Annotated in this window: 87 protein-coding genes, 1 tRNA gene and 1 pseudogene (1 of these 89 running past the window's edge); 49 read left to right on the plus strand and 40 right to left on the minus strand. The window is 63.2% G+C overall.

Annotation, left to right across the window (positions count from 1 at the left end):
• Positions 1-220 (plus strand): hypothetical protein (locus N3C12_00570; GenBank protein MCX8070931.1); only part of this gene is annotated, 220 nt, incomplete at its 5' end.
• Positions 221-1,073: 853 nt separating this feature from the next.
• Here the strand turns inward: N3C12_00570 and N3C12_00575 are convergent.
• On the minus strand, positions 1,074-2,477 hold the full coding sequence (locus tag N3C12_00575; protein ID MCX8070932.1) for an aminotransferase class V-fold PLP-dependent enzyme: 1,404 nt from the start codon (positions 2,475-2,477) through the stop codon (positions 1,074-1,076).
• Positions 2,478-2,626: 149 nt separating this feature from the next.
• Between N3C12_00575 and N3C12_00580 the strand changes: the two genes are divergently transcribed.
• Positions 2,627-3,379, plus strand: coding sequence for an SDR family oxidoreductase (locus N3C12_00580; protein ID MCX8070933.1), 753 nt, complete (start codon positions 2,627-2,629; stop codon positions 3,377-3,379).
• A gap of 18 nt (positions 3,380-3,397) precedes the next feature.
• On the opposite strand, the gene N3C12_00585 is transcribed toward N3C12_00580, so the two are convergent.
• Together N3C12_00585 and N3C12_00590 are read right to left on the minus strand one after the other, a co-directional pair.
• The gene (locus tag N3C12_00585) at positions 3,398-3,739 is read right to left on the minus strand and encodes a DUF1820 family protein (GenBank protein ID MCX8070934.1); all 342 of its coding nucleotides are present in this window, start codon (positions 3,737-3,739) and stop codon (positions 3,398-3,400) included.
• A 121-nt stretch (positions 3,740-3,860) separates the two neighbouring features.
• Positions 3,861-5,096 carry a hypothetical protein gene (locus N3C12_00590; GenBank protein MCX8070935.1) on the minus strand — a complete coding sequence of 412 codons (1,236 nt, stop codon included), beginning with the start codon at positions 5,094-5,096 and terminating at the stop codon, positions 3,861-3,863.
• 91 nt (positions 5,097-5,187) lie between these two features.
• On the opposite strand from N3C12_00590, the gene N3C12_00595 reads away from it, so the two are divergent.
• The 3 genes from N3C12_00595 to N3C12_00605 are packed head-to-tail and all read left to right on the plus strand — an operon-like array spanning position 5,188 to position 8,192.
• Complete coding sequence (locus tag N3C12_00595; GenBank protein MCX8070936.1) at positions 5,188-6,033, plus strand: heme ABC transporter ATP-binding protein; 846 nt, start codon at positions 5,188-5,190, stop codon at positions 6,031-6,033.
• Positions 6,034-6,078: 45 nt separating this feature from the next.
• A complete protein-coding gene (locus N3C12_00600; GenBank protein ID MCX8070937.1) occupies positions 6,079-6,540 on the plus strand; it encodes a hypothetical protein in 462 nt (153 codons plus the stop codon).
• On the plus strand, positions 6,537-8,192 hold the full coding sequence (locus tag N3C12_00605) for a hypothetical protein (GenBank protein MCX8070938.1): 1,656 nt from the start codon (positions 6,537-6,539) through the stop codon (positions 8,190-8,192). Before N3C12_00600 ends, N3C12_00605 begins: the two co-directional genes overlap by 4 nt.
• Before the next feature lie 57 nt (positions 8,193-8,249).
• On the opposite strand, the gene N3C12_00610 is transcribed toward N3C12_00605, so the two are convergent.
• The 4 genes from N3C12_00610 to N3C12_00625 all read right to left on the minus strand — a co-directional run bounded on the left by N3C12_00610 (position 8,250) and on the right by N3C12_00625 (position 13,118).
• Entirely contained in the window at positions 8,250-8,939 is a 690-nt protein-coding gene (locus N3C12_00610; GenBank protein ID MCX8070939.1) for a superoxide dismutase, read from the minus strand.
• A 105-nt stretch (positions 8,940-9,044) separates the two neighbouring features.
• Positions 9,045-9,584 carry a peroxiredoxin gene (locus N3C12_00615; GenBank protein ID MCX8070940.1) on the minus strand — a complete coding sequence of 180 codons (540 nt, stop codon included), beginning with the start codon at positions 9,582-9,584 and terminating at the stop codon, positions 9,045-9,047.
• Positions 9,585-9,770: 186 nt separating this feature from the next.
• Positions 9,771-10,589 (minus strand): 3'(2'),5'-bisphosphate nucleotidase CysQ, encoded by an 819-nt coding sequence (locus N3C12_00620; protein MCX8070941.1) that lies wholly within the window; start codon positions 10,587-10,589, stop codon positions 9,771-9,773.
• Between the two features lie 357 nt (positions 10,590-10,946).
• Positions 10,947-13,118, minus strand: a complete 2,172-nt coding sequence (locus tag N3C12_00625) for a hypothetical protein (protein MCX8070942.1) — start codon at positions 13,116-13,118, stop codon at positions 10,947-10,949.
• A 256-nt stretch (positions 13,119-13,374) separates the two neighbouring features.
• Here N3C12_00625 and N3C12_00630 point away from each other — a divergent pair, with 256 nt between their 5' ends.
• Entirely contained in the window at positions 13,375-13,650 is a 276-nt protein-coding gene (locus N3C12_00630) for a hypothetical protein (protein MCX8070943.1), read from the plus strand.
• Positions 13,651-13,684: 34 nt separating this feature from the next.
• Here N3C12_00630 and N3C12_00635 read toward each other — a convergent pair whose 3' ends face one another.
• The 3 genes from N3C12_00635 to N3C12_00645 all read right to left on the minus strand — a co-directional run bounded on the left by N3C12_00635 (position 13,685) and on the right by N3C12_00645 (position 15,958).
• Complete coding sequence (locus tag N3C12_00635; GenBank protein ID MCX8070944.1) at positions 13,685-14,710, minus strand: MBL fold metallo-hydrolase; 1,026 nt, start codon at positions 14,708-14,710, stop codon at positions 13,685-13,687.
• A gap of 79 nt (positions 14,711-14,789) precedes the next feature.
• Positions 14,790-15,473 carry an HAD family phosphatase gene (locus N3C12_00640; protein MCX8070945.1) on the minus strand — a complete coding sequence of 228 codons (684 nt, stop codon included), beginning with the start codon at positions 15,471-15,473 and terminating at the stop codon, positions 14,790-14,792.
• Positions 15,470-15,958, minus strand: a complete 489-nt coding sequence (locus N3C12_00645; protein ID MCX8070946.1) for a peptidylprolyl isomerase — start codon at positions 15,956-15,958, stop codon at positions 15,470-15,472. Before N3C12_00645 ends, N3C12_00640 begins: the two co-directional genes overlap by 4 nt.
• 194 nt (positions 15,959-16,152) lie before the next feature.
• Here N3C12_00645 and N3C12_00650 point away from each other — a divergent pair, with 194 nt between their 5' ends.
• Genes N3C12_00650 through N3C12_00660 form a run of 3 tightly spaced genes read left to right on the plus strand, consistent with a single transcriptional unit; the run spans position 16,153 to position 19,375 of the window.
• Complete coding sequence (locus N3C12_00650) at positions 16,153-17,100, plus strand: ABC transporter ATP-binding protein (protein ID MCX8070947.1); 948 nt, start codon at positions 16,153-16,155, stop codon at positions 17,098-17,100.
• A complete protein-coding gene (locus N3C12_00655) occupies positions 17,097-18,242 on the plus strand; it encodes an ABC transporter permease (GenBank protein MCX8070948.1) in 1,146 nt (381 codons plus the stop codon). Before N3C12_00650 ends, N3C12_00655 begins: the two co-directional genes overlap by 4 nt.
• Positions 18,239-19,375 carry an ABC transporter permease gene (locus N3C12_00660; GenBank protein MCX8070949.1) on the plus strand — a complete coding sequence of 379 codons (1,137 nt, stop codon included), beginning with the start codon at positions 18,239-18,241 and terminating at the stop codon, positions 19,373-19,375. The genes N3C12_00655 and N3C12_00660 overlap by 4 nt, the downstream gene beginning before the upstream one ends.
• Before the next feature lie 169 nt (positions 19,376-19,544).
• On the opposite strand, the gene glmS is transcribed toward N3C12_00660, so the two are convergent.
• Both glmS and N3C12_00670 read right to left on the minus strand, forming a co-directional pair.
• Positions 19,545-21,356 carry a glutamine--fructose-6-phosphate transaminase (isomerizing) gene (gene glmS / locus N3C12_00665; GenBank protein ID MCX8070950.1) on the minus strand — a complete coding sequence of 604 codons (1,812 nt, stop codon included), beginning with the start codon at positions 21,354-21,356 and terminating at the stop codon, positions 19,545-19,547.
• A 4-nt stretch (positions 21,357-21,360) separates the two neighbouring features.
• Positions 21,361-22,659, minus strand: a complete 1,299-nt coding sequence (locus N3C12_00670) for a sugar phosphate nucleotidyltransferase (GenBank protein ID MCX8070951.1) — start codon at positions 22,657-22,659, stop codon at positions 21,361-21,363.
• A gap of 50 nt (positions 22,660-22,709) precedes the next feature.
• On the opposite strand from N3C12_00670, the gene N3C12_00675 reads away from it, so the two are divergent.
• Complete coding sequence (locus tag N3C12_00675; GenBank protein ID MCX8070952.1) at positions 22,710-23,138, plus strand: hypothetical protein; 429 nt, start codon at positions 22,710-22,712, stop codon at positions 23,136-23,138.
• Between the two features lie 281 nt (positions 23,139-23,419).
• Positions 23,420-23,977: a hypothetical protein gene (locus N3C12_00680; protein ID MCX8070953.1), complete on the plus strand. Its 558-nt coding sequence runs from the start codon at positions 23,420-23,422 to the stop codon at positions 23,975-23,977.
• A 177-nt stretch (positions 23,978-24,154) separates the two neighbouring features.
• Here the strand turns inward: N3C12_00680 and N3C12_00685 are convergent, their stop codons facing one another.
• The gene (locus N3C12_00685) at positions 24,155-24,922 is read right to left on the minus strand and encodes an ABC transporter permease (GenBank protein MCX8070954.1); all 768 of its coding nucleotides are present in this window, start codon (positions 24,920-24,922) and stop codon (positions 24,155-24,157) included.
• Complete coding sequence (locus N3C12_00690) at positions 24,919-25,842, minus strand: ABC transporter ATP-binding protein (protein MCX8070955.1); 924 nt, start codon at positions 25,840-25,842, stop codon at positions 24,919-24,921. Before N3C12_00690 ends, N3C12_00685 begins: the two co-directional genes overlap by 4 nt.
• A gap of 89 nt (positions 25,843-25,931) precedes the next feature.
• Between N3C12_00690 and N3C12_00695 the strand changes: the two genes are divergently transcribed.
• On the plus strand, positions 25,932-26,417 hold the full coding sequence (locus N3C12_00695; GenBank protein ID MCX8070956.1) for a glutathione peroxidase: 486 nt from the start codon (positions 25,932-25,934) through the stop codon (positions 26,415-26,417).
• 145 nt (positions 26,418-26,562) lie between these two features.
• Here the strand turns inward: N3C12_00695 and N3C12_00700 are convergent, their stop codons facing one another.
• On the minus strand, positions 26,563-27,030 hold the full coding sequence (locus N3C12_00700; GenBank protein MCX8070957.1) for a nuclear transport factor 2 family protein: 468 nt from the start codon (positions 27,028-27,030) through the stop codon (positions 26,563-26,565).
• Between the two features lie 484 nt (positions 27,031-27,514).
• Positions 27,515-27,787 carry a hypothetical protein gene (locus N3C12_00705; GenBank protein ID MCX8070958.1) on the minus strand — a complete coding sequence of 91 codons (273 nt, stop codon included), beginning with the start codon at positions 27,785-27,787 and terminating at the stop codon, positions 27,515-27,517.
• 329 nt (positions 27,788-28,116) lie between these two features.
• Between N3C12_00705 and N3C12_00710 the strand changes: the two genes are divergently transcribed.
• Together N3C12_00710 and N3C12_00715 are read left to right on the plus strand one after the other, a co-directional pair.
• The gene (locus N3C12_00710) at positions 28,117-30,183 is read left to right on the plus strand and encodes a matrixin family metalloprotease (GenBank protein MCX8070959.1); all 2,067 of its coding nucleotides are present in this window, start codon (positions 28,117-28,119) and stop codon (positions 30,181-30,183) included.
• 141 nt (positions 30,184-30,324) lie between these two features.
• Positions 30,325-31,143 (plus strand): thioesterase family protein, encoded by an 819-nt coding sequence (locus N3C12_00715; protein MCX8070960.1) that lies wholly within the window; start codon positions 30,325-30,327, stop codon positions 31,141-31,143.
• 46 nt (positions 31,144-31,189) lie between these two features.
• Here the strand turns inward: N3C12_00715 and N3C12_00720 are convergent.
• A tRNA-Gly gene (locus N3C12_00720) sits at positions 31,190-31,261 on the minus strand.
• Positions 31,262-31,490: 229 nt separating this feature from the next.
• The gene (locus tag N3C12_00725) at positions 31,491-32,390 is read right to left on the minus strand and encodes a haloalkane dehalogenase (protein MCX8070961.1); all 900 of its coding nucleotides are present in this window, start codon (positions 32,388-32,390) and stop codon (positions 31,491-31,493) included.
• Positions 32,391-32,555: 165 nt separating this feature from the next.
• On the opposite strand from N3C12_00725, the gene N3C12_00730 reads away from it, so the two are divergent.
• The gene (locus tag N3C12_00730; GenBank protein ID MCX8070962.1) at positions 32,556-32,858 is read left to right on the plus strand and encodes an HNH endonuclease; all 303 of its coding nucleotides are present in this window, start codon (positions 32,556-32,558) and stop codon (positions 32,856-32,858) included.
• Between the two features lie 240 nt (positions 32,859-33,098).
• Here the strand turns inward: N3C12_00730 and N3C12_00735 are convergent, their stop codons facing one another.
• A complete protein-coding gene (locus N3C12_00735; protein MCX8070963.1) occupies positions 33,099-33,392 on the minus strand; it encodes a hypothetical protein in 294 nt (97 codons plus the stop codon).
• An 18-nt stretch (positions 33,393-33,410) separates the two neighbouring features.
• On the opposite strand from N3C12_00735, the gene N3C12_00740 reads away from it, so the two are divergent.
• Positions 33,411-35,714, plus strand: a complete 2,304-nt coding sequence (locus N3C12_00740; GenBank protein ID MCX8070964.1) for a thioredoxin domain-containing protein — start codon at positions 33,411-33,413, stop codon at positions 35,712-35,714.
• A gap of 208 nt (positions 35,715-35,922) precedes the next feature.
• Here N3C12_00740 and N3C12_00745 read toward each other — a convergent pair whose 3' ends face one another.
• Both N3C12_00745 and N3C12_00750 read right to left on the minus strand, forming a co-directional pair.
• Positions 35,923-36,966 carry an SGNH/GDSL hydrolase family protein gene (locus N3C12_00745; protein ID MCX8070965.1) on the minus strand — a complete coding sequence of 348 codons (1,044 nt, stop codon included), beginning with the start codon at positions 36,964-36,966 and terminating at the stop codon, positions 35,923-35,925.
• Positions 36,967-37,196: 230 nt separating this feature from the next.
• Complete coding sequence (locus tag N3C12_00750) at positions 37,197-38,477, minus strand: pyridoxal phosphate-dependent aminotransferase (protein ID MCX8070966.1); 1,281 nt, start codon at positions 38,475-38,477, stop codon at positions 37,197-37,199.
• 115 nt (positions 38,478-38,592) lie between these two features.
• Here N3C12_00750 and pncA point away from each other — a divergent pair, with 115 nt between their 5' ends.
• Together pncA and N3C12_00760 are read left to right on the plus strand one after the other, a co-directional pair.
• Positions 38,593-39,225: a bifunctional nicotinamidase/pyrazinamidase gene (gene pncA, locus N3C12_00755; GenBank protein ID MCX8070967.1), complete on the plus strand. Its 633-nt coding sequence runs from the start codon at positions 38,593-38,595 to the stop codon at positions 39,223-39,225.
• Positions 39,226-39,345: 120 nt separating this feature from the next.
• Positions 39,346-40,266, plus strand: coding sequence for a hypothetical protein (locus N3C12_00760; protein MCX8070968.1), 921 nt, complete (start codon positions 39,346-39,348; stop codon positions 40,264-40,266).
• A gap of 131 nt (positions 40,267-40,397) precedes the next feature.
• Here the strand turns inward: N3C12_00760 and N3C12_00765 are convergent, their stop codons facing one another.
• Positions 40,398-41,660, minus strand: coding sequence for a CoA transferase (locus N3C12_00765; GenBank protein MCX8070969.1), 1,263 nt, complete (start codon positions 41,658-41,660; stop codon positions 40,398-40,400).
• 572 nt (positions 41,661-42,232) lie between these two features.
• Between N3C12_00765 and N3C12_00770 the strand changes: the two genes are divergently transcribed.
• The 8 genes from N3C12_00770 to hpnK all read left to right on the plus strand — a co-directional run bounded on the left by N3C12_00770 (position 42,233) and on the right by hpnK (position 50,083).
• Complete coding sequence (locus N3C12_00770; protein ID MCX8070970.1) at positions 42,233-42,931, plus strand: HAD family hydrolase; 699 nt, start codon at positions 42,233-42,235, stop codon at positions 42,929-42,931.
• Positions 42,916-43,629 (plus strand): NTP transferase domain-containing protein, encoded by a 714-nt coding sequence (locus N3C12_00775; protein ID MCX8070971.1) that lies wholly within the window; start codon positions 42,916-42,918, stop codon positions 43,627-43,629. Before N3C12_00770 ends, N3C12_00775 begins: the two co-directional genes overlap by 16 nt.
• Positions 43,622-44,431, plus strand: a complete 810-nt coding sequence (locus N3C12_00780; protein ID MCX8070972.1) for a hypothetical protein — start codon at positions 43,622-43,624, stop codon at positions 44,429-44,431. Before N3C12_00775 ends, N3C12_00780 begins: the two co-directional genes overlap by 8 nt.
• Positions 44,428-45,792, plus strand: coding sequence for an aspartate aminotransferase family protein (locus N3C12_00785; protein ID MCX8070973.1), 1,365 nt, complete (start codon positions 44,428-44,430; stop codon positions 45,790-45,792). Before N3C12_00780 ends, N3C12_00785 begins: the two co-directional genes overlap by 4 nt.
• Positions 45,792-46,811 (plus strand): Gfo/Idh/MocA family oxidoreductase, encoded by a 1,020-nt coding sequence (locus N3C12_00790; protein MCX8070974.1) that lies wholly within the window; start codon positions 45,792-45,794, stop codon positions 46,809-46,811. Before N3C12_00785 ends, N3C12_00790 begins: the two co-directional genes overlap by 1 nt.
• Positions 46,808-48,085 carry a CDP-alcohol phosphatidyltransferase family protein gene (locus N3C12_00795; GenBank protein ID MCX8070975.1) on the plus strand — a complete coding sequence of 426 codons (1,278 nt, stop codon included), beginning with the start codon at positions 46,808-46,810 and terminating at the stop codon, positions 48,083-48,085. Before N3C12_00790 ends, N3C12_00795 begins: the two co-directional genes overlap by 4 nt.
• Positions 48,086-48,202: 117 nt before the next feature.
• Complete coding sequence (locus tag N3C12_00800) at positions 48,203-49,186, plus strand: lysylphosphatidylglycerol synthase domain-containing protein (protein ID MCX8070976.1); 984 nt, start codon at positions 48,203-48,205, stop codon at positions 49,184-49,186.
• Positions 49,187-49,198: 12 nt separating this feature from the next.
• Positions 49,199-50,083, plus strand: a complete 885-nt coding sequence (gene hpnK, locus N3C12_00805) for a hopanoid biosynthesis-associated protein HpnK (protein ID MCX8070977.1) — start codon at positions 49,199-49,201, stop codon at positions 50,081-50,083.
• Here hpnK and N3C12_00810 read toward each other — a convergent pair.
• From N3C12_00810 to N3C12_00830, 5 genes are all read right to left on the minus strand, one after another.
• Positions 50,058-50,921, minus strand: coding sequence for a hypothetical protein (locus tag N3C12_00810; protein ID MCX8070978.1), 864 nt, complete (start codon positions 50,919-50,921; stop codon positions 50,058-50,060). The two genes, hpnK and N3C12_00810, sit on opposite strands and share 26 nt — an antisense overlap.
• 80 nt (positions 50,922-51,001) lie before the next feature.
• Entirely contained in the window at positions 51,002-52,444 is a 1,443-nt protein-coding gene (hpnJ, locus tag N3C12_00815) for a hopanoid biosynthesis associated radical SAM protein HpnJ (GenBank protein ID MCX8070979.1), read from the minus strand.
• A gap of 332 nt (positions 52,445-52,776) precedes the next feature.
• The gene (locus tag N3C12_00820; GenBank protein ID MCX8070980.1) at positions 52,777-53,133 is read right to left on the minus strand and encodes a hypothetical protein; all 357 of its coding nucleotides are present in this window, start codon (positions 53,131-53,133) and stop codon (positions 52,777-52,779) included.
• Between the two features lie 813 nt (positions 53,134-53,946).
• Positions 53,947-54,504, minus strand: a complete 558-nt coding sequence (locus N3C12_00825; GenBank protein ID MCX8070981.1) for a DUF2889 domain-containing protein — start codon at positions 54,502-54,504, stop codon at positions 53,947-53,949.
• Between the two features lie 78 nt (positions 54,505-54,582).
• Positions 54,583-55,734: a galactose oxidase gene (locus tag N3C12_00830; GenBank protein MCX8070982.1), complete on the minus strand. Its 1,152-nt coding sequence runs from the start codon at positions 55,732-55,734 to the stop codon at positions 54,583-54,585.
• A 318-nt stretch (positions 55,735-56,052) separates the two neighbouring features.
• Here N3C12_00830 and N3C12_00835 point away from each other — a divergent pair, with 318 nt between their 5' ends.
• From N3C12_00835 to N3C12_00855, 5 genes are all read left to right on the plus strand, one after another.
• A complete protein-coding gene (locus tag N3C12_00835) occupies positions 56,053-56,238 on the plus strand; it encodes a DUF2892 domain-containing protein (protein MCX8070983.1) in 186 nt (61 codons plus the stop codon).
• A gap of 8 nt (positions 56,239-56,246) precedes the next feature.
• Positions 56,247-57,602, plus strand: a complete 1,356-nt coding sequence (locus N3C12_00840; GenBank protein ID MCX8070984.1) for a TolC family protein — start codon at positions 56,247-56,249, stop codon at positions 57,600-57,602.
• On the plus strand, positions 57,599-58,684 hold the full coding sequence (locus N3C12_00845) for an efflux RND transporter periplasmic adaptor subunit (GenBank protein ID MCX8070985.1): 1,086 nt from the start codon (positions 57,599-57,601) through the stop codon (positions 58,682-58,684). The genes N3C12_00840 and N3C12_00845 overlap by 4 nt, the downstream gene beginning before the upstream one ends.
• A 6-nt stretch (positions 58,685-58,690) precedes the next feature.
• The gene (locus N3C12_00850) at positions 58,691-61,990 is read left to right on the plus strand and encodes an efflux RND transporter permease subunit (protein ID MCX8070986.1); all 3,300 of its coding nucleotides are present in this window, start codon (positions 58,691-58,693) and stop codon (positions 61,988-61,990) included.
• A gap of 493 nt (positions 61,991-62,483) precedes the next feature.
• Positions 62,484-65,483: a fused MFS/spermidine synthase gene (locus N3C12_00855; protein MCX8070987.1), complete on the plus strand. Its 3,000-nt coding sequence runs from the start codon at positions 62,484-62,486 to the stop codon at positions 65,481-65,483.
• A 77-nt stretch (positions 65,484-65,560) separates the two neighbouring features.
• Here the strand turns inward: N3C12_00855 and N3C12_00860 are convergent, their stop codons facing one another.
• From N3C12_00860 to N3C12_00900, 9 genes are all read right to left on the minus strand, one after another.
• Positions 65,561-66,562 (minus strand): TIGR03619 family F420-dependent LLM class oxidoreductase, encoded by a 1,002-nt coding sequence (locus N3C12_00860; GenBank protein ID MCX8070988.1) that lies wholly within the window; start codon positions 66,560-66,562, stop codon positions 65,561-65,563.
• 2 nt (positions 66,563-66,564) lie between these two features.
• Entirely contained in the window at positions 66,565-67,731 is a 1,167-nt protein-coding gene (locus N3C12_00865; protein ID MCX8070989.1) for an LLM class flavin-dependent oxidoreductase, read from the minus strand.
• Between the two features lie 21 nt (positions 67,732-67,752).
• Entirely contained in the window at positions 67,753-69,225 is a 1,473-nt protein-coding gene (locus N3C12_00870; protein MCX8070990.1) for a wax ester/triacylglycerol synthase family O-acyltransferase, read from the minus strand.
• 25 nt (positions 69,226-69,250) lie between these two features.
• Positions 69,251-69,976, minus strand: a complete 726-nt coding sequence (locus tag N3C12_00875) for an alkylmercury lyase family protein (GenBank protein ID MCX8070991.1) — start codon at positions 69,974-69,976, stop codon at positions 69,251-69,253.
• Between the two features lie 1,331 nt (positions 69,977-71,307).
• Entirely contained in the window at positions 71,308-71,595 is a 288-nt protein-coding gene (locus N3C12_00880) for a hypothetical protein (protein MCX8070992.1), read from the minus strand.
• 302 nt (positions 71,596-71,897) lie between these two features.
• Positions 71,898-72,038 (minus strand): hypothetical protein, encoded by a 141-nt coding sequence (locus N3C12_00885; GenBank protein MCX8070993.1) that lies wholly within the window; start codon positions 72,036-72,038, stop codon positions 71,898-71,900.
• Positions 72,039-72,170: 132 nt separating this feature from the next.
• Positions 72,171-72,551, minus strand: a complete 381-nt coding sequence (locus N3C12_00890) for a hypothetical protein (protein ID MCX8070994.1) — start codon at positions 72,549-72,551, stop codon at positions 72,171-72,173.
• A 1,552-nt stretch (positions 72,552-74,103) separates the two neighbouring features.
• Positions 74,104-81,099 (minus strand): FG-GAP-like repeat-containing protein, encoded by a 6,996-nt coding sequence (locus N3C12_00895; GenBank protein ID MCX8070995.1) that lies wholly within the window; start codon positions 81,097-81,099, stop codon positions 74,104-74,106.
• Positions 81,100-81,203: 104 nt separating this feature from the next.
• Positions 81,204-81,536, minus strand: a complete 333-nt coding sequence (locus N3C12_00900; protein MCX8070996.1) for a hypothetical protein — start codon at positions 81,534-81,536, stop codon at positions 81,204-81,206.
• A 397-nt stretch (positions 81,537-81,933) separates the two neighbouring features.
• Between N3C12_00900 and N3C12_00905 the strand changes: the two genes are divergently transcribed.
• The 12 genes from N3C12_00905 to N3C12_00960 all read left to right on the plus strand — a co-directional run bounded on the left by N3C12_00905 (position 81,934) and on the right by N3C12_00960 (position 99,005).
• Complete coding sequence (locus N3C12_00905; GenBank protein ID MCX8070997.1) at positions 81,934-83,706, plus strand: ATP-binding protein; 1,773 nt, start codon at positions 81,934-81,936, stop codon at positions 83,704-83,706.
• On the plus strand, positions 83,703-87,206 hold the full coding sequence (locus N3C12_00910; GenBank protein ID MCX8070998.1) for a protein kinase: 3,504 nt from the start codon (positions 83,703-83,705) through the stop codon (positions 87,204-87,206). Before N3C12_00905 ends, N3C12_00910 begins: the two co-directional genes overlap by 4 nt.
• Positions 87,207-87,329: 123 nt before the next feature.
• Complete coding sequence (gene radA, locus N3C12_00915) at positions 87,330-88,697, plus strand: DNA repair protein RadA (GenBank protein ID MCX8070999.1); 1,368 nt, start codon at positions 87,330-87,332, stop codon at positions 88,695-88,697.
• A 479-nt stretch (positions 88,698-89,176) separates the two neighbouring features.
• A complete protein-coding gene (locus tag N3C12_00920; GenBank protein ID MCX8071000.1) occupies positions 89,177-90,433 on the plus strand; it encodes a transglycosylase SLT domain-containing protein in 1,257 nt (418 codons plus the stop codon).
• Between the two features lie 753 nt (positions 90,434-91,186).
• Positions 91,187-92,350 carry a DEAD/DEAH box helicase gene (locus N3C12_00925; protein ID MCX8071001.1) on the plus strand — a complete coding sequence of 388 codons (1,164 nt, stop codon included), beginning with the start codon at positions 91,187-91,189 and terminating at the stop codon, positions 92,348-92,350.
• Complete coding sequence (locus tag N3C12_00930) at positions 92,319-94,175, plus strand: SWF/SNF helicase family protein (protein ID MCX8071002.1); 1,857 nt, start codon at positions 92,319-92,321, stop codon at positions 94,173-94,175. Before N3C12_00925 ends, N3C12_00930 begins: the two co-directional genes overlap by 32 nt.
• Positions 94,118-94,816 (plus strand): hypothetical protein, encoded by a 699-nt coding sequence (locus N3C12_00935; GenBank protein ID MCX8071003.1) that lies wholly within the window; start codon positions 94,118-94,120, stop codon positions 94,814-94,816. Before N3C12_00930 ends, N3C12_00935 begins: the two co-directional genes overlap by 58 nt.
• A gap of 160 nt (positions 94,817-94,976) precedes the next feature.
• The gene (locus N3C12_00940) at positions 94,977-96,800 is read left to right on the plus strand and encodes a hypothetical protein (protein MCX8071004.1); all 1,824 of its coding nucleotides are present in this window, start codon (positions 94,977-94,979) and stop codon (positions 96,798-96,800) included.
• A 117-nt stretch (positions 96,801-96,917) separates the two neighbouring features.
• The gene (locus N3C12_00945) at positions 96,918-97,496 is read left to right on the plus strand and encodes a hypothetical protein (protein MCX8071005.1); all 579 of its coding nucleotides are present in this window, start codon (positions 96,918-96,920) and stop codon (positions 97,494-97,496) included.
• Complete coding sequence (locus tag N3C12_00950) at positions 97,442-98,335, plus strand: hypothetical protein (GenBank protein MCX8071006.1); 894 nt, start codon at positions 97,442-97,444, stop codon at positions 98,333-98,335. The genes N3C12_00945 and N3C12_00950 overlap by 55 nt, the downstream gene beginning before the upstream one ends.
• Positions 98,319-98,456 (plus strand): hypothetical protein, encoded by a 138-nt coding sequence (locus N3C12_00955; protein MCX8071007.1) that lies wholly within the window; start codon positions 98,319-98,321, stop codon positions 98,454-98,456. The genes N3C12_00950 and N3C12_00955 overlap by 17 nt, the downstream gene beginning before the upstream one ends.
• A gap of 69 nt (positions 98,457-98,525) precedes the next feature.
• Entirely contained in the window at positions 98,526-99,005 is a 480-nt protein-coding gene (locus N3C12_00960; GenBank protein MCX8071008.1) for a hypothetical protein, read from the plus strand.
• Between the two features lie 184 nt (positions 99,006-99,189).
• Here N3C12_00960 and N3C12_00965 read toward each other — a convergent pair.
• Positions 99,190-99,372: pseudogene (locus N3C12_00965) on the minus strand (DUF1614 domain-containing protein).
• A 228-nt stretch (positions 99,373-99,600) separates the two neighbouring features.
• Between N3C12_00965 and N3C12_00970 the strand changes: the two are divergent.
• The 3 genes from N3C12_00970 to N3C12_00980 all read left to right on the plus strand — a co-directional run bounded on the left by N3C12_00970 (position 99,601) and on the right by N3C12_00980 (position 105,905).
• Positions 99,601-100,761 carry an HIRAN domain-containing protein gene (locus tag N3C12_00970; GenBank protein ID MCX8071009.1) on the plus strand — a complete coding sequence of 387 codons (1,161 nt, stop codon included), beginning with the start codon at positions 99,601-99,603 and terminating at the stop codon, positions 100,759-100,761.
• A 185-nt stretch (positions 100,762-100,946) separates the two neighbouring features.
• Complete coding sequence (gene metH, locus N3C12_00975; GenBank protein ID MCX8071010.1) at positions 100,947-104,495, plus strand: methionine synthase; 3,549 nt, start codon at positions 100,947-100,949, stop codon at positions 104,493-104,495.
• 324 nt (positions 104,496-104,819) lie between these two features.
• On the plus strand, positions 104,820-105,905 hold the full coding sequence (locus tag N3C12_00980; GenBank protein ID MCX8071011.1) for a cytochrome-c peroxidase: 1,086 nt from the start codon (positions 104,820-104,822) through the stop codon (positions 105,903-105,905).
• 233 nt (positions 105,906-106,138) lie between these two features.
• Here N3C12_00980 and N3C12_00985 read toward each other — a convergent pair whose 3' ends face one another.
• Positions 106,139-109,129, minus strand: a complete 2,991-nt coding sequence (locus N3C12_00985) for a fibronectin type III domain-containing protein (protein ID MCX8071012.1) — start codon at positions 109,127-109,129, stop codon at positions 106,139-106,141.
• 427 nt (positions 109,130-109,556) lie between these two features.
• Entirely contained in the window at positions 109,557-109,733 is a 177-nt protein-coding gene (locus N3C12_00990; GenBank protein MCX8071013.1) for a hypothetical protein, read from the minus strand.
• Positions 109,734-110,024: 291 nt separating this feature from the next.
• On the opposite strand from N3C12_00990, the gene N3C12_00995 reads away from it, so the two are divergent.
• The 3 genes from N3C12_00995 to N3C12_01005 all read left to right on the plus strand — a co-directional run bounded on the left by N3C12_00995 (position 110,025) and on the right by N3C12_01005 (position 114,983).
• Entirely contained in the window at positions 110,025-110,591 is a 567-nt protein-coding gene (locus tag N3C12_00995) for a hypothetical protein (protein MCX8071014.1), read from the plus strand.
• A gap of 297 nt (positions 110,592-110,888) precedes the next feature.
• Positions 110,889-113,693, plus strand: a complete 2,805-nt coding sequence (locus N3C12_01000; GenBank protein MCX8071015.1) for a hypothetical protein — start codon at positions 110,889-110,891, stop codon at positions 113,691-113,693.
• A 48-nt stretch (positions 113,694-113,741) separates the two neighbouring features.
• On the plus strand, positions 113,742-114,983 hold the full coding sequence (locus N3C12_01005) for a hypothetical protein (GenBank protein ID MCX8071016.1): 1,242 nt from the start codon (positions 113,742-113,744) through the stop codon (positions 114,981-114,983).
• Between the two features lie 257 nt (positions 114,984-115,240).
• On the opposite strand, the gene N3C12_01010 is transcribed toward N3C12_01005, so the two are convergent.
• Positions 115,241-115,343 carry the end of an ABC transporter permease gene (locus tag N3C12_01010; protein ID MCX8071017.1) on the minus strand. 911 nt of this gene lie beyond the right edge of the window, so the window shows 103 of its 1,014 coding nt (coding positions 912-1,014); its start codon lies beyond the right edge, outside the window — the gene reads right to left on this strand; its stop codon occupies positions 115,241-115,243.

Consider the following 115,343-nt stretch of genomic DNA (forward strand, 5'->3'; position numbering starts at 1 on the left):
TGTGGGGCCGAACGGGTCGCCGGCGGAACGGGTGCTGATCCTGGTGGGTGGCACGGCGGAGCTGCGGCCGAATGCCAAGGTACACGGCACGGTGTTCTCGCGGGGCACAGCCACGGTGCGGCGCTACGCGGTGTTGCACGGAGCGCTCATCAGCCCGGCCTCGCCGATGCGGGTGCGGCCCTCCGCCATCATCCACCACGCCCCCTGGGTGCTGTGGTAGGGGGGATTGTCTGGGGGTGGGGGCGACGGCCACAGGTCGTCCCCACCCCCATTTTTACACCCCCTCGATGCGGGCATTTTTGCTGATTGCTGATTGTGGTGAGCGACGCCGCTTGCAGGGCAGGTCGCGAGAGCCAGCGTTGCATGCCAGCAGCGAATGGCGGAGCAGTCGCGGGGGCGGTCACGGTCTACAGCGAGAAGTTTGAGGTAACCCCGAGTACTTCCCATCATTGGTCTCACGCTCATCCGGGAACGCTGCGGGCCCGACGAATAACATGTGGTCTGCCGCTGCTGGCGACCCACTGAGAGACATCCTCGGATGCTCCCACAACCCAGTTTCTTGCTTCTCGGGTGCCGGAACGCGCACACTCCGTCACGCACACCCGGCGCCCGCATTAGGCGACTATGGGGCCGCCCTAGTGTGGGGTGCGGTTCGTCGATCAACCCACCATTCTCGACAGTGGTGGCTTCTTGGTTTCTCAAGTTCGCGCGCGCAGCGGAGGCGGGGTAACCTCTCCCCCGGCCTTTTCGCCCCGCCCGCTCTCGCCCGTCGAGGGCTGTACGCGCGGATGCCTCCCTTCGCGTGGGGCAGCGCGGTCGTGAATGCGGTGCGCGTGACCGAAAGTTGGCAGTGCACATCGGCTCGCCGGCCGGTTTCAGCTTCCGCGAAAGGCGCTCGCTGCCCGTCGACTTTCAGGCGTGTCCGCGGGAAACCCCACGAGGGTCGGATTACCACTCCCCAATCTTTTGAATTGCGCCGAGCCAATCGCGTGATCGACCGGCGGCTCACGCTTTAGGTGTCAGACGCCGTTGCCAGGGTGTGATGGAGTCGGGAAATCCGCTCCGGTACGGGGCTAACGGAGCTGGTACCAGCCGTCCATGTAATCCTTCATGGCCTCGGCCAGGAAAGTCCGATCGGGCAAGGTGTTCGCCATGCCGTAAATCGGCGCTTGGCCACCGGCGACATCTGGGTGCGCCTTGACGAATTCGACCGAAGCGCGGAGATCGTCAAGGAATCGCTCCGCCACGCCAGGTTCAGTGTGGCGTAAGGTCACGCAGATGTGCAAGCTTGCCGGACGCTGTAGCCCGTTCAGACTCCAGCCGCGGTCCGTCATGGCATCGAGAACCTTGTAAATGTCGATGTCGCGCGCGGCGAAAGCGATGACAAACAGTGGATCGCCGAGCACGTACAGCTCCGGAATCTCGGCAATGCCCCGCTTAATTTTTTCTGCCGTCGCCAAAATGCGGCGCGTCGCCTCCAAATACCCTTTCTCGCCGAACGCCACCAGCGCCGCCCAACACGCGGCGCTGAGGCCACCCGGGCGACTGCCCGCAAAGGTGGGCGAACAATACAAGCCGCCCGGCCAATCCGTAGCAGTAAAGTATTGATAGCGGCGCAGCTCGCGACCGCGATACAGGATCACCGAGGTGCCCTTGGCGGCATAGCCGAACTTGTGGGTATCCACCGAAATGGAGGTCACCCCAGGCAAGCGAAAGTCGAAAGGCGGCACAGAGTATCCTAGTTTTTCCGCCCAAGGCAACACGAAGCCGCCTAAACACGCATCGGTATGGAACCCGATGCCTCGCTGGCGAGCGATTTCCGACAGCTCCGCGATCGGGTCGACAATCCCATGCGGAAACGGGGGCGCGGAACCCACGAGAGCGATGGTGTTTTCTGTAATCGCCGCCTCCATCGCCTGCACATCGGCACGCCAGTCAGGGCCTATGGGCACGTGGTTCACTTTGATGCCGAAGTACTGCCCGGCCTTGTCGAACGCAGCGTGTGCCGTGGTCGGCACCACGATTTCCGGCTCGGTAATGCCCTTCTTGTCGCGGAAGTAATCGCGGTAGGTCTTCATCGCGAGCAAGATGCTTTCCGTGCCCCCGGAGGTTACCGTGCCCACGATCTCGCCCGCGCTTCCTGGCTCCGTGCCTGGGCTGCCTGCGCCCAACATGTGCGCCACCATGGAGACAATTTCCGATTCGAACTTGATGGCGCTCGGCCACAGGTCGACATGCAAGGGGTTCGACTGCGAGTGCAACGCGTACGCTTGGTTGAGAAAGTCCACATGCTCGTCGGCCCCGTGATACACGGCTCCGGAGGCATACCCAGCCTTCCAGCGCGCCTCCTCGAGGTCCTTCATCTCCCGCAAGATGGCGAGCACATCCGGCCGCGGCACACCTTCAGCAGGTAAGCGTTCGAACGACTGAAAACGGCGCCGGTACTCGTGAATATCTGCTTTGCGTTTTTCGGCCATGGCCCGCCGTGTAGCGCAGGTGCGGCTCGGAAGCGAGCACGCGCGCGCCGCCCGGGCACCAGCGCAGACAAGATCGCCGGCGCTTTGGAGGGCGGGTTGACAGCACTGCCACTTTCCGCCACGCGGGCAAACGAAAGAAGGAGGCTTCTATGGGCCGTTTTGTCGACAAGGTCGCGTTGATTACCGGGGCCGCCTCGGGAATCGGTCGCGCCACTGCCGAGCGTCTGGCAGCCGAAGGGGCGCGTGTGTTCTGCACCGATGTCAACGAAGTTGGTTTGGCCGAAACCCTAGCGTCGGTGCGCGAGCGCGGCGGCGAAGCCCACGGGGAGTGGTGCGACGTAAGCCAACCGGCAGCGGTACGCCGCAGCGTGCAGTCTTGCCTCGATCGCTTCGGTGCCATCGATGTGCTTGCCAACATCGCTGGGGTCGGACGCTTCCAACACACGCTGGAAGTCAGCGAGGAAGATTGGCAGCGCACGCTGGCGGTGAATCTCTCGGGAACCTTCTTTATGTGCCAAGCGGCCCTGCCCGCGTTGCTCGACCGGCGCGGCGCCATTGTCAACATGGCGTCTTCCGCAGGTTTGATTGGGCAGGCATACAGTGCTGCTTACTGCGCTTCGAAAGGCGGCGTTGTACAACTGACCAAGGCGCTGGCCGTCGAATTTGCGCGCCGCGGCGTGCGCGTAAACTGCGTATGCCCTGGTGGCATCGATACGCCGTTTTTGGCCGGCTTTCGCCCGCCCGCGGGCGCGGAGATCGACTTGATCACCCGGCTAAAACTCGTGGACGAAAAAGCACCACCGGAGGCTGTGGCTGCGGCGGTGGCATATCTCGCTTCGGATGAAGCCCGCTACGTCAATGGCGCCGTGCTTTCTGTCGACGCCGGCCTCGTCGTCTCCTGACTCGGCAGCCGGTCGCGCTCATGAGTCGCGTTTGACCGGCGTGTAAATCGGCGTGGGCAGCGGAGTGACCTTCGCACCACCCTCTGCCATCGTGTACACTTTTGCCTGCCCGCGCTTTTCCACCGCGTCGATCCGCAGCACCGAGTGAATGGGGATGTACGTTCGCTCCGCCCCCTCGAACTCGCGCTGCAGGGCTTCTTCGGACGGATCGACCACCACGTTCGACTTCGCACCAAAGACGAGCCCTTCCACCTCGATAAACCCAAAGAGCGAAGATTGGCTCACCTGTTTCGCGTACACCTCGTAAATGCGCCCTTGGCTGTGGAAGACAACTCTGAACAGCAGCTTCTTTTGCGCCATGCGCTTGCCGATAACTGCTCGCCCCGAAGCGAGCAAGCTGAGCAGCGGTGGGCTCGTCGTTAGGCGCTCCGCGGGAACGTTGTGCCCTGCGCCCTGCCGGTTGTGCGTACAGGTCCGCAGATCAAAAGAACACGTGGGCTTCCAGCAGGAGCACGTTTTGGTTGTGGGTGGGGTCGGAGCGAATGCCGTTGTTGATGCGATAGAAAAGCCGCGGCTGCACAAAGCGGTTCAAAAACGGCTCCAAGCCAAAACTGATGCGGTGTTCCGCATCGTCAGCGGTGTCGAGCACCGTAGTGCCGCCCACGGTGCGGGTCAGCCGACCATCGCTGTCCGAGTAATCGATGGCCGCTTTCACGTTGAGCCAGCCAAACAGCAAGTAGTCGGCCTCGCCGTATGCCATGAACTGGCCGACCCGCCGGCCCAGGGTGGCGGTGCCTTTGTCGCTGCGGAAATCCGCTTCTCCGAGCAGGGTTACAGGACCCAAGTTCGTGCCTGCGAACACGCCGAACACGAGCGTTTCGCCACTTGCCGGGGCCACACGCGAGGCCGATCCGCCGATCATCAGCGTGCGGAGAATCGGCACCTCGTCGTAAACGGCATACACCGTTCCCACCGTGCGCACGTCGCGGTCGCCGGCGCTACCGTCGGTCACCGCGAACAACAACGACCACTTCCCTGGCTCGAAGCCCACTAAAAGACCCGGCTCCTGCAAATTGAAGCTAAACCCGGTGTTCGCCGAGCTCGAACCGCGGGTGCGTCCGCCGCGGATGAACGCTTCGTCATCCTGCAACTGCAACCCGTAAGGCAAATACATGCGGCCCACCTTGAGGAAGCCCTGCCACGGAAGAAATCCTTTGAGCAAGGCAAAGGCCTCACGATTGTCCACTGTGGGCTGAAATCTCTGGTCGACGTAAAGGATCACGCGGTCGGGAATGAGGCGGAGTTCGCCGTAGAGCGTGGCTTGGGTCGTGTCCAGGCGGGTTTGATCGAGCCGGCCGCGAAAGACCTGATCGTTGCGCACTCGGCCAGTAGCGCCGAGCGCCTGAAAAATCAGGCTTGCGCTCGTGCGCAAGTCTCCACCGAGCGCCACGTAGGGATTGATCTCTCCGGTGAAGTATTCGAGCGGGCGCGAAAACGGCCCGAGGAAATCCGGGTAGTGCAGCAAATCTTTCGCATGCGTCGCCACAAGGTCGGTGCGCTTGCCGCCACCGGTTACGTTGGTGTGACACGCACTGCACCGCATCCCTTCGCGAACCGCAATGTACGGCTCGGCCCAAAGCGCACCCGGCCAAGCAGCCACAACCGCCGTCCACACGAAGCCACAAAGCAGTGCCACCATCGTCTGCCGCCACATCATTGGGCGGCACGATGGCCAAAAGGCTCGTGCAGGTCAACCGCGTTCTTACGCCTTGCAGCCAGCATTTGCGGTGCGAAGTAGAGGTGCGATCATGGACCCCCAGGCTGGCGCGCCATCGCTTGCGGCTGACTCGATCGAGTTTGCATACCGGCGGCACACCGTGGTGCTCCGGGATATCCGTCTTGCGATTAGGCGTGGCGAGGTGGTGGGCATTTTGGGGCCTAATGGCTCCGGGAAATCCACCTTGCTCCGCTTGCTGAGCGGGTGGCTTCGGCCACAGCGTGGCACGGTGACGTTGTGGGGTCGAAACCTCGCCTCTTACTCCGCCAAGGAAATCGCCAGGCACATTGCCGTCGTGCCGCAGGAAACCCATGTCGATTTTCCCTTCACCGTGATGGAGCTCGTGTTGATGGGTCGGGCTGCGCACTTGCGCGGCTATGGGTTCGAGTCGCCTGCCGACATTGCCCTCGCGCGTGCAGCGATGGATCGTGTGGAGGTGGCGCACTTGGCGAGCCGCATGGTGCAAGAGCTCAGCGGGGGAGAGCGCCAGCGCGTGGTTCTCGCCCGCGCATTAGCGCAAGATACGCCCATCTTGCTTTTGGACGAGCCGGGCGCCTTTCTCGATTTGCATCACGTTGTCGCCATCTACGACTTGCTGCGCGACCTCGCCGCCGAGGGACGAGCTGTGGTCACGGTGCTCCACGATCTCAACCTCGCCGCCCTGTATTGCGACCGGGTTTTCCTCTTGCACCGCGGCACCGTGTTCTGCGCGGGTACACCGGCCGAGGTCATCACGTACAAGAACGTGGCCGAAGTGTACGAAACGGAAGTGTACGTCGACGTCAACGACCTCACCGGGGCAGTCAATGTGTTGCCGCTCAGCCGCCCCTACCGGGAGCAGTTACGGAAACAATTCGGGCGACGAGCTGACTGTTGAGCTCCGCGAGCGAAAGGTGACAGGATACCAGCAATGGAGGACGTTATGCGGAGAATGTTGCGCGAGTGGGTGCTGTTGCCTGTGTTCTGCGTGCTGCTCAGCGCCTGGGCAGGCCATGCAACGGCGCTGCAACCCGAGATCGTCAAAGCGCTGGAGGCGAGCAAGTACGTATACATCTCCAGCCAGCGCAAGGATGGCTCCTGGAGCCGACCGGCCGAAATTTGGTTTCTTTACCACAAAGGCGCTGTGTACGTGGGCACCCGCCCGCAATCGTGGCGCGCAAAGCGAATTCGCTGGGGGCGTCCGCGCGCCAAGATTGCCGTCGGCAAGATCGATGGCCCTACCTTTTACGCCAAGGGCGCCATTGTCAACGAGCCGGACACCGTGGCCAAAATGCTCGAGGTGTTCGCCCAAAAGTACGGTGCCGACTGGTCTCGGCACGAGGAGAGTTTTCGCAACGGCTTCCGTGACGGCCGGCGCGTGCTCATTCGGTACACACCGGAATGACGAGCGCCCAACGCCTACGGTGGTGGCGCTTGCACCGCCGCCAACCTCCACTGTACGTTGCTGCCCTCGTGACGAATGCTCCTCACTCCCCTTCTGGCTGCGTTTCTGCCCTCGTCCGGATGGCCTTTCGCGGATGGCTTGCGGTCGCCACGACGAGCGTGGTGCTGGCACTCGTTGTCGGCTGTGCCGCCTGCGGCACTCGTGAGGCGGCCCGCCCCGCGTACAAGGACACCGTTGCGCGCGAGCTCCTGCGTTTGCCGGCAAGCGCGCGGCGGACGAGTTTGGCCATTGGTTCGGATGGCGAGAGCTATGCTTACGTGGATCGGACCACCGCGGGGCAGCGCGTAGTGTTTCGTGGGGGAGTGGACCCTGAGTTCGACGAAGTCGGGAACCCGTTGCTGCTCCGGGAAACGCACACGCGCCTGTACTGGGCAATCGATCGCAGCCAGGGGGCAGAAAAACTCGTGATTGTGGAAAACGGCCGTCGCTTCGATACCGCTTGCCTGCGGCCGAATCTCTTCCTGCTGAGCCGTAATGGCAAGCGCTGGGTCACCGTATGCGGGCTGAAGCAGGAATCCACAGGCGAGGGCGCCGCGCCCGTGGTGGGCGTGATTTCTAACGGGCACTTGGTGGGAACTTACCGCGACGTGTCGGTGCCCACCGTGAGCCAAGATGGTGCACACGTAGCGTTCGTGGCTGAGCGCAACGACGGCCGGCATGCCCTCATGGTCGATGGCGAGGAGCGTCGCCTGCTCAGCCCGCCGCCCGCCGAGAAAGCCTCTCCGGCAATGCGGCTTTCCAGCGTGCCGCCGGGGTTGCGGCAATTTCGCCTGCTTTACCTGACCGATGGCAGCCTCGTCGCCCTGCTGTACGACACCGACGGTTGGGCGGTTTACCGCAACGACCAGCGGTTAGCGTCGTTCGCTCACGTGCTCAGCTTGGAAGGAGAGTTTGCCGTCGGCTTCGACCAATTTCGTACGGCGCCGACGATTTTGGCGGGTTCGCTCACCACCGCCGATCAGGCACCGCAAATCGCTTGGTGGGACAAGGTGCCCGGGCAAGAAACACAATGGCGCGTGACCCGCGGCGGCCAGCCGGCGAACGTCGTGTGCGAGCACTACTGGGAAAAAGGCCCGCCTCTCCTCTCCGACGATGGCAGCCGCGTGGCGTACCCTTGCTGGCGCGCCCAGCCGGTAAGTCCGGACGTTTCGCTCGACGTCGTGGTCGACGGCACTCGCTGGGGCCCATACTACGCGGTGTGGGGCTTGGCGTTCTCGCCGGAAGGCAAGCGCCTCGCTTACGCTGCGGCAGAGGACGTCGAGCGCAACCGATGGCGTTACTTCATCGATGGTCGGCCATTTCCCTTCGCCTGGGAGGAAGCGTGGCGACCGCGGTTTACGCCTGACGGGCGTCACTTGGCTTGGGAGGCCACTTGGAAAAACCGGATGGTGGCCGTGCTGGACGGCGAGAGCGTGTTTTCCTTCGACGCGGTTCTGTGGGGTCCGGAGTTTCCCCGTTCGAACACGGTCGCCTGGGTGGTGCGGCGCGGTCAGCGAGTGTACCGCGTGGAAACCACCTACGATCTCTCTCCAGAGCCGCGGTCGTTGTGGGAACAACTGCGCTCTTGGTGGCGCCGCCACTTGCAGCTTTGACGCTGCCTCCAAGCACCAGCGAGCGCGATCGTTGCAGCCCCGCCCGAATCTTCCCGGTCAGGCAGCGGCGTATTGCTGCGCGGCGAATTCCCAGTTGAGGAGTTTATCGATCACCGCGTTCACGTAATCGGCGCGGCGGTTCTGGTAGTCCAGATAATACGCGTGCTCCCACACGTCGATGGTGAGCAACGGCCGCTTGCCCATGGTGATCGGCGTATCGGCGTTGGCCGTGGCGATCACCTCGAGGCGATCGCCAGTTTTCACCAGCCAAGCCCAGCCACTGCCGAACTGACCGATGGCCGCTTGTGCAAATTTGCTGCGGAAGTTGTCGAACCCACCGAAGTCTTTTTCGAGGTGCTCGAACAGCTTGCCGCTCGGCTTGCCCCCGCCTTTGGGGCTGAGGCTACGCCAGTAAAACGTATGGTTCCACGCTTGCGCCGCATTGTTGAAGATGGCCACTTTGTCGGGTTTTCCTGCCGTTTGTTGCACGATGCGCTCCAACCCAAGGTCGGCAAGTTCAGTGCCGGCAATTAGCTTGTTCAAGTTTTCCACGTACGCGCGGTGGTGCTTCCCGTAATGGAACGAAATCGTTTGTGCAGAAATCGTGGGTGCCAGGGCGTTTTCCTCCCAAGGCAACGGTGGCAGAGCAATCGGCGCCTGTTCGGCGGATACCTGGCGGACCCAAACGGTTGCCGCAGTCGCTACCCCGAGTTTGAGCACTGCTCGACGCGAGAACATAGCGGCCATGTCTTCCCCTCCGTTCCGAGCAAAGTCGCGAGCCACCCCCTTAAGCCGGGGGACTCGCGACTTCGTTATTGCCAGAGGATCGCAGAGGTTGCTAGCCGGCAAGCCTCAGGCCGCTTTCAGCGTCGGTTCCCCCGGCCGCCAGTTGCACGGGGTGAGCTCGTTGGTTTGCAGCGCGGCGAGCACACGCAGCACCTCATCCACGTTGCGGCCCGTGGCCAAGTCGTTCACCGTCACGAAGCGAATCACACCCTCGGGGTCGACGATGAACGTCGCGCGCAAGGCGACGCCTTCCTCCTTGTGCAGGATGCCGAGCGCGGTGCTGAGTTCGCGCTTGGTGTCCGCCAGCATGGGAAAAGGAAGATCGCGCAACTCCGGGTGCTGATTGCGCCAAGCCAGGTGGACGTAATGGGTGTCCGTCGAAGCACCGAGCACTTGCGCATTGCGCGCGCGGAACTCAGCCTCGCGCCGACCGAATTCGGCAATTTCCGTGGGACACACGAAGGTAAAATCCATGGGCCAGAAAAACACCACGAGCCACTTGCCAGGAAAGCTTTGCTCGGTGAGCTCCGCGAACTCCCGGCCCGGTTCGCGGCTCACGACCGCTTTAAGGCGAAAACTGGGAAAACGATCGCCAACAGTGAGCATCGGTTCGACCTCCTTGGAAACTTCAATTTTGTGGCGAAATACTTACCGTTCGTTCCCCGCTGTTCGCCAATTGCATTGTTCGATGAAGACCATCGAAGTTGCCAATTCCCCGAAAGAAAGTTGCGGGGGCGGTGGGCATCCGCGAGAGGAAGCCGCAGCGCACCGCGTTGCTGTCGCAACGGGAGTTCACTCGTGGGAGTGCGCTGCGAGTTTGCCGTGCCGTGCGAGGAGATCGAGCACGGCTTCGTGCAACACGCCGTTGGTGGCAATAATTCCGGGGAGACGGGTTTGTTTTTGGTTGAAGCGGAGCGGCGCGCCGAAGCGGTTGGTCATTCGCCCCCCAGCAGCCGCAATCAGAGCGGCGCCGGCGCAAATGTCCCATTCGTTCTTCGGTGTGAGGCTAAACGTGGCGTCGGCCTTGCCTGCCGCAATCAAAGCGAGCTTGTATGCCACGCTACCCGTAAGCTCCACACGGACCTCGTTCTTGAACTCGTCCCACTCGCCTCGCCGGTCTTCGCTCCGGCTGGCCAAGAAGCGTGCTTCCGCCAAGGTGGCCGTCGACGATACGTACACGCGTTCGCCGCCGAGAAAAGCGCCCTGACCGACGGCGCCGGCAAACAGCTCCTCACGAATGGGATTGTACTCGACACCGAGCACCGGTTGGCCGTCGATCGCTAGCGCCACACAAACAACGAACTCGGGAATGTGCTCTAGAAATTCTCGGGAGCCATCGAGAGGGTCGACAATCCACACCCGCCGCTTGTGCAAACGCTCCGAGGAGTCCCGCGTTTCTTCAGAAAGCCAGCCATCGTCCGGAAAACTCGCGCGCACGTGGCTCTCGATCACCCGATTGGCCTCGAGGTCGGCTTCGGATACGGGATTGTGCTTGCCAGCCTCTTTGTAGCGGACCGTAACTTTGCGCCGGTAGTAAAAGCGCACGACCTCGCCCGCAGCTTGCGCCGCCGCGATTGCTACGTCCCACTCGCGCTCGAGGGCAAATTCCATGGTTCGGTTCCCTAGCCCGCCACAGTGTACGGGCGCAAATGCAATCCTCGTTGCCCTCCACTACGCCGCCGCTCCCTGCTCCACGGCTGATACCCCCACGAGCAAGCACAAGGCCTGTCCCTACAATTTTTATTTCCATCCACTTGGCGGCGGCGCCGCACCCGCGGCGCCCCGTGTGTGTGGCCCGCCGAATGGGGAACGGGGAACACGTAGATCGGCGATCGTGTCGCGACCGATGCCCCGCGCGCCTTGCATTTTGCTACGCTGCTCCAACGCAATCGTAGGGACGACGCGTGCGTCGCCCCTACGGTGCGCCATTGGCCACTCGTTGCCAAACTGCCCGTGCCGGCTCCGCAGTCAGAAGGTCGCGCCAGCCTGCAGCAACGGGTGTTGTGCGCCGTCGCGCAAGAACACCAAGATGGTGTCGAGCGGCACCGGGAAAGTTACCGAGGCAGGGCCTTCGTACACTTGGTTGGCGTCCCAAAAGTTCCGCCATCGGCCGCGTGGGAAATACACAGTGCGTTCGCGCTGACCGTTGCGCCACACCGGTGCCACCATGAGGTCGGGCCCGAACAAGTACTGATCCCAGCGGTCGGCGAGTTCCTCGTCGTGCGGGTCGAAAAACACCATTGGGCGCACAATCGGCAGCCCGCGGCTGGCGGCGCGTGCGGCGGCCACGATATAGGGTTGCAACGCGTGGCGGATCCGGGTGTAGCGGCGATAGATGTCGATCATCTCGGGGTCGTAGCGTGGTTCCGTCGGCATATCCCACGGAGCGTTCGGACCCACGCCGCCGATTTCCATGATGCCGGAGAAGGTGCTGAATTGAATCCAACGTGCAAACACGTCGCGTTGTTTGAATGGGTAGTAGCCGCCGGTGTCTGACCCCCAGATGGGAAAACCGATGAAAGCGGCACGTTGTTGGCCGATGATCACGCTGCGCAAGCCGAGGTCGGTGCCGCGGCCGCTGCCAAAGTCCTCGCTCCCGGCTGTGTCGCCTGCCCACACGATCGAATCGGCTTGCGAGCCGGTGTACCCCGAGCGCGTGATCAACACGTAGTCGCCGTTGGGACGGGCCGCGTCCAACGCCGCGCGGTGCATGCGGGTTTGCAAAATCACATAGTCATTATGCACTTCGCGCCCGGTGCGCCCGTCAGCCCAAATGTCGTCCCGTTCCGAAGGAATGTGCTCTTCGCCGCGATCGAGCTTGATGCCATCGATCCCTTCCTCGCGCAGAAACCGGGCGAGGCGCTGCTGGAACCACTCACGAGCGGCGGGGTTGGTGACATCGAGAATGAAGCTGCGGCCGCGCACATCGTCGCAAAACGGCGCTCCCGTGCGACGCATCGGCGCGATGAACCCTAACTGCTGAGCCTCGAAGCCGTTGTCGCCCGGCTCGCTGCCGCACACCCACGCGGCACTCCAGGTAATCAAGCGGTATCCCCGGCGCCTCAGCGCGTCGAGCATGAAGCGCACGTTCGGCAAACGCTCTCCGTCCCACGCAAAGCGGGCAAAGCCGAAGTTGCCTTGCAGCACGGGACGGTCGAGTAGGTACACCCCGGCGGGAATGCCGAGCTGGTCGTACATGTTCACATCTTCCGCAACCAGCGCGTTGACCGCCACCCCGTCGATCGTTCCCGGCGGACCCACCGGAAGCTCACCGCGCCAACGCCAGTGCAGGAACGCCCACGGCGGGGGAACGAACGGCCGCCCGGTCAAGCGCGTGTACTCGTCGAGAATCATCGGAAAATCCGGGCCGTAAAACAGAAACAGCCGCAGGCGTTGGTTTTCCGGACGGGTGCCGGTCTCGAACGCGAACTCCACCGTGTCGGGCTTGTTCGCCGCGATGTCGTACAGACCCGGCATGGTGCCGGCCACGCTAAGACCGTAACCGCGCGAGCTTTGATAAAAAGGAGCATATAGTGCGATCGTGGGGCGAATGAACATCTCGACCATTTCCCCGCGGCGATTGAGCGAGCCCGCTTCGACCGGCCGGACGTCTTCCGCCGGAACATCCGCCACGCCAGGGAACAACACGGGCGAATCGCGCAGGCGCTCGGTGAGACCGTAAATGCGCTCGTCTTCCGGACTGTGCCAGCTCGCCCCGATCGATACGGTATCCCCTGCCCGCGGAGGTTCGAAATCAAGTTGTACGGTGCGCGGCGTGAGAAAAGAGACGCTCACCACCGCCTCCTCACCTTCGCTTGTCGTTACGGTCAAGCGCACCCCGCTAGGAGCATCTTCGACCTCGCGGACCGCGATTAGGTGGACTTCGCCTACCGCGCGACGGTAAAAGAGCCCGCGCTCGGCGCTCGTGTTCGTCAGCGTACGGCCCGAGTCGCGAGCTTGGAAATGTAAGCCGAAGGGCTGGCGCTGTACACTCACCCCCACCAGCGGCGACCACACCTCCACGTGGTCTGCTGACACTCGCGTCCGCACACTGGTTCCTGCGGCGAGTTCGCCATCATCCCCGCATCCCCACGCGAGTGCAGTCACCCATACCAACAACAATCCAACTGCCGTCTTCATGCCGATCGCCACCCTTGTCGTGAACGAGGGCACAACGCAAGCGGGCTCGAACCCGCGGCTGGCAAGCCGCACGTGCTCGGTGCCCAATGACGGCGGCCACAGTGGGTTGCCACTCTCCGCATGGTAGGCGGCTGGGCTTTCTCGTCCCGTGAAGGGCGCTCGTCGGCTGGTTAATTACCGCTGGCATCCACTTGAGTCCTCGGTTGCGTGCGTTGGATCCGCGGGTTACCGTGGCGACACACGCAAAGGAGGTCCCGTGAAAAAGTTTGCGATTGTCGGCTTGCTATGGTGCAGTTTGATTGCCTTCCCCGCTTTTGCGGAAGAGCCCGCAGCGAACAACAGTGGCGCGGGCGAGCAATCCAAAGCCGCGGGCGGAGGCTGTATGCCCGATGGCGGGTGTTGCGGTGCTTGTGCGGCGGCACGGGCACAAGCAGCATCGCAAGGCGAGCAAAAGGTGGATCACGGAGCCAAAACCGAAGCTCAGGATGTCGGCGGCTGCCCGTGCAAGCGCGTCAAGCAGCAAAGCATGTGACGACTGTCTCCGAACCACTCCTCCCGCGAGCGAATCACCAAGGGCGAGGGAGGATCCGCTCCCAGCGGTTCGGGGTCGGTTGCTTGCGGGGCGAGGCCATAGGGGTCGGCAGACTGTGCAGGCGAGCGGGGAACCCCTTTGCATCTGCGCCTGTGATGTCGAGCGCCGGCAAAACCTCCACCTCCTGAGCTAAATCGCGCAAGCGTTTTGCTTGCCAAAAGACGAGCCACCAGTCTGCAGCGTTCCACAAGCCGTGCGGTTCGGCTGCGGTGCGTAAACCATCGCGCGTGGGCACCACGTCGCTAGTCCACAGAAGCGCGCGGTTCGGCGTGCGCACCAGCACCATCACGGTTCCTGGGCTCGGGCCACGACCATCAAGGACCACGACGCTCCCGTCGCCCAGCAAATCCACCGTCCTTGGAAAGGTACCCAGAGGGCGGGCCGCGGCAAAATCAATGGGATGCCACTCGCGTACGGACGACCAGAGCTCCGGCTCGTAACCCTCGGCGTGGCGCGAAGCGTAGTCCAGTTCCGCTTGGGTGACGGCCACTTTGGCCTGAGGGAAGTGTTGAAGGCCGCCAGTGCGTACCGCGCGCAAGTTAGTTTGCACGACCCACCGCACCGCCTCCGGGCGAATTCCGGCTTGGCGCAACCGCTGCGGGAGTTCCTCCCCCGGGTGCGTCACCAAAAAGCCTTCGTTGGGAAGCAACAGCGCCCGAGGCCACACCCGCGCGGGGGAAACTTCCGTGGTGGGGAGCCCGCTATCGATCAGCACGACCCCCTTGCTCGGATGTTGCACGGCAAGCACCGATACCGGCAGGCGCTCGGTGCGCAACCACGAACCGTTCCGATAAACCAGGGCTTGCGGGAGCTCGAGGAAGCCGGTGACCAGCACGTGCGCTTGAAGGCCCGCCACGCCGCGGTACGGCTGCGGCCAGTTTTCCAACTTGGGCGGGATATACGGAAGGCGCCGCGGCTCCGAGTCGCAGTGGGCCGAAAGCAGCGCGCAGGCAATGACGAGAGCGCGGAACAAGTGCGGCAAGATACGTTGCGAAGCCATGGCCACAGCCCGAGCGGCAGGTTGCCGTGCTGCTTACCGTTGCCGTGCCGCTGCCGCCAGTTCGAGGCTAAAGAGCGGGTCAGCCTCCGTCGGCTCGGTCGAGCTGGGCACGCACGAACGCTGGCGTGACCGCCGACAAACCTGCAATCCGCGGCGTTCCCGGAGGAAACACGCACACGCGGGTAAACTCGTTGGGCACAGCCACCACCGGCAAGCCCGCGGCCCGCGCTGCCAGGACCCCGCGCGGTGAATCTTCCACGACCAGGCACCGGTGCGCCGGCACTGCGAGCAAAGCCCGCACCGCCACATACGCATCGGGTGCCGGCTTCGCCTCGCGATAATCCTCGCGGGCAATCACCGCAGAGAAAAACCGCCGCAAATCGAAACGCGCCAACACCCAGTCGACATCTTCCCGGCCGGAGTTCGTGGCCACTCCCAGCGCAAACTCGCGGTAGAGGCCCTCGACCACGTCACGAGCGTGGGGCATCAACTGAGCACGAGTATGCAGGAGCTCGCGATACAGTGGCGCCTTGCGGGCACGCAGCTCGGTCGGAGTGATGGGCAATCGATACCTCTCCACCGCGTATTCCGGCCCGTGCCCAGCGCCGATCCAATGCTCAGCGTACTCCTCCTGACCGATGACAACGTCGAACTCTCGAAGCACCTGGCAGTAGGCCTGGTAGTGCAGGCCCTCGGAGTCGAGCAAAACGCCGTCGAGGTCGAACACCACCGCGGCGCTGCCTGTGGGGTTCGCCGAACTCACTTACCGACAACGCGGACCGTTTCGATCACCACTGGCTCTTTGGGCACGGCTTCGTGAATGCCGACGCGTTGCGTGGGCACTTGGGCGATCTTCAACACCACGTCCATCCCTTCCACCACCTTGCCGAACACGGCATAACCGAACCCGGCGGGGGTTTCGTCCCGATGATCGAGAAACGCGTTATCCTTCACATTGATGAAGAACTGCGAGGTGGCGCTGTCGACAACGCCAGTGCGAGCCATCGCGATGGTGCCGACCACGTTCTTAAGGCCGTTGTTGGCCTCATTCTTGATTGGCGGCTTCGTCGGCTTTTGTTTCAGGTCCTTGTCGTAACCGCCGCCCTGGATCATGAAGTTGGGGATCACGCGGTGGAAGATGGTGCCGTCGTAAAAGCCATCGTTGACGTAGGAGAGGAAATTTTTCACCGTCACCGGAGCCTTGTCATCGAACAATTCGATTTTGATGTCTCCCATCGAAGTCTTCATCAGCACCACCGTGTGTTTTGCCTCCTGGGCCCACAAATGAGCGGGAAGCAACAAAGCCGTCAGCCCCCATGCCAACAGCAAGCGCATCATACCCGAACCTCCGTGAGCATGCAGTGTCGCCCGCTCATAGCAGGTAGGAGCGGCTCCGCAAAGCAACGGAGCGGGGGCGCAAAACCAACGTTACGGGGACGGGCATGACGGACACGGAGCTCGCCGTGGATGTGCGCGGCCTCACGCGCGTGTTCGACCACTTCGTAGCGGTGGACCACATCGATTTGCGCGTGCGGCGCGGTGTAATCTTCGGGTTTCTCGGTCCCAACGGCGCGGGCAAATCGACAACGATCCGCATGCTGTGCGGCATTTTGCGCCCAACCGCGGGAAGCGGCACCGTGGGCGGGTTCGACCTGTGGCGGGAAAGCGAGGAGCTCAAAAGCCACATCGGTTACATGTCGCAAAAATTTTCCCTCTACGAGGATCTCACCGTGGAGGAAAACCTGCAATTCTTTGCCGGGGTGTACAACGTGCACGGACGCCAACGCCGCCAGCGGATTGCCTGGGCACTGGAAATGGCTGGCTTAATCGGCCGGGAACACGTGCTGACCCGCGAACTCGCCGCCGGTTGGCGGCAGCGGCTTGCCCTCGGCTGTGCTGTGCTGCACGAACCTCCGCTGCTGTTTTTGGATGAGCCCACCTCCGGGGTCGATCCGGTATCGCGGCGTAAGTTCTGGGAAATGATTGCAGAACTGTCCGAGCGGGGAGTGACGGTGTTCGTGACTACCCACTACATGGACGAAGCCGAGCACTGCGACGAGCTTGCCTTAATTTACGCCGGCAAGGTGGTGGCCTGCGGCAGTCCCGCCGAGCTTAAGCGCACACACGTGCCCCACGCCTTGCTGGAAATTGCGCCCTCGGACCTCATGGGCGCGTATGCCGTGTTAAAACAAGCGCCGGGCGTGCTCGGGGTGGCGTTGTTTGGAGACCGGTTGCATGTCACCGTCGCCGACGCCGGACAAGCACAACGCAGCCTGCCGCAAGTTCTCGCGGAGCGAGGGATAGAGTTGGCGGCAGTCGAACGGATCGAGCCGTCGTTGGAAGACGCCTTCGTGGCCATCATCGAGCAAAGCGGGGTGGAGGAGCGATGATTCCCGAGCGCTACCGGCTATCCCAGCGCACCATTCGCGCCATTTTGCGGCGAGAATTTACCGACGTGTTGCGCGACCGTCGCAGCCTGCTCCTCACCTTTCTCTGGCCAGTGAGCATGTTGCTGCTGTACGGCTACGGCATTCGCTACGACATCAACAACGTACCCCTCACTGTGCTCGACTACGACCGCAGCAGTCACAGCCGCTTGCTCGTCGAGCAAATGGTCCAGTCCGGATACTTCCAACTAGTCCGGGAGGCCGACAACTACGACCAGGTGCAACGCGACCTCACCATCGATGCCAGTCGGGCCGCGATCGTCATTCCCCCCGATTTTGGCCGCCGCTTGCGGTCGGGAGAGCCCGTAACCGTACAAGCCTTGTTTGACGGCACGGACTCGAATACCGCCTCCATCGCCCAGAGCTACGTTCTCGCCATGGTTGCAAGCTTCGGGGCGCGCGCGGACATCGGTCTGGTGGAGCGCAGCGGCGGCGTGCCCGCGGTACGGGTTGCGAGTCGGGTTTGGTACAACCCCGAGCTGCAAAGCGTGAACTTCATCGTGCCGGGCGTGATTGCGGTGATCATGATGATTGTCGGCGCGATCCTGACCGCGCTCAGCATCGTGAAAGAAAAAGAACGAGGAACGATCGAGCAAATCCTGGTCTCACCCATTCGCCCGTTGGAAATGATGATTGGCAAGATCGTGCCGTACGTGATCATCGCCCTGCTCGATCTCGCCATCGTGATTACCGCCGGGTACTTCGTGTTCGGCGTGCCGATCAAGGGGAGTTTGTGGCAGCTCGCGATTTTCTCGGTGCTCTACCTCACAGCCTCCCTCGGCACGGGCGTATTCGTGTCGACGCTGGCGGACACCATGCAGTCCGCGATGCTCGCCGCAATTTTCATCTCCTTGTTGCCCGCGGTGCTGTTGTCGGGCTTTGTCTTCCCCCTGGAGCACATGCCGGTGGGCATTCGGTTGCTCTCGTACTTTTTCCCAGGGCGTTACTTCGTGGCCGCCATTCGCGGCATTTACCTGAAAGGCGTGGGGCTCGAGGTGCTGTGGCCGGAAGCTGTGATGCTGGCGGCTTTCTCCATCGGCATCGTGTGGCTCAGCGCCAATCGCTTCCAGGAGAAGCTCGGATGAACGGCTCCCTATCGCGCATTGCCCACGTGGTGTGGAAGGAATTCATTCAGCTTTCGCGCGACCGGCGGATGTTCGGCCTGGTGCTGCTCATGCCGGTGATCGAGCTGTTCATCTTTGGGTACGTGGTGGCCACTGACATTACCGACATCGCCCTGGCGGTGTGCGACTACGACCGTACCGCCTCCAGCCGCGGCTACGTGGACCATCTGGTGCACAGCGGCTACTTCCGCGTGGCCGCTCCCTGTTCGAGCATCAACGAGGCCAACCGTTTGCTCGATCGCGGCGAGGTCAAGGTGGTGCTCACCATCCCGCCGGATTTCTCCGAAAAGTTGCGGCAGGGAAAGCCGGCCGAAGTGTCCGCCCTGGTGGATGGCAGCAACTCCAACATCGCCATGATTGCTTCGGCGTACCTCGAACAAATCACGCTGACTCGGGTGGTGCAGGTGCGCTTTCCCGACCGTGGCGCGGGGGACCGTGTAGTCGTGCACCCGCGTGTCGAGGTGGAGCCGCGGGTGTGGTTCAACCCCGAGCTGCGCAGCGTTCGCTACATGGTGCCCGCAATCGTCTGCGTGTTGTTGATGGAATCGCTCGTCGTGCTCACCGCCATCGCCATTGTGCGCGAAAAGGAACGAGGCACGATGGAGCAAATGATCGTCACGCCGATTCGGGCAGCCGAGCTGGTGCTCGGGAAGGCAATTCCCTTCATCGTCATTGGCTACGTGAACATGGGCGCGGTCATGCTCGCCGGCCGTTATTGGTTTGGCGTGGAGCTAGTGGGCTCGCTCGGCCTGCTGCTCGCCCTGAGCTTACTGTTCATCATGACCTGCCTCGGCATGGGGCTGTTTGTTTCCACAGTGTCGAACACCCAGCAGCAGGCTTCGATGCTGGGACAGTTTCTCTTGCTGCCGAACCTGTTTTTTTCCGGCTTTATGTTTCCCATTTCGAGTATGCCGCCGCTGATTCAAGAGCTCACGCACATCATCCCGCTCAAGTACTACATCACCATCGTGCGTGGCATCTTTCTCAAGAACGCCGGTTGGGCGGAGTTGTGGGACGAAAGCCTGGTGCTGATGGTGTTCGGCATCGTAATTCTCACTGCGGCAAGCTTCGTATTCCGCAAACAAGTGCAGTGAGCGAGCGCGGCTGCGGCGCTAGCGGGCAATGCCTGCGCTTCCGATAAGGCGCAGGCCAAACGAGCGTCCCTCCATGAGGAAACTCGGCAACTGCTGGTCGCGGACACTGCGGACGCCAACCCGCGTGCACAACACCGTAGCCACCGTGGCGCCGCTCCGCGCGGCGAGGTTAGGCCACGGTGACCGACTTGGCGAGCGAGCGCGGCTTGTCGACGTTGCGCTTCAGCGCGGTCGCCGTGAAGTAAGCGAGCAGTTGGGCACCGACGAGCGGAAGCAACGGAGCCGTCAGCCGGTGGGACGCGACAAAGGTGACGCTTTCGTCGAACAGTGCGGGTTCCTCTTCGAACGCAAAACCGAGCACGAAACCGCCACGCGCCCGGACCTCTTCCACGCTGGACATGGTGAGCGTGTACAGCTCGCCACAGTTACGGGGTGGCACGAACACGAGGGTGTACAAATTCTCGTCGACCAAGGACAGGGTGCCGTGCTTGAGAAAGCCGCCGGCCATGCCTTCGGCGTGCAGGTAGGTCACCTCTTTCATTTTCAACGCGGCTTCGAGGGCGATCGGGTAGTAGATGCCGCGGCCGAGGAACAACCAGTTGCGCATGTTCGCATGGCGGTAAGCAACCGCGCGGATCACACCGGAGCGTTCGTTGAGCAATGTTTCGATTTCTCCCGGCAGCCGATGGAGGGCGGCGTACAGCTCGTCTCGTTGTTGCGGGCCGAGCTTGCCGCGGACAATTCCCAACTCGATTGCCAGGCGCGTGAGCAGCACCATTTGCACGAGCGCCGCTTTGGTGCTGACCACGCACACCTCGGGCCCAGAACTTTGCAAGATCACATGGTCGACGAGCCGGGCGATGGACGAGCCCACCACGTTGACGATCGCGGCGGTTTTTGCGCCGCGCTCCTTGGCGTGGCGCAGGCTCATCAGCGTGTCGTAAGTTTCGCCCGACTGGGAGATTGCGAGCACGAGGGTTTGGCTGTCGCTTTTGTCCAAGTAACGAAACTCGTCGGAGCTAACGGGCAGAACATCAACATCGGCAAGCTCAGCAAAGAGATACTGGCCATACAGAGCCACGTAGTACGTCGTTCCCACGCCGATTAGGTAAATGCGCCGGGCGCTGGCCAGCGCGCGCACCACGTCTTGGATGGCAGCCTCGTCGAGGCTGAGCGCGCTGCGTACGGCGAGCGGTTGCTCATGAATTTCCTTCAACATGAAATGCGGGTAACCGCCCTTGCGGGACAGCTCGGGGTCCCACGGAATCACGGTGATCGGTTTCTCCACCACTTCGCCGTCGCGTACGCGCTTGACCGCGTAACTATCTTTGGCCACGACGCCGTACTCGCCGTCGTCCAAGATGACGGTGTTCTTCGTATACTCGATAAACGCGTTGAAGTCGGAGCCGATGTAGTTGGCATCGGTGCCGACGCCGATGATGAGCGGGCTTTCGTGACGAGCGCAGTAAATGCGCTCGGGGTCGTGGACGGAAATCATCGCCAAGGCGTAACTACCTTCGAGTTCCCGCAAGGTAGCCACCCAAGCAGCTTCCACATCGCCCGTGCGGCGGTAGTGCTCTTCCACCAAGTGGGCGATAGTTTCCGTGTCCGTCTCCGAACGGAAGCGGTGTCCGGCTTGCTCTAAGCGCGCGCGTAGGGTGCGGTAGTTTCCCACAATGCCGTTGTGCACGACGGCAAAGCAACCGTCGCAACTCAAGTGCGGGTGGGCGTTCTCGCGCGTAACTTTCCCATGGGTGGCCCAGCGTGTGTGGGCGATGCCCACACACGCCATGAGGTTGCGCAGGTTCGCGCGGCTGTCGACCTCGTCCACAGTGCCGACATCCTTGCGCACCTCGATATGGCGATTTTCCACGAACGCCACCCCGCAGGAGTCGTAACCGCGGTACTCCAACTGATGGACGCCCTCGTACAACCGGTCGTGGATGGGGTGAAAACTCGCCACCCCGCTGATGCCGCACATAATCTCACTCCCGTCGAGGCACGGTGGTATGGTGTTCGATAATCGCTCCGGCGTCCACAATGGTTCCTGCGGCCAGGGTGTTCCCCGCGCCAATCTTGGCTCTGTCGCCGATGAAAGAGCCGAGTTTCCGCAGGCCCGAGTCGATTCGGGTGCCGCGAATTTCGACGGCGATGGGCTGGCGGTCCATGGTTTCGTTCACTGTCATGGTGCCGGAACCGATGTCCACTTCCTCCCCCACCACGCTATCGCCGATGAACGACAGCCGGCCGATCCGGGCACGGCCGAAGACCACGCAATTCTTCAGCTCGACGCCGTAGCCCACGGTAGAGCTAGGTCCGAGCGAGGAGTAGCTGCGCACGAGCACGTTGTTGCCGATGTAACAATCGCGCCCGATGTAACAGGGGCCGGCCAGCACGGCTCCCGCGCGAATGGTGGAGCCAGCCTCGATGCGCACGGGGCCAACGATGGTGACGTTGTTGTCGAGCTTGGCGTCGCGCGAAATGCGGGCCTCCTCCCACGTATCCATCACCATGCGGTTGGCCGCCAACACATCCCACGGATACTCGACATCGATCCAGCCTTCCTCCCAAATCGAGGCGTGCACGCCCACGCTGGTCGTCAGGCGGTCGAACACTCGCTCCATCGCGCCGCCCGCCTCCTGGACCCACGAGAACAACTCCGTGGGCAACACGAAGAATCCGGACAACACGTAGTTCCCCAAGCCCGGCGTGCGCGGCTTCTCGACGATTTGCGTAATCCGCGTCCCGCTCAAATACACGTTTCCGTAGCGACCCGTGGGCGGCCCCGGCAAACACACCCCAGCAATCGGGCTCTTAAAGGTGTTGAACGACTGCAAGAGCTGGAGGAAGGGATTGCCGGAGGTGACCACGTCGCCGTACACGAGCACGAAGTACTCCCCGGGCATAAACTTGCTTCGCGCTTGCAAGATGGCGTCCGCAATTCCTTGAGCGCGCTCCTGGCGAACGTAGGTCAAATTCAGACCGATCGCAGAGCCGTCTCCAAACGTTTGTTCGACGACATGGCCATGTTGACCCACGACCACGGTGACGTCGGTAATCCCCGCTTCGCGCAAGTGCTGCAGGGTGCGGCGCAACAGCGAGCCACCGGCAACCACCGTCATCGCCTTCGGGCGCGTGGCCGAGAACGGCACTAACGTGCGCCCCGCACCGCCGGTTAACACCAAAGCCTTCATGCAGCCCTTTGCACTGAACTCTTTCTTCTGCGCCGCAAGCGGCAGCAGATACCATAATCCGAATCGGCGCAGTTTCTCAAGCGCTTGCATTCGACTCCTCCGCTCTTGACCTGCCTTGGAGCTTCGGCCACCATGGCTTCATGAAACGCAGGGGCCAGGGTTCGACGTGGACAACGTTTTTGGTGCTCGGCATCGCCCTGCTGGCAAGCGCGCCCAGCCAAGCTTGGGAGCGGGAACGGATTCGCAAGAATCCAGTGTTTCCCGACGAATACGTGATCGAGAAGGACGGACGCCGCACTGGTACCATTCGCCGGAATCCGGTGTTTGGCGACGAGTGGGATGTTTACGACGAGATGGGCCGACGAAAAGCTACGATCCGGAAGAACCCGGTATTCCAGGACGAGCTGAACGTATACTCCCCGTTCGGCACCCGGGAAAAAACCATCCGCAAGAATCCCGTATTGCCGAACGAACTCGACGTTTACGACCAGAGCGGACGCCGCATCGAGCGCGTGCGGCCGGATCCGGTATTCCCGAACGAGTGGAAAATCGATCGCCTCGATCCGTGATGTGGGCCTCCGCCTAAACTCGCGGCGGAGATTCTGTTGTGGTTGCGGCGCGTCTGACACGCCTCGGTGGCCCACACGTGCGGCCAACCCAATGAACACATCTGCCGCCGGCCCGTGCAAGAAGCCCCAGAGTTGCTAGGGTGACGGACCCGATCGCCTTCCCTCTTGCAAAGGGAGCAGATGCGGGTCAACATACCGTCAACCTTGACTGTTATGACCCTTTTGAGGCAGCGAGAAGAAAAAAACGATTGGCGTGCCCCGCAACGCCGTAGAGAAAGATTATGGTTGGATCACTCTTTGCCGCAATGGTCGTCGTAGCCGGATTGGCGGTGACCTTGTATTTGGTCACGCTTTTAGCCTCGGCCGCAGCCGAGCCGCTCGAGCAGCTTTGGGAGAATCGCCGCTTCGAGCAGCATCGCCAGCGGGCGAGTCAGTCGGATGCCTGGTTGCAAGCCGGAGCATTTGACTTGGCACTGCAGTCGCTGCGAGCAGGCTTCTACCTGCAGCCGGTACGCCAGCGCCGCCTTTCGGGAGAAATTTTCAACCACCATGCGGCGCTGCTCGCACGCATCATCGCGCTGACTAACGAGCTGTGCGGCGGCACGGTGCGGTTGTTTTCGCTGGCGCGGGCAGATCGGTTGCTGGCCGACCGTGCGGATTTACAGCGGCGCTTTCTGCGCGCCTGCGAGTTAGGCAGCGCAAGCCAGCAACGCGACTTGCTCGATCAACTCGATCGCAACGCCCGCGAACTGCGCGCGGCCCTGGATCAACTGTTCGCCGAGGTCCAAACGATCGTCCACACCCGCTCTCCAGCGGGAGCGCAAATGCGCGCCCATTGAGAGCAGCGAGTGGCGCGCACGGCGGATCGTAGGGGCGACGCATGCGTCGCCCGAGGTGCCACAGCGCAGCAGCGTGCTTGGTGGAGCGGCAAATTTCAACTGGCGGCACGCTGGTCGCATTCGTAATCGTCGGCGGCAGCGAAGGGGCCCGCAGCCGTGAGCGAGCGCACGCCGCACCTACGCTGTGAGGCGTTTGTGGATGCTGCGGTGGCAGATCACCAGGAGCAGGGCGGAAACGGCGAGGATGTAGGCAAGGTCCCACACCATCACGCCACTCCAGCGGCCGGCAAAGCCCAAGCGGGCAAGCCGCACTGGATGTAGCAAGGGCAACGCTTCCGCCACCCACAACCACACGCCCGAAAGCCGCTCCGCTAACGGGAAGAACACGTCGGAAAACAGAAACAGCGGTGTGAGAAACAAGGTGAAATAGAAGCTGAAAAGGTCGATGGTGACGATTTGCAGTGAAAACACCAGCCCCACAGCCGCAAACAGCAAGCCGCTAAGCACGATGACCACCAGTGCCCACGGGGCAGCGTACCACGGGGTGAGCCCCCAGGCGCTGGTGACCAAGTAAAAGCAGCCTCCGTAAATCGTCGCGCGCGTGACGGCCCACAGCACTTCCCCGGCGAGAATGTCCGCAGGCTGCACTGGCGTCGTCAGCATGGCGTCGTACGTTTTCTCGAAGTGCATGCGTACGAAGATGTTGTACGTGACCTCGAAGCTTGCGCCATTCATCGCCGCCACGCACACCAGCCCCGGGGCGAGAAACGCCGCGTAGGGGAGCCCGCCCATCTGCTGCACGTAGGCACCCAAGCCAATGCCGATGGCCATCAGGTAAAATACCGGCTCGAAGAAGTTCGGGAGGATGTTGAGCTTCCAGGTTCGCCGGTACATCGAAAGATTGCGGTGCCACACCGACAAGGCGTGGGGCAGCGAAACGTTCACGGCTCGCTTTCCTCCAGCGACGAGCCGGTGAGCGCCAAGAACACATCCTCGAGGTTGGCCGGACGCAGCACGAGCGTGCGCCGCTCGCCACCGTCGCGCGCCCGGATGGTCTCGGCCACACGCGTCACGTCATCAGCGTAAATGGTCAAGCGGTCAGCGGTGCGCAGCACGTGCGCTACCGGCAATCCATCGAGCAGCGCCGGCACTTCGTCTTCGTCGCATTCGCATTCCAAGGCTTCCCGCGCGAGATAGTGCTGAATGAGCTCCTCGGGGGCGCCTTCCGCCAGCACCTTTCCGGCGGCAACGATGGCCACGCGGTCGCACAGGCGCTGGGCTTCGTCCATGTAGTGCGTGGTGAGTAAGATGGTCTTCCCCGCCCCTCGCAAGGCGCGCACCCGCGCCCACAGTGCAAGGCGCACCGCGGGGTCGAGACCTGTGGTCGGCTCGTCGAGGATCAACAACTCGGGATCGTTCACCAGCGACAGGGCAATCGCCAAGCGGCGCTGGAAACCGCCGGAGAGCTGCTTCACCGGCACGTGCGCGTGCGAGCGCAGCTCGAGGAAATCGAGGAGCTCTTCGACGCGGCTCTCCAAGGAGCGTCCGCCAAGCAAGTGATAGCGGCCAAACACGCGCAAATTTTCCACCGGGGAAAGCGCCTCGATGAGCACGTTCTGCTGGAGCGTCACCCCCAAGCGAGCACGCACTGCACGCGGGTCGGCAGCGACATCGATGCCGAACACACGCACGCTGCCCGAAGTAGGCTTGGTCACGCCGTAAACCATGCGCAAGGTGGTGGTCTTGCCGGCGCCATTAGGACCGAGGAGGCCAAAACAGATCCCGGGCGGAATCGCGAGGTCGATGCCGGCCACAGCGGTCCGGGTGCCGAACCGCTTGACCACGTTGCGTGCCTCGATCACCATGGGTTGCCTTACCGTACGCAACCGCACTCCCGGCGCAAGGGCAGCCCGACGACCTTGCATTCTGCTGGTTCGGCGCGCAAGCTAGCAGCATGACTGTACACGATTTCTCGGCGCGAGCCATCGACGGTACGGAAACCAGCCTCAGCGAGTTCGCGGGCAAGGTGCTGCTCATCGTCAATGTGGCCTCGCAGTGTGGCCTAACGCCGCAGTACCGCGGGCTGCAGGAGTTGTACGAGCATTATCGCGAGCGCGGCTTCGCGGTGCTCGGCTTCCCTTGCAACCAATTCGGTGGGCAAGAGCCAGGCACGGAGGAAGAAATCCGCACCTTCTGCGAAACGCGCTACCATGTCACGTTTCCGCTGTTTTCCAAAATCGAAGTCAACGGGCCAAATCGGCATCCGCTTTACGCGTTCCTCACACAACAGCAAACCCAGCCAGACGGCCCTGGCGACATTCAGTGGAACTTCGCGAAATTTTTGATCGACCGGCAGGGCAAGGTGGTAGCCCGCTTCGCTCCTGCCACAGCACCGGTATCGGAGGAAGTCGTCGAAGCCATCGAACGCACGCTCGAGTAGTCCAGTTGTGTCAGCGCAACGGCGCGTAGCGACCCCCGTGCACCTGCACAACTCGCTGGGCGCTCACGCCTGCGTACGCGGGGGTGCGGAGCGCGCCGCGGTGTGGAGCGATGTTCTTGCCGCCCTCCCAAATCGCCGCTTTCCTTTATTCGAAAGGCCGGATGATCACCGGGTGGTGGCGAGTAGAAAACGTTGGCTGCTCCACACGCTCGCGGATCCGCCAGCCTTCAGCGGTGCGCACTAAGCGATCGTGGTAGTAGCCGCCCTCAAAGAACACCACGAGGTTACCATCTTCGTCGGTAATGCCCATGGGGTTGAACAGGCAGGAGCGGCACTCGGCGGTATCGCCATCGATGCGCACGTCGAAGTTGGAGACCATGTGCTGGGTCATCGCAAAGCGAGCGAACACCTCGGCCAACCAAGCACGCACCACTGGTAACGACCCTTTGATGCCCCCCACGGCCGTGTAGTCGATAGTGGCATCGGGCGTGAAACAGCGGGTGAACAAGTCCCAATCGCGCGTGTCGAGAGCGGTGGCGTAACGCGTGAGCAAATCCTGAATTTCCAGCCGATCCGCCAACTGCTGCCATCGCTCCACCTGGGTTGTGTCCATACCATTCCCTCCTTCCCACTCGCGTTTGCTCGCCGGCGCGCTCGCCCGCGGATTGTGGTTGCGTTTCCGGTGCTCGGCCCATCGCACGCTCAGGCTTGCGGTCTTGCCGCGACGGTGCGCGAGCGAGCTTTTATCCACACACCGCGGCGCAATGCTAGCACCGCCCAACGGTGTTCCCGGCCCTCTGACGTTCGCTTCGTCGCATCCTAGGCTAGAGTCCGCCGCCTCACACCGCCGCCGCGGAGGTGCACAGCTATGGCGGATTCGGCATTCGCCGCTCGACACCGCTCGCCACTCGCCCGTAGCCCCCACCCCGTCCCCACGGGCGACGCATGCGTCGCCCCTCCGCACCGGAGCACGCCAGGTCGCATGCCGGCCCCGCACCGTACCACCCGCCTCCCGGGTTCCGTGGTACGTAGGGGAAGCCCTTGTGGCTGCCCGCGTTGCCTGCCACCACAGCGCCGCTGCTTGGCCGCGGCCAGCGTTAGTCGGCAGCGCCCCACGTTCCCTTGGGGTAGCCTCCCTGCTCGAGAGGAAGGACAGCACCATCCGTCGAGGACGCGGCTCTCTCTTCCAGCGCGAGCGTGGAAGGGAGCCGGAGAACGGCGGCCGCCCGTACACCCCCGCTCGCGATGCCCTCGACGAGGATCGTACGCCCAGCAGCGTCCCGCCGATCGAGCGCGAGAAAGCAGCCGGTCCGAGCCTTCCGACGCAGCATCCGCACGTGGATTGCTGCCGCAATCGGCCCTTGCCGCACGGGCCTCTCATCCGCGCCGGGAGGCGACCACCGGCGAAGAGCTGCGACCGGTTTTCCACTGGCTGGTGTGTGTGCTCGGCTGTCCTGTCGCGCGGCCCTCGAAGAGTGTGTCTTCAAATCCGTTCGCTCGGTTGCCTGGTCTGCATGCGGTTTGCTGTGCGGTATGCGCAAGATGCGGCGGAAGCTGAGCACGCGAATTCGACGCTTCCGCAGCTAGCGGCGTTTTTGCACCGCATCCGCTGTGTCGAAAATCACTTACAGCGACGCGCCGAGCACTCACAGGAGTTGGTACAGCGTTGGCTTTCCCCGCGCCGCACTAGGGAAGGGTCATGGACAACAACTGTGGAAGGCGGTTCGGGTCGGTTCTACTCGGTTTGCTTTTGCTCGCCTTGCCATGCTGGGCGACAATTTTGGTTTACGACAACGATGCCGAGCTTGCCGCGCAATCGGATGCCGTCGTGCTCGGCAAAGTGTCCGCAGTCGTTCCCGAGTACACGCCGGAAACTAACAGCGTGCGCACGCGGGTGAGCGTCGCCGTACAAGCGGTGGTTGCGGGTCGCCTGCAACAGGAGAGCATCGAGCTCAGCGAGTTCGGGGGAGCAGTGCCAGGACTGCAGGAAGAGGTGTTCGGCACGCCCGAGTATCGTGTGGGCGAGCGCGTGCTCGTATTTGTCCAACGCGGCGACCAGGGCCGCTTTCGCACCACCGGCTTGGCCATGGGCAAATTCACTGTGGAGGCGACCGGCGGTGGCACTTGGGTGGCGCGGCGCAACTATCGTGGCGCCAGCGTGCTGCGCCCGCGCGCCCACCGAGTCGACCCCGCCCCCCGCGCTGAGGAACGCCCGCTTCGCGACCTGATCGCCGAGGCGCAGGAGGTGTTTGCCGCGCGCGGAGAGATACCGGCGCAAGTGGAATTGCCACCCCCGGAGGATACCGAACTCGATTACTCCGCCCCGTTTTCGCTTTTAGGGAATGGTCGTTGGTTCGAGGCCGACTGGGGAGAACCGGTTTCTTTTTGGATCGATCGCCGCGGGCTCCAGGCCTTGGGTCCGGCAGCGACCGAAGATGTCGTGCGCGCCGCCATGGCGGCGTGGAGCGACGTGCCGGGCTCGTTGCTCGTCCTGCAAGTAGCAGGCTCGATCGAGCCCCAACCTTTCGCGCCTTGCGACGGGCCGACGCGGATCGTGTTCGACGACCCGTTTGGCGAGCTCGCCAACCCGATGAACTGCCGTGGCATCCTCGCCGTCGGTGGGTATTGTACGAAGTCTGCCACCATGTGGCACAGCGGCATGGTCTTTTCCGCTATCGACCTCGGCAAGATTGTGTTCAACGATGGCTTCGAGGGCTGTGGCATCTGGACGGCGTGCAACGCCGCCGAGGTCGCCACCCACGAGCTCGGCCACACAATTGGGCTTGGGCACTCGGTAGACCAGCACGCAACCATGTCGCCGTACGCCAACTTCGATGGGCGCTGCGCCGCTCTCACTCAGGACGACATCGACGGTCTGCTGTTTCTTTACGGTGAGCCGTTGCCCGACGTGGTCCTGCCTCCGCGTGCGCCGGTGACGTTGCGGATTCCCGCGGGGGAAACGGCGGCCAGCAAGGAGGTGGCGCTGCAGATTCGCAACCCCGACCGCCTGCCCGCGAATGCCACCATGGAAGCCCGGCTCGTCGTGACAGACGGCACCTGCCCAAAAGGCACCGTGCAAGCTGTCGATACGGATGCAAAGGCCGCTGGATTTCAAGACACTGTGGTGCTCCGCTCGAGACAAACACTGACCGCACGGGTGCTTCTCGCCGCAAACCGTGACAATGTGACCACTCCCTCTGGCCGCAGTGCGCAGCGATGCGCGCTGGAGGCGACGGTGATGCCGACGGCGAGCGGCGGGCAGGACCGCACCCCCCGCAACAACAGCGCCACGCTGGTGGTCGACCTCCGCGATGACAATGATGCCACCGCCGTACGTACGCAGGCAGTTGCGGAAACGGCGCTGGTACCACTGTCGCCGCTGCGCATTGTCCTGCCCAAAGATATGCAGTTTGTCATGCGTTCGGTGCGCGTGCGGGTGCGGAATCTGGACCAGGGCACGACAGCGCCGCGCAGCGTGAGTGTCAGTGTCGACGCAAGCGATTGCCCGGTGGGCACCGTCGCCGGCTGGGACCTCGTACCGGATGTGCCCGGCGATCAAAGCACAGCGCCGATCGCGCCGGGCAAAACCCTCCTGGGCGAGCTACTGCTCGCCCCATCTCCATCCACCATCGCCACGCCCAATCAACGCTCGCCATTTCGCTGCACACTATGGATCGAGGCGAGCGCCGCTGAGGGCGAAAGCAACCTGTCCGATAACCGCATCCCGCTTATCTTGGACCTCGTTGACGCTGGCGACGCCCGCTAAAGCCGCGCAGGCGGCACCGGCTTGCGGTTCCGTGCGCGGCGCGTGCCCAGGCCGGGCACCACGCGTGTGCGCATGGTATACATCGGGGCCATGCACAAATCGTGGCCCGCGCTGCGCGGTGGCCACGAGCGGAGGAGAACAGTGGCAACGACGGTAACGACCTTTCTCGAAATGATGCGCCTGGAGTCGCACGGACCCGACACCTACGTCGGTGCCGGACCGAGCTACCCGTGGGGTGGGTTGTACGGAGGGCAAATCGTTGCCCAGGCACTTCGGGCCGCAGCACTGACGGTGGAGCCGCGCTACCTCGTGCATTCGCTGCATGCGTATTTCATCCGCCGCGGCGATGCGACCGAACCGATCCGCCTCGAGGTGCAGCGGATCCGCGACGGACGCACCTTTGTCACCCGCCACGTGGTGGCGCGGCAAGCTGCTGGCGCCATCCTCAACCTAGCGGCGTCGTTTCACATTCCCGAGGAAGGTGTGGACATTCAGGTGGAGCACATGCCCGAAGTGCCCGCGCCGGAAACCCTCCCGAACGACACCTGGAGCGCGCTCATCGATCGTGCCTTCGTGGACCAGCGACGACTGCGCGGTACGGTGGCGGCCTGGATGCGGTTAACCGAAAAGCTGCCGGACGACGCGATCGTGCACGCGTGCGCGCTGGCATATCTGTCCGACGATCTGCCCACCGATGCCGTCATCAGCGTGCACCCCGAGTACCGCGGGCGCGGCCCGCAGTACCGCACGTTTTGGTCGGCAAGCCTCGATCACGCTATTTGGTTCCACCGGCCAGTGCAAGCAGACCAGTGGCATTTGCACGAGTTTACTTGCCGCGGTTTGATGGGCACGCGCGGACTTTCCACTGGTGCGATCTTCGATCGCGACGGCCGGCAAGTGGCCACGGTGTCGCAAGAGGTGCTCGTGCGCTTGCACCGCGAACGAGGAACGGAACGCTAGCGGCTGGCGGCGTCCGTCCCGCAAGTCGGGGCGGACGCCGCTGGAGAGCGGGCGACCGGGTTCGAACCGGCGACGTCCAGCTTGGGAAGCTGGCATTCTACCGCTGAATTACGCCCGCATGCGCACCTGATGACACTTTCCGGTTACGGAAATTCCGCGGGCGTGTCAACGACCCACACTCGCTACGCGCCCATCCGCTCGGGCCAATTTCGCCGGCCTGAAACCAGGTGCCAACAACCCCTGCTGCATTCACCCACCGGTCCGTCGCTCGCGCAAATGCGCGGCCGCACCGCGGTCCTTGCGGGTGCGACACGGCCACCGCACTGCACCGGAATTCGCGGCGGTCGTCATGCCGATGCAGTGGCGCGAACGAAGTTCAATACCACCTCTGCCAACTCTTCGCCCTTGTCCTCCTGGAGGAAGTGGCCGGCTCCGCGAATGGTTGTGTGTGGCTGCCCGGCTGCACCCGGGATCAGCGCCTGCAAAAGCTGCTCTGCGCCGCGAGTGATCGGGTCTTGGTCGCTGAAGGCGGTGAGGAACGGCTTCTTCCAGCGCCGCAACGCCCCCCATGCCTTGCGATTGGACCCCGACGCAGGATCGTCCGGCCGTGTGGGCACCAACAGGGGAAACTGTCGCGCCCCCGCTTTGTAGCGCTCGTCGGGAAAGGGCGCTTCGTACGCAGCAATCACCTCGGGGGCGAGTGTAGTGACACAACCCATTTGAATGATCTGCCCGATCGGCAGCTCGGGCGCCTCTTGCGAAAACTTTTGCCAAGTAAAAAAGGCTGGGGGCATTGGCTGATCGCCCGTGGGCAAGAAGGTGTTTGCGGCAACCACGCGGTCGAACCGGTGGCCGTGCTCGGCCACGAGTCGCAAGCCGATGAGCCCGCCCCAGTCTTGGCACACCAGCGTGATGTGGTCGAGATCGAGCGCACAGATGAAGCCGAGCATCCAGTCGACGTGGCGCTGGTAGGTGTGATCCTCGCGCCGTGCGGGCTTGTCCGAGCGGCCAAAGCCCACCAAATCGGGCGCCACCACCCGCAAGCCACCAGCAACGAGGATCGGGATCATCTTGCGGTGCAGGTACGACCACGAAGGCTCGCCGTGCAGGAGCAGCACTGGGGCGGCGCTGCGCGGGCCTTCGTGCACATAATGGATCCGCACCCCATCCACCTCGACGTAACGCGGCGGAAACGGGTAGCCGGGCAGGTTTGCAAAGCGTTCGTCGGGGGTGCGCAGGATCTCCATTGGGGGTCTCCTTTCCACTGCTTTTTTGCGCCGCTGGCGAACGATAAAACAAGCCTACCTGCGAACGATAGGGCGTTCTTCATGGCGTCTTCCAAACATAAACCGCGCGATCGCCGGCGAAGTCGAGGCCGTGGGCAGCCGAGCTTTGCCCCTGAGGATTGGGGCATGCTCGCGGCGGAGGGTTTTTCTGTCGCCCCCACTGCCGAGGAGATCCAGCGCGAACGCAACAAAGCGCGCGAGCTGCGTGCCTCGCAGTGGTGGAAGCGCAAGCGAGCCAAAGGCATTTGCCACTACTGCGGGCGGAAGTTTCCACCGCAGGAGCTCACCATGGATCACCTCGTGCCGCTCGCTCGCGGGGGGCGTTCCACCAAGGGCAACCTCGTGCCCGCCTGCAAGGAGTGCAACACGAAGAAGAAGTATCTGTTGGCCTTCGAATTCACCCCCGGAGCCTCCGGCGACGAGCCCTAGCCTCCCTAGCCCCCCTGCGGGGGGCTAGGGGGCGTGCTCGTCGTGCTGCGAATGCATGTGGGGGCGGCATGTACAGCGCACCAAGAGAATCTCCCTCTCCCCCGGGAGGGGGGAGAGGGAGACAGGGTGAGAGGGCGCCCCCGCGCCACCTAGCACGGTGCTGCGCTGGCGTTGGTGCGCGGTCACAAGATGCAAAGCACACGTTTCCCATTCGCCATTCGCTCTTTCTCCCGCCTGTCGCTACTCGCTGGTAGCCCCCACCCCGTCCCCACCGGCGACGCGTGCGTCGCCCCTACGGGTTGCGTTGCTTTGGAAAGATTCGGTCGCGGCGTGCTGGCCGGCAACGAGGGCAGCCACAAGGGCCACCCCTACGATTGGGTTGGTGCGGCGTAGCAAGACGGCCACGCGCGTTGCACCGGTGGCAACACCATCGCGAATCCGCGCGTTCCCCGTCCGCCCTTCGCCATCTCCCGCCACTCGCCACTTGCCCCAAGCGGGTCGCTTGCCGCTGGTGGACAGGGGCGCGGCGAACATTCATAGTGAGCCTTCGTCATGCACCGGTTGTCGATGAGATTCGTGCTGTTCGCCGCGCTATTGGTCGGCTCGGCCCTGGCCGCAGAATTTCCCCAAATTCAGCTCCCGGGGGCGAAGCCGCTCCCGCCCGAGTTGCGCCAGCAACTGTGGCAGGCCTGGGAGGCGGCTGGAAAGCCAATGCACTCGCAGCACCGCCGTCCGGATGGCCGCCCGCAGTACTTGAATCGGCTGATACTGGCCGCCAACCCGTACCTGCGGTTGCACGCGCAAAACCCGGTCGACTGGTACCCGTGGGGTGAGGAGGCGCTGCAGCGGGCGCGCAAGGAGAACAAACCGATCTTCCTCTCCATCGGCTACTCCACCTGCCACTGGTGCCACGTGATGGAGGAAGAGAGTTTCGACAACGAGGAGATCGCGCGGCTCCTGAACGGCGACTTCGTGTGCATCAAGGTCGACCGCGAAGAACGGCCCGACCTGGATGCGGTGTACATCGCCGCGGTGCAACGCCTCACAGGCAACGCAGGCTGGCCGCTGACAGTGTTTCTCACCCCCGAGGGTGAACCATTTTACGGCGGCACGTATTTTCCGCCCGAGGACGTAGCCGGCCGCCCAGGCATGAAGCGACTGCTGGCGACCGTGAGTAACTCCTGGAAAAACCAGCAGCAGGCAGCGCGCGACGCCGCCGCCTCGCTCCGCGATGCGTTGCGCGCTGCCGGCCCGCAACCCGGGTCTGCACTCGACGAAGTTGTGCTGCGGCGCGCCGCCGTGCACGCCACCCAGCTTTTCGATGCGACCAACGGCGGCTTCGGCAGGGCGCCGAAGTTTCCCCAGCCGCACATCGTGCAATTTCTGCTGCGCTACTATGCGCGCACAGGCGACACCGCCGCGCGCCACATGGCCCTGTACACGCTGAAAAAAATGAGCCAGGGAGGCATCCACGATCTCCTCGGCGGAGGCTTCCATCGCTACGCCACCGATGCCGCGTGGCGCGTGCCGCACTACGAAAAGATGTTGGTGGATCAGGCCACCATTGCCCGCGCCTACATCGAAGCCGCGCTCGCGCTGCCGAGCGCGGAGTACATCGGCACCGCCGTCGATACGCTGGAGTACGCGCTGCGGGATTTGCAGGCGCCTTCCGGGGCGTTTTTCACTGCGGAGGATGCCCAGAGCGGCGGCCAAGAGGGAACGTTTTACCTGTGGACGAGGGACGAGATCCTCGACGCTGTGGGGGCGGAGGACGGACCGTGGGTGGCTGACCTGTTCGGCCTCACATCGCCCGACGCCCGGTTGCCGTTGGCCGTGCCAGTGGCGGCGGATGAATTCTTCCAGCAACGGGGGATGGACAAGAAAGCGGCGGCTGCCAAGCTCGATAAAATCCGCAACGCGTTGCTCGCGGCCCGCGCCCGGAGGCCGCGCCCAGCGCGCGACGAGAAGATTCTGGCAAGCTGGAACGGCTTGATGATTGCCGCTTTGGCCGAGGCCGGCGGGCGATGGAACAAGGCCGAGTACCTCGCCGCGGCCGAGCGAGCAGCCAACTGGATCCTGAGCAACATGCGGCCGAGCGGTAGGCTGCGCCACAGTTGGTACCGCGGCCAGTTAGGGAACCATGCGTACCTGGAAGACTACGCCTACCTGAGCCTCGGGTTGTTCGAGTTGTTCAAAGCCACGGGCGAGTCGCGCTGGCTCAAGGAAGCCGACGGAATGCTGGCGGCCATGCTCGAGCGGTTTTGGGACAAGCAACACAACACCCTCCGTTACACGAGCACGGATCACGAGGCGCTCTTTGCCGGGCCGTGGCCGTTGGAAGATGCGGCCATGCCGGCCGCACACTCCGTGGCCGCCGAGGTACTCCTGCGCTGTGGACACCTTTTGCATAACAAAGTGTACCAGGAGAGCGGCTACAACATACTCCGCGCCAATGGGGCAGACATCGCCAAGGCACCCACAGCCTATGCCTACGCGGTGATGGCCTTGGACTTCGCGCTCGGCCCGCGACAAGAAATCGTGGTCGTGGGTCCGCGGCAGCAACCAGAAACGGCTGCGTTGTGGAAGATTGCGCAGCAAACCTACTTGCCGCGGGCAGTGACGGTGTTGCACGACCCGCGCGACGAAGGCCTGCGCACGTTGTTGCCGTTTTTGGCGCGGCAGCCCATGCAGCACCGGAAGCCCACTGCGTACGTGTGCGAAAACTTCACCTGCAAGTTGCCGGTGAGCGAGCCGGCGAAACTCGTGGAGCAACTGGCCGCCCTGCAAGGCGGGCTCGCAAAGTCCACGCCGGCGACTTCACCGCAATGGTCGCTGCCAACGCTGAGCAGCCGGTGAGCCCGGTGCGAGCACGCCGCCGCATTGCAAATGCAGTCGATTTGCGGAATCGGCGCCTGTCGCCGCTTCGAGCCAGCACACGGAGCGCACCCACGGCTGCCTTCGGCGACTTGAGCGATTTGTCGGTGCTGAAAACGAAACCGGGCACGGGGACAACTGTTGTGCGCCCCGTGCCCGCTGCAAGCGAGTCCGCGTGTGGACTACCTGCCTACGGCGTGCCCGGGTTGTAAACGGAAAGCGCCCAGCCCATGCGCTCGTGGCCGTATTGGTTCCACACCGGGTTCTTGCCATTGACGATTTGCGAATCGCTGTAATCCGGCGCGCCCGATCCGGAGCCTGTACCTCCGATGAGCCCCAGATAAATCGTTCCGCCGATGTAGGTCGGGTGGGTGTCGTCCGACTGGATGTAATCGTAACTCGTGCTGGCATTCACCAAGTGGGTGTTGGCGTCGCGAATCGTGGACTTCAGGGTGACGGTAATCCGCTGCACGTATGCCGCTTCCGTTTCACCGGGGATGTAGCGCAAGGCGTCGCTGTCGATTTGGCCATCGTTGTTCGAGTCGTAGTCCGCGCCCATGTACTGCGCGAACACGTCGGCACAGGCGAAGCCGTAACGACGGGCGAGATCGCAAGCGCGCCAATTGCTGCGCGCTAAATACGGCAGGAATTTGTCCCGCTTGTTGATGCGCTGACCGGTGGTGGGGTCCGTGCAGTTGCTCAGCGTGTTGTCGGCGTTGTACCCGGGGTAATACAGGTTAGCGATGATTTTCAGGCGCGTGCCGGCATACGCGTACTGGTTGATCGCTTGCATGGCCCACTCTTGATACGTGGTGCAAGTGGCGAGCGCGTTGTCGAGCACGGAGTAGTTACAGGTACCCGTCTGCCCACTGAAATTGCTGCGCGCCTCGAGAAAGTCATTACCGCACATCTCGAACGTCACCACGCGCGTGTTCGTGGTTTGCATGTACGAGCGCTCGGCTACGATCTTGTTGTTGTAAATATCGTCGGCCTTGGCGCCGGACTTGGTACGGCGAATCACTTCGATGTCGGCGTTCCACAACTTGGCCAAGTACTCCCCATCGACATACGGCGCGGCGCGTTTGGCCACTCGCGACAGCGAGCCGTAGTAGCCAGCGTAAATGGAGTCGCCATAGGCGACCACGCGGTACTTGGTTGTTGTGCCCGCACGGTCGATCGTCCAGGAAGAATTTTGGGTCAAGGTGTTCGCCATGCTGATGCCGGCATACCCCATCACACCCGTGACGACCCCGAGCCGAAGCCATCGAACCCACGTTCCCTTCATCGTTACCCTCCCTTCGGTTGTCGCTTCGCAAGCGAAGGCTGCGCGGCGCTACCACACTTTGGCTAGGCAGTGCAAGACTATTTGCCGCAAAACGGAGCCCCGCCTGCAGGCCCATCCCTTCCGGATACGCCTGGGCACCAGCACACGTCCGGCGCCGCCGCTGGCCACCAGGATCGTGCTCAGGTTCGTTCGGCAACGCGGTGCACAGCAGAATGGGCGGCGATGAGCTCGCGCAAGATGGCGAGGCCGCGTTCGATTTCCTCCCGCGGTGGGCCAAAGGAGAAGCGCACAAAGTGGGCAAAGCGGCTCTCTCGCTCCGGGCGGCGCTGACCGGGATTGATGTCGAAAAACACCCCAGGCACGGTAATCAAGCCGTGTTCCAAACCGGCACGGAACAAGCCCATGCCGGTATTCAACGGCGGCGGCAAAGCGGAGACATCGCCCCAACAATAAAAGCCACCGAGCGGTGGGTGCACGCGAATGCCCAGGGCTTCCAGCGCCGCAAGCATAAAGTCGCGCTTCTGGTGGAAGTGGCGGTGGATGGCCAGCGCTTCCTGAGCGGCCACTGTGGCATCCAGCAAGGGTAACGCCGCAAGTTGCATCGGCCGCGAGCACCCTCCCTCGAGAAAGCTCCCCGCGGAGGTGACCGCTTCGATGATGGGCCGAGGCCCGATGGTCCACGCCACGCGATAGCCAGGGTAGCGCCAGTTCTTCGTGAGGCCGTCGAGGATCACGACCGGGTCGCTATCGACATCTTCGACATAAGCAGCTGCAGAAGACGTTTCCACGCCGTCGGCGTAAATGTAGTGGCTGTAAAACTCATCGAACACCAACGTGCATTTGAGTTCCCGCGCCACCTGCACCCAGGCGTGCAGCTCTGCGCCGTGAATCAGCGCCCCAGTGGGATTAGCAGGGTTCGAGAGCACCACCGTCGACAAACCGCGGCCGAGGATCTCGTTGCGCAGCTCTTCGGCGGGAAAAGCATAACCGGCCTCGGGGCGGCGGATGAGCGGGATCGGCACGAAAGTGCCGAACGAGTCGAGCAGTTCCTCGTAAGCGGTGTAGTCCGGCAAGAAGTGCCCGACGTTCGTGCGCCCGAGGGTCGAAACTAAGCGAGTGAGCGCGGCCCGTCCTCCCGGACTGATCGCCACATTGGCAGCAGTGTACTGGCTTTTCTTCCCGCTGCGGTAACGCGCATTGTAAAGAGCGGCGACGCGTTCGCGCAGCTCCGGGAGCCCGTCGATCGGTGAGTACTCGAAAGCATCGTAGCTGAGCTCGATCCTCCCTTGCCGTGGCGGCGCGCCAGGGAGCGGGCCCGTCTCCGGCGCACCTTGGCCCAAATTGGCCCAGCGGGGATCGCCCGGGCGATAGCCGAGCTTGGCCGCCTCGGTCATGACGTAAATGACACCCGTGCGCGGCACCGGGCGGAAGCCAGGAGGCACGTGACTCGTCCGCTTCATGACGCGTCTAGAAAGCGAAGTGCAACGACCTCTGCCAGAGCCTGCCGGTTGCACTGAACACGCCCGTGGTTAACCGGAACACCGGCGACTTTCGAAGCAAAAGGAGGTGCCGGCAATGGGTGCCCACAACACCGAACATCATGCATTTCGCGATGCGGCGTTGATCGTGGTCGACGTGCAGAACGACTTTTGCTCTGGCGGCAGCTTGGCGGTTCCCGAAGGCGATCGAGTCGTTCCGGTGATCAACCAGCTTGCTCCGTTGTTTTCGACCGTGATTGCCACGCAAGATTGGCACCCGCCGAATCACTGCTCGTTCCGAGCGCAAGGCGGGCCATGGCCGCCGCACTGTGTGCAAGGCTCGACGGGAGCGCAATTGCACCCGGGTCTCGACCGCCAACACATCTCGGCGTACGTGAAAAAAGGCACGTCGCCTGACAAAGATGCCTATTCCGGCTTCGAGGGAACGGACGAAGCAGGGCGGCCGCTCGCGGAGATCTTGCGGCAACGCGGGGTGAAGAGGATCTACGTCACCGGTTTGGCGACCGACTACTGCGTGCGCGCGACGGCACTCGACGGCATCAAGGCGGGTTTCGAGGTTCATGTGGTGACCGACGCGACGCGGGGCGTGAACGTCAATCCCGGGGACGACCAGCGCGCACTCGAAGAGCTGCGCTCCGCCGGCGCGCGCTTGGAAACGTCGGCGGAGATCCTCAGCCAACTCCAAGCGGAGCGAGTCGCCAGCGTGTGACGGCGCCCCCGTTGGTGCTCGCCCAAGGTCGCGTGCGGACCGGCCGGGTAGAATCACCATGCGATTCTCCGCGCGCACTGGTGGTTGCGAAGTGCGCTCCGCTGGGGAATAGCTGACACCGTGAGGAAGAAAACAAAGACAGCTACGGACACCGTACCCACCGAGCCCAGCAGTGCCCCGGCCGCTCCGGTTCCCGAAACCCCCGAAGCCACGACACCGCGGCGCCGGAGAAAGACGGCAGCCAAAGCCACTGAGCAGCTCGCGCAGAGCGTACAGTCACCACCACAACCGATACCCCGGCGTGCGGTGTTCATTGACGTGGAGAACACCACCGCCGAACCGTCGCTCTTCGAGGTCCTGCGTAGCCTGGAGATCGATCTCCAGCGGCAGAACATCGAGCTTACGGCCGTCGGCAATTGGCGTGCAGTGCCGCCAGGGCTGGCGCGACGCCTCGCAAGCATGGGAGCGAAGTTGATTCACAGCGCTCCGGCCCGCGGCGTGCGTGACTGGAGCGATCTGTGGATCGCTACGGCAGCGGGCTGTTGGCTCGGACAAGCACGGCCAGGAGACGTGCTCGAAGTCATCTCGAACGACCGCGCCTTCGACGCCATCGGCGATCTCGCTGCAGCGCGCGGCGTAACCTTCCGGCGCATCTCCCACAGTCGCCCGGCTGCGGCAACCGCCGTGGCCAAAGAGCATGGGCCAGCGGCGGCCCCGCTGGCAACGGGCCTTCGCAAGCGTCGAAGCGCGGCCGCGAGTGCGCCCAGTAACCCGGCCGCCGAAGCTCCGCACGCCGCTCCGGCTGAGCAAATCATCGCGACGATCGAGCACCTCACGAAAGGCGAGCGCGGGCGATGGGTGAACCTCGACGTGCTCGAGCGAGCACTCAAGGAGCAAGGATTCGTACGGCCGCCCGGGTCGCCGCGATTGGTCACGCGGCTGCGCGCACTGCGGCAGGTGGAGGTCGACGCCCACGGGCGGGTGCGCATCCGCGTGCCCGCGGAAGGCGAAGCGGCCACAGCAACGGCTTCCTCCTCCTAAGCCGCCCCTATCGTACGCGCTCGCCGATCACGCTCGAGCGATTTCAGACCAGGAAGGCGGCCGCCGAGCGGGAGCTCGTCGGGCTGCGGCAAGACACGGCCGCTTGCGCTGAGCGGCGCGCGTTTATACCGTCAACCCAACACACCTTGAGCCCGCAGGTGCGCGATTTGCTCTGCGGGTAAGCCCAGCACCTCGCGCAACACATTCTCCGTGTCGCGCCCCGGCTCCACCGCTGCGGCCTCAGGCACCGGCAGCGGTTCTCCCACCAGGCGCACCGGTGAGGGCATCAGCTCGGTGCCCACGCGCTCCCGGCTCCAGAAGCCGACGCGCGCTTGAAAATGCGGATCGCGCACGATGGACTTCACATCGTTCACCGGCGCGATGGGCGTGTTGACCTTCAGACCGAACTCCACCCATTGCGCGGTGGTCCGGGTGGCGAAAATTTCGGCTAGCTCGCGGCGCAGCTCGAGGTTGCCGCGGGCATGATCCGCGTAGCGTGCACCAGGGTTGGCCTCGTACAACTCGGGTCGGCCAATGCCATAGGTAAAGTTCCGCCAGAACTCCTGCTCCGAGGCCATGAAGAGGATCATGCCGTCCTTGGTGCGGTAAAATTGGTAGCGGACGGCGTCGGTCATGCTGTTGTCGCCAACGGGCCGCCGGGCGCCGCGGCCATCGCCATCGTTCCCGGTGACTTCCGATTCCGGCCGTTCGTAGGCCTTGTTGCCTTCGATTCCGTTCCAATTGAAAGCGGCGGCAGCATCGCTTTGCGCCACCTCGAGCCAAGAGGGTTTTCCGCTCGCGCGCGCCCGTACGAGGGCGGCCAAAATTCCCATCGCCGCATACAATGGCCCGGCGTTGATGCCGACGGTGGTGTAGCTCGGAATCGCTGGAAAACCGTGCGCCTCGGTGGTTGGGCGCACCACACCCGCCCACGCATCGAAGGCAATGCCGTGCGCCGGCAAGTCGCGGTACGGCCCGTTCATGCCGTAGCCAGAAATCGTGCAGAACACGACGCGTGGATTGCGCTCGCACATGCGCTCGAACGTAATGCCGCGCCGAGCCAAGGCCCCGGGCCGCATCGCCTCGATGACGACGTCGGCCCGTTCGACCATCTGGAGGAAGAGGTCCACCGCCGGGGGTTTGCGCAAATCCAACACCACACTGCGCTTGCCGCGGTTCAAGTGCCAGTGCAGGAGGGAAATGCCGTCGATAATCGGGAACGCCATCTTGCGGACGTAGTCCCCACCGGGGGGCTCGATCTTGATCACCTCCGCGCCCAAGTCGGCCAAATGCATACCGACTGCCGCCGGCCCCAACAACGAGCACTCCAGTACGCGCACGCCTGCTAGCAATCCAGCCTTCTCGTCGCTGCGTTCCATGTCGCTGCGCTTCATGAGTCCTTTCTTACCCGCCCACACGCTGAGGCGCGAGTGACGGCTGGTGATGACGTCTGCCGCCAACAAACCATGCGGGCGCGCCGGTGTGCGGATGGCGCAGCGCCAGCGCAGGCATGGAAATAGAGATTGTAGGGGCAGGCCTTGTGCCTGCCCATGGGGGGTGGGGGTGTTGGCCGCGGAGCAGACAGCGGCAGCGTGGTGGCCGGTAACGAAGGCAGCCACAAGGGCTGCGTGTTGGTGCAGGGTGGCAAGACGACCACGCGCGCGGCACCGGTGGCAACACCATCCGCAATCGACGTGGTCCCTATTCGCGATTCGCAGCTCCTCACCACTCGCCACTCGCCGGTAGCCCCCGCCCAACCCCACGGGCGACGCAAGCGTCGCCCGTGGGGTTGGCGCAGGGTAGCAAGATGCAAGGCACGCATTTCCGATTCCCTATTCGCGGTTTGCGATTTCCCACCGCTCGCTGCTCTATTCGCTGTTGTCAATCCGGCGCGCTGCGGTTGGGGGCGAACGTTGTGTGCGAACTTCGTTGCCCGCCACCACGGGTGTCGCTAGCGTGGGGGAGCGTGAGACTTCCGGTGCGCGCGGTAACGTTGGATTTCGGTGGCACGCTCGATGGACCTGACCACTGGCGCGATCGCTTCTGGCGTGTGTATGACGCGGCGGGCTTGCACCCGGAGAAGGAAGACTTCGAGCGAGCTTTTGGTTTCGCCACCCGTGCCGCCTATGCGGAACCGAGGCTGCGCACCGTCGGACTGGTTGGCTTGGTGCGCTTCCACGTCCAGGAGCAGATGCGTGAGCTGGGATGGCCGACGAGCAATGCTGTGGAGGACATTGTGCACCGGTTCGTGCAGGATACGCGCAAAGCTCTGCACCGACACGCGGCATTGGTGCGGCGCTGGAAAGAGCGCGTGCGGTTGGGCGTGATCTCCAACTTTTACGGAAACCTGGCGGCGATTCTCGCGGAGGAAGGATTGGCGTCGTTGTTTCCTGTGGTGATCGACTCGGCTCTGGTGGGTATGCGCAAGCCCGAGCGTGCGATCTTCGAACTGGCGTGCGCGCAGCTGGAATGTGAGCCGGAGGAAGTCTTGCATGTGGGCGATTCGCTCGAACACGATGTGTTGGGTGCGTGCGGTGCTGGGATGTACGCGGCGTGGTTGAATTCTCGAGCTGGGCGAGATGCGGGCTGTTCGTTGCCCGCAACGGCTTTCCCCATCGCGCGCCTCGCTGACCTCGATGAGTGCTTGTCGTGCAAGCCGCAATAATTGCTGCCGGTAACGGCGAGCGCCTGCGCCAAGCAGGCTGGGTGTTGCCGAAGCCGCTGGTGCCGGTGGCGGGTCGGCCGCTCGTCGAGTATGTCTTGCGCGGTCTCGAGCACGCCGGGGTGCGCAGAGTGGTGATGGCACTGAACACGCGGGGTTTCCCTGTCGAGCGCTACTGCCGGCGGCATTGGCCGCGGCTCGATTTTTCCTTCGTGTATCGCGACACGCCAAATTCCATGGAAAGTTTGTTCGCACTCGAGCCGCTGATTGCCGGCGATCCCTTCGTGCTCATGACCGCGGATACGCTCATCGCGCCGTCGCGCCTGGGAGAGTTTTGCACTCGGGTGCGAGAGTTCGGGCCCGAGGCCGTGGTGCTCGGGGTGACCGCGTTCGTGGACGACGAAAAGCCGCTTTGGGTCGAGTCCGATGATACCGCGCGGGTGCAAGCACTGGGGAGTGCGGTGCGGGGCAGGGGTTGGGTGACCGCGGGTGTCTACGCCATGCCGCGAAGCGTGTTTCGCCACGTAGCCGCCGCGCGCGCTGCCGGCGCTGCGGCGCTGCGCGATTTCCTCGCCTTGCTGTTGCAGGCGGGTGTGGAGATGCGCGCGCTGCCTGTGGGTGTGTGTGTGGACGTCGATCGCCCACAAGATTTAGCCGTCGCCGCCCGATTCGTCGCCGAAGAGTACGCGAGCGATGCCTGATTTTTTGTGCGTTTTGCGGGAGCCGGAATACTCGCCGGGCAAAGTCGAAGACGACGCCGCGATCTTGTTAAGTGTGGCCAGCGTGCTGCGCCGCGAGCAGTACGTGGTCGACGTGCTCGATCCCCGCGCACGGCGCTGGCCGGAGTTGCCGCGCCGCACGGTCGTGTTGAATATGGCGCAAGGGGCGGGTGCACTTTCACGCCTGGAAGAGTGGGAGCAGCTCGGGATTCGAGTGATCAATTCCGTTGCTGCGGTGCGCAACTGTTACCGTGCGCGCACTCACGAGCTGTTTCGGCGTAGCGGCGTATCGTCGCCGCTGGCCACTGTGGTCTCCACGGCTGCGGAGGAGTTACCGGCTTGGCTGCACGAAGTCCCGGCCGTTTGGGTCAAGCGTGGCGACGTGCATGCCATGACCGCAGCCGACGTGCAATTTGCCGTAGGTGCGCAGCAGGTGCGCAAAGCGCTTGCACAAATGCGCTCGCGGGGAATCGCCACTGCGGTCGTGCAACAGCACGTGACCGGCCGAACGGTGAAGTTTTACGCAGTGGCCGATCAGTTCTTCCATGTCGTGGGCGAGGCCAACGGCAGCCGTGCGACCTGGGAGCGGCGCCTCACGGCCATAGCGCGTCGTGCAGCGCAGGTTGCCGGCTTGGAAGTATTTGGCGGAGATGGTGTGGTGGATGAAACCGGTACATGTCATTTGATTGACTTGAACGACTGGCCTAGCTACGCACCGTGCCGCCCCGCAGCGGCGCAAGCGATTGCGGCGTACGCGCGCGTAGAAAGGGCAAAGGTCGCGTGAAACCCTCGTCACTGTCGAACGCCTCGTTGGAAGCCGAGCGCTCGGTTCCTGGGTTGCGAAGCCGGGCTTTGTGTGCGGAGGAGCAGCAGTACCTCGCCCCTGGGGTTCAGCGCATCGCCCAGCTCTCGGAGCTTGCGCTGAGTCATGGGGAGGGATGTCGCCTCGTTGACGTCGACGGCAACCGCTATCTCGACTTCTTCGCGGGTGTGGGGGTGGCCAGTTTGGGGCATGGCCATCCGCGGTTTACCCGCCAAGTGGCGGAACAACTCGGGCGGCTCGTGGTTGGCAGCTTCACCAGTCGCGCACGGCTGCGATTGCTCCGCTTGCTCGCGCAGCTCGCTCCGCTGCCGAGGCCGCGCACGCAGTTATACAGCGGCGGGGCAGAGGCGGTGGAGGCCGCCATTCGTTTGGCCAAGGCGTACACAAAGAAGTTCGAGGTGGTGGGTTTTTGGGGCGGCTTTCATGGGAAGACCGGCGGTGTCCTCGGCCTCATTGGCGACACCTGGAAACAGCAGTGGGGCCCACTTCCGGCAGGGACTCACTTGGTCCCGTATGCCGACTGCTATCGCTGCCCGTTCAAACTCGAGTACCCGCGCTGCGGGCTGTTCTGCTTGGAATTTGCGCGGCAGTCCATTCGCACCTCGACCGCCGGTGCCGTGGCAGCGGTTGCCGTTGAGCCCATGCAGGGCACGGCGGGCAATGTCGTTCCGCCGCCCGAGTTTTTGCCGGGGGTGGCGGAGATTGCACGGGAACTCGGGGCGGTGCTGATTTGCGACGAAATGATCACTGGGTTTGGCCGCACCGGAAAAATGTTCGGCTGCCAGCACACGGGCACGGAGCCCGACGTGATCACGGTTGGAAAAGGGTTTGGCAACGGCTTCCCGGTCAGCGGACTGATCGCTCGCGAGGAACTCACGCAGGCGGAGCCATTTTCAAAGCCCAGTGCATCTTCGTCGAGCTACGGCGGCAACCCGTTGGCAGCGAGCGCCGCGCTGGCCACGGTGGAAACGATCGTGGAGGAAAACCTTGTGGACAACGCCGCACGCGTGGGCGGTGTGCTGCTCGAGGCACTGCGCGCTCTCCAAGAGAAGTATGAGTTCATCGGCGACGTGCGCGGTGTGGGGCTCTTGATCGGCCTCGATCTGGTGAAGGACCGGCGCAGTAAAGAACCGCTGCCCGCTGCGGTGACCGAGCAATTGTTCCTTGCTGCACTGCGGCGCGGGTTGCTGCTCATGGGCTACTTCTCGCGCGTGCGCATCAACCCGCCGCTGATTCTGAGCGAGAGCGAAGCTTTGGAGGGAGCGGCGATTCTGGACGAAGCGTGCGCCGAAATCGCTCCACTGGTGCGAGGGCTCGCCTGATGCGGGTGTGGCGCGGGGCGATCGTGGGTTTTGGTGAGGTGGCCCTTCACGGGCACTTACCGGCGTGGCGACGCCAGCGCGATTTCCGTTTAGTCGCTGTTTGTGATGCCAATCCGGAGCGGCGGGCACTGGCGGCGAGCGTGTTGCCCGAGGCGCGGGTGTATTGGACGCTCGACGAATTATTGGAGCAGGAGCGCTTGGACTTCGTCGACATTGCCACTCCCCCGGCGTGCCACGCTGTCCAAGTGGAAGCTGCGGCGCGCGCTGGAGTGCACGTGCTGTGCGAGAAGCCGCTGACGACCTCGGTTGCTGAGTTCGTGCATCTGCAGAAGTGTGTGCGCGCTGCCGGCGTGGTGCTGCACACGGTGCACAACTGGCGGTTTTCCGAAGCCTTTCAGGCGATGCGTGCGGCGATGAGCGAAGAACGCTTGGGGCCGGTGCGCCACATAGCGGTGAAAACAATTCGCCAGGGCTGCGCCCCGGGTGCCGGCGGCCTGTGGCGGCTCGACCACGAGGTTGCCGGTGGGGGGATTTTGGTGGACCATGGCTGGCACACGTTTTACTTGCTTGCGGATCTTGCGGGCGAGGTGCCCGAAGCCGTGTCGGCTGCCGTCGGGCGCCGGCGGTACACCGATGTCGCGGTCGAGGACACGGCTCAGTGCCGCGTGGTGTTCCCCTCGGCGACGGCGGAAATCGAGCTCACGTGGGCGGGTGCAGCGCGGCAAACTTCGTGGGCGGTGCAGGCGGAACATGGCGAGGTTCGTGTGGAGAACGGGCAGCTCAGCGTACGCGGCAAGCGCGGGCTGCGCCGGGCCGAACTCCCCTCCCCCGCGGAGAGCTCGCACCATCCCCATTGGTTCGATGGCGTGATTGCGGAATTTCGAGCTGCGCTGGAGCACCCCGAGCTCGGGCGGGACAACCTTTCTGAAGCGGGCCTGTGCGTGGTGCTGTTGCAACAAGCCTATCGTTCGGCCAAAGCCCAGGGGCGCGAATTCAAGGTGGCGCTACCGAACGTATGAGCGAGCCAAGGGCAGACCGAACGAAGTTGCTCGTGTTGCCGCCACACGCTGCGAGCTTCCTGCGCGTTGCCGGGCTCACGGTGATGGAGCGCGTGCTGCTCGCTGCGCAGCGGGCTGGCTTTGCTGAGATCGTGGTGTGGACACCCGAGCCCTGCCCGCGGTTGGCGACCATCTTGCGTGCGCACTCGCGCTTGCGCGGCGTGCAGCTCACCGCCGAGCCGCCTTTCGGTGACGACCCATGGGTGGTCGTGCGGAGCGATGTGGTCGTGTCGCCGACGGTGTTGCTGCGCATCCGTGCGGAGAGTGGCGGGGGCGCCGTGCGCTGGTGCGTCGACGGGCTAGTTGTGGCGGTGAGCGGCTCGGCCAGGCAGCTATTCCCTGACAGCGGCACCGATGCCGTGGCCGCCTGGGCGGATGCCATGCGACTGGCGGACACCGAGTGCTCATTGAGCACCGAGGTTGCCGTGCCGGTGGCGTCACCGACTTCCGCGCAGCAGGCAGAGCGGGCTTTGTGCCGCCAGATTTGGCGTGCGGCTGCGGCCACCGATGGCGTCCTTGCGCATTGGTTCGATCGTCGCTTGTCGCTGGCCATCAGCCGGCGGTTGGCGCGGTTTCCCTGGCTCAGGCCGAATCACGTGACTGCTGCGGGCACCGCGCTGGGTTTGTGTGCGGCTTGGCTCTTTAGTCACGGGAGTTTCACCGGCGGGGTTGCCGCGGCGGTGTTGTTTTGGCTGGCGTGCGTGCTCGATGGTTGCGATGGCGAACTGGCGCGCCTCACATTCCGGGATTCGGAGTGGGGAAAATTCTTCGACGTCGCCACGGACAACCTGGTGCACGCTGCGATTTTCCTCGGTCTCGGCTTGGGTTTCTTACGTTCCCATCCGCATGCTCCGCACGGGTGGTTGGTGTTGCTGTTGCTCGGTGGTTTCGCGTCGGCAGGGCTGGCGAGCTACGTGTTCCTCAATCGAGCGTGCAGTGCCGCGGTGGCAGGCGCTGCCACTCATTCGTGGCGCGGACGATTGGAGCGCTTTTTGGCTGCGCTGATGAATCGCGATTTCTCTTACCTGTTGTTGCTGCTGGCTCTGGCGGACCGCTTGCACTGGTTTCTTTGGGGTGCGGCTTTCGGTTCGTACGCCGTCGCTGCCGCCGCGCTCGCACTCTCGTTCGAGTCGTTCTGTGGCCCTGGCGCGTCAGGCGCCTTGTCGGAGGAAACGCCGGCGCCTGCCGGGACCGCAGCCGAGGCGCCGATCGCCTCGTGGCCGCAAAGCGAGTAACGGTGCGCATTCGGGAGCGTCCACGTGCGCAGGCAAGGCGAAACGCAGCGGCGGGCAGAGCTGGCCAGTACAGGCCCCGCGGAGTGGGCCTCCCGGCAACGGTAGGACACGACGGTCATGCGGTGGCTCGAGCGCGGTCTCGCATGTTTGGGGGCAGCGTTGTTGGGGGGCTTGGTGTACCGGCTCGGATGGCGAGATTTAGTTGCGAACCTCTCCCTCGTCGGTTGGGGGCTGCTGTTGGTTCTAGCGCAAGAAATTCTCGCTTTTGCGGCGAACACTCTGGGTTGGCGGTGGGCGTTTCGTCGCAACACCAGTGCGCCGCGGTTTACCGAACTCCTGGCGGCGCGCGTGGCTGGCGATGCGTTCAACTACGTGACGCCGACAGCGTCGCTCGGAGGCGAGTTCGTGCGCTTGCAGATGCTCGCAGCCGCGCATGGGCGGGTTCCGCTCGCCGCATCGCTGAGTGTGGCGAAGCTGGCCCAGACGCTTGGCCAAGTTGTCTTCATCCTGGTGGGGTTGGCCGTCGTCGCCGTGTACGTTTCCTTGCCCGAGGCAATTCAGTGGGCAGCGTGGCTCACCTTGGGTGGGTTTGTCGGAGTGTGCGCGGGCCTCGTGTGGTGGCAACGGCGCGGCATGTTTGCTCCTGCTTTGCTTGCGTTGGAGAAGTTCGGCTGGTTGCAGGGGCCGGCTTGGCGCAGCCGGATATTGCGACTGGACGAGGAAATTCGTGCCTTGCATCGCGATGGCTGGCGGTTTGGGCTGTCGGTGCTTGCCTTTGCCGTGGGCTGGGCATTAGGCACGGTGGAGATGTACATCGTGCTTTGGCTGCTCGACGGATCGCCCAGTTGGATGCTGGCGCTGGCCATCGAAGTGTTTTCGGCCACGCTCGATGGCATTCTGTTTTTCGTGCCGGCGAAGTTGGGAACGCAAGAGGGTGGCAAGGTGCTTATCTTTTCTTTGCTGGGGCTCGATCCCGCAAAGGGTTTGGCTGCAGGGGTACTCCGGCGGGTGCGGGAGCTGTTTTGGGCGGCGGTGGGTTTGTCTCTGTGGTGGTGGAAGCAATGGGGCCGCGCCGGCGTGGCGTCAGCCGCAGCCCGCTGACGTAGAGCAGCGATGGGCGAGCCGCATCGGCACCAACGGCAGCGCAGGCTCATTGTGTCGGCCGACGATTTTGGCCTTTCTCCCGGGGTCAATCGCGGCATTGTGCAAGCGCACGAGCAAGGACTACTGACGAACACAAGCTTGATGGTCAACGGTGCTGCGGTTGCCGAGGCCGTCGAGCTTGCCCGCGCCCATCCCCGCCTAGGAGTCGGCCTCCATCTCGTGTTGCTGCAAGGATACTCCACGTTGCCGCCGCAACAAATTCCGGGTTTGGTCGACAGTCGCGGCGAGTTTTCTCGCCAGCCGGTGCGGACCGGTTTACGGTACTTCTTCGTGCGCGCCTTGCACGCGCAGCTGGAACGGGAAATTCGCGCGCAAGTGGAGAAGTTCTTGGCCACCGGGTTGCGGCTCACCCATGTGGATGGGCACCTCAACATCCACATGCACCCCACGGTGCTGCAAATCCTCGTGCGCATCGCCCCCGAATACGGCATTGTGGCGCTGCGATTGCCGCGGGAGCCGCTGGGGGTCACCTTGCGCGCGAGCTGGTGGCAGTGGTGCCGCAAGATCGCCGAAGCTGTGACTTTTCGCGCGCTGACCGCCCATGCGCGTCCGCGTCTGGATGGGGCCGGCCTGCGGTACCCAGATTGGATGTTCGGGTTGCACCAATCCGGGCGCATGACCGAACCGTACTTGGCAGCGATTCTGCGTCGCTTGCCACCGGGGACGACGGAAGTGTACACGCACGCCTCGTTCGTCGATGAAGAGGCCAAACATTGGCGCCCGCGGCACTACGACTGCGAGGGTGAGTTGCGGGCACTCATAAGCCCGCGGCTGCGGGCCTTGATCGAGGCGGCGGGTATCGAGCTGATCAGCTACGCGCAGTTGCGCGACTGAGGTTGGTGTGCCTTTCGGTGGCGGTGGCTAACAAGGCGGTGCCGCCGAGAGCGAGGGCGAAAGCCAGCACTCGCAGGCCTGCTGCGGTGCCGGCACGGGGCAAACCTTCGTGGAATACCAAGATCCCGGCGAGAATCGGCACGATGTCCGAAAGCACGGAGAAAATCGGTACGACAACGACGCCGCGGCCATTTTGCAGGGCCGACTGCATGAGCGCAAACCCGGCGATGTTACTCCCCAGCGTAAGCCACAGTGCGCTGCTTCGCACCGCTTGGTGCAGGGAGGGTGCGGTGGCCAAGAGCTTGGCGAACACTGCCGCCATACCGAGGATCAGGCCAGAGGCGATGCTCCGACCGATAGGCCGCCCGGGGCTGCGGTCGAGGGCGATTGCCAGCAGAGCGAGGCCCGTAGTCGAAAAGAAAAAAGCGACCAAGTCGATTCGTGCTGGAACGAAGGAGGCTTCCTCGTTGAGCGACAAACCGAGGCACACAAGCCCGGCAGTGATGGCCAAGCCCCCCAGCCATTCGCGCACGCCGGCATGCTCGCCCAACGCGAACACGGAGAGCAAGAGGAACAGCACGAGGCCGCCCGTGAGGGCGGTGTGCACGAGCGACAACGGCGCGAACCGGAGCATGGTGAAGTACAACGCGTAGCCCGCAATTTGCAGGCCGAGCCCCGCAAGCCAACGAGGGTCGCGCAAAAACGCCCGCCAGGCTTGCCAGCGAAACCCCGAGCCCAGGGAGGGCAACTCTGCCGCGCGGATCTTCATGACGTAGAGGCCGATGCTGAGGGCGCCGCTGGCGACGGCCGACATGGCAATGGCAAGCTCGAAGGGCATGAGTTGCGTTGCTGTGCTCTGCAGGCGACACGCCGCGAACTAGCCGATCGGGCAGCGGTGCGCGCTCGTACGCACTGGAGTTACGCTGTTGCCGTCGGCTCGCGGCGAGTTGCAAAGAAGGAAAAAAACTCGCGTGCCTCGCGTAAGCGCCGCACCATCACGCGGCGGTCCTTCAGCATGTCGCGCAAGATGCGCAGGATCGGGCGCGGCCGCAAATAAAACGCCTTGTAGAAGTGCTCGAGTGCCTCCTCCATTTGTTCCGAGGAGAGCTCCGGATAGTTCAGCACCGCTTGCTGGATGCCGTGGTCTTCCACCAGGTCGTCTTCCTTGTCGGGAGGTAGCCAACCTTTTTCCTTGGCTTGCCGGTACAATTCCGTGCCTGGATAAGGCGCAGCCAGCGAGACTTGCAAGCTGTACGGGTCGAGCTCCTTGGCGAACTCCAGCGTGCGCGCGATAGTCTCCTCGGTTTCGCCGGGGAGGCCAATAATGAACGTACCGTGAACCAGGATGCCGAGCTTGTGGCAATCGCGCATGAACTCGCGTGCACGATCGATGCGGGTGCCTTTCCGGATGTTGTTCAGGATGTGTTGGTTGCCGGTTTCAAATCCGACGAGCAGGAGCCGCAGGCCGTTGTCCTTGAGGACCTTGAGGGTTTCGTACGGCACATTGGCCTTGGCGTTGCACGACCAAGTGATGCCGAGCTTCCCTAACCCGCGGGCAATTTCTTCGGCGCGTGGGCGATCATCGGTGAACGTGTCGTCGTCGAAGAAGAATTCCCGCACTTGAGGAAAGATCTCCTTGGCGTGAGCCATTTCCGCAATCACGTGCTCGGCGCTGCGCGTACGGTAAACGTGACCAGCGATCGTTTGCGGCCAAAGGCAAAAGGTGCATTTGCTCCGGCAGCCTCGCCCTGTGTACAGCGACACATAAGGGTGCTGCAGGTAGCCAATATAGTAGTTCTCGATCGTGAGGTGCTTCTTGTAGACATCGACCACGAACGGGAACGCATCGAGATCGTGGATCGGGGGGCGCGTGCCGGTGCGTACAATCGAGCCGTCCTCCGCACGATAGGCAACACCGGCAACCTCGCGATACGGCCTGCCTTCGGCAACTTCACGGATGACGTAGTCGAACTCGCCGAGGGTCACGAAGTCCACCGCGGGCGCTTGCTGCAACGTTTGCTCGGGCAACACCATCGTGTGCGCGCCGACGAATGCGACTTCCAACCCTGGATACGCGGCTTTTAAGGCAGCGGCTACTTTGGCATCGGAACGCAGCGACGGAGTGGAAGTGTGGATGACCACCAGATCGTGCCCGGCCGCGCGCGCGATCACGTCTTCGGTGGTGAGGCCGTGAGGCGGAGCATCGATCAAGGTGCTGTCCGGCAACAGCGCTGCGGCTTGTGCGAGCCACGTGGGATACCAGAACGAGCGCACCTCGCGCCGCGCTTGGTAGCGCGAGCCGGCGCCGCCATCGAAGTTATCGAAGGACGGCGGGTTCAAAAACAATGTGCTTTTGGCCACCGGTTCACCCTCTTTCCGTACAGTTGGCCGACACTAACCCACTGGTTCCAGGCATTCAAGGCAACACGGCTCCTCGATGCCTCGTGCAACGCCTCGCGCGGCAGCGAAAGGCGAGTGGCGAGTGGTGAGAAACGGCGAATGGCGAATAGCGAATAGCGAACGGGGACCACGGCGATTGGCGATGGTGTTGCTACCGGTGCCGCGCGCGTGGTCGTCTTGGCACGCAGCACCAACGCGATCGTAGGGGCTCGGCATGCCGTGCCACTACGAGGCTTGCTGTGGTGGGTAAGAGAGGTTGGACCAGCATGCTCGATCGGGTCTGAGGTCGGCGTTTACGGCGCCGCCTTTGGTGCCGTGGACTTCGCCAAATCCCCCTCGACTCGAATGCACTGCTGGCTGATCACGGGTGTGATGTAGATGTCGGCGGACAAAGACGCGTTAACCAGAATATCCCCATCGCCGCCGTCCTGCATCGCGCGGTCGATCGCTTCCTCGATATTCGGACGCAAGCTTCCTAGCGGAATGGACAAGAAGAGTAGGTAGGCGCAATCCTTCCCCCGCACACGCGGCTGTACGATGGTGAACGAGGTCCCAAGGTTCTTAGTGCTGGCGAGCGCGAAATCGCCCACTCGTTGGTAGCAGCCGAATGCAAGAAGCGATAGCAATGAGACGCAAAGCACACGCTTCATGGGTTGCCTCCTTCTACCTGTACGGCATCACCCTGTACGCGTACACACTCTACGTTGAAGACGTAGGTAAATAGGGTTTCGCGATAGACCCTGACACTCGACATCGCGTTTGCGTCAGGTGTCGCGGCCAATGCTCAATCTATCGCTTCTTGAATATTCGGCTCGATGCTACCGATGGGCACGAACAACAAGGCATGGACGCAGTGGGTTCCTGAGACTTTCCTGGCAACCGGGCGAACATTTACGGCAACGTTGCGCGACGTAATCGCTGTGAAATCGCCGATCCGGGTCCAGCAGCCGCCGGTGACGAGGAGCACCGCAGATAAGCCTACCAACGAAACCGGCCGAAGCGAAAGCTTGTTTCAAGATACGCTCACGCACGACATGGGGCGCCCTTGTCAGAGCCAGGCGTTAATGTCAACGGCGCGGAGACGCTGGGCAGCTCTGATTACTACGTGAGTGACCAGGCTCGGAGAGCGCCGGAAGGGTCCGCGCCGACAGCGCGCGGGAACTGGTTTGTAATGGGCAATGGCGGTTCGGGTGGGTGACGTTGGTAGGGGCGACGCATGCGTTGCCCCTACGGTGCTACAGCGCGGCAGGGTACTGGGTGGTGCGGGGGCGCCCCCGCACCCTGTTTTCCTCTCCCCCTCACGGGGGAGAGGGATGATCTCTTGCTGGGCTCTGCACGTTTGCCGCACGTGTTGTCGCCGCGCGATGTTGTCACACCCTCACCCCCCGCTGGGGGAGAGGGTGCGGCGTTAGCCGCGGGTGAGGGGGATAACCCGCACGTTCGTGCAGCCGCGCGTATGGAATTCATTCCCCCACTTTGCGCACTGGCATGAGTTGGCGGCGCAGGCGCAGAGGTTGTGCCTGGCGGATGAGCTCGCGGTTCGCCTCGTTGTACGAGAAGCAGGTATTCCGCATCCCCGGCACGTGATCCATCACGAAAGCATGGCGCCGTGGCGGGTCGTCTTCGCGCTCCCGCACTTCTGCGGGAATGTTCTGGAACAAGCGCACGAAGTGCAATTGGTACGCAGCCTGGGCGATTTCCACCACCAACTCGGAGATGCGATGGCAACCGGTCGGTCCACCGACCACCTTTCGTGCCTCCACGGTAAACCCGCGCTGCACGCGCATGCCCACAAGCCCCTCGATGTTGCGGTGGGTTAGATTGCACACATTGGTGAAGGGGCCACTGCGAACCTCAGCGCGTGCGGCCACGATCTCGAGGGAGGGATGGACCACTTCGACTTCGGCGTGCACGTCGTGCACTTCATCTTGTAAAAAGGCTTCGATCAAGAAGCGATCGCCGCCGAGCGGGTAAATGTTCACTTCCTTGGTGCGGTGATAGATGGCACTGACTTCCGGCATAGAAGAGCGTTTATCCGGGCGGCGCAAGCTAAGGCAACGACGGCCATTGCCGCCTACGGATCGCGCAGCAGTGCACCGTCAGAACGCGATCCAGCGATCGTGCCAGGCGGTTTCGCCAAACCCGGCACGTACGGCTCCGCCCGGCAAGTAAATCGCTCCATCCACGGTGGCCGCTCCGAAACCGTGACGCGGCACGGGCATTGCCAGCTCCGACCACCATTGGTCGCTGGTGAAATCGTAAGCCTCGACGTGAGGAAATGTGCCGTTGGGAAAGCGCTGTTGGTCCACTTCGCCCCCGAACACCACCAGCCACGAGCCCACCACTGCGGCGGCCTGTCCGCTGCGCGCCGTCGGCATCGGGGCCAGCGCAAGCCAGCGATCGTTTTCCGCGTCGTAACGGTACAAGCCCGCAGAGTTGGCCAACCCAGAAGGATCGCGGCGACCGCCCACGGCATAGAGCTGGTGGTTCCACACGACTGCGGCGAGGTGATTGACCGCATCCGGAAGCGGGGCGGCTGTGCGCCAAACCAAAGTTTCGAGATCCAACACAGCGTGCTGTGTTGAGCTTGCCAAACCTTGCCCGCCGCCCACCACATGCAAGCACCTCCCGCGGACCGCTGCAGCCGCCGCGCCGACGGCAGTAGGAAGCTTGGGCAGCGGTTCCCACAGATCGCGTGTGGGGTCGTAGCGGAAAACATCATCGACCGGTCGAAAGCTTGCGCCCGCAAAACCACCGGCTGTAAACACATGGCTCTCACCCGCAGCCGCGGGCACGTGATGCAGCGCCCGCGGTAGCGGTGCCACCGCCCGCCACTCACCGCGAGAAACGTCGTAGGCCTCGACGGTGGCGACTCCGACTGCGCGGCTGGTGATTCCGCCGATGACGTATATGACGCCATCGAGGGCGGCGACCCCAACCTCCTGGCGCGGCCCGCCGGCGAGCGGCGCTTGAGGGTCCCACCGTGCGCGAATGCCGCGCGCACACAACGGCCTTTCGAGCGCCGAGTAGGCTACGGCCGCTAGCACATGCGCAGCACCGGCCCTTTCGTCAGCCGCCCCGCAAGCTGGAGCATGCCCGAACGCAGCTTCAACCGCGCGAGCGATTTCCTCAGCGTCCGTGCGGCCACTGCCGTCGCAGTCACCGGGGCAGAGCGCGACGGCTCGCGAACACCACGCACCACTGCCTCCCACTGCCAGTAGAAGCACGACCAGGCGAACGAGCGCAGGCATCGCCAGCATGGTGCTCCATCAATCGCATGAGTGCAACAATGAGCGTCGATGACTCTGCATGCCCCCTCCGAAATGGGCACCGAGCGGCCAACCGGCCTGCGGTCGTGGTGCCCGTAGCCGCGGTCATCGAGTTGGCGAACGGGTCCCTCAGTGCAGGCGAACGGCGGGGCTGATCCACGGCGCTGGCTCCGTTTGGCGTTCGGGCCAGGCAACATCGACCCGGCGGCGAACTGGGGGTCAGCAGCGTGGGAACCTTTTCCAGGTTGTTGGCTCCAATTGGTTGTGAGAAAGCGATTACAAGAGAGGAGGAAGACACGCATGACGACGGAAAGGGCCGTGCGGTTGCTCGCGGGAACGTTGGTCGGGATCAGTTTGCTTCTCGGCTACTTCGTGCATCCCGCCTGGTTCTTGTTGGCGGCGTTCGTTTCGCTGAACTTGGTCCAATCGTCGTTTACCGGCTTTTGCCCAGCAGAAAAGATCCTGCGCCGCCTGGGCACGAAATAGAGGCGACGATGCGCAGCGTGTCCGCTTGGATCGTACTCCTGGGCTTTGTGCTCGCGGGGAGGATCGGTGCGGAGGAACCGCCACAGCCGCCGCCTGCGGGCTGGTCGTTGCGCGAGGTGATTGCCTTGGCCGTGCAACGCAATCCCGATCTGGCGGGAGCACGAGCACGGGCGGAAGCGGCGCTGGCGCGCGTTGGCGAGGCGGAATCCGCGTTTTTCCCGCAACTGGGTGCGCGGATCACGTTTGCGCGCACCGACGATCCGTCGCGTGCCTTTGGCATGATCCTGTCGCAGCGGCGCTTCACGTTTAACACCAACTTCAATCGGCCGGGACCGACGCAAGACGTGCGCCCTGAGGTGCTTGCTGCTGTCCCGCTGTTTCACGGCGGGCAGGACTACTTCCGGCGGCAAGCAGCCCAGGCCGGGGCACGGGCGGCACGAGCCGAAGAGGTCGCGAGCCGCAACGCCGTCATCGACGCCGCTGCCCAAGCATACTACGCATTGCTGGCTGCACCGGAGCAGGTTGCGGTGATGCAGGCTTCTCTTTCTGCGGTGCGAAGCGCGCTAGAGAACGCCCGGGCACGCTTTGCTGCGGGCGCGGCGCTGAAATCAGACGTGCTGTCCTTAGAAGCTCGCCTCCAGGCAACGGAGGCTGCCGCCGTGCGGGCCCGCAATGCTGTGGAGCTTGCCCGCTCGGCATTGCGGCTGGTGTTGGCTCTACCGGCAACGGAAGAGGTTGCCGTCAGCCCGGCAGCCGAGGTCGGGCCGACGCTGCCAGCAAGCTTTTCCGATGCCCTGGCGCGGGCCCGCACCCAACGCGCCGAGCTGGTTGCGATGCGGGAACTTGTGGCGGCACGGGAGGCGGAAGTGGCTGCTGAGCGCGCAGCATTTTTGCCGCGGGTGGACCTCATCGGTTCCTACGGCCAAAACGCCACGGATCTGCGTTTATCGTCGAGCCGCGACAACTGGTTCTTCGGCGCAACGGCGGAAGTGGATCTATTCTCCGGCTTCCGCACCCTCCAGCGCTTGCGGGCCGCAGAGCACAACCTCGAAGAAGCCCGTCAGCTCGAGGCCAAAACCCAAGCGGTGATCGAACACGAGGTGCGCGTCGCCTTCTCGAACTGGGAAGAAGCGCGGCAACGGCTGGAGGCTTCGGAAGCAGCGGTCGCTGCTGCCGAAGAGGCGTTGCGGCTGGTGACCGAGCAATACCGTGCCGGTACCGTCATTGTTACCCGCTATCTCGAGGCCGAAGCTGCCCGTACCGAGGCGCGTTCGCAGGCGGTGGCGGCGCGCTACGAGCTTAACCGCAGTGCCGCCACATTGCGCAAAGCGATGGGCAGTTGGGAGGAGGAGATGGAACCATGAGTGCAGAGCATACCCGTTGGGTGTCGCCGCGCTTGCTCGGCGCGGTCGGGTCGATCGTCGGCTTGGCTGTGTTGCTCTTGTATCTCTCCGGGGCCATTGGCGGTCACAAAGTGGAACCCGGCACCCGACCGCTTCCCCCGGCGGTGCTCGAAGGTACCGATTCCGTGGTGACGGTGCGGGAAGTCCCCGACATCATCGATTGGCCCGGCGCGGTGCGCTCCCGGCTCGTCGCCAACGTGGCGCCGCGCGTGCTTGCCCGTGTGGCGGAAGTTCACGTGCGCATGGGATCTCCGGTCAAAGTTGGCGAGCCGCTCGTGACCCTCGATGCTGCCGAGCTGGCTGCCAAACGGGAGCAGGCCCGCGCAGCACTCGCGGCGGCAGAGGCAGAGGCGCAACATGCGGCGCAAGAGGAGCGCAGGGTGCGCGGACTTTTCGAGCAGAACGCGGCCACTAAGCAAGACCTCGATGCCATCATTGCTCGCAGTCGGGCCGCATCCGCTGCTCTGCAGCGCGCTCGCGACGCTCTAGCGGAAGCCGAGGTGGCCGTGAGCGAAACCGTGTTGCGCGCACCGTTTGACGGGGTCATTGCCTCCCGCTGGGCAGATCCCGGTGATCTGGCGGTGCCGGGGCAACCGCTGGTGGTCGTGCACGACCCTGCCACGCTGCGCTTCGAAGCCGCCATTGGCGAGTCTTGCAGTGCGGCGCTGGCCCTCGGGGCAACGCTGCGCGTGCGCTTAGACCAACCGGCTGAGGAGCTACTTGCGCGCCTCGAAGAGATTTCGCCGCAAGCCGAACCCACCACGCGCACGGTGCGGGTGAAGCTTGGCCTGCCCGAGGCTCCCGAGGTTCGTCCCGGCGCCTACGGTGTGGTGCGCGTGCCCTGCGGGCAACACCAGGCCGCACTCGTGCCCATCGCCGCGCTCCAGCGGCGCGGGCAGCTCGAATTCGTGTACGTACGAACCGACGGCGGTGTCGTCATGCGGCAAGTTCGCTCCGGGAAAACTTACGGGGACCAAGTTGAAATTCTTTCCGGCGTGGCGCGCGGAGAGCGCGTGGTGATCCCGCGCAAGGCCCAGGGGTGAGGGAAGATGAGTGCAGGCAGAAGTGAAGCCCGGCGCCGACTGACCTCGCGCATCGTCGAGAAGTTTCTCACCTCGCAACTTTCCCTTTTACTGCTCCTCGCCTCGTTTCTCGCCGGGGCCGCGGCGTTGTACCTCACGCCGCGCGAGGAAGAGCCGCAAATCGTCGTGCCCTTTGCCGATGTGTTCGTGCGGTTTCCGGGGGCTACCGCGGAAGAAACGGAAAAACTCGTGGCCACACCGCTCGAGGCTAAGCTGTGGGAAATCGACGGGGTGGAATACGTGTACTCCATGTCACGTCCGGGCGAAGCGGTCGCGACGGTGCGTTTCTACGTCGGCGAAGACCGCGAACGCAGCCTGGTGAAAGTTTGGAACAAACTCATGTCGAACCAGGACGCGATGCCGCCCGGAGTGACCAGTTGGATCGTCAAGCCGGTGGAAATCGACGACGTGCCCATCGTGCTGTTTACCCTGTGGTCGCCAGGCAATCGCGGGGACTCCTCCGACTTGCGGCGCGTGGCGGACGAGCTGCTGAACAAACTCAACCGGATTCCAAACACAGGGAAGAGCTGGGTTGTGGGCGGCGAGCCCCGGCAGATTTCGGTCTATATCGATCCGAGCAAGCTCGCTGCCCGCGGCCTCTCGCTGCTGGAAGTCGTGCGCAGCTTGCAGGCTGGCAACATCAACGTGCACGCAGGGGCGTTCGAGCGGGGCGGGCGCGAAGTACTGCTCGAGGTGGGCCCGTTTTTCCGTTCGGCAGCCGAAGTCGAGAATGCTGTGATCGCTGCCCCGAACGGGCAGGCGGTATATTTGCGGGACGTGGCCCGCGTGGTCGATGGCCCACGGGAAGTGGAGAGTGCAACGCGCATTGGCTTTGGCCCTGCCGCAGCCAAGGCCCACACTCTGTGGTGGCCTCCTGGTTTCGAGAATGCCGCGCACGATCCGCAGCGGCTGTGCCCGGCCGAACAAGGGCGCGAGTGCGCGGCTGTCACCATCGCGGTGGCCAAGCGGAAGGGCACCAACGCGGTGTGGGTGGCCGAGGCTTTGATAGAGGCCGTCAAGCAGCAGCGGGGCGTGGTCATCCCCGACGATGTCGCGGTGACCGTGACGCGCAACTACGGGGAGACTGCCAACCACAAGGTCAACGAGCTGGTCAAACACCTAGCCATTGCTGTCGCCACGATTCTGGTGCTCCTAGCCATCGCCCTCGGCCCCAAGGAATCGTTCATCGTCGCGCTGGCCGTGCCGATGACCTTGGCGATCACGCTGCTCCTCGACTTGATTTTCGGATACACGATCAATCGCGTCACGCTCTTCGCATTGATCTTGTCGCTCGGGCTTTTGGTCGACGATCCGATCGTGGACGTGGAAAACATCTTCCGCCACTTCCAGTTGCGCCGCGAGCCTCCGCTGGAAGCGACGCTGACTGCGGTCGACGAGGTTCGCCCGCCGGTCATTCTCGCCACGTTTACGGTTATCGTGTCGTTTCTTCCGATGTTTTTTATTACCGGCATGATGGGGCCGTACATGGCGCCGATGGCATTCAACGTGCCCGTGGCCATGCTGGTGTCGCTCTTGGTGGCGTTCACCGTGACCCCGTGGGCGAGTTACCACTTGCTCAAAAGCGAATACGGCAAGGAGCACGAGCCGTTCGACATTACGCGCACCGCAGTCTACCGCGGGTACCGGCGGCTGCTTCTGCCGCTGCTCGAAGTGCGACGCTACGGCACCTGGTTCCTCTGGCTCGTGGTCGCTGCCTTCGTCGGCTCCGCGTTATTGGCGGTGACGCGGGCGGTGCCGCTGAAGATGCTGCCGTTCGATAACAAGAACGAGCTTGCTCTCGTGATCGACATGCCGCGCGGGAGCACCCTGGAGGAAACCGATGCCGTGGCACGCGCCCTGGGCGCGTATTTGGCCACAGTCGCAGAGGTGACGGATTACACCACTTACGTCGGTGTTCCGGCGCCCATGGACTTCAACGGGATGGTGCGACACTATTACCTGCGGTACGGGTCACACCTAGGGGAAATCCGCATCTCGTTGCTGCCGAAAGAGGAACGCGCACAGCAATCGCACGCGATTGCATTGCGCATTCGTCCGGACGTGGAGAGGATCGCCCGCGCCCACGGTGCCAATGTGAAGATCGTTGAAGTACCCCCTGGCCCACCGGTGATTTCCACATTGGTGGCAGAGGTTTATGGCCCGCTGGAAGCGAGCAACGAGGAGCTGGTCGCCGTAGCTAAACAGGTGCGCGGGCAAATGGAGCGCACCGAAGGGGTGGTCGACGTCGACGACTTCGCGGAAGCCGAGCATGAAAAGGTTGTGCTCCACATCGACCGGGAAAAGGCGGCAACCACGGGCGTGGCCCTTGCCGATGTCGCCCACACGCTCGATGCGGCAGTGCGCGGGCTCGGCATCGGCCGCGTGCAACTTCCGAGCGAACGGCTGCCGCTCGTGCTCGAGGTCCGCTTGCCGCGCCCGCTGCGTACTTCGTTGCCCGACCTGCTGGCTGTGCAAGTGCGCAGCCAAAGCGGCCAATTGGTGCCCCTCGGCGAGGTCGTGCGCGTGCGTGAAGGCCAGGGAGAGCGGACCATTTTCCATAAAAACCTCCGCCCAGTGCAGTATGTTATTGCGGAAACGGCCGGGCGCAGCCCGGTGGAGGCCGTCTTCGACTTGCAACGTTGGCTGCGCACGAATCCCCTTCCGGCAGGCTTCCGTGTCGATCTCGCGGGAGAGGGAGAATGGAAAATCACGGTGGATGTATTCCGCGACCTCGGCATCGCCTTCGGCGCGGCTTTGGTCATGATTTACGTCCTGCTCGTGGCACAAACCCAGTCGCTGTTCCTGCCGTTGATCATCATGATTGCAATTCCGCTCACGATCATCGGCATCATGCCTGGCTTTTGGTTACTCAACGTGCTGTTTACGGAACCGGTTGGCCAATACCCTGACCCGATCTTTTTCACAGCCACGGGCATGATCGGCATGATCGCCCTTGCCGGCATCGTGGTGCGCAATTCGATCATCCTCATCGACTTCATCGAGCTCATCCAGCAGCGCGACCCCGAGCGCCCGCTCAGCGAGGTGATTGTCGAAGCGGGCGCCACCCGTTTTCGGCCGATTTTCCTCACTGCGGGCGCCGCCATGTTCGGCTCGGTGGTGATCACGCTGGATCCGATTTTTTCCGGATTGGCGTGGAGTTTCATTTTCGGCATTTTTGCCTCCACGACGTTCACCTTGGTGGTGGTCCCGTTGGTCTATTACCGACTGTATCGCGGCCGCGGACGAGAGGTGGCCGTCCCCGGATGATCGTAGGGGCTACCGCCGGTCGCCCCTGCGCGTTGCGTATCGATCGAAAGATGCCGTCGGGCCGTGGTAGCGTTGTGCCACGACGGCAGCGCGGGCGACGTATGCGTCGCCCCTACGATGGCGTTGGTGCAGGGTGCCAAGGTGGCCACACGCGCGGCAGCGGTCGCGACAGGGTCCGCCAAGGCACGCGTTCCGCATGCCCCATCTGCCATTCGCTCTTTCTCCCGCCACTCGCCGCTTGCTGATCCATTCGCCATTCACTGGCCACACCGTCCCCGCCCCACGGGCGACGCATGCGTCGCCCCTACGGGGGTGTTGGTGCAGGGTGGCCAGGTGCATGGCGCGCGTTCCCGGTCCGCCGTTCACCATTTGCTATCCGCTATTCGCTCTTTCTCACGCCACTCGCCACTCGCTTCTCGCTTGCGAAGCGGAACGCTCTGGCAAAAGGGCCAGTGCCGCTTGTATGGTGCGAGGGTCGAGGGTCGCGGTGTTCATGCGTGTCGCCATCATTACGCTGTTGTTCTTTTTGTCGGGTTTCACCGGGCTCGTCTACGAAGTGATTTGGTCCCGTTACCTCGCGCTCTTGCTCGGCAGCACGGCGCATGCCCAAGTTGGGGTGCTCGCCGTGTTCATGGGTGGATTGGCGGTGGGCAGTGCGCTGTGGGGTGCGGCGGCCGATCGCAGCGCTCGGCCGCTTCGCCTCTATGGCCTTCTCGAAATTGTCGTTGCGGTGGGCACCGCTGCCTTTGCGCTCGGTTTTCCCCTTTGGAGCAACGCCTACTGGTGGCTACTCGGCGTCGTGCCCCCGCCGCATCCTGGGTCAAAGGTCGTTCAAGCCGGGCTTTGTGTCGTCGCCATGGTGCTGCCCACGATTTGTATGGGTGGCACCCTGCCGGTGTTGGTGCGTGCGCTCAGGTTGAGCCGCGAGGGATTCGGCCGGGGGGTGGCGTGGTTGTATGCTGTCAATAGTCTCGGGGCGGCAAGCGGAGCGGCAGCGGCGGGTTTCATTTTGGTGCCCGGTTGGGGTCTGGATGCTCCGTTCCTCGCCGCGGCGGCGTTGAATCTTGCCGTGGGAGCGGCGGCCTTGGTGCTGGACCACGCGCTTCGGGCATCGGCGTTGCCTGACCAAGTTGGCGACGGTCGAGGCCCGTTTGGCGAGGCAACAGCGATTCGAGGCTACCGCTGGCTGATTCCGCTAGCGGCCGCGGCATCGGGCGCCGTTGCCATGATGTACGAAGTAGTGTGGATCCGCTTGTGCGGGCTGGTGACGGGCTCCTCCACGTACGCCTTTTCCATCATGCTGACAGCGTTCATTCTCGGCATCGCCAGTGGGGGGCTAGTGTACAGCCTGTGGGAGCCGGCGCGGCGTCGGCCGCTCCGGTTCTTTTTGATCGCCTCGCTCGCAAGTGTTGCCGTGCTGCTCGCCTGTTTGCCGTTTTACGAGCGGCTTCCGTACCTGTCCGCGCGCCTGCTGTGGTTCGTACGCCAGTCGGGCTGGGGTTTTGGGGCGTATCAGCTTGCCGTCCTCGGTTTTTGGGTTGCCGTGATGTTTCCGCTCACCTTTACGAGTGGGCTTACCTTCCCGGCGCTCGCGCATGCGGCCGCGCAAGTGATTTCTGGGCGTGGTCGTCCGGTGGGCGCCGTGCTTGCGGCGAACACGTTGGGAACGATTGCGGGTACGGTGGGTGCTGGGCTTTTCTTGCTACCGTGGCTATCGCTGCGCGGTACGTTTCTCGCTGCGGCCGGGATGACGCTTGCTGTCGTGAGTGCCCTCATCGTGGCGGATCGCCACGCGAGTGTGCGACAAAGGGCGCAGGTCGTGGTGGCGCTGGCGGCGGTGTTCGGCCTCTACGTGTTCTTGCTTCCTCACTGGGACCTGCGCTTGCTCGTTGCCGGAGAATTCCGCCGGCACGAGGGGATCGGGCCGGATTTGAGCTTTGGCGACTACAAGGCTGGCTTCGCGCAAGAGCTCGTGTATTACCGCGACGGTGCCACGGCTACCGTGAGTGTGGAAACCACCGCCGACGATGTGATCTTGCGCGTCAACGGCAAGTCGGATGCCTCGGCCGTCGGTGATCGCGAGACACAACTCCTGGTGGGGCACTTGGGGCCCTTGATTCTCGGCGATCCCGAGCGGGTTTTGGTGATCGGCTATGGCAGTGGCATGACCTTGGGGGCGATTGCGCGGCACCCCGTGCAGGCGATTGACGTCGTGGAAATCACCCCGGAAGTGATCGAGGCCGCCGAGTTTTTTCGCCCTTGGGTGAATTCGGTGCGCGGGGACAGCCGCGTGCACGTGCACGTGGAAGACGCGCGCACGTTCTTGTTTCGCACCCCGCACCGTTACGACCTGATCGTGAGCGAACCCTCGAACCCCTGGGTGTCGGGGGTGAGCAACCTGTTCAGCCGGGAGTTCTTCACGCAAGCGCGAAAGCGGCTGTCGCCGCGCGGCATGTTGGTCCAGTGGTTCCATACGTACGAGACGAGCGATGACGTGGTAAGCATGATCTTACGCACTGCTGCAGAGCAATTTCCCGATGTGCGGCTCTTTCAGTGCAACCATGCGGACTTTGTCCTGGTGGCCTCCCGAGGGCCGCGCACGCTCGACCCCGAAGCCACTCGCGCCGCCTTTGCGCACGCCTCGGATTTGCGTGCGATCGGGCTGACGCAATGGGAAAGCGTCTTTGCATTGGAAATCGCCGGGCCTAGCGGTGTGCGTGCGTTGGCGGGGCAAGGGCCGGTGCACACCGACCGCCGACCTCTGCTCGAGTTCCAGGCAGCGCGCGAATTTTATAAAGGCTCGCAAGCCTCGATGATCCAGGAGGCGCGTTTGCAGGGCAACGATGAACTCCTGCTCCGTGCCCGTGACATTCCGGTGGCGGCATTGCGAGAGTGGGGCCGCTACCAACAGCGGCTTGCGGGGCTGAACCAACTCAGCAGCTTGCGCCTCCTCCTTGCGTGGTTGGAGCAGGATCCCCTGGACCCGGTGCTTCACGAAGTGGGCGGAGAGTTTCTCAGGGCCTATCCGCGAGACCTCTTCGTGATGCGGGAATTCACTGCGGTCGCGGGCGCGGGAGGGCCGCAGCGTGGCGAACGGTTGCGGGGTTTGTTCGCAATTCTGCGCTCGGGTCCGCAACCCATTAACGAGCGCTTCTTGGCCTTGTTGAGACCGCTCGCGCTCGATTCGCAAACCTCGCGGCGTGATGCTGAGTTGGAACTCCAACTAGCGGAACTGTACGTGGCAGCGCACGCCTTTGCAGACGCGCTCGACGTGCTCGACTCCAGCGAGGGGATGCGGGTCATGGCCGCCAACGACGAGTGGACGCGTCGCGCCTGCATCCGTGCGGCTGCGCTCGAGGGCTTGCAGAGATGGAAGGAGGCGTTGGTCGCGTTAGAGCGCTGTACACCGGGCGACCCCGCTCAGCGGCAACGAGTGGAAACACAGCGCCGCGCTCTGCAAGCAAGGGTGGGCACCGGAGGCAACTCCCGGTAGGCGCGCGCCGAGCGCTAGGCTCTTTGCGCCTGCGTCCAATGGTTGCGTGGTCGCGCGCTGTTCCCCCGGCGGGGAAATCAGCGTTTGGCCGGGTCGCACTCGCTCGCTGTTTCCAGCAGGGGTAGGACCTCGGATCCAAAGCGCTCGATTTGTTCCACCAGTTCCGCGCACGACCGGCTACGGAAACGCACGCCGATGTGTTGCACGCCCAAGGCACCGAGGCGGCGTATAAGCGCTGCAATTTGCTCGGGCGAGCCGCTGGTGCAGTGCGGTGCCAGCTCGGGGGGCGGCTCTCCCACGTATAACCAAGGTGAGTTGATGCCCACTTCCAGCGGCTCGTTGCCACGCGCCCGTTGACGCTCCCGGCGCAAGTACTCGAGCGCAGCTTCCATGCCTATGGCCGGCACGCCTTGCGGCAACCACCCATCCCCGAGCCGTGCAGCGCGGCGGAGCGCACCGGGTGTCGAGCCGCCCACCCAAATCGGAGGGCGTGGTCGCTGAACGGGCCGCGGCCGAATGCCCAAGTCGGCAAACCGCCAGTAGGTTCCTTGGTGGGTGGGAAATTCCTCCGTCAATGCTGCCTGCAGCGCAACGATGGCTTCGTCGAGCAAGCGGCCTCGGCTGGCAAAATCCACCCCTAAGGCGGCGAATTCGCCTTGCAGGTGCCCGGCGCCCACGCCGATGATCAAGCGTCCGCCGGATAGCGCATCGAGGGTACACAGAGCCTTGGCGGCAACGAGCGGGTGCCGGTAAGGCAGAACTAGCACGTACGACAACAAGCGGATGCGTTCGGTGCACGCTGCGAGGAAGCCCAAAGTAGAGAAAATGTCGTACCAAACTGTCGACATCGCTTCGGCTTGTGCACGAGGGATGGCGATGTGGTCGCACACCGCCAGATAGAAAAAACCAGCTCGGTCGCAGGCCTGCGCGATGCGGCGAATCTCGTCGCGGCCGGCGCCAGCTTCCCAAGGCTGAGCGAACACGCGGCTTTGTGCCACAATTGGGAGTTGCATGCCGCAAACCAGGCGGCCCGGGGGGCAAATTTGCACGGCACCGCTGGCTGGGGAACCGCCGGTCATGGTCAACTCCGCACTGCGGGCTGCGCTCCTTCGGCGGAAGGCGTACGGCCGAGGGCAGCCAAGCGATAGCGCGTGGTGCTGTGGATCGGATCTTTGTCGAAGCGGGGAATGACGTACTTACCGAACAGCTCCACGGAGCGCTTGGCCACCCACTGGGGCTGGGTGGATGCCAAGATGCCGAAGATAATTTGGTCGCACCCGATGTCGACGTATTTTTGCACGGCCCGAGCACATTCCTCGGGATCGCCGACGATCCTTTGCCCGGTGCGGATGCGTTCTTCGAGTTGGTCGAGTGTCGGCTCGGGGATCACTTGCGGCCAGGGAGGAATTCCGGCCGGGCGGGGGAAGGTGTCCAAGTACCGGAACACCAAGCTCACGTGATACATGTTCCCCATGTTGCACGCGATGCGGCGCGCTTCTTGGCCGTCCTCCGCGCATACGAGTTGGGTGACGCAGGCCACGTTGTCGTTGACATAGTCGCCAATGGGCTCGGCGTTGCGAATGGTTTTTTTGTAGACCCGAATGAGCGGCTCAAAATCCTTGGGTGAGCCCAAGCTGAAGCAAAGCGCCCCGACGCCCAAGCGCGCTGCCTTTTCAAAGGTGGAGGGGTTCCCGCACGCCATCCACAGCGGCGGGTGCGGCTTGCTGTACGGCTTGGGGAGTACGTTGCGTTCCGGCATGGAGAAATACTTCCCGGTGAAGCTGTAGCGTGTCTCCTTCCACATCCTCAGTATTTGTGGAAATGCTTCGTCGAACATTTCGCGGGTTGTATCGCTGTCCGGAATTCCAAAGCCTTTGAATTCCGTGCTCGACGAGCCCCGGCCGGTGCCGAACTCGAAGCGGCCCTCGCTCAAGTGATCCAGCATCGCCACCCGCTCTGCTATGCGGGCCGGATGGTTGACGGGAGGGGTGATGTTGAAAATGGCTGAGCCGACGTGGATGCGCTCGGTGCGTGCCGCAATGTACGGGAGAAATACCTCCGAAGCGCTGATGTGCGAATATTCTTCCAGGAAGTGGTGCTCGACCGACCAGACGTACTTGAAGCCGTTGCGGTCGCAATGCACCGCGAGATCGAGCTCTCGCAGAAGCCGTTCATGTTCGGCTCCTTCCGGATTGGCTTCCATTTCGTGCCGTGGAACGTGCGCTTGAACAAACAGCCCAAATTCCATCCCAGTCCTCCTTCCCTTCACTCACTTGCGGATGTTCGCACGCGTCGGCCGTGAGCGCCGAAGGGGTGTGCGCCGTTCGCGCTCGGCGCGTGCCTCTTGCATGTGCTGCAATTCACCGAATGCTGCCTGTAGGTCGGCGGCAAAGTCGTGCGCGTCGGGCACCAAGTCGTAATCGGCATTCACGCCGAACAACAGGCGGCCGTCGTAGCTAAAGATGGCGACGCCGAGCCCTTGGTAATCGAACAAGGGCACGGTTGGATACCCGCGGAGCAGGCGCGAGCCGAGGAGGTAGAGCGGAAACTGCGGTCCGGGCACATTCGTGACGATCAAATTGAAGGGCGACATCCGCATCGCCACCCGCACACCGAGAGTGAGCACGGGGTTCATCACATCCGCGATGCGGGTGAACACTTCGAGCGCGCGCTCTTCGCCTGTGTGTTTACGGCGCTCGGTTTCGGCCACGAGTGTGCGGTAGCGGGCCAGCGGATGAGGCTCTGCGACGGGTAAAGAGAGGAGCCACGCGGACACGCGATTGCCCGGCCCTGGGTGATCCTCCGCTCGCCGCAAACTCACCGGCACGACGGCGCGAAAGTCCAACCCGTCGAGGCTGACCATTTTTCGTAACAGATAGCGGCGCACGGCTCCGGTTACGGTGGCGAGCACGACGTCGTTGACCGTGCCGCCCCATCGGTTCTTGATTTCCTTGGCTGCAGCCAGCGGGAGCTCTTGCCAGTCGAAGCGCCGGAAGGGGCCGATGGGCTGGTTCAACGGTGTCGGGCTCGGGAAGCGCAAGCCCGAGCGGATGAACGACCAGCTCCGATCCATTGCTTGCGTTGCCTGCTGGAGCGCCGCTTGCGGGTTCTCCAACGCCGCACGCGCCGCGCGCCACAGTTGGACTGGCAAGGACATTCGCTCCAGTGCCTTGTCGCGGAGAAGCTGGGCACCTGAGGGTGCTGGCCGCGGGCGCCAAGGTGGGGGCGGTTCGAAGCGTTCGACCGGTGACGGTTGCAGGAGCGTGGCCATCAAGTCCACGCCGGAAACTCCGTCCACCACGGCGTGGTGTGTTTTCAACAGGATGGCAAAGCGGTCGTCCTGCAAACCTTCGATCACCCATGCTTCCCAAAGTGGCCGCCGCCGATCCAGGGGGATGGACATCAGCCGCCCAGCAAGCTGTTTCAGTTGCTGTTCGTCCCCGGGGCGCGGCAGCGCCGTGTGCCGCACGTGGTAGTCGAGATTGAAGCGATCGTCATCGATCCAAACTGGGCTTCCTTCCCACGGCACGAAAGCGAGCCGCTGCCGGTAGCGGGGGATGAGCGGCAATCGGGAGGCGATGTAGGCGCGGATGCGTTCGATATCGATGCCGCCGTCTGGTCGCACGAGGGAGCCAGCTTCGAACAGGGTGACGCCACCGAGGTGCATGTGGGTCGAACGCTTCTCGAACAGCAGAAACGATCGGTCAGCAGCACTCAGTGGTTCGTACCATGCTTGTGTCATCGTGCTCCTAGCCCCGCGCTGCGCGTTACTCCCCCCAGCCGCTGACATCGACCCCCAGAGATCGAATAAAATCGAGCACGCGGTCCGGGCGCAAATAATCCGGCGGCCGGTCGTACTGCCACATGCGCGACTTGCCGGTTGGCGTCACAAAGCGCAGCGCTTGCTCGAGGGAAAACAACACTCCCCGCCGGCAGATTGCCCGTTCGTAGGCTTCTGCGTGCTCGCGGCTGCACACGAAATTCATCGAATCGCACATGTGTACGATGTTGGTGGTGTTCCACTCCCGCGGGCTCGAACTCACGTGGATGGCCAACGATGCGGGTTCGTGGTTGAGGAGTTCGCCGTTGCGGCTCAGCAGGCGCACGGGGCCGAGGCACTGGGCGCAGTAGCCCTCGATCCGCACGTCTTGGTCGCGCAGCGGCGGCATCATCGACACGGCTAGCGATTCCATCGCACACCCGGCGTAGGCGAGGAAGCGGTTCCCCACGTGAATTTCTGCGGGAGTTGGGTAGCTGGAGAAGGGTGGGGCCTTGAGGATGTTGAGGTTTTGGGTGGTGAGATCGACCACGCACATGATGCCGAGGTCCAGCTCCTTGTACGCCTCGGCAATTTCGCGGCGCGAGAGCCCGGTGGCCTCGTGCACAGCGCGCAAGTTGGGCGCGCGCCCGTGAGTGCACCAGTACTCGTAAATAAACTGCCGCACTTTGAGCGCTGCATCGCTGAAGCGGAATTCGGGCACGTTTTGTGGCATGGGCCCCTTCCTAAACGAACGATTGTTCGTTGCCTACCCTGTTTTTGTGTTCGAGGCTAGTCCGTCATCGCCGGAGGCGCTGGAAGTGCACCGCCGGTGGAGACGGGGGATGAGGGTGTGGGACGCGGGTGGTGACGGAACCACGGGCGACGCATGCGTCGCCCCTACGGGTTGCGTCGTGGCAAAGATTCCCTCGCGGTGTGGTCACCGGCAAATGCATTGTAGGGGCAGGCCTTGTGCCTGCCCGTGGGGGTGGGGGGATCGGCCGTCGAGCAGGCAGCGGCGGCGCGATGGCTGGCAACGCGGGCAGCCACAAGGGCTGCTCCTACAATGGCGTTGGTGGCGCGTGCCAAGACGGCCACCCGCGGGGCAGCGGTGGCAACACCATCGCGAATCGACGTGTTCCGAATTCGCCATTCCCTTCCAGTCGCTGCTCGCTACTGGCCACTTGCGCCCCCTCACCCGCGGCTAACGCCGCACCCTCTCCCCCCTGCCGGGGGCGAGGGTTTGCGAATATCGCGCGGCGACTACACGGGCGGCAAACGTGCAGAGCCCAGCAAGAGAATCTCCCTCTCCCCCGCGAGGGGGAGAGGGAAACAGGGTAAGGGGGCGCTCCCGGACCACCGGGCACGCTGCTGGGCTGTGACACCGAAGGCGGCGACGCATACGTCGGCCCTACGATCGCGTTGCGGCAGGGCCGTAAGATGCATGGCGCGCGTTCCCGATTTCCGATTCGCCGTTCGCCTTTCACACCGCTCGCCACTCGCTGCTCGCTGATCCATTTGCTGGCCGCATCGGGCCCGCAGGCCTGGCGACGCATGCGTTGGCCCCCGTCCGGCTGACCATCAGACCGAACGGCCATTCCTCATTCGCTGTTTCATCGAGCGCTCCCGACTCGCCGCTCGCTGCTGATTTGCCATCCGCCCCTTGTGTGACCACTCGGTCGCTCCGGCGGCTGCCTCACGCACCCTGCGCTGCATCAGCAGTGGCGACCCGCCCCGCAAAGCTTGTGACCTCCGCACACGCTTCTGGGGCGACGATTGCTCAAAGGGGGGCGCCGCGGATCAGGGCGTAGCAGGCGGCTTGCTCGGGCTCTGTTGTGCCGGGAGCTAGAGGCTCGCGATCACCTTCTCCCAGGTGGCAACAACTTGCTTGTAACGGGGATGGGGCGCACCGATGTGGAGATGGAACCCGTACTGCTGGTGCGCATCCGACCAGCAGGCATGGTGTTCCACAACGCCAGCTTCCGCTCGCCACACGGTGACGAAATTACACCCCCCGATGCTCTTTTCGTTCCAATGCTTCCATTGCGTACCCGTTCGCGTCCACTTCTACAGCAAATCGCGGCACGAACGATCGAACTCTTGGATTTTCAACCAAATGGCTGCAACTCCCTCATCGATGATGGTTCTCGGGTTGGTCGTGCGGGGGTCATCCAAGGGCACGTCGATAATCGAGAAGTCCCCGCATCCCTCGGACGAATCCGGCTTGAGGTACCAATCGTCCGGGTACCACACCCGGTATCCTCGGCATGGGTGTATAAACCACGCAGCGGCTGCGCTTCCCGCGCTTAGCACGCACAACATTGTCCCGCCCACGATCCTTGCCCACGAAGACATGATCGATCCTCCTTCGTGTCCGAGCAGGATGCCTGAGTTGCCTCCGGCAGGAAAACCGATGCCCATTTCGTTGACATGGACCACCAGCCGGGCGACGGCGACTTCGTCCAGGACAATCCAGCGGTTTTGGTGTCGAAAGAAAATCCGGAGGAGAACATCGTCTGCCGAACGGCGAATTCAGCGCCCGTCTCAGAGTGTCGATACCGTCAAAAATCGTCGGAAGGCCATCATGGTCATTGGGGCGCGACGAACTTAATCGAGAACAGACCGGCGCGTGCCCAACGTCCGATAACCTCTGCTGCTCATTTTGCCCCTCCCGCGAATTGCAAGCTGTCGTAAGTCTGCGCCATGAGCTGCAGCAGTTGCTCCAAGTTCACGCCTAGTCCGCCGCCGGCCAGCCTCACCACAAAGCGCCACTCCCCCAGCTCCTTGCAGGCAAACATGTAAAGCACCGGCCACTGCCAGTATGAGCTTGCCCACGTGTATATGACAGGAATTCCCGCCCTTTTCCCGGGTGCCTCGGCCTCATCCCGACCCCTGCCGGCGAATCGGTTGACGAGCAGCTTCTCGAGTACCTACGAGCACGGGGTCCTCACGCCCTCCCGCCAAACGGCCACTTCCGTGTGATCTTCGGGTAACACTTTGCCGTCGTTCACGTACCCCGCTGCACCACTGCTAGAGGCGACAAACAACCCGTCGACTTCGGAAGAGGAACGCTTTTTCACCGATACCCCCACCGTAAATCGCCAATCCCCCAAAATCGCGGGCGTGGGTGGCGCGAGCGGCTCGATCAGTTCCGGTGGGGAGTGCACTTTCCAGCCATCCGGGTACCACACCGTGTAGCCGAGCTTGGGATGGCGAAAGGTGGGGGCGCTCGCTGGAGCGACGAGGCCAGAGGCAAGTGTGGCCGCCAATGCGCATGCGATCGCTCTGCTGAAGGAACGCCTCGGTTTCATTGCTGCTCTCCTCCCGCTGCTCGTGTGGGTGTGTTCCTCCTGGGTTGCTCCACATGGAGCATGAGCGGACTGCCGCGTACAGCATGAATGGACAGACCGGGGGTGCGGGCAACATGAAGCGGTCAACACTTTGCCCGCTAATCTCCCGCAAGTACCCTCGCAGGCTATGCCGATGCACGCGTGGCTGCACTTTGGCGAGCGGGGCGCCGCTGTCGGCAAAAATAAGTCCTTCGACCCGACGGGCTTCGACGCGTCGCAGTTCGAAGGATCCGAGCCGGGCAAACGTGCCGCCCACAAAGGCAATGCGGCCACAGCAGATCGATTCCGAACAGCGCAAGTCCCACGTTTGCCAGGGATGCCATTGGCGTGCAGTGGGGTGCGACACTTGCTGCGCGGAGTGGCGCCGATTCCGGACACGCACCCGCCCGCTACGAGCGCCCAGTTGCCAGGCACGCCGACAGCGGACCTAAATCCTTCCTCTGCCCACGTGGGCGGGGGACAGGAGAACAAAAGAATCGCCCCAACGAGGAACCCGAGCAATGGTGAATTGTCGTACGGCCTCCACCTTCTCGGCCGAAATCGTCGCCACACCGTGAGGGGAGCAGCGCCGAAGAACAACAGGGCCGCGAAGCCCGCAGTTCGGCCGGGCGGGAGAAGCGCGCAAACCGGGCCACCAGGAGGTGGACTGGGGCGGGCCACCGTGAGTGAGCCGGTTTCGACGCTCACTGCAAGCGCGCTTGCCGTGGCATCTGCGGCCATTGCATTCGAAAGCGCGAGCGGAACCGTGTAGCCAGGTGTTGCTGTGGAGTAAATCGACCCCGAACAGCTCGCCACAGGACCATCTGGCAAATGTACTCCCGCTGCAAATGCCTCCGGCGACGGTAGAAAAACGTGCCGCATCTTGCCGGGATTCCACGGGCTCTGGCCAGCAGTGAGCGTGAAACCGAGGGCTGCGAGCGTAGGGTCGATGGTGCAACCAGCGAAGGACAGGACATCTTGGGGAATGCTCAAGTCCACCTGCAGCCCGACGGCCCGATTTTCGCTGTTGCTCACGACGACGAGCACATCGACCGCCCCTCCGCGCGCACCCGAAGCGGGGGGGAACCGTGACGAGCAACGCACCGGCACGCATCACCGCGGAGAGCGCGAAGAGGATGAGTCTGATGACTGCTGCCGTTCGAACAATCATGGTCAACCTCCTGTGCATCGACTCTTTGCCAAAAGAGAAAGTCAAGGTTGTGCGGCACTTCGGTGCGGTTCACTAAACGGGTCGTGCCTCGTGTTGCGGATGACGATGAGTCGCGAGGCATGAGGGGCGCAGGGCTGGGATTGCTTGGCGGAGTGTGCCCTGAGTGGAGCGCCGGAGCCGGCAGGGCCGTGGCCGGTTGTCCATCTTGGGTGGACGAACCCTGGGAAGCGGAGAGGGGCCGAAGCAGCGGGGAGCGGGGTACCACCAGTCCCCGCTGCTTGGATGTTGAGCCTGGAAGGCGAGAGATGACGAGCCATGAGTGCTTCGCTCCGCTCGCGATGGTGGACGTGACCGGAACCCTGCTTAGGTGGCGTTGCAGGTCGGGCAGTACTTCTGGAAGAGTTCCAGGGTACGCGCGCTCGAGGCGTTGTGCAGCGTCACTTCGCCACCGACCGTTTGGTGGATGAGCACACGCACCGGCGATCCCAGCGGTCCCGAGAACAGGTGAGTGCCGACCAGCATGTGGCCAAAGGCGTAGCGATCTTGCAAGTAATGCGAGGCAGCGCCGAGGTGGTATACCTTGTTGCCGCCGCGGGCGAGCTTGTCCAGGTGAAACGCTTCTGCGCGCTTCGCGGCGAGGTCGAAGTGATCCTCGTTGTTCAGCATGCGGCCGAGCTGCTTGAAAAAGCCCTGGCCGACGGCGTCCTGCTCTTGGTTAGCAGCGGTGATGCGCTCGGCCAAGTGAGCGGGATAGCCGGCCTCCAATGCAGCGTCGTAAGTAATTCCGTTATGCGTGGAGGTGTTGCTCGCCAGTTGGAAGCCTGGCTTGGCAGGCGCCGAACTGTCGCTCGGCAGCCCGGCTCCTATCATTTGATCGAACATATAGGTCGCGCCGTAACCGGCCAGGGTGCTCAAGCCGTACACCCACTCGTCGGACAATCCGGCCCCTTCGGCAACCTTCTCCGTGGCCTTCGAGATCACCGTGCTGAAGGCGGCGCGAGCGCCGACCTTGGCGAGGCCATCTACGGCCTGCGCCACACTGGTCAACTTGATATTTCCGGCAAGCGCACTGGTTGCGAGGGCAACGCCGCCGGCAACGATGCCCAGTCCGATCGCAACTGCCCCGGTGATTGCGCCCGCCAGGGCAGCCTGGCCGATTTTAGACAGCGGCAACCCCTGGGCTGCGGCCGACATGGCGTTGATCGCCGCAGAGAGGAAAATGCCGACAAGGATGACCAGAATCGTCTCGAGGAATGCGCCTTGGGCATCGGTGGCATTGGTTGGGCTCCACGCAGCGTAGGCGTACGGGCTGCCTTGCGGCATTGCGGGGTCCAGGCTGCTGAACTGGCCGAGATCAGGGTCGTAAAAGCGAAAGCCCGCGTACTGAAGCCCGCTCGCTGGTTCGCGCTCATAGCCGGTGAATTCGCGACAGCCGTGGCTGCTCGCTGCGCATCGCGTGGTGGGGAGACGGCGACCGGCGCTATCGAAGTAGCCAAGCACGCCTCCGTACGGGAGGTAGCGCACGTGAACGACGACGCGCCCGCTGGAGTCGGTCACCAGTTGCGTGGAGCCGAGGTGATTGAGGTGGAAGTAACGAAACTCAGAGGGAAGGGATTGGCCTTCGGCTCGGGACACGAAGAGCGGCCAGGGGAGGGTGCCGGACGACCAAACGACAAGTAATCCGATCACGAAGGCCGGGCGGATGCGTTGACCGAAGCATCGGGCTCCGCGGCCGGGGGCAAGGCACAACAGCGCCAGCGTGACAAACAGAACAGTTGCTCCAACCTGCGCCACGTCGGTGCGTATCGATAGTTGCAATCCGGGCTGACCAGTGGCGGCGGTGCGGGCGAGCAAAGTCCAAGGAGGCACTTCACGGTCCGCTTGAGCAAGCTGCTGGTTGGGGGACCGCTGTGAAGCGAGCAGGATGTTGCCGGCGAAGTAAAACTTGGTGGCGTACCCGGGCTCGGCCTCGATGAGTCCAAAGTAGTAACGCTTCCAGGACCCTCCGCTGCGTCGTTCGCCGATGCGCATGCCGGTGTGGTCGTAGTGAAACTCGACGGCGCCGCCGTTGATCCGCACCAAGCGGTTGTCGGCATCGTAGGTGAAATCGTAGCCGGGCTTCCTGATGCGATTGCCGTTGGCGTCGTAGGAAATCCGGTTGTCGGTAGTGTCGATGGCGGTCGCCCGGTGGGGTCGGTACGGGTCGTACGCAAAGGTCGACCCTTCTTTCCGCGTGATGTTGCCCAAGGCGTTGTACTGGTACGTGATCGTGGCGTTGCTTTGTGGCAGCGTGCACGAGGTGAGGCGGCCGAGCCCGTCGTAGTTGAAGCTTTCCGAGCGATCCAACTCGGGAATTCCGGCGGTCGACCCTTGGTCGAGAATTTCGCCGACGAGTCCGTTGGCCGTGTAGGAACGGTAAGCGAGGCTTTGATAGCGCGCAGCACCGCGGGTGGTTTCGCTCGCCAACAAGCGGAAGGCCCCCGTAGCGGTGGCGTACGTGCGAACGTCGCGCGTACCGTTGCCGAAGCGGATTTCGCGCGGACGGCCGAAGAGGTCGTAGGTAATTTTGCGCGCGTAGACGCGATTGCCGAGCACCGCGTACAGTTGCCCCGCGCGGTCGTAGCGGTGGCGCACGACCTCGCCATCGGGATACGTGAGGCTGGTGATGTTGCCGGCGGCGTCGTAGGTTCGTTGCAGGAGTGCGGAAGTTGCGGATTCGCCGGGTAGGCTCATCGTCGTGCGAGCGGCAACGACCCTCCCGGCACGGTCGTAGTACAACGAGGAAATCACAGTGCCGCCGTCGTCACTGCGCTCCTCGACGCGAGTGATGCGCCCGAACGCTCCCTCCGGATCTGCTCCGACCGCAGCAGCGTCAATCACATCCGGATACGTGTCGTACCCAAAGGAAATCGCCGGCTCCTCGCCGCAACGCCAAACGAAACTGTCCCCAGTGTAGTAATGTTTGGCGACCAGGCGATCCTTATCGTCGTAACAAAGGCTGATGTGCCGCCCGGGCGTGGGATCGTCTTCATAAACGCGCTTGCCGTTGGGGTCGTAGCCGTACGACCAAGTGCCCGAGTTGGGATCCTCGCGCCGCACGAGGAGCCCGCGGGTGTCGTACTCGTGAATGACCATTGTGGCATAATTCCACTGCCCCGAATCGCCGGCCTGCGTCAGCGTAAGCAAGCGCCCCAGGCCATCGTACGTCCGCAGCGTTCCTTGCAAGAAGCGCCCGTCGGACGACGCCACGGTTCGGCTTTCGACGACCCGGCCATAAGCGTCGCGTCGTTCGGTGGTGATGGAGCCGGCGCAATTGCGGGCAACGGCGCAAGCATCCCAAGACGTTGTTGTCCAAGCCACGCTGTGGTCGCGGCGTGTCACCGCACCGTCCGGTAGTCTGGTCACGATCACCCGTCCGAGCCCGTCGTATTGGTAAGAGGTCCAACCCGTGTCGGGACTGAGCGGAACGAGTTCGCCCCCGCGCCCACGTGTGGTGAACGGTGCCGCCTTGCGGGTCAGAAGTCCTAACTCGTTATACACGCGTGTCGTTTCCACAACGAGCACGCGGCGGCCATCGACGTATCCCTCGCGTTGCGACTGGACCGAGCGCCCGAGCGCGTCGTACAACTCGAAGCGAGAGAGGTAGCGGCGGTTGTCGATGAGGGTGCGTGCCTCGATGGCAGTGGGATAGCCTGGGGCTCCGAGAACATGGGCAAATTGCCGGTAAGGCTGCCCGCGCGGGTCACCCTCCGTAGGCAGCCGATCTCCCGGCCGGAATTCCGCTCGCAGGCGACAAAAGGTGTCGTACTCCCAGCGGGCCGCCGGTGGGTTGGGAGCAGTCGGTGTATGCGGGGTGGTTTCCCCGGTCTTGACTCCACAGGCCGGATCGTACTCGAAGTCGACCTGGTGGCCGGCGGGGTCTTCGACAAGTCGAGGATAAGTGCGCGTCACGTCCTCGTAGAGGGTAATGGTGCGTCGGCCCCACGTGTCCTCCACCCGCTGCACGTTGCCTTCCGCGGTGTAAGTTAGGCGGGACCTGGTGCACAGCCCGCCCCCTGGGCACCAGCGATACATCCACTCGAGTCCTGGTGGGACGGGGTTCACCCACGCGTATTTTTCCGTGAGGTTGCCCGCGTCGTCGTAACTGTACCACTCGCGCTGCAACGTCGCTTGCGTGCCTTGGGGGTCGTCCACCGTCCAACTTTCCCGAGCACGGTCCACCAAATACCGGGAAGGTTCATCCCAGAGGTGGTAAAGCGTGATGGTGTCCACTGGCTTGGTTTGCGAGCCGAAGCGCCGGGTGCGGACGACGTTGCCGTAAGCGTCCCACTCGAGATTGGTTGTGCCGCTGACGGCGCGGATGACGAAGTTCGTGGTGTCGTACCGCAGGGATTGCTCGAAGCGAACCCAGTAGCGGTCGGAGCTCTGTCGTATGTGCGGACATGGTGTTGGTTGGCAAGTTGCGGGATTCGCATGGCATGAGGGGTCGAGCCGCAAGCAACCCCAGGTGCTGGTTTCGTGCACGAGCAACTCGTCGTCGGGTGTGAGCACCATGCTGGCCTCGACTTTGCCCTTGCGCACCGCGTCCTGATGGAAGAAGCGAACCTTGCGGTAGCCATTGGGCTGCACTTCCATCACTGTGCGAAATCCCCGGAACTCTCGTGCCCGCGGTTCGTAACGGCCGTAGGCGTAGTGGAGTTCGGTGGTGATTTGGTGGCTGCCTTCGATGACGCAATCTGTTCCGGAGCCACGTCCGCATAGGCCGTCGGTGCGCGTGATCTCGGCCACGGTCCACTGCACCCAAGGGAGACGAGAAACGCCGTAGTTGTCGGTGTTGTCCCAAACGGTGGAGGGCTCGTACTCGAGGAGCGTCACACTGCCGAGACCGTTTTCGGACTGGATCATGAGGTCCGGCCGCAAGCCGAAAGGATTCCGCGCAACGAGGGCGGCGGGCTGGTTCGCGCAATTGCGGCCGTTTTCGCTCGGGCACCAGGCACCGTTGCCATTGTGGTACAGGGCGATTTTCCCCGGGAAGCTGAATTCGGCCGCGGCGTTGGCGAAGTCGACCATGTGGTCGCCATCGACGTCGAATGTGTCTGCGTAGGTGTAGGAAACAGTGGTTCCACCGAAGCGCTGCTCCCCGAGATTGCGGAGCTGCGCGGGCGCGCTTCGCCAAGGAAATGGCTCGTCGGCAAAGCCCGCCCCGCGGTTGAACCAAACCTGCCACCGGCCGGGAGCCACGCTGCTGCACGTTTCGACGGCATCCGGCAGGCCGTCGCCATTGACATCGAGGAGATCCCGCACCACGTCACCCCGCCCGTCGTTGAGGGTCATTTGGATGCCGTTCCACCCGCAAGGGGATGTCGGCAAAGACCACTCGAGTGGCCCGACCACGTCGTTCCCCGTGTTGATCATGACGAACCACTTGCCGGTGTAGCTCGACCCAACGCGTGGATCCCGCGCCAAGACTTGATCAGCCAAGCCATCGCCGTTCATGTCGGCGAGTGCTGCGATTTGCAAACCGTTCCGTGTGGTGAAGCGCAACACCCGCCACGGTGTGTCGAGGCGCATGGGAGTGGGTGAGAACTGCGTTCCGTTGTTATGCCAGATGAGCACCTCTCCGTTTTCGATCGACACGTAGTCCGGCCGGCCGTCGCCGTTCATATCGATCAGGTCGGCCAGGTCCGCCGAGCCGTCTTCAAAGCCGAGAAAACTCCGGCCGGACTCGGTTCTGCGCAAGTACCCAGCGGGCGCAGGGAACGGGACCGGTGGGTCGAAGCGCCACTGCTGATGGGTGGCATCCGGCGGCCGACCACGGTGCACGTCCCAGTAGGGCTGCGACGGACTCCAGCCGTACGAGGTGACGTAGTCGGGGAACCCGTCTCCATCGATATCGAACACATCGGCCATGGCGCGCGCATCACTTTCGCCGAGGCGCGTGAAGCGAATGCCCGGACACTCGCTGCCGACAGGTGGCCCAAATTCGTCCTCGACGATGCCACGGATCGACCACTCCGTTGGCGTCGCGGCAAAGCCGGCCGGGCTGCCAAAGTAGACGTCCCAGTCGGCGCGCCGCAGCGTGAGATCCTGTCCCCAAGTCATGCAGTCGGTGTTCACGTTGACGAGATCGGTGAAACCGTCGCCGTTGAGGTCGAGAAGATCGCGGTATGTCGTCCGCTCGCGTCCCCACGTCACCACGCGACGCAAGGCCTTACGGTCAGCCTCAAGATCGGCTGGGTAGGGGGAGCCATTGCCTTGTAAAGGCGCGATGGGAGTGCCGAATTGTGGGCGTGCAATCACCTGCGCCGCGGCCCAGAATCCCGCCTGGCCGGTGTGGAGATTGCGATAAAGAAAGGTCGTGCTCGCCGGACGGCCGTCCCGTCGAGCGAGAGCGAGGCCGCGCCCATCGAACAGCGTGACCGCGGATAGAAACGACACGCGGCCGTAACGATTCGACCAGGAACCCCCGAGATCGAACTCGTACTCCAGAGCATAGCTGCGCACCGTGCGCCCGTTGAACTTAACTTCGACGCGGTCGAGCAAGCGATCGAGCTCGCGGGGGTAGCCGCCGATCGCGTCAATCACGCGGTCCGCACAAGGGCGCCCCGACTCTTCTCCGCCCGGACAGCGAAACCCCGTGGTGCGCCACCAGAAGTGCACAGCAAATGCTGGTGGCCACTGCGTGCGCGTGTTGCCAGTGTAGCGTATCAGGCTGGGATACGCAGTGTCTTGCCGAAGGTTGGTTTCGTAGTCGATGGTGAGAAAGTTGCCGTTCAGGTCCTCTACCCGAGTGAGGTACCAGCGAAATGTCTTGCAGTTGGGGAGCGGCCGCTTGGGCTCGCGACCTTCAGGAGTGGTGCCGAACTCGTAGCGCCGGCCGCTGCGGTCCCAAATGACCCACGAGTCCGAAGACGGCCGATGCTCGATCCTTAAAAAGGATTCTTCGACCACGGGGAGACACCGCTCGCCCGAAAGCCGGCACTCGACTTGGGCCTCCGGAAGGACAACTAGGAACTCATCGGTTTCATAGCCGCACAGCACGGCCCCGTTGCGCGTCGAGCGTTGCACGTGCCCCAGCGGCAAATCCCAGCCGTAGCCGTAGGGGCTCGGCCCACCTTGGCTAGAGTACATGAGCCGTAGTTTGGGTTCGATCCCCCCACGCCCCGGCGGCACGGCGATGGGAATCTCTGTCATCGCGGCACCGATGAACATATTGGCCTCGGGTGCTTTCGCGAGCCCGGTAAACGGCGTCGACCCATCGCCCGTTTTGGCACCGTGTGCTGCGCTAGCCTCCACCCGCACGTGCTTTGCGAACAGCAGGCACACACTGACCACGATCAAGAGCTTCCACCTGCTCATAGGACACCCCTCGAATCAGCGTTAGTTCGAGGGCACCGCACTCACGCCTCGGGCGGTGCCCCGCCCCCAGAACAATCAGCGGACTGCCAATCAGGAAAAACTCGCTATGGCAGCGACTCCGGCGGTGGAACCGGCCGCGGCTCGCGCGGCACTCGCTGAATCGGCCGACCGCTCGGACTCATCTGGTAGCGGCCCGCACCCTCCCGCCTTTGCCAATGACGCTCCTGCCGCATGCGCATCTGCTCAGCGCGATCTGCAAGGCCGGCACGCACTTGATCCCGATTCAGAGGCGGGGGTTCCCGCAGCGCTGCATGCCCGGGTGACGACCACGCCCCGAGAAGGCAACCAGCGAGGCCGAGCAAACAAAGACTGCGACCGCCGGGAGCGAACCAAGACCGAAACCTGTAGGAACTGCCTGCAACATTTTGCTTCCTCATGAGCAACCTCCTTGCGAGACGAAAATCGCGCTCTCGCCTACGCAAGGTTCGGGCCAGTACGCCGTGGGGCTACCGCCTGCTCGGTAGAACCGGTCGGACCCTCCAAAGCAGCACGGAGTGAGAACAAGGGGGTTATCGCTTTGTGCTGCTGCGCCCGAGCGAGTTCGTGGATAGGGTGGTGTCTGCGCTGGCGGGTCCGTTGCCGCTGACCCTCCGATCTCGCCTCTTGTGCGTCGCCTCCGGGCGAGTCATCCGTTAGTGGGCGCACAGCGGATGGCGATGCCCGCAGTGTTCTCGGGGCCGTCAGCGCTGCGCTCCTTCGTTGCGAATGCAACGCTGGTGGGCCCGCGATTCGCGGGTGATTTGACGTAACAACGAGCCTGCCCGCGGTGGCGCAATGATTGCCTTTCGGGGCGCTGTCTTTTGGACCTGTTTTGCCAATGGGTTACACCGGTCTGTGGTCATGAACCTTGTTGCTGAACTCTCCACGGCGAAGAACGATCGTGCGTGGCAACTCGCTGTGCTCTCTAGCGTGCGCGGTGCTGCGGCGTCCGCTAATCTAGAACAGCTTGAAAGAGCTCTGCGCTTGTTGGCGGGCTCGCCAGCGGCGGACAGCGAAGCATTCGCGGCAGATGTCAGCCGCAAGCTCCGCCGCGCCGTGTCGCTGCTGCATTTCCGGAGCTCCGCCACAGCTTTGCTCGGCGCGGCTTGGCCGCAGGTCCACACGGCGCTGCGTGACCTCCTGTGGGCAAGCGAGTGCCTGCTCGAAGAACCCGGCGCTGCCCGTTGGCTGCGCGAATGGGAAAGGGAATGGGAAGCACACCTGCCGGAAGAGCTGGCCAAGCTGTTTGGCGCGGACGAAGCGACGTTCCAGACGTGGCTCGAGGCGGCGCCGCAGTCTCAGGCGGGCGCGGTCGGAGAGCTTAACACTCCCCCTCCCTCGAGCGCCGCTGCGCTCGAGGAGGATGAGCTCCTGCAAGCGTTCTTGGAAGAGATGGATGAGGGGCTACGCAACGCCGAAGAGTTGTTGCTTCGCCTCGAGAGATCGCCGCAGGATTCTGACTTGCTCCACGCGCTATTTCGTCAGTACCACACCCTGAAAGGGGCAGCGGGTGCCGTGGATTTACAAGAAGCCGCCGACCAATTGCACCAGGGTGAGGCACTCTTGCAGGCGCTTCGTGACGGAGAGCTCGAACTGCCCACACCCGCGGTGGTGGATTTCTTCTTACGCCTCGGCGACTCGATTCGAGCGATGATCGACGAGGCCTGCGGCCGCACGCCGACAACAACGAAAATCAACGACCTCGACGACGCCATCGCTGCCTTACTGCAGGGCGAGCCGGTGCCTGAAACGGGATCGGCTCGCGACGACGACGAAGAGCCGTGCGCCGAAACCCAATTGCCGCTCGGCAACGAGCCAACGCCGTCTGCTGCGAGTCCGCAACCGAGTAGCCCGAACTTGCTCGCGTTGCGGGAGAAAGCCGCCAAAGGCCAGCTCGACCCGGAACTGGTGGCCATGATCGAGGCATTGCAGCAAAAGGCGGAATTTTTCGCCTCTATGGCGGCAACCTTGCAGGCGGAAGTCGAGGAGTTGCGCACGGTTCCCGTGGATGATTTGTTTCGCCGGCTGCAGCGGCCCTTGCGCGATGCCGCCCGGCACGAGCGAAAACAAGTACGGCTGGAAACTGCCGGTGCCGAGCTTCGTTTGCCAAAGGATCTCGCCGAAACACTGGCCGAGGTTCTGCTGCACCTGGTCCGCAATGCCGTTGCTCATGGCATCGAAACCCCCGAGGTCCGTCGCGGCAGAGGCAAAAGGCCGGAGGGGTGCGTACGCGTGATCGTCGAGAAACAAAGGAGCTGCTGGCGTGTGGCCGTGAGCGACGATGGGCAGGGTTTGGATTATGCAGCCATACGGGCGAAGGCCGTCGCCCTCGGCTGGCTCAAGGCGGAAGCGCCGTGCGACGAGCAGCGGCTGCAAGAGTTTTTGTTCCGCCCTGGGTTTTCCACGCGTAACGACGCCGATGCTTTGGCCGGGCGCGGGGTCGGCATGGACGTGGTGGCCACCGCGGTCCATAAGCTCAACGGCTCCATCCAGGTCCATTCCACCCCTGGCGGCGGCACCACCATTGAGCTTTCGGTTCCTGTCGGCCTCGAAGGAGTAAGGTCGTGAAGTGGCGCGACACGTTGCGCATGCCGGTGGGGGAGGCTGCCCGCCTGGGGGCCAATAAGGTTGCCCGGTTGCTGCAAACCGACGTACGCGATCTCTTCGGCAGCCGAAGCCATGCTCCGCAAACGTCGGAGGCGCAACCCGAGCCACTGGCGGAAAAAATCGGGCCCACCACCACGGTGGTCGGCACGACAGCCGCGCAGGCCGCTTTGGCCCCTCGAGTGGACCGACATCCGGCTCCGCACTCATTGCCGCAAGAGAAGACGTGGTGGGAGGTGGGCGAGGTCGCCTTCGATTTGTACGAAATTCAACGTGTGCTTGCGGCGAACGCATCCACGCGGGCGTACTTGGCACGCCATCGCTTGTGGGGAATCCCCCTGGTTCTCAAAGTTCCGGGCGAGGCGTTGCGCGAGGATGCGGCGCGCTTGGCAGCTCTTGCGCAAGCGGCGATGCGGTGGACACAGTGCGGCCTCCATCCCCACATTGCTTACTGCTTCACGGTCCACCACGCTGGTCAAGTGCCGGTGTTCGTGATCGAGCACGTCGACGGTGGCTCGTTGCGCCAGTGGCTAACGGCTCGCAGCGTACCGACTTTGCGGCAGCAGCTCGACGTTGCCATCCAACTTTGCCACGCGCTCGAGTACGCGCACAGCCGGGCGCTGACTCACGGTGGGCTGAAGCCCGAGAACATCTTGCTGACAGCGGTCGGGCTCGTGCGGGTGACCGATTTTGGCGTCACCTTGCAGCGCGGTGGCTCAGCGGAAGCTTACCTCGCCCCGGAGCAGTGGGTGGATGGCGGCCCGAGTGACATTGCGAGCGATATTTTTGCTCTCGGAGTGTGCCTGTACGAGCTATTTTGCCACGGCCGGCCCTACGAGATTACCCGCGGGCCGCGGCGCAAACCGGCAGAGCCGCTTGCAGTGAACGGCAGCCGATTGCCTGCGCCACTAGCTGAACTTTTAGAAGCGTGTGTGGATTGGGAACCGCTCAGACGCCCGCGCGCAGTGTCGGAGGTACGCTTACAGCTCGTACGGCTTCGCGAAGAGCTGTTTCGCCGCCCGAGCCCCTTTGCCGTACTTCCCCCGAATACGTTCGATGCCGACGGGTGGAACAACCAGGGAATGGTTGCCTTGGCTGCGGGCAAAACCGAGGACGCGGAGTGCGCGTTCGAGGCCGCACTGGCGGCCGACACCAGGCATTTGGAAGCAAACTTCAACCTTGGCGTGTTACGCTGGCGTTCGGGCAACGGCTCCGACGAGGCTTTGCTCAGCGCATTGGCGTCTGCGCGCGCGCCTCGCGAACAACCCTGGCTCCCGAACTTCTTGCAGGCACTGGTGGCCTTGGAGAGCGGCGATGGTGACAAAGCCCTCGATCTCTTGCAGGACCTTAGGGCTGCCCTTCCGGAAAACGAGGAGCTTGCAGAGCTCGAGCGGGCCGCGCGCCGGTGCCGCCCGCCGCATTCCGTAGCGCGCGAACTCGTGGGACATAGCCAAGTCGTATCCGCGGTGGCCATGAGCAACGATGGCAAGTGGGTGCTTTCGGGTGGCGATGACCATGCGCTCCTTTTATGGGATGCGTTTGCGGGCACAGCAGTACGCAGCCTTGAAGGCCATCGCGCAAACGTGACGGCACTGGCCATGACCCCCGACGGCCGCTCCGCCGTCTCGGGCAGCGAAGACGGCACGGTGATTCTCTGGGACTTGCAACGCGGCCGCCCCGCGAAAAGCTTGCGACTGGCGGGAAAAGTCTTTGCTCTTACGCTTGCGCAAGACGGCCGCTTCGCCGTCGTGAGCAGCGCGGGGTCGGACAACTTCCTCGGCATTGACGGCACGATTGTCGACCTCTGGGACCTGGAAAAAGAGCGTCCCGTGCGCCGGCTCGAAGGCCACAGTAGTTCGGTGAAAGCCTTGGCGATGACGCCGGATGCCCGCCGTTTGGTTTCCGGGGGCGATGATCAAAAACTCATCCTGTGGGATCTCCTTCGAGGCCAAGCGCTGCGCACCTTTGCGGGACACGAGCACTTCGTCTCGTCGGTGGCGATCAGCGCGGATGGACAGACGGTTGCCTCCGGGAGTTGGGACCGCACCCTACGCTTGTGGGATGCCCGTACGGGAAAATGTAAGGGAGTGTTGCGCGGCCACTCCGGCATCGTCACCTCGGTGCGCTTGAGCGAAGATGCCACAGTGGCGGTCTCGGGGAGCTGGGACGGCACCGTGCGCGTTTGGGATCTGGCCCGCCAGCGCTGCATCCGCACGCTACAAGGCCACCGCGGAATGGTCACGAGCGTTGCGCTCGCCGCGGCCGCCCGCTGCCTCGCCTCGGCGAGCTGGGACGCTTCGGTGCGCTTGTGGAACCTGCCGCAGCCGGGTCCGGAAGTCTGCACTCCTCGCCTTTCCTCGCGTTACGATTATGCTGCCCTGCCGCCGGCGGAGCCCACCGCGGAGGAGCGCATCGAATTGGCATACGAAGCCCTGCGAGCGGGCGACGTGGCAACCAGCGTTGCGGAGTGGAACCGACTTGCAGCCGATGGTGGCGCCGCCGACCCCCGCCTACAAGACTTGCTCACCGCCTTGCGCCCGCGCACGCGCTTGGTATCGCTGCAGGCCGCAGGTGTCGATGCGGAGTACCGTCTGGGCAATGAGCCAACGGCCGCGCTCTTCGATGCCGCCACGAATCGCTGGTTGCTTGCAACGCGCACGGGCCAACTGGTGATCCTTGACCTCGCTCGTCCGGAGGCCGGGGTTGCGCTTGACGTGTCCGGAGCTCCTCTGCGGGCGCTGGCTCTGTTGCCCGGCGATACTGTGATTGCGACCGCAGGCTTCGACCGCCGCATTTACCTCGTCGATCCAGCAGCCGCGAGCGAACTCAGCGTGCTGCCCGGGCACGAAAGCATCGTCGCTTGTTTGCTCTCGTTACCGAGCGGAAGAATCGCCTCGGCGTCTTATGACCACACGGTGCGCCTGTGGGACGCCGGAGCGCGAGCTTGTGTGACGGTGCTCCGAGGGCACGAGCGGCAAGTGGTGGCACTTGCCGCAACGGATACTGGGAAGTTTTTGGCGAGCGGCGACTTGGGCGGCACTGTGGTGTTGTGGGACCCGGAATCCGGGCGGATGGTCTGCCGATGGCAGGCGCACGAGGGAGCCGTGCACGCCTTGCAATTCATTCGCGGTGGCGAGCTGCTGGTTTCGGGCGGTAGCGATGGCCAGCTCAAAATGTGGGAGGTTGCCAGCAGAGAATGCTGCCGGTCGATTGCCGCTCACGAGGGCGGTGTGACTCACGTCCTGCCAGTATGGGCCGACGGCTCGCTGGTCACCGCCGGGGTTGATGGTACGTTGCGGTTCTGGGGCAGCGCGGCTTGGGAGCAAAGCAGCGGGGTTTGTCAGTCGTCCAGACCGACTGCCGTGGTTGCTTGTGACGGCGAGCTCGACCGACTGCTTGTGGGTGACCCTGGGGGTCACGTGCAGGTGCTGCGGCTACGCGGGCAGTTAGCGGAGCGCTGCTGAGTCAAAGCTGAACTCAATCCGGGTCGCGGGCGGCCGGGCACTCACTGGTCCGGCTCCGAAGCTTCTCTACCGTCTATGCTCTGCCCGGAAATTGAGGGCCATGCTACCAGAGAAATCACGCCCATGGCTCAAGCGAAGACCTCCTATGTATGTCAAAGCTGCGGCTATCGCGCGCCGCGCTGGCTTGGGCGTTGCCCCGATTGCGGGGCGTGGAGCTCACTCGTGGAGGAATGGGTCGCCCCATCGCGCTCGAAGGGTGCGCGCAGAGCAGTCGAAGAGGACGCTGCTGCGGTACCACTGGCGGCGATCGATAGTGCGGCCACCCCGCGACAATGCACGGGTATGGACGAGTTTGACCGCGTGCTTGGCGGTGGTCTGGTGCCAGGTTCCGTCGTGCTGATCGGTGGCGATCCCGGCATTGGCAAGTCGACGCTGGTGCTGCAAGCCTTGGCCGCTTTGGGCAACGCAGAGCAACCGGCGTTGTACGTCTCTGGCGAGGAATCGCGCGAACAAATCAAACTGCGCGCAGAGCGACTCGGCTTAGCGAACACTCCTGTAATGCTGCTCACCGCCACGGATGTCGAGGCGATCGTCGAGCGGGCGAAGAGAATCAAACCCGCGGTGTTGGCGGTGGACTCCATTCAAACCATGTGGGCTGCGGAGCTCGAGTCGGCTCCGGGCAATATTAGCCAAGTGCGAGAGTGCGCTGCACGTTTTGTGCGCCTCGCCAAAGAGACGTATGTGCCGACCCTATTGGTGGGGCACGTGACCAAGGAGGGCGCCTTTGCGGGTCCCCGCGTGCTCGAGCACATGGTGGATACGGTGCTGTCCTTCGAGGGCGACCGGAGTCATGCCTTTCGCATTTTGCGCAGCGTAAAGAACCGCTTTGGCTCTACGAACGAGATCGGTGTGTTTGAAATGACGGAACGGGGGCTGCAGCCGGTCGGGAACCCATCGGCGCACTTTCTCGCGGAACGTCCGCGCGCAGCGGCGGGCTCTGTGGTGGTTGCCTGCATGGAGGGAAGTCGCCCGATGTTGATCGAGGTGCAAGCCCTGGTGTCGCCGAGTGCGCTTGCCAATCCACGGCGTACAACGTTGGGGTTCGACCCGAACCGGGCCAGCATGCTCGTGGCCGTGCTGGAAAAGAAGCTTGGGTTACAGCTCTTCGGGCAAGACGTGTTCATCAATGCGGCCGGGGGCATGCGGATCAGTGAGCCGGCGGCCGACCTGGCGATTGCGGCGGCGCTTGCGTCGAGCTTCCTCGACCAACCGCTCGATCCTGAACTGGTTGTCTTCGGCGAAGTTGGTCTCGCGGGAGAAATTCGCGGGGTGCAGCACGCGCAATTGCGCGTGCAAGAGGCGGCGCGTTTGGGGCTGCGACGCTGCTTACTCCCACAAACCAACGTGCGGCAAATCGAGGGTCTTCCCGAGATGGAGCGGGTGGGGGTGGCCTCGCTCAGCGAGGCGTGGGAAGTGTTGTTTCGTCGCTGAAGAGCCGAAGGGAGGCGTGGCCACCGTGCCGCGCCGGATACGCCCACATTTGGAACAGCGAGCTCGGGCCAGCTTTCTCGCGGGCAAACAGTCTCCGCGCTGAAGGCAGCGCCGCAATAGAATCGGCCCACAAAGGATCTCCCGCGCGCTTCGAGAGCCAAGTTCTTTCGTGTTTCTTTCGACCCCGTTTGGGTTGCTGCTCTGAGCCGTTCGTGGTAGGTAGGCGGCCACTTTTTGGGTTGGAGTGGTACGTGCGGTTGAAGCGGAAGTGTAGACGCTGGTCCGTGCTGTTCTTGTCTCGTTGGGTTGACGCGTGTCTCGCGCCAGGGTTCGGCCTGGAGCGATCAGCCGGAAGCCGCGAGACCGGATCCAGGCGAAGCGGAAGAAGGAGGCCAGGGGCCGTGTAGAAGAAACAGTCTACGGCCCGGAGCCACGCAAGCCACCCCCGGGCTGTGGAGGAGTGTGAGGGAGGACTGAAGGTGCTGACGAGGAAGCCGGCGTTTTTGGGTGTGGCCGTCGCGCTGCTTGCGGTTACGGGCTGCAGCTCGATCAGACGAAACGACGCGGAGAAGCATTGGTGGCAGTGGCAGAAAGCAGATGCGCCGAGCGATAGTGATCTGGCGACGAAATACGGCGTCACCGTGGGGCCGCAACGGCCGAAACACCGCGGGGATCACCTTGGCCTCAAGTTTGACCATCCGCGCGTGAGCGACTTCGTTAGTAAGTACCAAACGGACTTGCGGGGATTTTACGGGCGCGCGTTGGAGCGCAGCGGCCGGTACCTGCCGCGGATCGAGTCGATCCTGCGCAAGGAAGGGTTGCCGACCGAGCTTGCCTACCTCCCGCTCGTGGAGAGTGGTTTTCGCCCGCATGCAGTGTCGCCTGCGAAGGCGGTCGGCTTGTGGCAGTTCATTCCGGACACCGGCCGCCGCTATGGCTTGCGGATCGACGGCTTTGTGGACGAACGGCGTGATCCGATCAAATCGACCCGTGCTGCCGCGCGTTACTTGAAGGACTTGTATGGCATGTTTGGCGACTGGCACTTGTCGCTCGCGGCCTACAATACGGGCGAGGGGCGGATTAGCCGCTTGCTTAGCACGTCGGATGCGAGTGATTTTTGGGAGCTCAGCGAGCGGGGCTACTTGTTCCGCGAAACTGAGGACTATGTACCCGGATTTCTCGCGGCATTGCAGATTGCCTCGCAGCCCGAGGCGTACGGGTTCGATCGCCCGCAACCGCAGCCGCTCGAGTACGACCTCGTACATATTGCCCACGTGATGCCGCTGGCTACCGTGGCCCGCTGGACGGATCACCCGCTTTCCACATTGCAAGAGCTGAATCCGGCATTGATCCGCGGAATCGTCCCGCCGGGCGGCTATACGATTCGCGTGCCTGAGGGAACGCGCCCGTTGGTGCAGCAGGCGTACGCCCGCCTGACGCCAGCTGAGCTTCTCGCATTGCAGCGCGCGGCCCTACCCCCCGCGCCGGCGCGCGTTTGCCGCCGCAAGGGCAAGCGGCTCGTCTGCAAACCAAAGGCTGCCGCAAACGTTGCCTCGAAACCAGATTTGGTGGCCAAGGGCATACGGCAGGTTGCCGTCAGAAGCCCGACGAACGCGGTGCAATCCGGGACGGTGCGCAAGCAGTTGAAGGGAACTGCAAAGTCCGGGCAGCAAACCAAGTCCGGCGGGGTGCAGCTGGTCAGCCGTAGCAAAGGCAAGCGCTCGGCCCGGAACTGACCTGCCCGCTAACCTTCCGCGATTTGACCTGCGCGCTTGTGCCGCGAAGCATCCCCGAGGCTGCGCAGCCACGCCTTTGGTCTGTTGGGCTCGATGGAGCATTGCTGGCCAGCAGGGACGACTGTCGGCGTAGGGGCGACGCATGCGTCGCCCGTGGGGGGTACCAGCGACCGTCGAGCGGCGATTCGTAGGGGGCGGCATGCCGTGCCCCTACGGCGCCAGAGCGCGGCAGCGTGCTAGGTGGTGCCGGGGCGCCCGCTTGCATGCCGTCATTCCATGGCCTCACGACGCGCCGCTGGCGCGATCCAATGGCAGGCTCGGCGGGCGCGGGTGTGCTCTTCACCGCCGTGCAACTCGGAGCATAGTCACCAGCCTTTGCCCTTGTGCCGGTCGTGCTGCCAATTGAGGTGCCGCTCCTGCCCTTGTTCAGGGTCATGCACGGCGGGGTGTGCGTGCCAATCCGCGTTGGTGCCGGCTGGGCTGGGCTGGGCTGTGGTTCCCTCGCGCTGTCGTCGGCGGCGCTGTGCACAAACACGGTAGACTCCGAGGCGGAAACGCGATAAACGGGGTGCGTTACAGATGGTGAGCTCCGGGGTAGGGGCGTGAAGGGGCATGTGTGGTTGTTGGGTCGGCTCGTACGGATGTGGCCAGCGCGGTGAGCGCAGGCTGTTTTGCAAGCCAGGGGGTGGGTTCTAACTGGCGGGAACGCATCATGGGTTCCCGCGCAAGGCGACGCTTCGATGGTGGGCAGTCATGGCGCGGCTCGAGGAGCTTGAACCAGGCCAAGAGGTGCGGGGGATCGAGCCCCGCGAAGCAGTAGAACTCATCGCTGTCGAACGCCTAGGCCCCGATGTGGTCAGTGTGACCTTCCGTACTGCCGCTGGCCAAGCGCGCGAACAGATCCTTTACCGCGATGCGGAACCGCGTCTGAGGATCGTGTCGAATGGGTCTTCTTGGAAGTTCTCGGCTTCTGGAGCAAACCTCCGCTTGGCGTGCGAGGCGTTTCGCCTCCGGCTTGCTCATCTGTTCGATCCGAACCTCGGGTTGACCAGCGCGCGCATCGAGCCGCTACCGCACCAAATCACGGCGGTGTACGAGCACATGTTGCCGCGGCAGCCGCTCCGGTTTTTGCTGGCCGACGAACCTGGCGCTGGCAAAACGACCATGGCCGGACTCTTGATCCAAGAACTCTTGTTGCGTGGCGACGTGGAGCGGTGCCTCATCGTGTGTCCCGGCATTTTGGTGGAACAGTGGCAGAGCGAGCTTTCCGAGCGTTTTGATCTTGCCTTTGAAGTAGCGACCTCGGAGGCGCTGTCAAAAGCCAGCGAGCGGAACTGGTTTTTGAATCGTCCGCTGGCGATTGTCCGACTAGACCACGCGGCGCGGAACCAACATGTGCAGAAGTTACTGTCGGCGCCTGAGTGCCGGTGGGACCTCGTTGTCGTCGACGAAGCGCACAAGATGGCCGCCTCGGGGCACGGCAGCGAAATCAAGTGCACCAAGCGTTACGAGCTCGGCCAGTTGCTTGCAGGACAAACCCAGCACTTGCTGTTGCTCAGCGCCACCCCGCACAACGGTAAGCCCGAGGACTTCACTTTGTTCTTGCGCTTGTTGGATGCGGAACGGTTCGAGTATCGCCAGCCCCTGCAGATTGCAGCCCGAAGAGCTCGACGATGTGATGCGCCGGGTGGTGAAGGAGGATTTTGTCAAATTCGACGGCACTCCCCTGTTCCCCGAGCGCGCCGCATTTACGCGCACGTATGCTCTCTCGCCCCCGGAGGCACAGTTGTACGAACGCGTCACCGAGCATGTCCGCGGCGAGTTGAACCGTGCCGAGACGCTCGAAGACGAGACCCGGGCGAGCACCGTGGGCTTCGCTTTGATAATGCTGCACCGGCGCCTGGCCTCCTCTCCTGAAGCGATTTACCGCTCCCTCCAAAGGCGGCGCCGACGGCTCGAACAGCGCTTGAAGGAAGCGAAACAGCATCCGGCGCGGTTGGCGAGTGGTGCTGCGGCTCTCGACGACGAGGTGCTCGACAGTTTGGAAGACGATCCCGAGGGAGAGACTCAGGACAACGTCCGGGAGATTCTCGATCAGGCAACCGCCGCCCAGAGTATCGCAGAGCTGGAAGCGGAAATTGCCACGTCGAGAAGATTGGAGGGGGAGGCATCTGAGCTACGGGCGAGGGGCGAGGATACGAAATGGTGCGAGCTGGCGACGGTCATCGAAGCGCTCGTAAGCGGCCAGGCGGCGATCGCCGCAAACCGCAGCGATGCGGCTTTCTTCGGGGAGCTGGAGCGCCGCGACGGCGAGAGCCTTCGGCCAAAGCTCATCGTATTCACGGAGTTCCGCGACACCCTGGAGTACCTGGTCAGCAAAATTGAGGAGCGCTGGCCGGGGCGAGTGATAGCCATCCACGGAGGGATCACGCGAGAAAAGCGGCTCCAAGCGCAACAACGCTTTGCTTCGGAGCCGAGGCTCCAGGTGCTGGTTGCGACTGACGCCGCCGGCGAAGGCATCAATTTGCAATGCGCGCATCTGATGGTGAACTACGATCTTCCCTGGAACCCGAACCGGATCGATCAGCGGTTCGGCCGCATTCACCGCATCGTCCAAACGCGGCCCTGTTTTCTGTGGAACTTGGTTGCCGAGCAGACCTGCGAGGGGAGGGTCTATGCCACCCTCCTGGTCAAGATTGCGGAAATCCAGCGTGCCTTGGGAGGCAAGGTGTTCGATGTCTTGGGCAAGTTGCAGTTCGATGGCAAGCCGCTGCGCGAGCTGCTGCTGGAAGCAGTGCGCCGCGGGCATGACGCGGCCGTTGAGGAGCGCTTGGAGCGCACGGTGACTGCCGCGCTCGATCTTGGCCGCATTCGCGACTTGGTAGAAGACCGCGCTCTCGTCCGCCAAGTGATCGACGCCCACGAGGTGCAGCGCTTGAGTGCTGGCGTGCAGCGGGCGCGCGCCACACGGTTAAATCCGTTCGCCACAGAGGCGTGGTTCGTGCACGCGTTCGAACAACTCGGCGGCAAGATTCACCGGCGGGATGTGGGGGTGTACGAGCTAGAGCTGGTGCCAGCGCAGTTGCGCCAGCGCGCCCGTTCGTTTCCAGGAGGTGCCTTCGTACAACGGAGCTACCCGCGCGTGACCTTCCGGCAGGAAATTGTGGGGCGGCCCGGACGGCGGGTGGAACTCCTACACCTGGGGCACCCGCTGGTGCGGGCAGTGGCGGATCTGGTGTTGGAGCAGCATGGCTCGCTGCTGCGCGTGGGCAGTGTGCTCGTGGACGATCGCGACGAAACTTCTCAGCCGAGGGTCGTGTTCGGCTTTCGGCACAGTGTGGTCGACGGGATGAAGACGCAGGCAGGCGAGCGCAGGACCATTTCGCAGCGCTTTCTGTTTGTGGAGATCGACTCCGAAGGACACGCCCGCACTGCCGGCCGAGCGCCGCATTTGAATGCTCGACCCCTGGCTGAAGGGGAACCAGGTGCGGCGGAGATTTTGGCTAGTCCAGAGTGCTCGTGGATTCTCGGAGCCGCCGCTCGTCCAACCTCGAGCAGGGCTCCGGGTGAGTCCACGGCGCTGGAAAAAACCCGCTCGCCTATGCCGCGAATGCGCCTGCCAAGCAACATTTGGAGGAGGTTGTTGCGTATCGCCGTCCGCAAATTGAGAAGGTGCGCCGCGCTGTGGAGGAGAGGATTCGCAGCAACATCGCGTATTGGGAACAACGGGCACGCGAGTTGAGCATCCAGGAGTCGATGGGGAAACAAACGCAACTGAGTGCTCAGCAGGCGCGGGAGCGCGCGAAGGAGTTGGAGAACACCCTGGCACGCCGGTTGGAGGAGTTCGACCGGCAGACCTGGATTGTCCCCACACGTCCCGTGACAGAGATGGGTTTCGTCGTCGTTCCCCGAGGATTGCTGCGGCGAATCGAACAGCGCCGTGTGGGCGGAGGTAAAAATAGCGCTGAGGGCAGCGGCAGCTCCGGCCAGTCTTGCTCGGTACTGGAGCCCGTGCAGGCTAGGCGTGCGCAAGCCGTGGCCGTGGTGATGGAAGAAGAGCGTCGCCGTGGGCGGGAACCAGTCGATCGCTCAACTGAGGGGTTGGCGTACCACATCGGAAGCTACCACCCGGAGCCGGGCTCCGTGCGGTTCGTCGTGGTGCTGCCGGTGAAAGAATTCAACGATGAGTTGGCTCTGAACCGGGAGGAATTGCTGCTCGCTTGCAACCAACCGGAGCACAGTGTGTTTGCCTGCGTGCGGATGGATTCCACCGGCGGAGCAGAGATTCGTTACGGGCGTGTCCGGGTGGAGGAGCTGCCGAGTTTTGAGCAAGCGACGGCTAGGACGACAGTAAAATCCGAAAACGGTATGCCGGGGGCGTAGTGATGAAGCGAGAGCGGCCGGAGTATTTCGAAGAGGTTTACCGAGCGGTAGAGGGGCGTTGGCAACAGCTCGAGAGCGATCCAGAACTCGCGGCGCCGCTCTGGCAACTGTTTAGGCCAGGTGCAGAGCGCGCGGCGCGTGCTTTCGGAGCTCTTGCAAAATGCCGACGACGGGCGCCCGCACGGTACGGGTGCAGGTGGACAGCGAACGGTTCCTGTTCGAGCACGATGGGCATGATTTCAAGGGCGACGAGTTCCGCTCGTTGTGTAGCTTTGGATACTCGAACAAGCGCAGCTTGTACACCATCGGTTTCCGCGGAATCGGTTTCAAATCCACGTTCAGTTTGGGTGACGCCGTCGAAGTCCTCACCCCGACGCTTGCGGTAAGGTTCCACAAAAAGCGGTTCACCTTGCCCGAGTGGGTCGGGGAGGCGCCGCCGAGTACGACGACACAGATTTCGGTGCGTTTCTCCCAGCCAGAGGTGCACCAAGAGCTGGAGAAGAACCTCAGGGAGTGGAGTACGCATCCCGTCTCTTTGGTGTTCTTCCGGCACATCGAGCGGCTGGTCATTAACGAAACGGAAATCCATCTCGATCGCCTCGGACCGGGACCCGCGCCAGGCAGTGAACGCATTCGCTTGCCAGCAGCAGCGAACGAAGAACTGCTCCTGATCAGCTCCGAAGAGCTTCCGTTTCCAGAAAACGCAGAGCAGGAAATTCGCGATGAGCGGAACGAGGAGGGTTATCAAGTTCCCGCTTGCCGGGTGCAAATTGTCTTGGGCTTGAAGGACCCGCAACGCTTGTTCGTCGTGCTGCCGACCGAAGTCACCCCGCCGCTCCCGTTCTCTTGCAATGCGCCATTTTTGCAAGACCCAGCTCGTAACAAGATCAAAGCGCTTTCCGGCTCTCCGACCAACCGCTGGTTGTTGGAGCGCATCGGCCGCTTGGCGGCAGAGGCCATGATGCATTGGCTCGCAAATCAGGGACTTCCCCTACAAGAACGCGCCCGTGCGTACGACCTGTTGCCGGAACCGCCCCAGCCTCGGGATTCGCTGGCAGCGGATGTGGCCGAAGCGGTTTACCGTGGGATGCGCGCCAGTCTGGAAGGTCAGCACATGGTGCTGACTGCCGATGGCCGGTTAGTCGGACCTAAGAGCTGCCTGGCCCCACCGCAGGTTGTGTACGAGGTTTGGTCGCCGGTACAAATTCAGAGGGTGTTTGCGCAAGCCGCGGGCAACGAGCACGTGCTGGCCGCCGAGGTGAGCGGAAGGCAGCGCAGCATGTTACAAGAATGGGAGCAAATCGAGCTGTTGTCCAGCGATGATCTCGCCCGGGCGCTCGAAACGAACGCATCGATTCCGAGGTCCGACTCCCACAGCCAGCTTTTACGCCTTTGGCAGTGGGCAGATGATCACGGTTCGCGGAAATTTGGGAAGGAGAAATTGAAACGATGCCACCTGGTCCCCGTGGGCGGAAGGGACACGCTGCACCCCGCTACCAGTGCCGTGCGGTTACCAGAGCGTGCAGCCCACATAACCGAGGCTGCGTGGGAGTTTCTGACGCAACTGCTTCCGCTGGTCGATCCTGAATGGATCGATTACCTTTCGGCCGCCAAGGAGCGAGCGGCCGAAGACCAACGGCTCCAGGCTGCCCAGCGATTGCTGGAAACGTTGGAACTCAGTAGTGCGTCGAAAGCAGACACGATCGCGAAAAGCGCTTGCCAACAACTGTTTTCGCGCTCCGAGGTGTCGCTCGAAGAACATGTGCGGATTGCCCACTTGATCGTCGGCCTCGGCGCGGCGGCACCTGATACCTTGCGTGCGGTAACGCGCGATGGCCGGTCGCACCCGTGGTATTCGGAATCGTCCCCGCCTCTCATCAGCGGTGACGATCCGTGGGTAGAAGAGCTGCTGCCGAAAGAGTGGCAGCAAACGAAAGTGCTGCACGACGCCTATTATCGCGATTTTGAGGGTTGCTCCCGCTAGTAATGGCATGGATGGGTGCGTTCGGAAAGGTCCAGGTTAGTGTGGTACCCACCAATTGAGGGAGATGAGTCCAGGCTTGGACGGAATAAAGAATTGGCAAGGCGCGCAATCGCCGGCATGTTAAGACAGCGCGGAGTGCGGGACGAAAGATTCCTCCTACCCTACACTAGGGGTGATTTAAGGTGGGAGGACTACAACTTCCCGCCGGAGCTGTTGGACCTCTGGGAAACGTTAGCAGCAGGCGATGGTACTATCTGGATTGGTGTGGTCAGCGCGCTTGCAGCCGCCCCGGCCGAATATTGGAAGAAGCGGCAACGAGCGCGGATTTACCAGTCCTATCGCTACGATTATGAAAAGGAGGTAGTAACCGAACCAATCCCCGCAGCGTGGCTGCACCTGCTGCGGCAGCGCCCCTGCTTGCCAGACACCCGCGGAACGCCCCACCTGCCTTCGGAGTTGTACGTGCGCACTCCGGACACCGAGGCGTTGTTGCACACGGAGCCGTTTGTCGATGCCGAGTTGGACACACCAAAGAATCGGTCGCTGCTCGAGGCGCTAGGGGTGAAAACCCGACCGGCGGGCGCAAGCCGTCTGCTCGAACGGCTGCGGGCATTAGCCGCAGCGAAGGAAGTAAAAAAGTTTTGCCCGACGCACGTTACATTTATCAGTCGATCGACGCCGCCTTCCCACGCTTGAATCCTGAGGGGCAGGAGGAAGTTCGTCAAGCTTTTCGCGATGCCGCGTTGATTTTGACCGATGACCTCCAGTGGGCGCGTGCCAGCGAAGTGTATCAACGGAGCGACGACGATCCTCAAGCGCCGGTCGTGCACGCCAGCTTGAGTGACCTGCGGCTGTGGTCGCACGTCGGTGTTCCCGAAAAGCGGACATGGGAGAACGTTTTCCGGTGGTTGTCTCAGCTCCAGTCGGGACAGGAGCTGCAGTCGCGCGAATTTGAGCGCGTACGAAAAACTTTGGCAAAACACCCAAGCGATGTTTGGCAGCACTGCCGGCACTGGCTCTCGGCTGCAAACACGTGGGTGCCGGTGGAGCGGCTGAAATACCGGGTCACAATGCAGGGCTTGGTCCGGCGCCAGGAACTGTTTCCGCATGTGAGGGAAGCGACCGCCGACTTTACAATGTTGAAGGCTGAAGTGTATGCAACAGAGCCGCTTACGAGACTGCGTGAGTTGCAAGAGGTGATCGAGGAGCGACCCGCGAACCTCCGAGAACTCCTTGCCTACGCGTTGACGCCCGCAAGGCATGAACCGGCTCCGTGGATCCCGGAGCTGGGGAGGCAGTTGCAGCGCGTGCGATTCGCGCAAGATCCCGCCCTCGAGCAACGCTGCCGTGAATTGGCGCGGCGAATGAGCGACACGATCATGGTGCGCTTGCGCAAGGAGGACAAACTCTTGGTTGAGCCATCCATCGATGGAACGCCAGTAGGGCCAGAGTCCGCGCGTGACGTGTTGTGGTACGATCAATACCTCTTCGCGCGCGAGGGCAAAAAGGGGGGCGCGCGTGGGGCAGATCGGTGAAGAGCTCGCAAGGCCCTTCGACAACGACGCGGTTAGACAGGCAATTCGTTATTGCGTCGAGCGCGATGCTGAGTTCGTTGCCGATTATGTGGCGGAGAATTTGGAGTTGGTACCGGAGTAAGAGGTTGCTCCGCTTTCCCCTGCATCCGAGCAGGAGCCGTCGACGGCACGGGAGGAAGAGGAGCCGCCAATGGTGAGCGAAGGTGGCGACGACGAGGACGTCGAAGACCCGGAATTGGAAGGCGAACAGCGCAGCATCACCGTTCGCCGCCAGCGCCGGTCGCGGGGCTCAGAAACGGACCGTCTGTTTCGCCGCTTTGCCGAGTCGCGCGGCTATCGCTGGGAGGAGGATACGCGCTCTTACGTTCACCGAGACGGTAGTCGGATCGTCCGTGCGGAAGAACCGTTCGATTGGCTCCGCCGAGAAAGCAATGGGGACGGTGTGCATCGGTATTGGGTTACGAGCGAGCGACTGGACGGCAAAGGGGTCGAGATCCCTGCCTTGGTTTGGCAGCTTCTTGTTGACGCGCCGACAAGTTGCAGCATTGTCATGCCTGATGGTGACGGGCGGCCGCAGGAGTTGACTGGGCAATTTTTGCACTCGGCAGTGGCACGCGAGGAAATGGCGCTCCATCCCGACACGTATCGGCTCACACGTGGGCCGCGCTGACGTACCCGGCTTCTGCAGCCCGGGACGGCCGCTTCGGCAGGGCGTGGCGTTTACCGCTCACACTGGGCGTGTGGCCGAGGTGCGGCATTTCGCAACCGAAGAGAAACATTTCTCGAAGTTGCTTGCCGTGCGGGGGCGCTCTCCACGTGCACTGAGGGAGAGTGCAGCCCTTTCTCCCCCCAGCCTACGCATGCAGGGCGGCGAGGATGCCGGTGACGAAGATACCGTCGAAGGTGCCGGCGCCGCCAATCGAGGCAATCGGAGCACCGAGGCCAGCAACTTTGTCCAGATTGAGTAAGTCCGGCCCAATGAGTGTCCCGAGGCTCCCGCTAATGTACACCAGCGCCGGTGCCCGTGGGCGCGACAGCGAATCGCTACGTCCAGCCCAGCGACCACCTGCCGGGCGATTTCGCGTTGACCTCTTGGCGCGAACGGCGTATGCGCCGAGTCGCAGGGTGAAGGGATGCACCAGAGTGAGCCGCAAAGCGAGACCTGCATACTGCACGAGAGCTCCGGTGGAGAATCTGCAGCGCTGTCTGCAGGAGGCAGAGCCCGGCGCGATCTCTTGCTGCGCGCTCGCGAATCCTTCGCCCAAATGCGCACGCTCTTCGGCGCTTGGTTGCGGCGAGCAGTGGGCCAGCGGGCGAGTGCCCAAGAGTTCGAAGGCCCACCCGGTCACGAGCCGCTGTCCGTGCCGGTTGTGGGCATTGCTTACGAACCCCGCAACGAACTCGTGCGACTCCTGAAGTTGCGGGATCCTGTATGGCTTTGGCGTGAACCCCTGAACCCTTTCGATGGCAACGCCATCGCCGTAGCGAACGAGCGCGGCGTCAAGTTCGGCCATCTCAGTCGCCGCTTGGCTGCGATCTTGGCTGGGTTCATGGACCAAGGCCACAATCCCGTGCCCGCTGTGGTCACGGAAGTGGCGAGCGACGTGAGAGGCGGTTTGCTCGGGCTCAAAGTGGGCTTTTACTTGCCCGAGGCTCTGGTGGAGCAAATTCAGGCGGCGGCACGGCCAGACATCGCTTACTGCTTCGAAATCGGCCAGGCCGGCACGAAGTATCTCTCGCTCGACTGCGACGAGCCGACGTTGCACGAGGTAATGGAGCGGCTCCAACGTACGGGTTACCGCTGCGTACGCCACGCGATGAGTGCCCGCGCGGCCATCGATGGGCACCAGTACCGCTGGTACGTCGTTCTCGAGGGGGACGCGAATGAGGAACGTGTGCAAGAATTCTTTGCCCGCGAGTTTGGGCTGGTGCCCCTGCAGCGACAACTCGAGGAGCGAGAGAACGAGTGGATGGAGCTGTTCGAGCAAGAAAAAGCGGGACTGCAAAAGACCATCACGGAGCTGCGGGAGGAACTCCGGCAGGCACGCGCGATGGCGCAGGAGATTGTGGCACAGAACCGCCGTACCGAACGGCAGGTGCGCAAGGCCCAACGAGAAGAGTTGCCGAAGCTCCTGACCTTGTTGTTGCCGGAGATCGAGCTGCTGCGTGACTCGTTGGACGTGATCGCCATGGAGTTACCGAGTTACGAGGACGTCCTCGGCAAATTGCGGCTTTTGGCCACTGCGCCCAATCGAGTGCGTGCTAAGCGGGTGCAAACCGCTCCTGAGTGGAGCGAGCTCCGCTACTCGACTGGCCGGGGTGACGACGGCCGTCTCTACTTCAAGCGCGTTCAAGATCGGTACGCGGTGCTCGTGTCGCTCAAGACGCAACAAGAACGCGACATGGCTTACCTGAAAAAGCACTGAGGGGCAGGGCGAGCGTTGTTCACCCCTATGGTCAGGACGCCGGACCTGCCTGCCGGGCGCGTGCGCGCGAGTCGCTGAAAGCAAGTGCAGCTCCTCGGGGCGGGGCGGCGCGACGCGCTTGGCTTTGCCCGGCTCGCGGCGCGCACGGTTGCGGCATCGAGGGTTTGGGCTATGGGATTTTCCCTATGCAGCCTGAGGAGCGGATTGCCGCGCTGCGCGCTAGCCTGGAGCGACGCATCTTGGTTCTCGACGGTGCCATGGGCACTGCCATTCAGGGGTTTGCGTTGTCCGCTGAAGACTTCGGTGGGGCAGCGCTGGAAGGGTGCAATGAAAACCTGGTGCGCACGCGTCCGGACGTCATCGAGTCCATCCATCGTGGCTACCTCGAAGCTGGGGCGGACATCATTGAAACCAACACCTTTGGCGGCACGCGCTTGGTTTTGGGTGAATACGGACTGCAGGACGACGTGTACGAAATCAATTTCCGCGCGGCGGAACTCGCGCGCAAGGTGGCAGATGCGGCCAGCACCCCCGACTGGCCGCGGTTCGTGGCGGGCGCAATGGGGCCAGGCACGAAAACAATTTCACTGACTGGAGGTGTAACCTTCGATCAGGTGCGCGCACTCTTTGCCGAGCAAGCGCGGGCTTTGATCGAGGGGGGCGTGGACCTTCTTTACTTGGAAACCCAGCAGGACACCCTCAACGTCAAAGCCGCCCTCTTGGGCATCGACGATGCGTTTGCGCAAGTCGGCCGGAGTGTGCCGGTGGTGTTGTCGGTGTCGATTGAAACCATGGGCACGATGTTGGCGGGGCAAACCATCGAGGCCTTATATACCTCGGTGGAACACCGTGACTTGTTCGCCATCGGCATGAACTGCGCCACTGGCCCGGATTTCATGACCGACCACTTGCGTGCCCTCGCGGAAATCTCCCGCTTCCCCATTTCCGTGTATCCGAACGCTGGCCTGCCCGACGAACATGGGCACTATCATGAAACGCCCGCTGATCTAGCCCGAAAAGTCGAGCGGTTTTGCGCGGCTGGCTGGGTAAACATCATCGGGGGCTGCTGCGGCACAACGGCGGAACACATCCGCTTGCTTGCGGAGGTGGCGCGCCGGCACAAACCGCGGCAAGCCAAGCCGCCGCGTCGCTCGGCGGTTTCGGGAATGGAGGTACTGGTGATCGACGAAGACACGCGCCCCATTCTCGTCGGTGAGCGCACCAACGTGCTCGGTAGCCGGCAGTTCAAGAAACTGATTGCCGAGGGCGCGTGGGAAATGGCCGCGGAGGTGGGGCGCAACCAAGTACGCAAAGGCGCACACGTGGTGGATGTGTGCCTGCAGGATCCCGACCGCAATGAGGTCGAAGACGTGCGCCGTTTTCTCGAGGTGCTGGTCAAGGCGATCAAAGTGCCGATCATGATCGACACCACCGACCCGGCGGTGGTCGAGGAGGCGCTGAAGCGGACCCCGGGAAAATCGATCATCAATTCCGTGAACTTGGAGGATGGCGAAGCACGCATTGCTCGAGTTGTGCCCTTGGCACGCGCTTACGGTGCGGCGCTGGTTGTGGGGTGCATCGATGAGGACAAGGTCCAGGCGCAAGCCATCACCAAAGAGCGCAAGCTTGCCATCGCCTTGCGTGCATACGAGCTCCTGACTCGCAAGTACGGTGTGCCGCCAGAAGACATCTTCTTTGACGCCTTGGTGTTTCCTGTCGGTACGGGCGACCCGAACTACATCGGTTCGGGAGCGGAAACCATCGAAGGGATCCGAGCCATCAAGCAAGCGCTACCGCAATGCAAAACGATTCTCGGCATTTCGAACGTTTCGTTCGGACTGCCACCGGCTGGGCGCGAAGTGCTCAACTCCGTGTTCCTCTACCACGCCGTACAGGCAGGCCTCGATTTGGCCATCGTCAATACCGAGAAACTGGAACGCTACCCTGCCATTCCTGAAGAGGAACGCCGCCTCGCGGAAGACTTGATTTGGTGGCGCGGCCCAGATCCGGTCGGGGCGTTTACCGCGCATTTTCGTGCCAAGGCGCCGCAGGAAAAAAAGGAACCGGTACGCGATTTGCCGCTCGATGAGCGCCTCGCACGGTACATCGTGGAAGGATCGCGCGACGGCCTGTTCGCCGACCTGGACGAAGCGCTCCGCACCCGCACGCCGCTGGAAATTATCAACGGCCCGTTGATGGCCGGTATGGACGAAGTGGGCCGCTTATTCGCCGAAAATAAGCTGATTGTGGCCGAGGTCCTGCAGTCAGCCGAAGTGATGAAAGCCGCAGTGGCCTACCTCGAGCCGCACATGGAAAAAACCGATGCTTCCCTGCGCGGCACCATCGTACTCGCCACCGTGAAAGGCGATGTCCATGACATTGGAAAAAACCTCGTGGACATCATCCTGAGCAACAACGGCTTTCGGATCATCAACTTGGGCATCAACGTGCCGCCTCAAGAGTTGATCCGTGCGTACCAGGAGCACCGCCCGGATGCGATTGGGCTTTCCGGCTTGCTCGTGCGCTCCGCACAAATGATGGTGACCACCGGCCAAGAACTGCGAGAGGCTGGCATTGCGTGCCCGATCTTGGTGGGTGGTGCGGCGCTGTCGAACCAGTTTACCCGCACGCGCATTGCCCCCGCATACCAGGGCTTGGTTGCGTACGCGCGCGATGCGATGACGGGGCTCGATCTGGCCAAACAAATTACCGATCCGGAAAAGCGTGCCGAACTCGAGCGTCGACTGCGCGAGGAGACAGAGCGTTTGCTCGGACAAACCGCGGCACGCCCTGCGCCAGAGAGAGCGGAGAGCGCGCCGCAGCGATCCCATGTGGAACCGGTGGCGGAAGTTCCCGTGCCGCCGGATTTGAAGCTGCACGTGATCGACAACTACGACCTCGACACCATCTTCGAGTACATCAACCCAAAGATGCTCTATAACCGGCACTTGGGCTTCCAGGGCGAGTTCGAGGCGGCACTAGCGCGCGGCGAGCGCACCGCCCGCGAGCTGGCGGAGCGCGTCGCGGAGGTCCAAGCGTTTATGGTCCAGCACCCGCAGTTGCGCGCTCGCGCGGTTTACCGCTTCTTCCGTGCTGCCAGTGAAGGCAACCGGCTGCACATCCTCAGTAGCGACGGGAGCCGAATCTTGGCGACCTTTCGTTTCGGGCGCCAATCCGATCCGCCGTACCTGTGCTTGGCTGATTATGTGTGGCCGCTGTCTTCCGGGCACGCCGACTACTTGTGCCTGTTCGCCACGACCATCGGCCCCGATGTCCGCCCCATTGCGGAGGAGTGGAAGGCGCAAGGCGACTATTTGCGTTGTCACATTTTGCAAGTGCTGGCACTCGAGGGGGCCGAGGCATTCGCGGAACTTTTGCATAAGAAGATCCGCGAAATGTGGGGCTTTCCCGATCCGCCGGGAACGACCAAGAGAGACCTGTTCCAAGCCAAGTATCGGGGACGCCGCTATTCGTTCGGGTATCCCGCATGCCCGCGCTTGGAAGATCAAGCGATTCTGTTCGACTTGCTGCAGGTCACCGAGCACATCGGGGTCCGGCTGACGCAAGGTTACATGATGGACCCAGAGGGGTCGGTTTCTGCCTTGGTGTTCCATCACCCGGAAGCGCAGTACTTCCGCCTGTCGCAAAGCGACATCGAGGCGCTCGAACGGGAACTGAGCGAAGCGGATGCGGCCGGAAGGCCCGTGACAGCATCGCCAACGTCGGCGGCGTAGAGGCTGAGTGGCCCGCTGCGGCGTCGCTTCCGTGGTCAGGGCGAATACGGCCTGAAGCTCCGCCTCGCAATAGCCTTTTTGGTCAGCCCCTCACTGAGGGACACGATGCTGATGCTGTGGCAACGTGTCGCGCATTTTCTCTCTTGTGCAACGCAGTGCGGCATGGAAGGTTGGAAACGCTGTGCGGGAGCTGGGCTGTCTCCTGTCGTTGCTGGTTGCGGTTGTGATCCTGAGCGGCTGTGGCAGCGATGGTGACGCAGCCGTCGGGTTGGATGCGGAGCTCGCGCGCGTGCGTCGGCTGCGGGGGCCGCGCCCCTGGCGAGCGTGTCGGACCGGTCTCCGGCTTTGCTGCGGTTGGGCCAGTTCTTGTTTTTCGACAAGGAATTGAGCGGCAATCGCGATATCGCCTGTGCCACTTGCCACCACCCGCGATTCGCGTCGGGCGACGGCGTGTCGCTATCCATCGGCACCGGAGGGAGTGGGCTTGGACCGGAACGCTCACTAGGCCGAGGCCGGCCTTTCATTCCCCGGAATGCCGCCGAACTCTTCAATCGCGGGGACCAACTGTGGTCAACGATGTTTTGGGACGGCCGGGTGGCTGGCTCTCCAGCGGGTGGTTTTCGCACGCCGGCGGGCACGCTGCTGCCGGCCGGTATCTCGAGTATTCTGGCCGCTCAGGCGATGTTCCCGGTAACATCGCGCGACGAGATGCGTGGGCATCCGGGAGATCGTGAGGTATTCGGCAAGCCCTACGAGCTCGCGGACGTTCCCGACGATGCGTTTACCCAAATTTGGGCTCTTTTGATTCAGCGGCTGCTAGACATCCCGGAGTACGTCGCCTTGTTTGCCGCAGCCTTTCCCGGGGTTGCGGTGGATACATTGGGCTTTGAACATGCTGCAGAAGCGATTGCGGCATTCGAAGCCGAGATGGGCAACTTGGTGAACTCTCCGTGGGATCGATACTTGCGCGGCGAGACGACTGCCCTTTCCGAAGCGGCAAAGCGCGGCGGGCTGCTGTTTTACGGAGAAGCGCGATGCGCGCACTGTCATGCGGGCCCGTTGCTGACCGATCAGCGGTTTCACGTCCTGGCAGTGCCCCAATTAGGGCCAGGCAAAGGGGCTGAGGCACCAGAGGATTTTGGCCGTGGGCGCGAAACTGCCGATCCGCGCGACCTTTACGCCTTCCGCACGCCGCCCCTGCGCAATGTGACGGTGACCGGACCGTGGATGCACGACGGAGCATACACGAGCCTCGAAGCCGCGGTGCGCCACCACCTAGATGTGTGGCAAGCGTGGGAGGGGTACGATGTGTCGCAGCTTGATGAGCGCTTGCAGCCCACCGTACAAGGGGGTGCGCACGAACGCGCGCAAATGTTCGCAAACTTGGGTCCCTTGCTCCGCGAGCCCTGAGGCTCCGTGACGACCAGGTTGCCGACTTGCTGGCATTTTTGGAGGCTCTGACCGATCCGGCGGTATTTGGCCTCGACCGGTTTGTCCCACAGCGCGTGCCGAGCGGCTTGCCTGTGGATCGTTGAACTCGGAAGTCTAAAACCCAGTGCACGCGTGAGTGGGATATACCCTTGGGGACTAACTCCCGTCGTGTGAGTCCGGCGGAAGAGACGCGTCGATGCCCGTTGTTGGGGTTAGTGTAACGTCAACCGCTCCCACCAAGTGGTGAGCGCCGCCCAAATCGAGTGCGCGAAGACACGTAGCAGAAGCGTTCGCTTGAGGCCGCGCGCTTCCTCGCCAAAGCCGATTTCTCCAACCGCCCCAATCCGGCACACGTGCGGCGGCGTCCACTCCCCGACCTCATCGCCGGCACCGACGGCGCGCACCCGAAATTCGTACTCGGTGCCGTCGATGAGATTCGCGATCGTAGCGCGGGTGGACTGCAATCGCTGCTGTTGCCAGTCTTCGCCTCCCTTGCGGCGCCAGGCGATGTCGTAGCTCGTTGCTCCGGTGGACGGCGGATCCCACACCACGTGTGCGGCACCAGCCGTGGGATTGACGAGAACAGCGCGCGGCACACCGGGCGCCACTGCTGCCGGCGGTGAAGACCCCCGCTGTTCTCGAATCCACGCGAGCAGGTCGCGCGGCAGGACGACGTCCGAACCAGCCGGCGAACGCAAGTAAACGACCGTCGGCGGGTAGAAAAACGATCGAGCGCTGCGTTGGAGCTCCGCCGGCGGTGCGTCCCCGCGGTAAGGCGCGAGCAACAGGCGGAAGCGGTGCGACTGGCCGTTGAAGCTCGGCCCGTTAGGCCGAAACTGTGCGCCTTTCCGCTCGGCGATCTCGTTCGCGATCCCCGAGCCGCCGAGGTGAGAGTAGTCCATTTGCCGGCCATGGTACGAGCCGAAAGGATTCACCCAAATCCTTTGCTGGCCATCGATCTCTCGCAGCCGCATCGGTGCGAACGCCGGGGAGCTCCAGGTGTCGGCGCACTGTGCGAGCAGCAAGCCCCGCTCACCGTCCGTAATGGCCACCCAGCCGGCCGTGACTTGATGGTTGAAGGAGTCCCACGAGGCGTTGCGCGGGTTGACGTCGGCATAATTTAAGTCATACGAGGAGGTGATGCCAAGCCAATTATGCTTCCACACGCGCAGCGGCCGCCGGTGCGTGCCGCGCAGGTTCGGCTCGATTGGGAAGGGGGCAACTTCGACCCAACGCAGGTCGATATACCGGCGCAATTTCTGTTGTAGCGTGTGCAAAACGTCGCGTTTTGGCGTGTACGGGTACGCGACATGAACGTCGGCGATCACGCCGGGCGCGTTGGCAAACAGAGTCCAAGCAATCTCGATCTTTACCGTGTTGTTGTTGTCCTCCGCGGGGAGCGCAATCGTTGCCACTGAGCGCCGGCGCTCCACAGGACCACTGCTGGCCAGTAGATCGCCCTCCGCGCTTCGCCAGCTCGCCTCGAAGGTCCGAGGCTCGTTGCCGACGCGGTAGGTAACGAACGGCCGGACCCAGTTTTGGCCGGCAACGTCGAAGTCGTCGGTCGCGAGGGCAACGAGGCGCCCAGCGGCATCCCACTTCGCACTCACGGAGGCGTTCGGCGTGTCGATGCCGGCTGCGCCCGGCTTCTCTGGGGCGGGTTGTGCCGCATGGGCGAACGGGCCTTGGAGGCGTACGCACACTCGCTGCTGTTCTCGGCCCACGAGCGGCAGCAGGAACCAAAGCTCCGCAGATTTAGGCGGTGCATCGAGCTCCTGCAGCGGGACGACCGCTGCGGGCAGGCTTTGGCCATTGGCTGTGGTAACCTGCACGTCACGGACTGGTGCGGGCCACCAGATCGGCACCCGTACGAACGAAGTGGCGGTGCGGTCGCCAGGGTCTCGTAGGTCGGCCACCAGCAGTTCATAGTCGCAGGCTGCCAGCGAGGAGTGTCTACTGTGTACACGCTCGGCAGCCAGCCGCTCAGCGGCGCTTGCTTGCTCGAGGGCGAGGCGCACGGTTCGTTCTGCGACCTCTTGGCGCTCTTCGTTGACTAGGGGCGTGCTCATGCCGAAGTGGGTGGTGGACAGTGCGCGTATGCGCTCGAAAAACGCGCTGTAGCGGCCAGTGAACAACAACCCGTGCACGCGGGCGCGACTCTCCTCTTCAAGAGATTCAGCGAGAACGAGGGCGCGTTGTTCGGCCAGACGAGATTGTTCCAAGCGGGTCCACAGCCACTGACTGGGGAATTTCTCCGCCCAGGAATATTGGCCGTCCCAGGCGCCGTCGGCCATGTCTTGGCGGACGAGCACCGTACCCCGTGGCTGGTGGTGTTGGAGATACTCCTTCAGCGTGGTGAATTCGGCCCAATCGTAGCGGTTGACCGCGGTGATGTACTCCTCCAGTCCTCCCGTGTTCGGCAGCCAGCGCAAGAAGCGCGGCAGCCGCATCGGCAGCCAGGTTTCCGCGTCGGCGTCGAAGTTGATGTGGAGCAGGAGGTCCACAGGATCGCTTTGCGCAAGTTGCCAGCGTCGCAGGTGCAGGAGCCATCGCTCAAAGCTGCCGAAATTCACAATATCCCCGAGGCTCACTGCCGGCAGCAACACGATGCGCGGGCCCTCGGCTTCCGTTTTCAGCCAAAGCGGATTGAAGCGCTGGTCGGGGGGCAGCGCGGGCACGAAATTGGAAAATGCCGTGAACGGATAGTTCGAATACGCCAGCACCATGGCCGCGATGCCGTGCTCCTGGAGATAGGGAATCGTGCCGGTGGTGAACATGTACTCTTGCGGACGCAGGACGGGCGTGTACGTCGGGAAAAGATCTGCGACCCCGGAACCCCATGGATTGCGCACGGCCCACTCGAGGGTGGCGCGGAGCTCGCGCGCGGTCATGGCGCTGAACATGCCATTGTTGTACGGGGCGAGGATGACTTCGTCGCGGCCCGCGGCCACGCGCCGGCGGACGCGTTCGATGATGTCCGGGGCGTGGGCTGGCAGGATCGACTCGAGGGTGAACAAATTGTCGAACTCCCAGTAGCCGCGGGCGTCGCGGCCGGCGGCATTCGCCGCATCGAGAATGTCCAAGATCCCGCGCACGACGCGGATATCCGTACCAAAGCCGGCTTCGTCGGGAGTGTCCCCCCGCCAGGAGTGGTAGAAGTTGGCATGGAAGCCGAGCGCCACGTAAATTTTTGGTTCACGCATCGTTGGACGCGCAGGTTGAGTAGTTGCCCGTGCGACGTTGGCAAGGCACAGGGTGATTGTCAGCAGACGCCAAAACAGGAGCACGCGGCCGATGCTCGATGGGTGTCGCGCCACAGTCAAGTTGGCCTGTGGCTATGGGCCGCGTGTGAGGCGTCTGTCGACCCGACGAGTCGGCGCGACCGCTGCCGAGGGACGAGCGTCCGCCAGTTGTTCAGGACGCCCCGCGCGGCGCTGCAAGTGCGCCGACTTTGGAGATCACCCCACGGCCGGCGTGGCTGGGGAGATCACCCCGCGGCCGGCGTGGCTGGGGCACGCACCCCGAGCGCAGCCTCGGTGCTCACACTGCTGTGGTCGCACGGTGTATGCCCGGCGCCCCTCGCACCGCAACTCTTGCGGGGAGCGGCAGCGGAGGCTCCCGAATTTGCATTCACGAACGCTGCGAGCGGGCGGGAAACGGCACCATCTGTGCCCGACCTTTCTTGATCGGTGCCTTTCGCTTGGCGTCGGCGGCGTTCTTCTCCGCAGTCGTTTGCGAAGCGAGCGGAATGATCACGCTCCAGCGCTTTTGGTCCGTGAGCCATTTGCCCTTTGCCAACAACCGCATCCACATCCTCCTGCACAACGAGATGTTGCAGTGTGGTTGGGGCAACTCCTGTGCCAAGCAGCGTTTGGGGAACTGCCGATGGGTGGGTTTTGTTCACCGCACAATTTCGTGCAGGGGGAAGACGGAGATTGTACACAGAGCGCGCAGCGCGGTTCGTTCTTGGCTGGGGGAGAGCGCGCGGTCGCGGGTTCGTGAGCGGTGTGATCGAGTAGTGGGCGGGTTGTGTGGCGGGCGGGCACGTGGCAAGGCATTTGTGGTTGTGGGAGAGGCTGTTGTCGGATAGGTCGCGAAATGGAGTTTTTCCGCGAGACGAAGGTGCATCATCCAGCGGCGCGATTGCTCGAGGTGATGATCGAGCGCATGGAGGACATCGTGCCGTTCCTCCCCAACATTGCCGCGATCGAAACGTTGTCGGCCAAAAAGCATCGCGATGGTACGTGGGAAATTGCACGCCGTTGGGAGGCCAAGGCGGAGCAAGTGCCCAAACTCGTGCAGCCGTTTTTATCGCGGGAGTTGTTGCAGTGGCTTGACCATGCCCTGTGGGTGCCGAAGGAGTACAAGGTTGAGTGGCGGCAGGAGCCGGTGTACCGGGCCGCCGCCGACTTGTACACCTGCCATGGCACAAACTTTTTCCTGCCCCAGCCGGACGCGCCAGAGCGAGAAAGTCTCGTGCGCATCACTGGTTCGTTGTCCGTGTTCCCGGAGAAACTCCCTGGCGTGCCGGCATTCGTGGCAAGGCGTGTCGCCCCGCAGGTGGAGCGCTTCATCGTGCGCATGATCGAACCCAACCTTGTCGAATTGGCAGCCGGGCTCGAAGCCTATCTCAGCGGCCACAAACATCGCCCCCGGCGACGTTAGGCAGGGCTGATAGAAGGGGGCACCCGGCATCAAATCCGAGCGAGCTGCGCGCTCGAAGGTGTTCGCCTGCTAAAAGCGCAACCGGCGCACGCAAACGCCAGTGGTTCCCGCTGGGCGTCCGCAACGCAGGCAGCACGGCGCGGCTTGGGGAAGAGGCGCTCTGTTCGCGAACAAGTTCTAGAGTGCGGTCATTGGAACAAGATACAATTTTTCCCTTGCCTGCGGCCGGAGTACCAGGAAGACTAACGCCTGCAAACCGGAATAAAAGCTCCGTAAGTTTCGGGGAGGATCACAAAGATGGGGCGCAACGAAGGATGGCCGAAGCAAGCTTGGATTCTCGCGTTCGGCGGTGGGTTGTTCGCATTGTTGCCACCAACCACGAGTGTAGGTCGGCAAGTTGCCTTTGCGAACCAAGGCGGGGTAGGGGCGCTGTTTCGTCCTGCCTGGGTGCCCAACTACGGTCAGGTTGACTCCCGTGTTGCCTTTTATGCGAACACCTTTGCGGGTACCGCGGCCGTGCTGCGCGACGGCCGAGTCAGTTACACCGTGCGTCAAGCAGGCCGCTGTGCGGCGGCGAGCGAGTTGCGTCGACCGAGCCAGCCTGGTTGTGGGGATCAACAATGGACGATTTTCGAGGAACTGGAAGGCGGCAAGGTGCGAATGAGCGCCAGTGACCCAGGAAGTACTGTGACCCACTGGTTCCTGGGCAGCGACCCGCGTCGGTGGCGGTCGAACGTGCCAACATTCTCCACTGTAAAGCTGGGTGAGGTGTGGGCTGGCATCGAGGCGGAATTACGCTGTGGCACGCGCGATGTCGAGCGTGTGTTTGTGGTTTCTCCCAGTGGGAGGGTCGAGAGTATCCGGTTGCGACTTAAAGGAGCAACCGGCTTGCGGGTGGAGTCCGACGGTAGTTTGCGGGTGGACACCGGCTTGGGAGCGGTGCACTGGTCCGCCCCGGTTGCTTATCAGGTCATCGATGGGCAGCGGCGTGACGTGCCTGTGCGTTACCGCGTGCTGAGCGGTTCCAGAGTGGCGTTTTCGGTGGGCGAGTACGACCGCTCGGTACCGCTAGTGATCGACCCATATTTGAGCGCGACATTCCTTGGCGGGGCCCAGGACGATGTGGGTTATGCCGTGGTGCGTGCAACTGTGTTGAGCGTTGGGCAGGTGTTTTTCGTCGCTGGGGAGACAGCATCGCCATCGTTCCCGGGAGCTTCGTGGATGCCTGGATATCAGGGCACGAAGGCTGGCGGTCGCGATGCCTTCGTCGCTCGCCTTGCTGGTACCGGTCCTTCCGCTCTCAACCAAATTAGCTTCTTTGGCGGTGGCAACGACGATGTCGCAACTGCAATCGGGGTGGACGGGGACCCCGCCTCATGGGTGTTCGTGGCTGGAACCACCCAATCGAGCGACTTGCCGGAAACAACGGGTAACGCTCAGGCGACGGCCGGCGGTGGGGGCGAAGACGGGTTTGTCGCGAGATTCACTCCGGACTTGAGCAGCGTGGAGGCAACTTACCTCGGTGGCAGCGGTCAGGACTCGATTCGTTCGGTTGCAATCTTTTCGGGGGAGGTTTTCGTTGGGGGGACGACCACGTCCGACGATCTCCCGGGTAAGGCCGGCGGTGGACAAGACACGCGCGCGGGCGGGCAAGACATGTTCGTTGCGCGACTCCAGAGCGATTTGAGTGGTATTGCCCAGAGCACCTATTTAGGCGGTTCGGGTGATGACTTGCTGGCGCAGTTGGTGGTCGATGGGTCCACGCTGTTCATTGGCGGAGCGACGGACTCGCCGGACTTCCCGGCTGTACTGGGCGGCGCGCAGTCTTCCCTTGCGGGCTTGAAGGACGGAGTCCTCGCCAAGATGTCGCCATCGCTTGTAAGCTCGCCGGTGCAGGCGACATACTTCGGTGGGTCCGGTTACGACCAAGTCGCGGGAATCGCCGTTGTTGGTCCTTACGTGTACGCAGCGGGCTGGACCGACAGCGGCGTTCTGCCGGGCACGACGGGGAGCTTGCAACCGACGTACGGTGGTGGCCCTGCTGATGGGTTTGTACTGCGAGTGGATAACTCGCTCAGCTCGGGCGTGGTTGCGACGTTCTTCGGCGGTACGGCGGAGGACCGACTCAACGCGATCCAGGCATCTGGCGCTCAAGTCGTAACCGTGGGGACCACCGGATCTTCAGGGCTGCCGGGATTATCGGACGCGCTGCAACCTCTGCCGGGAGGGAACATCGACGGCGCTGTGGCCACCTTTTCGTCAGATCTTTCTTCGGGTGCGGCCAGCTTTTTTGGCGGAGCGCAGTTGGATGAACTGCATCAGTTGGGCGTGTTTACGGACCTCTACGGCTTGCCCCGGTTGGTGGTGGTGGGGGCAACGGAATCCGACAACGTCCCTGGCACCGACTTCGCCGCTCAACCGAGTCGCACGGGAGGTAAAGACGCAGTGGTGGCTGAACTCCCGCTCCCCGCAAAATTTCACTGCCCGGTGCAGCCTGTGAGTGGCTGCCTGCAACCAGTGAGCAGTACGGTAACGATCCAAGACCGCACCGGCAGCGGCCCCGACCCTAACGCCAAGGACAAGTTTTCTTGGACTTGGCGCGGCTCGGCGACGACTTCTTCGTTCGAGGATTTCGGGAATCCCATGATTGGTGGGCGAACCAGCTATTTGCTTTGTGCTTACGACGCAAGCGGATTAGTCGAGCAAGTGAAATTGGCGTTGCGGCTTCAGCCGGGAGGAATTTGCGGGGCAGGCGGCCAAGCTTGCTGGAAGCGCGTCCTGAAAAAGGGAACCCAACTGGGGTACGCGTTCCGTGATCCCACACTTGCACAGTCCGGTGTCTCGCGGGTACTGCTGCGCCGACATCCGACAAATCCACTCAAGGACATCATCAAATTCACCGGACGCGGTGGAAACTTAGCGCTACCGGCGCCGGTAAGCCCTAGTCAGTATGCGGCGGTGGACGCCACCTTTCGTGTGCAACTATTGCGCAACGACGGAGCGCGCTGTTGGGAGACGGTTTGGTCCGGTACAGGCGTGCGCCGCAACACGGCGACGCTGTTCAAGGCTGTTTGTGGCGGTAAAGGCCAGCCGCCTTGTTGAGGGCGATCGACAAATTCTGCTGGGTCGTCGGCCTCGAGGGAGGGAGCTATGGATCAGAGTGCGCGATTTGTGGTCGCTCGAGAAGCCGCGCGACTGTTTGTCGCGGTGGTGTGTTTGGCAGTTGGAGCGTTCTTACCTGCAGGGACCTACGCTTATAATTGCGGAAACCGCCCGTTTGGATCGCCGTACACGGTGAGCCCGCAGAGCAACTTGGTGTCCGCGGTTACGAATTACACGATCTCCACTTTTGTGCCCACGCTCGATGGCTGCGACATCACGACGGGTACGATTTTTAAGCTAACGTTTCCTGGAACAACCGATGTCAGCGGGGTGCCGGCAGCAGGCGGCACGCTGAACGGCCAGCCCATCACTGTGTGGCCGCAAGCAACGGGCAATAGTTTGCACTTCCAGTCGCCCATCGCGGTGGCCAATGGAGCGGGTATCACGTTGATTTTGAACGGGATCGTGAATGACAGCACGCCCGGACAGAAATACCTGTCCATGTCTGCCAGCCCTGTACAAAACGGCTCCATAGGTGCAACCCAGTTGGGTCCTTATGACCTCTCCGTCCCTACCGCGACCCCGACTTTCACACGGACGTTCACTCGAACGCCTACGTTCACGCCGACGAACACCCCTACGGAGACCACCACTCCGACGCCGACCGTGACTCCTACGCCCACGCAAACGGCCACGCCCACCGACACACCGACGCACACGCCGACGATTACGCCGACCCCAACCCCGACGGCAACTCCATCATACGCCTATTGTGAAGCCGGCCCCTCGAGTGGCTGCCTGAGCGCTGGGGCAGGGACCTTGCGCATTCAAGATGCGGTCAACGACAACCGCGATTCCCTGACGTGGGTGTTCCGCAAAGGCCCTGCGTTATCTCAAAGCGCGTTTGGTGACCCCGTCATGGGTTCTACAAGTTACGCTCTTTGTATCTACAACGGCACGACATTGGTCATGGAGGCGCGGGTCGGACCCTCCGCTCTCGCCTGGAAGGCGATCAAAAATGGGTACCGGTATCGCGATCGCGCGGGCCTCGTTGACGGTTATCGACGGCTGGTGTTGAAGGGTGGCGTTGCTGGTCGCTCGCGCCTTGTCGCCCGCCTCGCGGGCAGTCCGGTGCCCCTACTGACGCCAGTCAGCCCGACGCAGTTCCTCGATGCCACCGCCGGTGTGATTGTGCAGCTTCGGCAATCTGGCGGTGGTTGTTACGAGACCACGTTTACGCCATCCACTGTGCGCAAGAATTTGGGGAACAAGTTCGTCGCCAGGTACTGAGAGAAAACCAACTCGAGCACAAGCAGCGAAAGTGCCGGAGTGGTTGGTACGATCAGGATAGGCTGTTCGGGCGTTTCCGCCCGAAGGCTCCCGCTCGGGTGCGACGTTCGCGTTTCCCCGCTGCATCCGTTCTACGACGCGAGTGGGTTGCTGCGGAGGGCCCGGCCCACGCGTGGGGGGGGCGCGTTGCACGGGGTTCTTCGTAGAGGTTGCGTAGAAAGCAGGCGCCAGAACGCGTGGCGGCAGTGGTTCAACTTTCACCCCGCGCGGCGCCAGCGGTCGAAGGCAGCGAGGAACAAAATCACCCAGCCTTGCACCACGTAAACGACAACTGCGGACACACCCGCGGCGCGCTGCATG

Source organism: Candidatus Binatia bacterium, assembly GCA_026415395.1.
Lineage (GTDB): Bacteria > Desulfobacterota > Binatia > HRBIN30 > HRBIN30 > HRBIN30.

What these genes read in the sequence shown, in the direction of transcription:
- N3C12_00600 (MCX8070937.1), top strand. Translation starts at nt 6,079, where the DNA reads ATGCGGAGAATGTTGCGCGAGTGGGTGCTGTTGCCTGTGTTCTGCGTG.
- N3C12_00830 (MCX8070982.1), bottom strand. Translation starts at nt 55,734, where the DNA reads ATGCCTGCGCTCGTTCGCCTGGTCGTGCTTCTACTGGCAGTGGGAGGC.
- N3C12_00615 (MCX8070940.1), bottom strand. Translation starts at nt 9,584, where the DNA reads ATGCTCACTGTTGGCGATCGTTTTCCCAGTTTTCGCCTTAAAGCGGTC.
- N3C12_00745 (MCX8070965.1), bottom strand. Translation starts at nt 36,966, where the DNA reads ATGGGGTATGCCGGCATCAGCATGGCGAACACCTTGACCCAAAATTCT.
- N3C12_00985 (MCX8071012.1), bottom strand. Translation starts at nt 109,129, where the DNA reads ATGCGTGAACCAAAAATTTACGTGGCGCTCGGCTTCCATGCCAACTTC.
- N3C12_00940 (MCX8071004.1), top strand. Translation starts at nt 94,977, where the DNA reads ATGCCGACGACGGGCGCCCGCACGGTACGGGTGCAGGTGGACAGCGAA.
- N3C12_00610 (MCX8070939.1), bottom strand. Translation starts at nt 8,939, where the DNA reads ATGGCCGCTATGTTCTCGCGTCGAGCAGTGCTCAAACTCGGGGTAGCG.
- N3C12_00580 (MCX8070933.1), top strand. Translation starts at nt 2,627, where the DNA reads ATGGGCCGTTTTGTCGACAAGGTCGCGTTGATTACCGGGGCCGCCTCG.
- N3C12_00810 (MCX8070978.1), bottom strand. Translation starts at nt 50,921, where the DNA reads ATGCCCTTCGAGCTTGCCATTGCCATGTCGGCCGTCGCCAGCGGCGCC.
- N3C12_00780 (MCX8070972.1), top strand. Translation starts at nt 43,622, where the DNA reads ATGCCTGATTTTTTGTGCGTTTTGCGGGAGCCGGAATACTCGCCGGGC.
- N3C12_00875 (MCX8070991.1), bottom strand. Translation starts at nt 69,976, where the DNA reads ATGCCACAAAACGTGCCCGAATTCCGCTTCAGCGATGCAGCGCTCAAA.
- N3C12_00690 (MCX8070955.1), bottom strand. Translation starts at nt 25,842, where the DNA reads ATGGTGATCGAGGCACGCAACGTGGTCAAGCGGTTCGGCACCCGGACC.
- N3C12_00625 (MCX8070942.1), bottom strand. Translation starts at nt 13,118, where the DNA reads ATGAAGACGGCAGTTGGATTGTTGTTGGTATGGGTGACTGCACTCGCG.
- N3C12_00750 (MCX8070966.1), bottom strand. Translation starts at nt 38,477, where the DNA reads ATGAAGCGGACGAGTCACGTGCCTCCTGGCTTCCGCCCGGTGCCGCGC.
- N3C12_00650 (MCX8070947.1), top strand. Translation starts at nt 16,153, where the DNA reads ATGACGGACACGGAGCTCGCCGTGGATGTGCGCGGCCTCACGCGCGTG.
- N3C12_00595 (MCX8070936.1), top strand. Translation starts at nt 5,188, where the DNA reads ATGGACCCCCAGGCTGGCGCGCCATCGCTTGCGGCTGACTCGATCGAG.
- N3C12_00880 (MCX8070992.1), bottom strand. Translation starts at nt 71,595, where the DNA reads ATGTCTTCGTGGGCAAGGATCGTGGGCGGGACAATGTTGTGCGTGCTA.
- N3C12_00900 (MCX8070996.1), bottom strand. Translation starts at nt 81,536, where the DNA reads ATGAGGAAGCAAAATGTTGCAGGCAGTTCCTACAGGTTTCGGTCTTGG.
- N3C12_00575 (MCX8070932.1), bottom strand. Translation starts at nt 2,477, where the DNA reads ATGGCCGAAAAACGCAAAGCAGATATTCACGAGTACCGGCGCCGTTTT.
- N3C12_00970 (MCX8071009.1), top strand. Translation starts at nt 99,601, where the DNA reads ATGCGCACGCTCTTCGGCGCTTGGTTGCGGCGAGCAGTGGGCCAGCGG.
- N3C12_00790 (MCX8070974.1), top strand. Translation starts at nt 45,792, where the DNA reads ATGCGGGTGTGGCGCGGGGCGATCGTGGGTTTTGGTGAGGTGGCCCTT.
- N3C12_00870 (MCX8070990.1), bottom strand. Translation starts at nt 69,225, where the DNA reads ATGACACAAGCATGGTACGAACCACTGAGTGCTGCTGACCGATCGTTT.
- N3C12_00835 (MCX8070983.1), top strand. Translation starts at nt 56,053, where the DNA reads ATGACGACGGAAAGGGCCGTGCGGTTGCTCGCGGGAACGTTGGTCGGG.
- N3C12_00855 (MCX8070987.1), top strand. Translation starts at nt 62,484, where the DNA reads ATGCGTGTCGCCATCATTACGCTGTTGTTCTTTTTGTCGGGTTTCACC.
- N3C12_00960 (MCX8071008.1), top strand. Translation starts at nt 98,526, where the DNA reads ATGGTGAGCGAAGGTGGCGACGACGAGGACGTCGAAGACCCGGAATTG.
- N3C12_00725 (MCX8070961.1), bottom strand. Translation starts at nt 32,390, where the DNA reads ATGGAGATCCTGCGCACCCCCGACGAACGCTTTGCAAACCTGCCCGGC.
- N3C12_01005 (MCX8071016.1), top strand. Translation starts at nt 113,742, where the DNA reads ATGGATCAGAGTGCGCGATTTGTGGTCGCTCGAGAAGCCGCGCGACTG.
- N3C12_00825 (MCX8070981.1), bottom strand. Translation starts at nt 54,504, where the DNA reads ATGCCGGAAGTCAGTGCCATCTATCACCGCACCAAGGAAGTGAACATT.
- N3C12_00990 (MCX8071013.1), bottom strand. Translation starts at nt 109,733, where the DNA reads ATGCGGTTGTTGGCAAAGGGCAAATGGCTCACGGACCAAAAGCGCTGG.
- N3C12_00795 (MCX8070975.1), top strand. Translation starts at nt 46,808, where the DNA reads ATGAGCGAGCCAAGGGCAGACCGAACGAAGTTGCTCGTGTTGCCGCCA.
- N3C12_00740 (MCX8070964.1), top strand. Translation starts at nt 33,411, where the DNA reads ATGCACCGGTTGTCGATGAGATTCGTGCTGTTCGCCGCGCTATTGGTC.
- N3C12_00645 (MCX8070946.1), bottom strand. Translation starts at nt 15,958, where the DNA reads ATGAAGACTTCGATGGGAGACATCAAAATCGAATTGTTCGATGACAAG.
- N3C12_00670 (MCX8070951.1), bottom strand. Translation starts at nt 22,659, where the DNA reads ATGCAAGCGCTTGAGAAACTGCGCCGATTCGGATTATGGTATCTGCTG.
- glmS (MCX8070950.1), bottom strand. Translation starts at nt 21,356, where the DNA reads ATGTGCGGCATCAGCGGGGTGGCGAGTTTTCACCCCATCCACGACCGG.
- N3C12_00620 (MCX8070941.1), bottom strand. Translation starts at nt 10,589, where the DNA reads ATGGAATTTGCCCTCGAGCGCGAGTGGGACGTAGCAATCGCGGCGGCG.
- N3C12_00865 (MCX8070989.1), bottom strand. Translation starts at nt 67,731, where the DNA reads ATGGAATTTGGGCTGTTTGTTCAAGCGCACGTTCCACGGCACGAAATG.
- N3C12_00585 (MCX8070934.1), bottom strand. Translation starts at nt 3,739, where the DNA reads ATGGCGCAAAAGAAGCTGCTGTTCAGAGTTGTCTTCCACAGCCAAGGG.
- N3C12_00700 (MCX8070957.1), bottom strand. Translation starts at nt 27,030, where the DNA reads ATGGACACAACCCAGGTGGAGCGATGGCAGCAGTTGGCGGATCGGCTG.
- radA (MCX8070999.1), top strand. Translation starts at nt 87,330, where the DNA reads ATGGCTCAAGCGAAGACCTCCTATGTATGTCAAAGCTGCGGCTATCGC.
- N3C12_00655 (MCX8070948.1), top strand. Translation starts at nt 17,097, where the DNA reads ATGATTCCCGAGCGCTACCGGCTATCCCAGCGCACCATTCGCGCCATT.
- N3C12_00800 (MCX8070976.1), top strand. Translation starts at nt 48,203, where the DNA reads ATGCGGTGGCTCGAGCGCGGTCTCGCATGTTTGGGGGCAGCGTTGTTG.
- N3C12_00895 (MCX8070995.1), bottom strand. Translation starts at nt 81,099, where the DNA reads ATGAGCAGGTGGAAGCTCTTGATCGTGGTCAGTGTGTGCCTGCTGTTC.
- metH (MCX8071010.1), top strand. Translation starts at nt 100,947, where the DNA reads ATGCAGCCTGAGGAGCGGATTGCCGCGCTGCGCGCTAGCCTGGAGCGA.
- N3C12_00735 (MCX8070963.1), bottom strand. Translation starts at nt 33,392, where the DNA reads ATGTTCGCCGCGCCCCTGTCCACCAGCGGCAAGCGACCCGCTTGGGGC.
- N3C12_00905 (MCX8070997.1), top strand. Translation starts at nt 81,934, where the DNA reads ATGATTGCCTTTCGGGGCGCTGTCTTTTGGACCTGTTTTGCCAATGGG.
- N3C12_00695 (MCX8070956.1), top strand. Translation starts at nt 25,932, where the DNA reads ATGACTGTACACGATTTCTCGGCGCGAGCCATCGACGGTACGGAAACC.
- N3C12_00730 (MCX8070962.1), top strand. Translation starts at nt 32,556, where the DNA reads ATGCTCGCGGCGGAGGGTTTTTCTGTCGCCCCCACTGCCGAGGAGATC.
- N3C12_00765 (MCX8070969.1), bottom strand. Translation starts at nt 41,660, where the DNA reads ATGAAGCGCAGCGACATGGAACGCAGCGACGAGAAGGCTGGATTGCTA.
- N3C12_00885 (MCX8070993.1), bottom strand. Translation starts at nt 72,038, where the DNA reads ATGTTTGCCTGCAAGGAGCTGGGGGAGTGGCGCTTTGTGGTGAGGCTG.
- N3C12_00845 (MCX8070985.1), top strand. Translation starts at nt 57,599, where the DNA reads ATGAGTGCAGAGCATACCCGTTGGGTGTCGCCGCGCTTGCTCGGCGCG.
- hpnK (MCX8070977.1), top strand. Translation starts at nt 49,199, where the DNA reads ATGGGCGAGCCGCATCGGCACCAACGGCAGCGCAGGCTCATTGTGTCG.
- N3C12_00680 (MCX8070953.1), top strand. Translation starts at nt 23,420, where the DNA reads ATGGTTGGATCACTCTTTGCCGCAATGGTCGTCGTAGCCGGATTGGCG.
- N3C12_00930 (MCX8071002.1), top strand. Translation starts at nt 92,319, where the DNA reads ATGCTGCACCGGCGCCTGGCCTCCTCTCCTGAAGCGATTTACCGCTCC.
- N3C12_00635 (MCX8070944.1), bottom strand. Translation starts at nt 14,710, where the DNA reads ATGGCTTCGCAACGTATCTTGCCGCACTTGTTCCGCGCTCTCGTCATT.
- N3C12_00850 (MCX8070986.1), top strand. Translation starts at nt 58,691, where the DNA reads ATGAGTGCAGGCAGAAGTGAAGCCCGGCGCCGACTGACCTCGCGCATC.
- N3C12_00995 (MCX8071014.1), top strand. Translation starts at nt 110,025, where the DNA reads ATGGAGTTTTTCCGCGAGACGAAGGTGCATCATCCAGCGGCGCGATTG.
- N3C12_00840 (MCX8070984.1), top strand. Translation starts at nt 56,247, where the DNA reads ATGCGCAGCGTGTCCGCTTGGATCGTACTCCTGGGCTTTGTGCTCGCG.
- N3C12_00660 (MCX8070949.1), top strand. Translation starts at nt 18,239, where the DNA reads ATGAACGGCTCCCTATCGCGCATTGCCCACGTGGTGTGGAAGGAATTC.
- N3C12_00675 (MCX8070952.1), top strand. Translation starts at nt 22,710, where the DNA reads ATGAAACGCAGGGGCCAGGGTTCGACGTGGACAACGTTTTTGGTGCTC.
- N3C12_01000 (MCX8071015.1), top strand. Translation starts at nt 110,889, where the DNA reads ATGGGGCGCAACGAAGGATGGCCGAAGCAAGCTTGGATTCTCGCGTTC.
- N3C12_00820 (MCX8070980.1), bottom strand. Translation starts at nt 53,133, where the DNA reads ATGAAGCGTGTGCTTTGCGTCTCATTGCTATCGCTTCTTGCATTCGGC.
- N3C12_00925 (MCX8071001.1), top strand. Translation starts at nt 91,187, where the DNA reads ATGGCGCGGCTCGAGGAGCTTGAACCAGGCCAAGAGGTGCGGGGGATC.
- N3C12_00860 (MCX8070988.1), bottom strand. Translation starts at nt 66,562, where the DNA reads ATGACCGGCGGTTCCCCAGCCAGCGGTGCCGTGCAAATTTGCCCCCCG.
- N3C12_00590 (MCX8070935.1), bottom strand. Translation starts at nt 5,096, where the DNA reads ATGATGTGGCGGCAGACGATGGTGGCACTGCTTTGTGGCTTCGTGTGG.
- N3C12_00890 (MCX8070994.1), bottom strand. Translation starts at nt 72,551, where the DNA reads ATGAAACCGAGGCGTTCCTTCAGCAGAGCGATCGCATGCGCATTGGCG.
- N3C12_00605 (MCX8070938.1), top strand. Translation starts at nt 6,537, where the DNA reads ATGACGAGCGCCCAACGCCTACGGTGGTGGCGCTTGCACCGCCGCCAA.
- N3C12_00710 (MCX8070959.1), top strand. Translation starts at nt 28,117, where the DNA reads ATGGACAACAACTGTGGAAGGCGGTTCGGGTCGGTTCTACTCGGTTTG.
- pncA (MCX8070967.1), top strand. Translation starts at nt 38,593, where the DNA reads ATGGGTGCCCACAACACCGAACATCATGCATTTCGCGATGCGGCGTTG.
- N3C12_00945 (MCX8071005.1), top strand. Translation starts at nt 96,918, where the DNA reads ATGTTAAGACAGCGCGGAGTGCGGGACGAAAGATTCCTCCTACCCTAC.